The sequence below is a fragment of the Luteimonas abyssi genome (genome assembly GCF_001482195.1).
Taxonomy (GTDB): Bacteria; Pseudomonadota; Gammaproteobacteria; order Xanthomonadales; family Xanthomonadaceae; genus Luteimonas; species Luteimonas abyssi.
Window position 1 is genome coordinate 3226024 of record NZ_KQ759763.1, and the last position, 115018, is coordinate 3341041.

Sequence of the window (115018 nt, forward strand, 5' to 3'; positions counted from 1 at the left end):
ACTGCGCCACCAAACGATGCGGGGGTCCCACGATCTTCGGCGCAACCTGAAGTCGCTCGCCAACAAGCCCAACGCAAGGCATACCAGCGCCTGCTTGCGGAACGCCCCGCAAGCCGAAGCCCGTCGGAAGCGGTGGCCTTCTCGGCGAAATCAAGGAGGAGGCCGCCGCCGCATGGCGGTGGCCGGGGGACATTCGCGCGAGGAGGCTGCCGGTTGCGGCGGGGCCCGTCGGATCGCAGCGCTGCGAAACGAAGCGAGACGCCTCATGACCTTCGCCGCAACAGAAGGCCACTTGCTCGCGAAAAGAACAAAGAAAAACCCGCCTGACGGCGGGTTCTTCGTAAGTCCATCACAACCTCGACTGCATCAGTCGATGTCGAGGAAACTCCGCAGCTGCTCGGAGCGGCTCGGGTGACGCAGCTTTCGCAGCGCCTTGGCCTCTATCTGGCGGATGCGCTCGCGGGTGACGTCGAACTGCTTGCCGACCTCTTCCAGGGTGTGGTCGGTGTTCATGTCGATGCCGAAGCGCATGCGCAGCACCTTGGCCTCGCGCGGCGTCAGCCCGGCGAGCACGTCGTGCACGGTCTCGGAGAGGTTGATGTTGGTGGTCGCCTCCACCGGAGACTCCACGTTGGTGTCCTCGATGAAATCGCCCAGGTGCGAGTCCTCGTCGTCGCCGATCGGGGTCTCCATGGAGATCGGCTCCTTGGCGATCTTCATGACCTTGCGGATCTTGTCTTCCGGCATGTCCATTTCCTTGGCCAGCTCCTCCGGCGTGGCCTCGCGGCCGTACTGCTGGAGCATCTGGCGGGAAATGCGGTTGAGCTTGTTGATCGTCTCGATCATGTGCACCGGGATGCGGATCGTGCGCGCCTGGTCGGCGATCGAGCGGGTGATCGCCTGGCGGATCCACCAGGTCGCGTAGGTCGAGAACTTGAAACCGCGGCGGTGCTCGAACTTGTCGACCGCCTTCATCAGGCCGATGTTGCCTTCCTGGATCAGGTCCAGGAACTGCAGGCCGCGGTTGGTGTACTTCTTGGCGATCGAGATCACCAGGCGCAGGTTGGCCTCGACCATCTCCTTCTTCGCCTTGCGCGCCTTGGCCTCGCCGTAGGCCATCGCGCGGTTGATCTCCTTGAGGTCGAGCAGGGTCACGCCCATCGCCTTCTCGGTGGCGATGATGGCTTCCTGCTCGGCCACGATCTGGTCCTTGACGTCGCGCAGGCCCGACGACCACTTCTGCTTGCGCTTGATCATCTCCTCGGCCCAGTCCAGGTTGGTCTGGTTGCCTTCCCACGCGCGCAGGAAGTCCTTGCGCGGCATCTTGGCGACGCGGGTGGACAGATCGAGGATGCGGCGCTCGTGGTTCTTGATCGTGTTGACCACCTCGCGCAGGCGGCGCACCAGCGTGTCCATCAACGGCAGCGGCAGCTTGAAGGTGACGAAGATCTCCGCCATCTCCTCGCGCAGCTTCAGCACCTGCTTCGCGGTCGGGCCGCTCTTGGCGTACGCCTTCTGGAACTTGGTGTAGATCTCGGCCATCGCCTCCATGCGGCGCGCGACCTCGGCCGGATCCGGACCGGTCGGGCCGGCCTCCTCGGCGGAATCGTCGTCGTCGTCGCTGTCGTCGTCGCTGTCGCTGTCGTCGGCGCTGTCGTCGGCGCCGGCGGCCTCCTTCTTCTCCTCCTCGGCCGCGGCGGCCGCATCGGCCTCCTCGATGAGGTCGTTGAAGCCGGTCAGGATCTCGGGCAGGCGCTTCTTGCCGGCCTTGTGCAGCTCGAAGTCCTCGAGCAGCAACTGCACCGACCACGGGAAGCTCGCCAGCGAGGCCAGCATCTGGTTGAGGCCTTCCTCGATGCGCTTGGCGATGGCGATCTCGCCCTCGCGGGTCAGCAGTTCCACCGTGCCCATCTCGCGCATGTACATGCGCACCGGGTCGGTGGTGCGGCCGCCCTCGCCGTCGAGCGCGGTCAGGGTGGCGGCGGCTTCCTCGGCGGCGGTGTCGTCGACATCGCGGTTGCCGCTGGCTTCGCCGGCCAGCAGCAGGGTCTCGGCATCGGGCGTGGTCTCGTGGACCTGGATGCCCATGCCGTTGATCATGCCGATGATGTCTTCGATCTGCTCCGGATCGACGAGATCGTCGGGCAGGTGATCGTTGACTTCGGCGTAGGTCAGATAACCCTGCTCGAGGCCCTTGCTGATCAGCTGCTTGATGTCGGACTGCGGCGCCGCCGGACGTTCGTTGGCCATAGAAATCGCGCTACCAGAAAGTGGGGAAAAAGCGAACCTGTAATTATACCAGCCGGGCGCGGTTCCGTTTCGGAAGCGACCGGTGGTCCGCCGCGCGGTTCAGGAACGCGGTCTTGGGGTTGCAGGGCGTCGGCGCCGAGCGCTCCGGCCGCCGCCGAGGGCGGGATCGGGCCGGGGCGAACGCGAAGGTGCGTCACCCGGATGTCCTATGTGCGGGCGCCGCCGGCCGATTTCCAGCGGCCTGCACGAATCCGCCACCGCGCCGCCCGGACGCCGGGCGACTAGGCCTTGAGCAGGAACGTCACCGGCCCGTCGTTGACCAGGCTTATTTCCATATGGGCACCGAATCGGCCCGTTTCCACCTCTCCGGCGTGTTTTTCGCGACAAATACCGACCAGTCGGGCGAACGTCGCCGCCGCCTCGTCCGGCGCGGCGGCGGTGCTGAAGCCGGGGCGCATCCCCGAGCGGGTATCCGCGGCGAGGGTGAACTGGCTGACCAGCAGCAGCCCGCCCCCGGTGTCGGCCAGCGCGCGGTTCATCCGTCCGGCCTCGTCGGAGAACACCCGGTAGCCGAGCAGCCGCTGGGCCATCCGCTCGATCTGGACGTCGCCGTCCCCCGGCTCGATCCCGACCAGCGCCAGCAGACCGGGGCCGATCGCCCCGACCGTCTCGTCCTCGACCGCGACACACGCCCGGGAGACACGCTGGATCAGGCTGATCATCGGCAGCACCGGTTCGACGAAGCCTCCAAGGTAGGGGCGGCCACGGCCGGACCCAAGCCCGGCGTCTACACTTGCACGGATGACCCGCCTGTTCGCCCGCCTGCTGTACGCGCTCGCCGCCGGCTTCGCCCGCTTGCCGTGGCCGCTGCAGCGCGCCGTTGCCCACGCGCTCGCCGCGGCCTGGATCCGGCTCGACGCGCGCGAGAGCCGGGTGGCGCGGCAGAACCTGGCCATCGCCTATCCCGAGTGGACCCAGGCCGAGCGCGCGGAACGCCATCGTGCGGTGCTGCGCACGACCGCGCTGCAATTCGTGGAGACCCTGCGTTTCTGGACCCGCCCGCACGCACGCAACCTCGCGCTGATCCGCGAGGCCCACGGCGTGGCCGCGTTCGACGCCGCGCTCGCGGCCGGCCGCGGCCTGATCGTGGCCGCACCGCACTACGGCAACTGGGAGCTGCTCAACCAGTGGCTGGCATCGCGGACACCGATCTCGGTGCTGTACCGCGCCCCGGAATCCGCGGTCGGCGAGGCGTTCCTGCGGCTGGTGCGCGCCGACGACGGCGGCCGGGTGGCGCAGGTCCGTGCCGAAGGTGCCGGCGTGCGCCAGTTGTTCCGCCTGCTGCGCGATGGCGGCGTCACCGGCATCCTGCCCGACCAGCAACCCAAGGCCGGCGAAGGCGAGTACGCGCCGTTCTTCGGCAAGCAGGCGCTGACCATGACCCTGGTCGGCCGGCTCGCCGCGCGCAGCGGGGCGGCGGTGGTGTTCGCCTACTGCGAGCGTATCGGCGACGGCCCGGACTTCGCCCTGCGGGTGGAGCCGGCGCCGGCCGCCATCGGCGATGCGGACCCGGCGGTGTCGGTGGCGGCCATGAACGCCGCGGTCGAGCGGATCGCACGCCGCGACCCGGCGCAGTACCAGTGGACCTACAAGCGCTACTCCATCCGGCCGCCCGGCAGCGGCGAACCCTACCCCTACCCCAAGGCGCACGAGGAGCCCGCGGCATGATCGAGCTCGACGACCTCGGCCCGGCCCCGCCGGCCGACGCCGCGGACGATGCCGGCTGGCAGGCGCTGCCGCCACGGGCGCGCTGGCTGTTCGTGCTGTCGGGAGCGACGGGGCTGGCCGTGCCGGCCGCGATCGCGCTGGGCCTGCTGGGCTTCTGGCTCGGCCTGGAGGGGGCGCAGCGCATCGGTCTGGCCGGCGTGTGGCTGGCGCTGGTCGCGCTGGCCGGCTGGATGGGCGCACGCCGCTACCGCTTCACCCGCTGGCGGATCGATGCCGACGGTTTCGGCCTGCAGCGTGGCCGGATGTGGTTCACCGAGACGCGGGTCCCCGGCACGCGGGTGCAGCACATCGACATCCGTCGCGGGCCGCTGGAGCGGCGCGCCGGCCTGTCGACGCTGATCGTCCACACCGCCGGCACCCGCGACAGCGCGGTCGCGGTGCCGTGCCTGGATGCGGACGACGCCGAACGCCTGCGCGACCGCCTCGCCGCCTGGGTCGAGCACGATGACGACGACACCTGAGCCGCCCGGACATCCGGACGCGACGCCGCCGGACCCGCCCGGCACGCCGGTGCCCGACGACACCGTGCTGCCGACCGCGCGCGAGCGCCGCCTGCACCCCCTGTCCTGGCTGTTCGTACTGCTGTCGCAGATCGGGCAGATGCTGGTGCCGCTGGTCGCGGTGGTGCTGTTCGGGGCCAGCGGCGAGGACGGCGCGCGCCTGATCGTGCTCGCCGTCGCGCTGGCGGCGCTGCTGGCGGCCGCGTTCTGGCGCTACCTGACCTTCAGCTACCGCATCGGCGACGACAGCGTGTTCGTCCGCAGCGGCCTGTTCGAGCGCAGCCTGCGGCAGATCCCGTTCTCCCGCATCCACGACGTCGCCCTGCACCAGAACCTGCTGCACCGGTTGTTCGGCGTGGCCGAGGTCCGGCTGGAATCGGCAGGCGGCAGCCAGCCGGAGGCACGCATGCAGGTGCTGGCGATGGACGAAGCCCTGGCGCTGGAGGCCGTGGTGCGTCGCCGTTCGCAGCGCGCGGTGGCGCCGGCCGGCGACGCCGGTATCGATGCGGCCGCGCCACACGACGACATCCCGGCGCCGCGCACGTTGCTGGCCCTGCCTGCAGGCGAGGTGATCCGGCTCGGCCTGGTCTCCAACCGCGGCATGGTGGTGGTGGCCGGCGCGCTCGCTCTGGCCATGCAGGCGCTGCCCGACAACCTGGCCGGTCGCGTGCTGACCGATACCGCACGGGAGGCCTTCGGCTACGCCAGCCATCTGGGCGAGAGCTGGCATGCGCGCGTGCTGGCCGGCGCGCTGCTGATCGTCGCCGCCATCGCCGCGCTACGCCTGTTGTCGGTGGCGTTGGCGCTGGTGCAGTACCACGGCTTCCGCCTGGTCGAGGACGGACGCCGGCTGGGCGTCGAGCGCGGCCTGTTGACCCGGATGCGCAACAGCGTGCCGCGCCGGCGCATCCAGGCCTGGACCCTGCACGAAGGCGTGCTGCATCGGCTGCTGCGGCGGCGCGGCGTCCAGGTCGACACGGCCGTGGTGGGTCGCGGACAGGAGCAGCGCGGCCTGTCGGAACTCGCACCGATCGCGACGCCGGCGGTCTGCGACGACCTCGTGCGTCATCTGCTGGCCGACCGCACTTGGCCGCCCCCTCACTGGCGGCCCCTGCATCCCCGCGCGTGGCTGCGCCTGTTGCCACCGGGCATCGCGACGGCGCTGATCCTGTCGGCGGCGCTGGCGTGGTGGTTCGGCGCGTGGGGACTGCTCGGCCTGCTGTGGCTGCCGTGGACGGTACTGGCCGCGGTGCAGCACGCCCGTCGCGCCGGTTATGCGATCGACGGCGGACTGGTGTCGGTCCGCGAGGGCTGGTGGACCCGGCATTGGCGATTCGCCGAGGTCGGCAAGGTGCAGGCCCTGCGGCTGCGGCAATCGCCGCTCGACCGGATCACCGGCATGGCCTCTGTCTGGCTCGACACCGCCGGCGCCGGGACGATGGCGCCCCCGCTGCGCATTCCCTATCTGCCGGTCGCCGAGGCGCGGATGTTGCTGGCACGCCTCAATCGCGACATCGCCCGCCAGCCACTGCGCTGGTGACGAACGGCCGCCGGCAGGCCGGGGCCGGTCGTGATGCGCGATGATGGCCGTGCGTCCGCGCCTGCCGGCTCGGAAGCCCGGTGCCACGGGCTGCGCACCGCCGCCGTACGTCGAAGCGCATGAGGTCCGCGAGGCGCACGGTCACCCGGCCGACGCGGTCTCGTGGCCGGTGCCGCCGCGCCGCCCGGGTTCGTCGGCCAGCGCCAGGAACAGCGCCTCGTAGCGGGCGTTCATGCGCTCACGCCCGTACTCGGCGACGGCGACCTCGCGAGCGGCCGCCCCCAGACGCGTCGCGAGCGCATCGTCGCGCAGCAGGCGCTCCAGCGCGTCGGCCAGGGCGACCGGATCGGCCGGCGCGGCCAGCAGGCCGTCCACGCCGTCGCGGAGCACCTCGCGCACGCCCGGCACCGCGCTGCCCACCACGGCACAACCCGCAGCCATGCCTTCGATCAGCGCCAGCGGCATACCCTCGTAGTGCGTACTCAGCACCGCGATCCGGTGCGACATCAGCAGCCCGGGCACGGTCCGGCACAGGCCGAGGAACTGCACCTGGTCGTCCAGGCCAAGTTCCGCCGAAAGCTTCTCCAGAGGCCGCCGATGACGTGCCTTGCCCGCACCCGCCAGGAGCACCGGGGGCCGCAGGCCGCGCTCGCGCAACAGCGCGACGGCGCGCAACAGCGTCGGATGGTCCTTCTGCTTGGACAGGCGCGACACCATCACGATGCCCGGCGTGCGTGCGGCCAACGGGTGCGCGGCAGCGGTCTCGAACGGCGCCAGGCGGATGCCGTTCGCGATCGCGATCGTGCGGTCGGGCGGCATGTCCATCGCCAGCAGCGCCTGGCGCACGCCTTCCGAGCAGCCGACGATGCGGTCGGTGCGCTCGGCCAGCCAGCGCGTCTGCATGCGCCGCCAGGCGGTGTAGCGCTCGCGCGTGTTGTGCTCGACATGGACCAGGTGCGGCACACCGGCGATCAGGCCGGCGTAACGTCCCCACAAGTGCTCGCTGAAGCCGTGCGCGACCAGCACATCCGGCCGGAACGCGCGGCACAGCCGCACCAGCGCCGCGATCGTGGCGACGTGCGACCAGCCCGGCACCACCTGCAACGGCGTGCCGGCGGATTCGAGTTCGGCGATGCGCGCCGGATCGGTCCGGCGCTTGCGTCGCAACACCAGCAGCGGCTCGACCTGGCCGCCGTCGCGGCCGGCGTTGACCAGTTGGATCGCCACCTGCGTCGCACCGCCCGAGAACCCGCCGGTGACGAAGTGCAGCACGCGCGGCCGGCGCGCGGGCCTTGGCGTCACGCGAGGCTCTCCAGGCGCCTCAGGCCACGCTTGACCCGCCAGCTGCGTACCCGCCAGCCACGGTCGCGGCAGTTGGCGAGCACCTGCCACGGCCCTTCGGGAAACAGGTGGCGCAGGGTCGCGCGGACATCCTCGAGCAAGGCGGGATCCTGGCCGACCATCTTGCGCGCCGCCCCGGCCAGGCTGCGCAGGCAGTAGTAGTCCAGCGCGAAGCGCGCGTCGCTGTCGGCGGCGACCATCGGCGCGATGCCGTCGTGCAGGTCGCGCAACGCCGCCATCAGGTCGTGCTGCTTGGCGATCGACAAGGTCGCCATGATGCTGTCGTCGCGCTGCCGGTAGCCGACCAGCGGACGGTCGATGTGGACGAACCGTCGGCCATGCGCGACCAGCGCCGGAATCACCGGGATGTCCTCGAACGCGCGCCCTTCCGGGAAGTGCGCCTGCGCCCAGACCTCGCGCCGCGCGATCTTCGACCAGGTGTGCAACTGCCTCGCGGCCAGCAGACCGGTGACCAGGGCCTGGCGATCTTCCAGCAGGCGCCCGGAGGGACCGGCGAAGGTGCGCCGGTGCAGTTCGCCGCGCAGCTTGTGCTTGAGCGCGAGCTTCTCCCGGACCACGCGGAAATCGCCCAGCACCAGATCGGGCGCCTGCGCATCCACCACGGCGCGCAGGCGGGCGATCGCGCCGGGCAACATCAAGTCGTCGGAATCCAGGAACCAGACGTAATCGCCACGCGCATCGGACAGCAGCGTGTTGCGCGCCGCCGACAGCCCGCGGTTGCGGTCGTGCCCGAGCAAGCGGATGGTGTCGCCGTGCGCCTTGCGCAGATCGCGGGCGATCTCACCGCAGTTGTCGGGCGATGCGTCGTCGAGCAGCACGATCTCGACGCCGCCGTCGACTTGTTCGAGCACCGATTCCACGCACGCGCGCAAATAGGGCTCGACCCGATAGAAGGGCACCAGCACGCTCAGCCAGGGTTGCGAGGGCGACATGACGTTCGGTTCGTGGCGAAAAGGCTTCGAGACCGCAGCATTCAGGAAAGGAACGCGACGAAGTCTACACAGCCGGAAAGAAGGGTTTGGTTAGCCGGCGCGGCACAGGCGCGCGTAGAAGAAGCCGTCCATGCCGTCTTCGCCGGGCAGGCGCTGGGACCCCGGCCCGGCCAGACGCCCGAATTCCGCCGCGAGCGGCGCCGCGCGTGCGTCCGGGGTGCGGTCGAGAAAGGCCTGCACCTGGGCGGCGTTTTCCGCCTCGAGGATCGAGCAGGTGGCATAGAGCAGTACCCCGCCCGGCGCCAGTTGCCGCCAGCACGCGTCCAGCAGTGCCGCCTGCGTGGCGACCAGCGCGTCCAGATCGTCGGGCCGCCGGTGCAGCAGGATGTCGGGCTGGCGACGCACCACGCCGGTGGCCGAGCACGGGGCATCGAGCAGGACCGCGTCGTACTGCGCCCCACGCCGGCCGCTGCCGTCCCAGTCGCCGCCATCCGGGGCGATGGCATCGGCAACGTGCGCGGCGTCGGCCCGCAGGCCGAGCCGGTCCAACGTCGACACCACCCGCGCCAGCCGGGCCGCATCGATGTCGAGCACCGTCAGCCGCAGCTGCGGGTCGCGTTCGAGCAGGTGCGCGGCCTTGCCGCCGGGTGCAGCGCAGGCATCCAGCACGCGCCCGCCCGGGGGCGGCACCAGCGCATCGGCCACCGCCTGCGCGGCGCCATCCTGCACCGAGACCAGGCCGGCGTCGAAGCCGGGCAGCCTTGCGACCGGCACGGCTTCGGGCAGGACGAGGGCGTCGCCCGGCCAGTCCGGCGCATGCGCCGCGATGCCGGCCGCATCGAGCTGCGCGCGATACGCCTCGCGCGTCGTCTTCCGGCGATTCACCCGCAGCCACATCGGCGCCGGCGTCGCACTGGCGGCGAAGATCGCCGATGCCTCGTCCGGCCAGTCGGCCTGCACCCGCTCGCGCAACCATGCCGGCCAGGCCTGACCGGGATCGCCGGGTGGCAGGCCTTCGCGCTGCGCACGCCGCAGCAGCGCGTTGACCATGCCGGCCTGATGCGGGCGACCGAGCCCACGCGCGGCCTCCACGGTCGCCGCCAGCGCGGCGTGCGCCGGCAGGCCGAGCGGATCGAGCTGGGCGAAGCCCACATGCAACAGCGCCCGCAACGGACCGTCGCGCTGACCCAGCGGGCGCGACGTCCAGGCCGCCAGAGCAGCATCGGCGCGCGGCCGCTGGCGCAGGGCCGAGAAGCACATCGCCTCCAGCAGCGCACGGTCTCGCGGATCGTGCAGTCGCGGGAGCGCCGATGCCAATTCGGTGCGCAGCGAGCGCCCGCGATGCAGCACCGCGTCGAGCACCCGGGCGGCGGCGACCCGCACCTCCGCGCCCGGCGCGGCCAACGGACGTGCCATCAGGACGCGGCGACCGGCGGCACGAGATCGCGGCGGGCGTTGACCCAGTCGGCGGCGGTGATCGCCTTGCCGCCCGGACGCTGCAGGGTCCGGATGCGCAGAGCGCCCTCCCCGCATGCGATGTCGATGCCCTGGCGGCCGGCGGCCAGCAAGGTGCCCGGTTCGGCGGCGTGCGCCAGCGGCAGGGCGGTGGCGGCGTGTACCCGAAGACGCTCGCCGGCGACCTCGCCTTCGGCCATCGGCCAGGGATTGAAGGCGCGCACACGGTCGGCCAGCGCCGACGCAGGCTGCTGCCAGTCCAGACGCGCCTCCGCCTTGTCGAGCTTGCGCGCGTAGGTGGCGCCCTCGTCCGGCTGCGGCCTCGGCACCGGGCGGATGCCCGCGCGCAACAGGCCGAGCCCGTCGTCGAGCACCTGCGCACCGAGCGCGGCGAGCCGATCGTGGAGTTCGCCGCCGGTCTCGTGCGCACCGATGGGCGTGCGCTGTTCGAGCAGCACCGGGCCGGTGTCCAGCCCCCTCTCCATCTGCATCAGGCAGACGCCGGTCTCGGCGTCGCCGGCTTCGATCGCGCGCTGGATCGGCGCCGCACCGCGCCAGCGCGGCAGCAGCGAGGCGTGCACGTTCCAGCAGCCCCAGGTCGGCACGTCGAGGATCGACTGCGGCAGCAACAGCCCGTAGGCCACCACGATCATCAGATCCGGTCGCAGCTCACGCAGCGCCTCGGCCGCCTCCGGACCACGCAGGCGTTCCGGCTGGAACACCTCGATACCGCGTGCCTGCGCTTCGCGCTTGACCGGCGACGGGGTGAGCACACGGCCGCGGCCGGCCGGGCGGTCGGGCTGGGTGTAGACCGCGACCACACCGAGCCTGTCGGCGGCGGCGCGCAACGACGGCACGGCGAAGTCGGGAGTCCCGGCGAACACGATCCTCATCGGCATCAACCGCGCTTGCGCAGCTTGTCGAGCTTCTTCAGCGCCATGCTGCGCTTGAGCGGCGACAGATAATCGATGAACAGCTTGCCGTCGAGATGATCGATCTCGTGCTGCACGCACGTCGCGAGCAAACCGTCGATACGCATCGAGAACGGCTTGCCGTGGCGGTCCAGCGCCTCGACCTCGATACCGTCGGCACGGGTGACCTCGGCGAAGATGCCCGGAATCGACAGGCAGCCTTCCTGGTGCGCACGCAGCGCATCGGAGCGCTCGCGGATCACCGGGTTCACGAACACCAGCGGCTGGTCGCGCCCTTCGGTCACGTCGACGATCATGAAACGCTCCAGCACGTCGATCTGCGGCGCGGCCAGGCCGATGCCCGGGGCCTCGTACATGGTCTCGAACATGTCGTCCAGGCGCTGCTGGAACCCCGCCTCGGCCAATCGCGCCGGATCGACATCGAGGGCGCGCTCGCGCAGGTGCGGGTTCGGATACTCGATGATCGGCAGCAGGGACATGGAAAAAGGGGCCTGGGTCACAACGGGAAAACGAGCCATACAGTGTAACCGCCCGTCCTTGCGCCGGTCCCGTCGTTCTGGGCTATAGTGCCGCCGCTGCAAGGGGAAATCGCCAAGGGGAGCAGGTAGATGTCGCGCATGTTTGAGCGCCTTTCCCGGTCGCTGCGGACGGTCTGTGCCGTTTCGCTGCTGACCGTGGCAACGTACGCGGCCGCACAGGGGGTGCGGAGCGAACATCCGGAAACGTACGTGGTCGTCCGCGGCGACACGCTGTGGGACATCGCGGGACGGTTCCTGCAACGGCCGTGGCTGTGGCCGGAGATCTGGCAGGCGAATCCGCAGATCCAGAACCCGCACCTGATCTATCCGGGCGACGTGATCAGTCTGTCGTATCTCGACCGCGTCACCGCGGCGGCGACGGTCCAGCCGGGTCCGCGCCAGGATCCCGCACCGGTCGACGCGATCCCGCTGTCGGACATCGAACCGTTCCTGCGCAACCTGCAGGTGGTCGACGCGTTCGAGCACCTGCCGTACGTGGTGAATCTCGAGGAAGAGCGGCTGCGCGTGGCCGAAGGCCAGGTGGCCTATGTCCGCGGCCTGCCCGAAGCGCAGCCCGGCGATCGTTTCACCGTCGTGCGTCCCGCCACGCGGTTCTACCACGTGCAACGCGCGGGCCTGTGCTGCGATCTGTTCCAGACCAACGACCTGGATTACCGCGGCCGCCGCACGCTGGACTTCCAGCAGTACTGGTCGAACGTGGTGTTCCCGGACAAGGGCCAGGACGTGCTCGGCTACGAGCTGGTCCGCGTGAGCGGCGGCACCGTCACCCGCGGCGAGGTCGGCGGCATCCAGGTCAGCACCCTGCTGCTGGACGAGGAAGGCCAGGAAGTGCGTGTCGGCGACCGCCTGATTCCGGTCGATTCGCAGCCGTACGACCTGCAGTTCTTCCCGCATGCGCCGGCGGTCCAGACCGATTACGGCCGCGCCCGCGTGCTGGCGGTGTCCGACATGCTGACCAGCGGCGGACCGCGCGACGTGATCGCGATTTCGGTCGGCTCGCGCGAAGGCATCGACAACGGCACCGTGTTCTCGGTGTGGCGCGAGGGCCGGTCCGCGATCGACCGCGTCGAGAAGGGGCCGTACCGGGACGAGCAGACCGTGTTCTTCGAGAACAAGGTGCGCCTGCCCGACGAGTTCGCCGGCCATGCGATGGTGTTCCGCACCTACGAAAAGGTCAGCTACGCGCTGGTGATGGACAGCATCAAGCCGACCCGCGTGGGCTACCACCTCAAGCATCCCGACGCGCCTTACTGAAACGGCGGCCGACGGCCGCCCGCCGACGCCCTTCTTCCGCCGTGCGGGAGAAGGGGGGACCACCTGCAACGCAGGTGGCGGGATGAGGGCCAGACGCTCCCTCCCGCACGCCCGAGACACTTCGCCTGACGCCAGCGCCTGGCCGCCCGGCTCGCCCACACCACGGCCGCACGCCGCACCCTGTTTCCCGCGCCCTCCTTGCAAGGGGGACCCGCTGGAATGCCAGTGGTGGAGTAAAGGCCCCGCCGACCTGGATCCCGCGCTCGTCTGTCGCCTTCACCCCGGGCGACTTTTCCTACGCACCGGAGGCGCCGCCCCCGACTGCCGCGGGCGGACGGACGCGCGAAGCTGGGGCCATGCCTGCCGCACACACCGACACCGACTGCCTGCTCCGCCTCGCCGCTGCGGGCGGCCCGCTCGCCCCGCGTCGCGCCCTGCTGAGGACGTATGCCTCGCCCGGCGCGGCGTTCGCCGCCGGTCCGGCCGCCTGGGCGGCGTCCGGCCTCGCCCCCCGCCAGATCCACGCCCTGCGCGCGCCGCCGCCCGACCGATCGCTGGCCTGGCTGGACGCCCCGGACCACCATGTCGTGGGCTGGCACGATCCCGATTACCCATCCCTGCTGCGCCATGCGCCGAATCCGCCGCTGGCGCTGTTCGTGGCCGGCGACGCCGGCCTGCTCTGGCATCCCATGGTCGCGGTCGTCGGCAGCCGCGCGCCCAGCGGCTCCGGCCACGACACCGCACGCGCGTTCTGCGATGCATTCGCCCGCGACGGCCTCGGGGTCGCCAGCGGTCTCGCCGCCGGCATCGATACCGTCGCCCACACGGCCACCCTCGATGCCGGCGGCCCGACGGTCGCGGTCCTGGGCTGCGGCCCGGACCGCCACTATCCGGCCAGTAATGCCACGCTGCAGACACGCATCGCCCGGCACGGCGCGGTGGTCAGCGAATTCCTCCCCGGCACCCCGGCGCGGCGCGAACACTTCCCCGCCCGCAACCGCATCGTCGCCGGTCTCGCCCTCGGCACCCTGGTCGTGGAAGCCGCACAGCGCTCCGGCGCCCTGATCACGGCAAGACTGGCCGCCGACGCCGGCCGCGAGGTGTTCGCGATCCCGGGTTCCATCCGCAATCCCAAGGCCCGTGGCTGTCACCGCCTGATCCGCGACGGCGCGCAGCTGGTGGAATCGCCCGCCGAAGTCGTCGCCGCGCTGAACGCGGCCGCGTCGGCGCTCGGCGGCGCCTTGCGCAGGCGGCTGGGCACCCCCACTGACGGGGCTGGGTGTCCTTCCGACACCCCGGGAGACGACCCTGAATACGAAGACCCCGACTACAACCGGTTGTGGAAGGCCCTCGGGCACGACCCAACGGATATGGATCGACTGGTCGAACGTACTGGATTGACGGCGGCCCGGGCGTCGGCCATGCTCCTGCTCATGGAGCTCGATGGTCGCGTTCTGGTCGAGCACGGCCGTTACTCCCGCACTTCCGCAACGACGCGTCCGCAAGGCGCAGGCCGGGGGCAATGAAAGAGAGCATTCTCGACGTTCTGCTCTACCTGTTCGAACACTATTTCACCGACGAAGCGGACCTGCTCCGCGATCGCGACTCCCTTCAGACCGGCTTGCTCCAGGCCGGATTCAGCCCCGCAGAAATCAACAAGGCCTTCGACTGGCTCGATGCGCTGGCCGAACGCCGCCCGGGCCCCGCCACCCCGCGTGCGCACGGACCGGTCCGCCTGTACGCCGGCCCCGAGCTCGACAAGCTCGACCGGGACTGCCGCGGATTCCTGCTGTTCCTGGAGCAGCACGGCGTGCTCGACGCCCAGCAGCGCGAGCTGGTGGTCGACCGGGCGATGGCGCTGGACCAGGACGACCTGGACCTCGACGACCTCAAGTGGGTGGTGCTGATGGTGCTGTTCAACCAGCCCGGCAGCGAGGCCGCCTACGCCTGGATGGAAACCCAGATCTTCGCCGACGAGCCCGAGCCGGTGCATTGATCGTCCGGTCGTGCGGGTCGCCCGTGCGGCGACCCGTAACGACCGAGGATGTTTCGCATGGACAGCCCCACCTCCGCCCCCGGCCAGGGCGCTGCCGCCCGCCCCGCCGGCTGGCATTACCGCGACGCCCGCGGGCGGGCCTGCGGCCCCTACGACGACGATGCCCTGATCCGGCTGTACCGCTTCGGCCACGTGCGCGGCGACACGCCGGTCTGGTCCGGCGACGATCCCGACACCGACACCCCGCTGCGGCAACGCCGGGACCGCTTCCGCCTGCATGGCGACGGGCGCCTGGACATCCTGCCGCCGCCCGCCGTCTCCGCACCGGTCTCCGTACCTTCATCGCCGGCTCCGGCTCCGGCTCCGGACGAGAATGTGACCGTCCCGACCGTCGTGCCGTCCGCGGACGAGACCGGTGGGCCGGCCGAGACCGTTCCGCCCGCGCCCCCTGTGGTGGAAACCGAACCCCTCCACGCGACCGCCGACGCACCCGTCGCGGCGGACGTTCCGACAGCGCCTGTCGAGGCGCCCGCCGCGGCGCCCCCGCGCCCCGGCCCCGCTGTCGAGCCGCCGAAAAAGCACGGCACCCGCCGTCTGGCGATCGCCGCCCTGGCGGTCACGGTGGCGGTGGTCGCGGCCATCCTGCTGGCCCGGCTCGCTTCCTGAACCCGAAGCGGTGACAATCGCCCCGATTTGCACATGCCCCGGCAGGTTCCGCTTGACAGCGGACCACCCGGCATGATTCCACTAGAAAACATCGCACGCCCGGGGTTCACCGCCCCGGGCGTCCCTGTCTGCAAGACTCGCCGCCCCGGCCCGTTGCCGGGCCGCGCTCCTGGAACCCACGCGTCATGGCCAAGAACCTCCTCATCGTCGAGTCGCCCGCCAAGGCCAAGACGATCAACAAGTACCTCGGCAAGGACTTCCAGGTCCTGGCCTCCTACGGCCACGTCCGCGACCTGGTACCCAAGGAGGGCGCGGTGGATCCGGATCACGGCTTCCGGATGCGCTACGACCTGATCGACAAGAACGAGAAGCACGTCGACGCGATCGCCAAGGCCGCCAAGAACGCCGAAGGCATCTATCTGGCCACCGACCCGGATCGCGAGGGCGAGGCGATCAGCTGGCACATCGTGGAGATCCTGCGCGAGCGCGGCCTGCTCGAGGACAAGGCGCTGCACCGCGTCGTGTTCACCGAGATCACCCCGCGTGCGATCAAGGAGGCGATGACCCGGCCGCGCCAGATCGCCGAGCCCCTGGTGGACGCGCAGCAGGCTCGCCGCGCGCTCGACTACCTGGTCGGCTTCAACCTGTCGCCGGTGCTGTGGCGCAAGGTGCAGCGCGGCTTGTCCGCCGGCCGCGTGCAATCGCCGGCGCTGCGGATGATCGTCGAGCGCGAGGAGGAGATCGAGGCGTTCAAGGCGCGCGAGTACTGGAGCATCGCCGCGGAGCTCGCTCATCCCTCGCAGCCGTTCGCAGCCAAGCTGGTGAAGCTCGACGGCAAGAAATTCGAACAGTTCACCATCACCGACGGCGAGACCGCCGAGGACGCGCGCACCCGCCTGGTCGCCGCCGCCGGCGGTGCGCTGCACGTCACCGACGTCACCAGCAAGGAGCGCAAGCGCCGTCCGGCGCCGCCGTTCACCACCTCCACCCTTCAGCAGGAGGCCGCGCGCAAGCTCGGCTTCACCACCTCGCGCACCATGCGCGTGGCGCAGAAGCTCTACGAGGGCGTGGCGGTCGGCGACGAGGGCACGGTCGGCCTGATCACCTACATGCGTACCGACTCGGTCAGCCTGTCGCAGGACGCGCTGGGCGAGCTGCGCGACGTCATCGCGCGCGATTTCGGCACCCGCTCCGTGCCCGACAAGCCGAACTTCTACCAGACCAAATCCAAGAACGCGCAGGAGGCCCACGAGGCGATCCGCCCGAGCTCCGCGCTGCGCACGCCGTCGCAGGTCGCCAAGTACCTCGACGACGACGGCCGCCGCCTGTACGAGCTGATCTGGAAGCGCGCCGTCGCCTGCCAGATGGTGCCGGCCACCCTCAACACCGTCAGCGTGGATCTGGCCGCCGGCAGCGAGCACGGTTTCCGCGCCAGCGGCACCACCGTGGTGTTCCCGGGCTTCCTGGCGGTGTACGAGGAAGGCAAGGACCAGAAGAGCGCCGAGGACGACGACGAGGGCCGCAAGCTGCCGCTGATGAAACCGGGCGAGCGCGTGCCGCTCGACCGCGTGCTCACCACCCAGCACTTCACCGAGCCGCCGCCGCGTTTCTCCGAAGCCTCGCTGGTCAAGGCCCTGGAGGAATACGGCATCGGCCGGCCGTCCACCTACGCCTCGATCATCCAGACGCTGCAGTACCGCAAGTACGTCGAGCTCGAAAGCCGCCGCTTCCGTCCGACCGACGTCGGCCGCGCGGTGTCGAAGTTCCTGTCCAGCCACTTCACCCGCTACGTCGACTACGACTTCACCGCCAAGCTCGAGGACGAGCTCGACGCGGTCAGCCGCGGCGAGGAAGCCTGGGTTCCGCTGATGGAGAAGTTCTGGGCGCCGTTCAAGGAGCTGGTGGCGGAGAAGACCGAATCGGTCGACCGCAACGAGGCCACCGGTGCGCGCGAGCTCGGCACCGACCCCAAGACCGGCAAGCCGGTCAGCGTACGGCTGGGCCGCTACGGGCCGTACGCCGCGATCGGCAGCACCGCCGAGGACGCCGAGGACAAGCCCAAGTTCGCCTCGCTCCGGCCCGGCCAGAGCATGCACACGATCACCCTGGAGGATGCGCTCGAGCTCTTCCTGATGCCGCGCCTGCTGGGCGAGGACAAGGGCGAGGAGGTCAGCGTCGGTATCGGTCGCTTCGGCCCGTTCGCCAAGCGCGGCAGCACCTACGCCTCGCTCAAGAAGGAGGACGACCCTTACACCGTCGATCTCGCCCGTGCGGTGTTCCTGATCGAGGAAAAGGAAGAGATCGCGCGCAACCGGATCATCAAGGAGTTCGACGGTAGCGACATCCAGGTGCTCAACGGCCGCTTCGGTCCTTACATCAGCGACGGCAAACTCAACGGCAAGATCCCCAAGGATCGTGAGCCGGCGTCGTTGACGTTCGAGGAAGTCACCAAGCTGCTGGAGGAGACCGGCAAGCCGGCGCGTGGCCGCTTCGGCAAGAAGGCCGCGAAGAAGGTCGTGGCCAAGAAGACCACCGACGCCAAGCCTGCGAAGAAGGCCGCGAAGAAGACGGCGACCAAGAAGGCCACGAAAAAGGCCACGAAGAAGGTCGCCAAGAAGGCCGCGACCAAGAAAGCCGTCAAGAAGGCGGCCAGCAAGACCGCCACAGCCCGGAAGTCGGTGGCCAAGGCGCCCGCCAGCACCACCGACGTGGACGACGCCCCCTTCTGATGTCCGCGGTCGTCGCGCGAACGCGGCCTGCCGGTGCTGGTCTCGCCGCATGTTCCGCCGCTCGTCCCGCCGCCGGCGCGGACACCGGCGGCAGGCGACGCCATGTCTCGCCCGCGTCGTACCGGTCCGTGCGCATTCGCCGCCGCGAGACCGCGGCCGCAGCGGATGCCGCGACCGCGATCCCGGCATCCGTGCGGCCCGCCGCGTGCCTGACCCAGCGCCGTGCCTGACGCGCGCCCTCGCCTGGCCATCGACGATGCCGTCGCACGCCTGCGCGCGGGCGCGGTGCTGGCTTATCCCACCGAGGCGGTGTGGGGCCTGGGCTGCGATCCCTTCGACGCCGCCAGCGTCGATCGCCTGCTCGCCCTGAAGAACCGGCCCAGCGCGAAGGGCATGATCCTCGCCGTCGCCGCACCCGGGCAGCTCGACACGCTGGTCGATTGGGAGGCATTGCCGCCCGCGGCGCGCGACGCCGTGCTGGCGAGCTGGCCCGGACCGCACACGTGGATCGTGCCGGCGCTGCCGCGTGCCCCTGCGTGGATCCGCGGCGCGCACGATGGCGTGGCCGTGCGGTGCAGCGCGCACCCGGTGGTCGCAGCGCTGTGCGCGGCGTTCGGACCGCTCGTCTCCACCAGTGCCAACCCCACCGGGGCACCGCCGCCGCGCCGGCTGGACGACCTCGACCCCACGCTGCGCATGGCCGTCGACGGCATCGTCGAAGGCGAGACCGGGGGGCTCGAGCGACCGACGCCGATCCGCGATGCACGCAGTGGCGAGGACCTTCGCCGCTAGGGTCGGCCTGGCGCCCTGCCTGGGCACCCGCACGTCACCCAGGCACGCCCGCACGTCACCTAGCCCGTTCATTGCCGCACCGCACAAAGTGTGGTGTAGTCGGGACAGGCGGATGCGTTGCGCCAGGGCATGGCAGCCGGTCGCTTCGATCCCCGCCCCCTCCACCCATACGGCAGCGACGATGCGGAACATTCCGGATCGGGGCCTGTACGACCCCGCCCACGAACGCGACAACTGCGGCTTCGGCCTGATCGCCCGGCTCGACAACGCCGCCACCCGCGGCACCGTCGACGATGCGCTGGAAGCCCTGGCCCGCATGAGCCACCGCGGCGGCGTCAACGCCGACGGCGAAACCGGCGACGGCTGCGGCGTCCTGCTGTGCAACGCCGGCGCCAGCGTGCGCTTCCTCGCCCGCGATGCGGGCATCGCACTGCATGCGGGCACTGCCGCGATCGGCACGATCTTCCTGCCACGCGACGACCACGACGCCGCACGACGCTGCCGCACCGCACTGACCGCCGAAGTCGAGCGCATCGGCGCACGCGTGGCCGGCTGGCGCGAGGTGCCCGTGGATCCGTCCGCCTGCGGGGCCCTCGCGCGCGAGACCATGCCGAAGGTCGAACAGGTCTTCGTCGAATCGGATGCCGACGACGACATGGACTTCGAGCGCGCGCTGTTCCTCGCCCGGCGTCGCGCCGAGCAGACGCTGCACGACATCCCCGATTTCTACGTCACCGGCCTGTCGGCGCGCGTGTTCGGCTACAAGGGCATGGTGCTCCCCGACCGGCTCACGCAGTTGTTCCCCGATCTCGGCCGACACGAACTCACCGCCAGTGCGGTGGTGTTCCATCAACGCTTCTCCACCAACACGCTGCCGCGCTGGTCGCTGGCCCATCCGTTCCGGCGCCTGGCCCACAACGGCGAGATCAACAGCATCGAGGGCAATCGGCGCTGGGCACAGGCGCGCAAGGGCGTGTGGGCCTCGCCGCGACTCGACCTGTCCGAGTTCGAACACTCGGTGGGCATGCACGGCTCGGACTCGCAGACCCTCGACAACATGCTCGAATGGTTGTTGCTGGGCGGCATGGATCTGCTGCAGGCCATGCGCATCCTGATGCCGCCGGCGATGCAGGCGGTGGAACACCGCGATACCGATCTCGCTGCGTTCTACGAGTACTACTCGATCAACTCCGAGCCGTGGGACGGGCCTGCCGGGGTGGTCATGTGCGACGGCCGCTACGCCGCCTGCACGCTCGACCGCAACGGCCTGCGCCCGGCACGCTGGACGCTGTCGACCGACGGCGTGTTCCTGATCGCCTCGGAGACCGGCGTGTGGGACATCCCCGCCGACCGCGTGCGGGCCAAGGGCAAGCTCGGTCCGGGCGAGATGATCGCGGTCGATCTCGAGGCCGGGCGCCTGCTCGACAGCGCCGCCATCGACGACATCAACCGCGTGCGCGCGCCGTACAAGCAATGGCTCAAGCGCGGCATGACCTATCTGCACACGGAGTTGATCGACCCCGCGCTGACCGACGCCCCGTTCACCGCCGAGACGCTGTTGGGTTTCCAGAAACTGTTCCAGCTCAGCCGCGAAGAGCAGGAGTCCGTGCTGCGTCCGCTGGCCGAGACCGAAAACGAAGGCATCGGCTCGATGGGCGACGACACGCCCGTCGCGGCGATGAGCCAACGCGTGCGCCCGCTGTACGACTACTTCCGCCAGGCCTTCGCGCAAGTCACCAATCCGCCGATCGATCCGCTGCGCGAGGACTGCGTCATGACGCTGTCCACCCAGATCGGCCGCGAAGGCAATTTGTTCGTCGACAGTGCCGACAATGTCGACCACGTGCTGCTGAACTCGCCGGTGCTGTCGCAGCGCAAGCTCAACCAGCTGCTGGCACTGCCGCGCTTCGCCGAGCGCTACCGGTATCTCGATCTGTACTTCGATGCCGGTACACCGCTGCAACAAGCGTTGCAGCGGCTGTGTGAGGCCAGCGCCGACGCCGCGCGCGCCGGCGTCGAACTGCTGGTCCTGTCCGACCGACGCCCGCGCCGCGGCGCCGCGGCGATCCACGCACTGCTGGCCACCGGCGCGGTGCATCAGCACCTGGTGCGCGAGGGTCTGCGCTGCGAGGTCAATCTGATCGTCGAGACCGGCACCGCACGCGATCCGCACCATTTCGCCTGCCTGATCGGTTACGGCGCCACTGCGGTCTATCCGTATCTGGCCTACCAGACGCTGCATGCATTGGGCCGTCGCGGCATCCTCGGCAGTCGCTTCAGCGGCGAGCCGCTGCAGATCGGCCGCAGCTACCGCCGTGGGGTCAAGAAGGGCCTGTTGAAGATCCTGTCGAAGATGGGCATCTGTTCCATCGCCAGCTACCGCGGCGCACAGCTGTTCGAGGCGGTGGGCATCGCCGACGAGGTGGTCGACCTGTGCTTCGCCGGTACCCCGTCGCGCATCGGCGGCGCCGGCTTCGCCCGGCTCGAGGCCGATGCCCGCCACCTGGCCGCCCTGGGCTGGGACGACAATGCACTGCCCGAACCCGGCGGCCTGCTGCACTATGTGCATGGCGGCGAGTACCACGCGTTCAATCCCGACGTGGTGCAGTCGCTGCAGCGCGCGGTGCTGACCGACGACCGCGACGACTGGAAACGCTACGCCGCACATGTCGACGGACGCCCGCCGGCCGCCCTGCGCGACCTGCTGCGTCCGCGTGCATCGGAGACGCCGGTGCCGCTCGACGAGGTGGAGCCGGTCGCGGCGATCGTGAAGCGGTTCGATTCCGCGGCGATGAGCTTGGGCGCACTGTCGCCGGAGGCGCACGAGGCGCTCGCCATCGCGATGAACCGCCTCGGCGGGCGCAGCAACTCCGGCGAAGGCGGCGAGGATCCGGCGCGCTACGGCACCGACCGCCGCAGCAAGATCAAGCAGATCGCGTCCGGCCGTTTCGGCGTCACCCCGGAGTACCTGATCAACGCGGAGGTGCTGCAGATCAAGGTCGCGCAGGGCGCGAAGCCCGGCGAGGGCGGCCAGTTGCCCGGCAGCAAGGTCGATGCACTCATCGCGCGCCTGCGCTACGCCAAGCCCGGCATCGGCCTGATCTCGCCGCCGCCGCACCACGACATCTACTCCATCGAAGACCTCGCCCAGCTGATCTTCGACCTGCGCCAGGTCAATCCGCAGGCGCTGATCTCGGTGAAACTGGTCTCGCATGCCGGCGTGGGCACGATCGCCGCGGGCGTGGTCAAGGCCGGTGCGGACCTGATCACCGTGTCCGGTCACGACGGCGGCACCGGCGCCAGTCCGCTGGGCTCGATCCGCTATGCCGGCGTGCCGTGGGAACTGGGCCTGTCGGAGGCGCGCCAGGCGCTGCAGGCCAACGACCTGCGCGAGCGCGTGCTGCTGCAGACCGACGGCGGTCTGAAGACCGGACGCGACGTGGTCAAGGCGGCGCTGCTGGGGGCGGACACCTTCGGTTTCGGTACCGCGCCGATGATCGCGCTGGGCTGCAAGTACCTGCGCATCTGCCATCTCAACAACTGCGCCACCGGCGTGGCCACTCAGGACGCACGCCTGCGCGAACTGCACTTCAAGGGCCTGCCCGACCGCGTGGAGAGTTTCTTCCGCAACGTGGCCGAGGACGTGCGCGAGGAGTTGGCGAAGCTCGGCGCGCGCTCGCTGGACGAGATCGTCGGCCGCACCGACCTGCTGGAGCAATGGCTCGACACGCCGCGCGAGCATGTGCGCATCGATCTCGCGCCGCTGCTCGCACGCGACGCGCAGCAGCCGGCGGCGTACTGCGGCACGCCGGCGCTGCAGGCGCCTCCGGGCGGCCTCGCGGCGCAGTTGGAAGCAGCGCTGGACGATGCCATCGCGTCCGGTAGCGGCGGCGAAGGCCGCTACACCATCCGCAACACCGACCGTGCCATCGGCACGCGCCTGTCGGGCGCCATCGCGCGCCATCACGGCAACACCGGCATGGCCGCGCATCCGGTCTCGCTGAAGCTCACCGGCACCGCCGGGCAGAGCTTCGGTGCGTTCAACGCCGGCGGCCTGGAGATGACGCTGGAAGGCGACGCCAACGACTACGTCGGCAAGGGCATGGCCGGCGGCCGCCTGGTGCTGCATCCGCCGAAGGGTTGCGCCTACGATTCGCGCGCCACGCCCATCCTCGGCAACACCTGCCTGTACGGCGCGACCGGCGGCGAGCTGTACGCCGCAGGCCGCGCGGGCGAGCGCTTCGCGGTGCGCAATTCCGGCGCGATCGCAGTGATCGAAGGTGCCGGCGATCACTGCTGCGAGTACATGACCGGCGGCGCGGTGGTGGTGCTGGGCCGGACCGGACAGAACTTCGGCGCCGGCTTCACCGGCGGGCTCGCGTACGTGCTCGATCTCGACCGCGACTTCGTCGATCGCTACAACCACGAGCTGATCGACATCCTGCGCATCTCGCCCGAAGGCTTCGACAACTACCGCCAGCACCTCACCGATCTGATCGGCGTGCATGCACGCACCACCGGCAGCGCGTGGAGCGCGCAGATCCTCGACGAGTTCCGCGATTTCGTCGGCCGGTTCTGGATGGTCAAGCCCAAGGCCGCCAATCTCGAGGCGCTGGCCGAAGACCTGAGGCGGGCGGCGTGATGCGATGCGAGCAGGATGCCCACGCCGGAAGCTTTTTCTATTCCTGCCTGACGCCGCGCCCGGAGAGCGGGGTGTCGCTCCTCCCTCGGTCAGGGCTTCCTGCCCTGACTCGGGCGCACGCCATCCATGGCGTGCTCGACGCGACACCCCGCTCTCCGGGCGCGGCTCACCTCGACATTTCCGTCGGCGCTCCGACTGCTTTTGTGAAGACCACGCCAATGAATGGCCGACGCGGCGGCGCGGCCGGGGTATGCGGAGAGCAGGCCAGGGGTGAGGGCCGACCGCTCGCGCGGCATGCCGCGGGGCGGCGCGAATGCCCCGAGCCCTGCGAGGGGGCGGGCCTGCGGCGGCGGGTCGGCCATGGATGGCTGACCGAGCCGAGGAGCATGCTCCGGCTGCGGCGACGCCTGTCTTCGAAGCCGGAGCACGCCCCCGCCCTTCGTCCCGACCCGAAAGCCTCGTGCGCACGCAACGACCACTGCCATAGGATCCCCGACAATGGCTAAGCGCAACGTCTTCCAGTTCCTCGATGCCTCGCGCGAAATGCCGCAGCGGATTCCGCTCGCGCTGCGTACCGCCGGCGACTGGAACGAGCTGTACGGGCGGTTCGACCAGCCCGAGGCGGCGCAGCAGGCGGCACGCTGCCTCGATTGCGGCAACCCGTACTGCGAGGCCAAGTGCCCCGTGCACAACTACATCCCCAACTGGCTGCGGCTGGTGGAGGAAGGCCGCATCCTCGAGGCGGCCGCGCTGTGCCACGAGACCAACCCGCTGCCGGAAATGTGCGGCCGCGTGTGCCCGCAGGACCGCCTCTGCGAAGGCGCCTGCACCCTCAACGATGGCTTCGGCGCGGTCACCATCGGTGCGGTGGAGAAGTACATCGTCGATACCGCGTTCGCGCAGGGCTGGCGGCCGGACCTGTCCAAGGTCGAAGCCACCGGCAAGCGCGTGGCCGTGGTCGGCGCAGGCCCCGCCGGCCTCGCCTGCGCGGAACGGCTCACGCGCCTGGGCATCGCGCCGACCGTGTTCGACCGCTACGAACAGATCGGCGGCCTGATGCAGTTCGGCATTCCCAGCTTCAAGCTCGACAAGTCGGTGATCGCCACCCGTCGCGAAGTGCTCGAGGACATGGGCGTCGCGTTCGAACTCGGCGTCGAGATCGGCCGCGACATCGGCCTGGACACGTTGCTGGCCGACTACGACGCCGTGTTCCTGGGCCTGGGCGCCTATCGCTACACCGACGGTGGCCTGCCGGGCCAGGACCTGCCCGGCGTCTTGCCGGCGCTTCCGTTCCTGGTCCAGAACGGCCGCGTGGTCACCGGCCTGCAACCCGAAGGCCGGCCGATCGCCGGCTGGGAAGACCAGGTCACCCTGCCCGACCTGCGCGGCAAGCGCGTCGTGGTGCTGGGCGGCGGCGACACCGGCATGGACTGCGTCCGCTCGGCGGTGCGCCTGGGCGCCGCGGCGGTGACCTGCGTGTACCGTCGCGACGAAGCCAACATGCCCGGCTCCGCACGAGAAGTCGCCAATGCGCGCGAGGAAGGCGTCAGCTTCCTGTTCAACCGTCAGCCGCTGGCCGTGGAAGCGGGTACCGACGGCGCCATCGCCGGCGTGCGCGTGGTGGAGACGCAGCTCGGCGCGCCGGACGACCGCGGACGCAGCCGGCCCGAGCCCGTCGAGGGCACCGAGACCACCGTCGCGGCCGACGTGGTGGTGATCGCGTTCGGGTTTTCGCCCGACGGCGGCGGCTGGCTCGCCGAGCACGGCGTGGACACTGCCGACAACGGCCGCATCCTCGCCGGCGGCGAGGGTCGCCTGCCCTATCAGACCTCGGTACCGACGCTGTTCGCCGGCGGCGACGCGGTGCGCGGCGCGGATCTCGTGGTCACCGCGGTGCAGGAAGGCCGCGATGCGGCGATCGGCATCGCGCGCCTGCTCCGCACCGGCACCCACCGGGGCGCCGCGCTCGACGCGGCCTGATCCGGCAGGCCCGACTGCGCCCGGCGCATCTCCGCCGCCGGCGCATGTAGCGGGCCCGGAGACGACGCCATCCGCGCACGGTCCGCGTCGGCTCCGGTCTCAGTCCCCGACGGGCTGCAGCTCCTCGACGAGATGACCCGCGTCGTACACCGTACGCAACGCCTCGAGCATAGCCGCGCTGTGCACCGACACCGTGCGGTTGAGGGTCTCGTCGTACCAGAACGCGCCGCCCAGCGAGTGGATGTTGCCGTCGAACGCCAGACCGACCACCTCCGCATCGCGGTTGATGACCGGGCTGCCGGAATTGCCGCCGATGATGTCGTTGCTGCTGACGAAGTTGAAACGCGCCGTCCGGTCGATGCGGTCCTGCGCTTCCAGCCAGCTCGGCGCCAGCGCGTAGGGGTCGAACCCCGTGGCACGCCGGTAGATGCCGCCGATCTCGGTATACGGGGGAACATCGGTGCCGAGTTCGTTCCAGCCGCGGACCTCGCCGTACGACAAGCGCAGGGTGAACGTGGCGTCCGGGTAGACCTCGGTGCCGTAGGTATCGAAGCGGGTGCGGGCGATGCGCTCGGCGTTGCGCGCCTCCACCGCTTCCACTTCGGCTTCGAAGCGGGCGCGCAACGTGCGTGATTCCGCATCGACCGCGCGCGCCAGGACCAGGAACGGATCCTGAGAGGCGTCCACCGCGGCCTTGCCGCCACGCCACAGACGCTCGCGCTCGGCCGGATCGCCGAGTCCCGTGCCGCCCACCAGTTCGGCGGCCAGCGCTTCGGGCGAGCGCCCGGCGAAGACCTGCTGCACCGCAGGGTGATCGGTCCCCAGCAGTTCGCGGAACTTTGTCAGCGAATGGGTGAGCTTGACGGTCTCGAACGCCGGATACACCGGTGAGGTCGAGAGCAGGGTCTGCTCCAGCCGGGCGAGCGCGGCGTCCTGGAACTCGGGCAGACGCTCCGCATTGGGCTTCGGGCGCTCTTCGCCGCCACGCAGCAGGGTGGAGGCGAACTGGAAGTAGCGGCTGTCGAACGCACGCTGCTGACCGATGAGCAGATGCGGATAGTAGAGCTCGCGGCGGACGCGCTGCGCGCGCTCGATCTCGTCCCACGGCTGCGCGTCGCCGGCCGCGGTGCGCAACGCCGCTTCCTGCTCGCGCTTGCCGGCGACCACCTGCGGATCGAGCAGCGCCTGCAGTTGCCCGCGGAACACCTTGTAGCTGTTGTCGGTGAAGGTCAGGTCCGACTGCGCCTGGCGTGCGGCCTCTTCCGAGCCGCGCGCGTACTGCGCCAGCATCGCGCGACGCTCCGCCAGCAACAGCAGCGAGTTGATCAGGTCCACGTCGCGCACCCGCTCCAGCTGCGCGACGGTGAGCTGGCGCTGGGTCCGCCCGGGATGGCCGGTGACCATGGTCAGCTCGCCTGGCTGGGCGCCGGCCGGGTTGAGCGTGAAGTGTTCGACCTCCTGCGCCGGCGCACCGTTCTCGTATGCCCGCAACAGCCCCATGTCCAGGTTGTAGCGGGGGAAGTTGAAATTGTCGGGATCGCCTCCGAAGAACCCGATGGCGTACTCCGGCGAGAACACCAGCCGCACGTCGTCGTAGCGCTTGTAGCGATACAGGTGGTGCAGCCCGCCTGCGTACAGCGCGACGACGTCGCAACGGCGTCCCTGCGCATCGTCGGCGACGCACTCGTCCTCGATCCGCGAGACCTCCGCGTTGCGCGCATCGATGAACGCCCGCCCGGACAGGCCGTCGGTCGCCTGCGCGATGCGCCCGCTGACATCGGTGATGTCCTGCAGCACGTTGAGCTCTTCGGCCGGGCACTGCAGCTCCTCGCCGCGCGAGCCGGCCACGAAACCGTCGTTGAGCAGGTCGCGCTCGGGTGAGGACAGCCCCTGCACACAGCCGACGATGCAATGCGCATTGGTGAGGACCAGACCGTCCGCCGACACGAACGAGCCCGAGCACCCCCCGGCCAGTCGCACCGACGCGCGCATGGCGTGCCGGGTCCACTCTGCATCGGGGGCGAAGCCATAGGCCTGGCGCATGGCGTCCGCGGGCAGGTTGTCGAGCGTCCACATGCCTTCGGCCGCCGTCGCGGCGCCGGACACCAGGCTGGCAACGGCCAGGGCGAGAATGCGCTTCATGGAAGTTTCCTGCAGGCCCGGTCGGGCGAGAGCGCCATCGTAGCCGAGCGCCTGCGGGCCCTGCTCGCCACGCGACCGACGGCGTGCGAAGACGGCATTGCGCCGCAGTCCTGACCGGGTTCGTGCCTGTTCCAGGCAAAAGCATTTAATCTTGTCCGCCACCGCCCGGGAAAATCGCGATGCAGAACCGCGAACGTCGACAGGGCAGCGCCCCCGATTCCGCGGAGGTCCGCTCCCGCCTCAACGCCGCTCAGCAAGCCGCACTGCCGCTGCTGGAGCGCTTCGGCTGGGAGTTGCGGTTCGTCCGGCGGCCGTTGTTCCAGGAGCCGGTCCCGATCCTGTTCAGCGCCGATGGCGCCCGCTGGGTGACCCTGGAGCCGGATGGCTCGGTGAACGAGAACCCCGGCTTCCAGCTGCGCGACTGACGCCTCAGCGCACCAACGGCACGGTGCCGCGGGCGAGCACGGTCTCGGTCCGGCTGCCCGGCAACACCCGCCCGAGACCGCGCCGGCCGGGTGCGGTCGCCCGTCGCGACGGGCGTTTCGCCATGCCGCCGTCGCGGCACCACGCACCGCGCGTCAGGCCGTCTGCAGGTTCGCGTAGGCCAGCACCAACCACTTGCTGCCGACCTCGTCGAAGTTCACCTGCACACGCGCATGCGCACCGTTGCCCTCGATGTCGGTGATCACACCATCGCCGAACTTCGCGTGGCTGACCGACTGCCCGAGCCGGTAACCGGGCAGCGTCTCGGCGATCGGCGCGTGGCCGCGCCGCGCCGGCGCGAAGGCCGGGCGCGCCACCTGCACCCGGGGGCGCACCTCGTTGAGCAGCGGCGACGGAATCTCGCGCAGGAACCGCGACGGCAGGCCCAGCATGTCCTGCCCGTGCAGCCGGCGCGATTCGGCATAACTGAGCACCAGCTTCTGCCGCGCACGGGTGATGCCCACGTAGGCCAGGCGGCGCTCTTCCTCCAGCCGGCCGGTCTCCTCCACCGAGCGCTGGTTGGGGAACAGGCCTTCCTCGACGCCGGCCAGGAACACCAGCGGGAACTCCAGCCCCTTGGCGCTGTGCAGGGTCATCAACTGCACGCCATCCTCTCCGGCCTGGGCCTGCCCCTCGCCCGCCTCGAGCGCGGCATAGGCCAGGAACGCGACCAGCTCGGTCAGCGCCGCGGCGTCCTCGTCGTCTTCGCGGGCGACGAAGCGCGAGGCCACCGACACCAGTTCGTCGAGGTTGTCGATCCGCGACTCCGAATCCAGTCCGCCGCGGCTCTCCTTGGCCCAGTGCTCGCGCAGTCCGGAGCGCGCCAGGACGTGGTCGATCTTCTCCTGCAGCGGCAGCGCATCCACCTCGTCGGCCAGGGCGTCGATCAACGTCTGGAACACGCCCAGCGCGTTGCGCGCGCGCGCGGCGAGCGTGTCGGCCTGACGGGTCCGCGACACCGCCTCCCACAACGACACCCCGTCGGCACGGGCGCGCATGCGGACCTCGTCGAGCGTACGCCCACCGATGCCGCGGGTGGGCGTGTTGACCGCGCGCTCGAACGCCGCGTCGTCGTCGCGGCTGGCGATCAGGCGCAGGTAGGCCAACGCGTCCTTGATTTCGGCGCGCTCGAAGAAGCGCACGCCGCCGTAGACGCGGTACGGGATCTGCCCGGCGACCAGCTGCTCTTCGATCGCGCGCGACTGGGCGTTGCTGCGGTAGAGCACCGCGCAGTCCCCGTAGCTGCCACCGTCGCGGACCCACTGGCTGGCGCGCTCGACGATGAACCTCGCCTCGTCCATCTCGTTGTAGGCGGCGTAGAGGTCGATCGGGTCGCCCTGGCCGCTGTCGGTCCACAACTGCTTGCCCAGGCGATCGGGGTTGTGTGCGATGACCGCGTTGGCCGCATCCAGGATCGTGGCGGTCGAACGGTAGTTCTGCTCCAGCCGGATGGTCTGCGCACCCGGGAAGTCATTGAGGAAGCGCTGCACGTTCTCGACCTTGGCGCCGCGCCAGCCGTAGATGGCCTGGTCGTCGTCGCCGACCACGAACACCTCGCCGCTGTCGCCCGCCAGCACCCGAACGAAGGCGTACTGGATCGCATTGGTGTCCTGGAACTCGTCGATCAACAGATGGGTGAAGCGGCGCCGGTAGTGGGCGAGGATCGCCGGGTTGTCGCGCAGCAGTTCGTGCGCGCGCAGCAGCAGCTCGGCGAAATCGACCAGGCCGGCCAGATCGCAGCGCTCCTGGTAGAGCGCATACGCGCGACGCATGGCGTTGCCCCACTCGTCGCCGGGCTCGTCCTGGAGGTGCTGCGGCCGCCGGCCCTCGTCCTTCTGCGCGTTGATCCACCAGGCGATCTGCCGCGGCGGGTAGCGCGCTTCGTCCAGCTCGAGCTGCTGGACCACGCGCTTGACCAGACGCTGCTGGTCGTCGGAATCCAGGATCTGGAAACTCTCCGGCAGCTTCGCGTCCTGCCAGTGCATGCGCAGCAGGCGATGGGCCAGCCCGTGGAAGGTGCCGATCCATGTCCCGCGCGCACCGCCCGGCAGCAGCGGGTCGGCGCGATGGCGCATCTCGGCCGCAGCCTTGTTGGTGAAGGTGACCGCGAAGATGCCGTGCGCCGGCACGCCGTGCACCGCGTTGAGCCAGGCCATGCGGTGGGTCAGCACGCGGGTCTTGCCGGAACCGGCGCCGGCGAGCACGAGGTAATGGCCGGGCGCGGCCGACACGGCCTCACGCTGGGCCGCGTTGAGGCCGTCGAGCAGATAGGACACATCCATCGGCGCATTTTACGTGAGCCGGTCGCGTCGACCGAGAATCGGATCGGATCCGCGGGCACGGCAGGTCCCGGCCGGGGTCGCACCGGCAGCGCCGGCAGCGGTCGGATGCCCCCGCTTCCATCGCTTTTGGAGGGTCCACCCGCTGCGACGCAGCTTGACAGCGCTGTCAGCGGCTGTTTAATCACGCCCTCCCGCCGGCATTCGATCGGCGGCGACGCACGACCAAACACCCTGGGGAGGGAACATGAACACACCACGTCATCGGCTTCCGCCGTTGCGACTGGCGCTCACGCCGCTGGCCCTGTCCGTCATGGCGTTCACCGCCGCGGCGCAGGAAGCCCCCGAGCGCCGCGACGACGCCACCACCCTCGACGCGGTGATCGTCACCGTCGAACGGCGGGAACAGGACCTGCAGAAATACGCCGGCACCGCCCAGGCGATCTCCGCCGAGGACACCCGCGCGCTCGGCATCAACAACGAGCTGCGCAACATCCAGGCCGTGGTCCCCGGCCTGAGCATGGCCAACCAGGAAGGCAACCTGGAGATCTTCATCCGCGGCGTGGGCTCGGCCAACAACACCGAACTCGGCGATCCCGGTGCCGCGCCGCACATCAACGGCGCCTACATCGCCCGCCCGCGCGGCCTGGGCGGCATGTTCTACGACATCGAGCGCGTGGAGATCAACAAGGGCCCGCAGGGCACGTTGCGCGGGCGCAACGCATTGGCCGGCTCGCTCAACATCGTGACCAAGCGGCCGGATCTCGAGGCCTTCGGCGGCTACGCCCAGATCGAGGCCGGCAACCGCGACCACCGCGCCGGCGAGTTCGCGCTGAATTTCCCGCTCGGCGGCTGGGCCGCGCTGCGGCTGGCCGGCTACGCGGTGGAGAAGGACAGTTCGTTCCGCAACGCCGGCGCCGACCAGACCCTGGACCCGGCCGGCATCCAGGACGAAAAGGGCGGACGCATCTCCTTCCTGTACGAGCCCGACGACCGGCTGAGCGTGTTCGCCATGGCCGACGTGGGCAAGGAAGGCGGCACCGGCTATCCCGGCGCCAACATCTTCACCGCGGCCGAGGCGGGCTTCTCGCCCGACGACCTCGACCTGCGCGACGTGGTCTACCGCGGGCCGCAGGGCGAGCTCGACAGCACCAACTGGGGCGCGCTGGCCAACATCTCCTACGATTTCGGCGCCGTGGTGGCCGAGTACAACACCAGCTACCGCGACGTGGACTACCGGCAGACCAACGCCGCCAGCGAAGGCATCCTGTGGCCGGGCCGCGACGTCAGCCCGCGCGGGCCGGGCAACCCCGACGGAATCGACTACGACAATTTCTCCACCCAGTACTGGCTGACGCTGTCGCAATCGAGCACCCACGAACTGCGCCTGTCCTCCTCGGGCGAGGGACGCTTCCACTGGACCGGCGGCGCGTTCCACTTCAACGAAGACCAGCAGGTCGGCTACCTGTCGCTGGCCGACAAGGGCACCTGGTTCTCCGGCACCGAGTTCACCATGCCCAAGGTCAACGGCCGCTCCACCGCGCTGTTCGCCGACGGCACCTTCGACCTCAACGACCGCACCCGCCTCAAGGCCGGCATCCGCCGCACGCGCGAGGCCAAGTCCCGTTACGGCATCGGCGGCAACTGGGCGCTCGGCCTGCCCGGCCAGGGCGGCGACTTCGCCACACGGCTGGGCACCGAAGGCTTCGTACCGGCCTTCATGAAGCGTCCCAACTTCGACGTGACCGGCCTCACCTCGCAAGCCGACATGGCGCGATTCCTGCTGGAGGGCATCCTGCAGCACGGCGCCCGCGACACCATCGCCGACCAGATCGGCGCGGTGCCCGGCGGCGGCGACTTCGGTTGCGTCGACCGCCCCGACATCGGCGGCGACACCATCGATTGCCCCTACCAGTCCTGGGTGCAGGTCAACTCGATTCCCTCGCAGCAGTTCGGCGAGAGCCGGTTCCAGTTCACCGACTGGCGCACCGGCATCGAGTTCGACCGCACCGACGACCACATGCTCTACGCCACCGTGTCCACCGGCCACAAGGCAGGCGGTTTCAACGACACCTTCGACGTCAACGTGATCCCGGAGACGTTCGAGCCGGAGTCGATCACCGCCTGGGAGATCGGCAGCAAGCTCAGCCACCGCTGGTTCGGGCGGCCCGGCACCTTCAATCTCAGCGCGTTCTATTACGACTACGACGACCAGGTGTTCCAGGACCTGGCGGTGATCTCGCTCAACCCCGACGGCGAGCCGGCGGGTTACTCGCTGGTCAACCGCAACATCGGCCGCTCGACGATCTACGGCGTCGAGGCCGAGAGCGTGACCCGGTTCGGCGCCGGCTTCATGCTGCACCTCAACGCCTTGGTGCTCGACAGCGAGATCAAGGAAGGCACGGTCGGTGATGTGCGCAGCCAGAACTACGACGCCGGCGGCGTGACCTCGCTGATCGACCTGTCCGGCAACGAGCTGCCGTTGACCTCGCGTTTCACCGGCAACGTACGCCTGCAGCACACCAGCGAACTGCCCTTCGGCACCCTCGACTGGCAGCTGCTGGCCTCGTACCGGTCGGCGTTCTACCTGACTCAGTTCAACGACCGCGACGTGGTCTACGTCGACCAGGCCGGCGATTTCGTCCGCCAGGAGGATGCGGCCACCGCCGGCTTCCCCGACCGCCAGCGCGGCGAGGTGACGCTCAACGCGGGCATCGGCATCACCTCGCTCGACGGGCGCTGGCGCTACGAGCTCTACGGCAGCAACCTGCTCGACAACGACGTGTCGCAGAAGGCGCTGGTGGGCTCGCGGCTCAACATCCGCTTCCTCAACGATGCACGCAGTTACGGGGCGCGACTGCGCTACCAGTTCTGACCGGGCAGCCCGGCCGCGTCTTCCCGACCGGCCGGGCCCGCCACACGGACCGCGAGGCGGCGCGTCTCCGCACCCGGCATGTCGATGCGGTGCGATCTGCGGGTCCGACGCAGGCGTCTCTCGATGCTCGAGGCTCTCGCACGGACGGTGTCGGTGGGAAGGGTGACGCAGCGGTGCGGCGGTCCGGAGACGCGCCTCGCGCGCCCTGAACATCGGGCTGGCGGAGTGCGCACCTCCGCTCCACCACGAGGCGGATGTCCAGACCGCCGTTCGGGGCGCTGGCGAGCGCGACGAGGACGCCGAACGGCGCGCGGGCGCTGCTGCGACGCAGCACGGAATTCATGAAAACTTCATTAAAACAGTGACTTTGCGTCGGCCCTGTCCAGCCAATTTGACAACGCTGTCATGTTGCCCTGGAATCTGCCGCGCACGGCCGGATGGCCCAACCAGAAAACCCGAGCTTTTCCCTGGGGAGGGACTTACATGACGTACCACGTACCACGTCGGCGGCTGCTCGCCTCCGCCCTGCTGATCGCACTCGCCCAGCCGGCCCTCGCCCAGGACACCCAGGGCAGCGATCCCGCCGTGCGCACCGGTGCCTCCGAGCCCGAGACCCTCGACACCGTCGTGGTGACCGGCATCCGCGGCAGCCTCACCTCGTCGATGAACCTCAAGCGCGACTCGCGCGGCATCGTCGACGGTATCGTGGCCGAGGACATCGGCAAGTTCCCCGACACCAACCTGGCCGAATCGCTGCAGCGCATCTCCGGCGTCTCGATCGACCGCACCGCCAGCGGCGAAGGCTCGCGCATCACCGTGCGCGGCGTCGGCCCGGACTTCAACCTGGTGCTTCTGAACGGCCGCCAGATGCCGGCGGCCAATCTCGGCCCGGGCGGCGGCGGTATTTCCAACTCGCGCGCGTTCGATTTCGCCAACCTCGCTTCCGAGTCGGTCTCGGAGATCGAGGTGTTCAAGACCAGCCGCGCCGAAACCCCCACCGGCGGCATCGGCGCGACCGTCAACATCAAGACCGCGCGCCCGTTCGACAACCCGGGCCCGCAGGCGACGATCGGCCTGAAGGGTGTACACGACACCTCGGTCGACAACCTGCCCGACGCGTACTCGGGCGACTCCTGGACGCCGGAGGTCTCCGGCCTGTTCAGCAATACCTACGCTGACGGCCGTTTCGGCATTGCGTTGAGCGGCAGCTACCAGGACCGCGACTCGGGCTTCAGCCAGGCTTCGGTTGGCGAGGGCTGGGCACAGTTTCGTGGTGACACCGATTCGAACACCAGCCTGCCGCTGCCTGGGCAGCCCGGCTACGACCGCATCACCAATCGCCCAGGGCCCGACACCATCTACGGCCGCCCGCAGAACACCGGTTACAGCGTCAATGGTGTGCAGCGCCAGCGCACCAACGGGCAGCTGGCCCTGCAGTGGGCGCCGACCGACAACGTGACCACCACGCTGGATTACACCTACGCCGAGAACAAGGTGCAGCAGCAGCGCAACGAGCTGTCGGTGTGGTTCAACTACGGCCCCGGCGACAGTTCTTGGACCGATGGACCGATCGCCGGCCCCATCGAGTATTCTGAGGATGTCGCGCTCGATGCCAATGGCAATCCGGTCTACGGCGACATCGCCATGGGCGGCGCGAAGCTGGCGACCAAGAGCGAACTGAAATCGGTCGGCTTCAACGTGGAGTGGGAAGTCAACGACGCGCTGTCGATGGCGTTCGATTACCACAATTCGCGTGCAGAGTCGCAGCCCGACAGCCCCTATGGCTCGGCCGGCGTGCTCGGGACCGCGGTTTTTCAGCGTGGCCGCACTAGCGTGGACTACAGCGGCGACCTGCCGATTCTCACCATCGAGCTGCCACCGGGCGTCGACTCGATCGACCCCTCCCAGGCCGTGGTCACCGGTTCGGTCTTCCAGAACAGTTACAACCGCTCGGAGGTCGAACAGTTCCAGGCCAGCGGCCGGTTCCAATTTGAGAACTACTCCAGCCTCGACTTCGGTATCTCGACCGCCGAAGTCAACAACCGTAGTGCCGCGGCCGTCATGCAGCGCGACACCTGGGGCGGCCTGGGCAGCCCAGGCGATTACGACGACGACATCTTTTATTCCGACAACATGGGGCGCTACTTCGACGCCTTCCGTGGCCACAACGATCCACGCTTCACCGACCAGTTCCTGATGTTCGACTTCGAGCGTCTGCGGCAGCGTGCGGCGGAAATCGCGGGCAATGACGGGTTCTATCGCGCGCCGACCGATTTCACCGACGACCTGCGGACTCGCGAACGGACCAACTCGGCCTTCGTGCAGTGGAACAACCAGTTCGACTGGGGCCTGCCCGTGAACGTATCGGTCGGCGTCCGTTACGAGGAGACCGACGTCCGGTCTTCTGCGCTCGTGCGTGAAGCTACCGGTATTTCTTGGAATTCGGTCAACGAACTCAACGTCCTTTACGCCGACGAGCAGGTCTTCGGCACAGACGGTGGCCGCTACGATCACTTCTTGCCCGCACTCGACGTCAGCGTCGAGGTCCGCGACGACATGGTGCTGCGCGGCAGCTACAGCCAGACCATCGGCCGGCCCGGCTGGAACCAGATCCGCGGCGGACTGGGTCTCGCCGACATCGTCCGTGTCGACGGCGGCGACGGCTCGCAAGGCAATCCCGCGCTGCAGCCGCTGAAGTCGGACAACTTCGACCTGTCGTTCGAGTGGTACTACGGCGATGCGAGCTACGTCTCGCTCGGCTACTTCCGCAAGAACATCCGCAACTTCATCAGCGACACCATCGTCCGTGACACGCCCTACAACCTCAATACGCCGGTAGGCGGCACATACTGGAACAATGCGATCTCGTCCGGCACGTGCACGGCCTCGCAGGTTGAGTGCATCCGCGATTACATCTTCGTCAACCACGCCGACGATCCGGGCGTATTCTACGAAGGCCTCAACAGTGCCGGCCAGCGCACCGGCCGCATCATCGGCCTGCCGGATGACCCGATTGCCGGTTTCGACATCGTCACCCCGGCCAATCAGCGCTCGGACTCGCTCGACGGTTGGGAGTTCAACGTCCAGCACATGTTCGGCGAGAGCGGATTTGGCGTGTATGCCAACTACACCATGGTGGACTCGGGGCTGACCTTCAACGACTTCGACCTGGGCGACCAGTACCCGATGATCGGCCTGAGCGACTCCGCGAACCTGGTGCTGTTCTACGACAAGTACGACTGGCAGGTGCGTGCGGCGTACAACTGGCGCGACGAGTTCCTGTCGGGCATCGGCGGCCAGGGCCCGAATCCGAACTACAACGAGTCGTACGGCCAGCTGGACCTCAGCGTGAGCTATCAGGTCAACCCGCGGCTGTCGCTGCTGGCGGAGGCAATCAACCTGACCGACGAGACCCAGCGCGTCCACGCACGCCACACCAACCAGCTGCGCTTCGCCACCCAGACCGGCCCGCGCTACATGGTCGGGCTGCGCTACAACTTCTTCTGATCCGCCGGCCAGGCCGGACCGGTGCGCGCACCGATCCGGCCCTGCCCTCCACGGACGCGACCGGCCACGCCGGTCGGCACCGGCGAGGCGACGCATGCCCCAGGGCGTACCGCTCAACAACATCGACCATCGGGATCTCCGGATCGACACCACGCGCTCGGCCGCCCTCGGCGACGCGACGATGTCGACACCGACGTTTCCCGGCGAATTCCGTCATCTGCAGGCCTGTTACCCCATCGTCTTTCGACGTATTGCGGACGGCGGTTTCCAGCCGTTGGCGCTGTTCGGCCTGCGCGAAGGCGACAACCTGTTCCTCGACGCGAACGGTTGGCAGGCGCCCTACATTCCTATGGCGATCGAGCGCCAGCCGTTCCTGATCGGCCGCTCGGAGGAATCGCTGACCCTGCACGTCGACATCGACAGTCCCCGCGCAGGCACGAACGGCGAGGCGCTGTTTCTCGAGCATGGCGGTTCGACCGACTACCTCGAACGCACGCGCTCCCTGCTGCTCGCCCTGTACGACGGCCTGCAGGCCACGCCGGCCTTCGTGGCCGCGCTGACCGCACACGACCTGCTGGAACCGTTCGTGCTCGACGTGACGCTCGACGACGGCAGCCAGGGCCGCCTGTCAGGATTCCACAGCATCGCCGAAGACCGCCTGCGCGCACTCGACGGCGACGCGGTGGCGGGGCTGCATGCGGCCGGCCACCTGGAGCCGATCTACATGGCGGTCGCGTCGGTCTCGCGCTTCCGCGACCTCATCGACCGGATGAACCGTCGTGTGGCCGCAGGCTGAGCCGATTCCGGAGCGGCAGGGCCTCGATCCCGCCGCGCTGCCCGACGCCGTACTGGCCTCGCCCGAGCCGGTGGTGCTGCGTGGATTGACGGCTGGCTGGCCGCTGGTGCAGGCCGCGCGGACCTCGGATACGGCCGCCGTCGCTTACCTGGAGCGCTTCGTCCGTCCGCAGGCGCCGCCGGTCGCAGCGACGGTGGGGCCTCCTGAAATCGCCGGTCGCTTCGGCTACGACGCCGCGATGACCGGCTTCAACTTCCGCCGCGAGCAGGTGCCGCTGCCGGTGGTGTTGAAGACCTTGCTCAAGTACGCCCCGGATCCCGCACCGCCGGCGATCTACGTCGCCTCCACCACGCTCGATACCTGGCTGCCCGGCCTGCGCGACGAGAACGCGATGCCACTGGGCGAGCGCGATCCGCTGGCGAGCATCTGGATCGGCAACCGCACACGCGTGGCCGCGCACCAGGACCTGCCGGACAACCTCGCCTGCGTGGCCGCGGGTCGCCGACGGGTCACGCTGTTTCCGCCGGAGCAACTGGCGAACCTCTACATCGGCCCGCTCGATCTCACCCCCGCTGGCCAGCCGATCAGCCTGGTCGATTTCGCCGCGCCCGACCTGGAGCGCTTCCCGCGCTTCGCCGAGGCGATGCGGCATGCGCGCACGGCCGTGCTCGAACCCGGCGACGCGGTGCTGATCCCCAGCCTGTGGTGGCACCACATGGAAGCGCTGGCATCGTTCAACGTGCTGATCAACTACTGGTGGCGGCGCAGTCCGGCCTGGATGGATTCGCCGATGAACACGCTGATGCTGGCGCTGGCCAGCATCCGCGACCTGCCGGCGCACGAGCGCGCGCACTGGCAGGAGGTGTTTCGCCATTACGTGTTCGAGCCCGGCCCGGACACCGCCGACCACATTCCAGAAGCCGCGCGTGGCGTGCTCGGCCCCCTCGACGACGACCGCGCGCGCGCCCTGCGCGCGCGCCTGCTGCAGCGCCTGAACCGGTGACCGCCATGCCCACGAAGCCCCAGGACGTCCCCGTCGCCCCGAAAGCAATTCGCCGCGTGGTGGTCGCCGGCGGCGGCACCGCCGGCTGGATGGCCGCGGCGGCGCTGTCGCGCACGCTCGGCAAGCACGTCGAGGTGACCTTGGTCGAGTCCGAGGAGATCGGCACGATCGGCGTCGGCGAGGCGACGATCCCGCCGCTGCTGCGCTACCACCAGTTGCTCAAGATCGGCGAGCCGGAGTTCATGGCGGCCACCCAGGCCACGATCAAGCTCGGCATCAACTTCGAAGGCTGGCGCGTTCCCGACGAGGCCTACTTCCACTCGTTCGGCACCACCGGCCAGGACCACTGGTCGGCCGGCTTCCAGCACTTCTGGCGCAAGGGCCTCGATCGCGGGCTGGCCAAGGACTACGCCGCCTACAACGTCGAGACCCGCGCGGCGGGCGAACACCGCTTCGCCCACCTCCCGCGCAACGGCATCAACTACGCGTATCACCTCGACGCCGGCCTGTATGCGCGCTTCCTGCGCACCCTGAGCGAAGCGCACGGCACCCGTCGCGTGGAAGGGAAGATCGTCGATGTGCGGCTGGATCCCGAACACGGCGACATCGTCTCGCTCCAGCTCGACGGTGGCCGCGAGATCGAAGGCGACCTGTTCATCGACTGCACCGGCTTCCGCGCCCTGCTCATCGGCAAGGCCTTGCGCGTGGGCTTCGAGGACTGGTCGCACTGGCTGTTCAACGACAGCGCGTTCGCCGTGCAGACGCCGTCGATCGGTCCGCCGGTGCCCTACACCCGGGCGATGGCCGGCGAGGCGGGCTGGCAGTGGCGCATTCCGCTGCAGCACCGTGTCGGCAACGGCATCGTGTTCTCGAGCGCGTACACCGACGACGACAGCGCCCGCCAGGCGCTGCTCGACAATCTCGAGGCTGACCCGGCGACGACGCCTCGGCTGATCCGCTTCCGACCGGGGCGGCGGCTCAAGTGCTGGCACCGCAACTGCGTGGCGCTTGGACTCGCGGCGAGCTTCATCGAGCCGCTGGAATCCACCACGATCCACCTGATGCAGCGCGGCATCATCCGCCTGATCCAGTCGTTCCCGCAGACACTGCAGCAGTCCGACATCGACGAGTACAACCGGCAGTGCGCGGAGGAGATCCGCCACATCCGCGATTTCGTGGTGCTGCACTTCCACGTCACCGACCGCCGCGACACGCCCTACTGGCGCGCCTGCGCGGACATGGAAGTGCCGGAATCGCTGCGCCACCGCATCGAGCTGTTCCGCACCACCGGCCGCGTGTTCCACATGCCCGGCGAACTGTTCGCGGAGAACTCCTGGATCCAGGTGATGCTCGGCCAGGGCATCCTGCCGCAGAGCCATCACCCCATCGCCGACCTGATGGATGACGGCGAGCTCGCGCACTTTCTCGACACCCTGCGGGCCGAGGTGGACCGCACCGTCGGCCAGCTGCCCGCCCACGTGGACTACCTGCAGCGTTATTGCCCGGCCAAGGCGCCGTGAGCATGGCCGTCCGGACGCGGCATGACGCGACCGACCGGACCGCCGCACGGTCGCGGTCCGGGCAGGCGCGCGCATCGCGCCTTCAGGCGCCTGCCGCCCGCGGGTCTTCTCCCCATCTTTCCCCTATCCGCACACCTGGAGCCGCGTAGTGACGCTTTCGCCGATCGACACCGCCATCGTGCTGGCCTATCTGGTCGGCATCTTCATCCTCGCCCAGTGGGTCTCGCGCGAGAAAGCCGGCCACGTCAAGGACGCGAAGGATTACTTCCTCGCCAGCCGGATGCTGCCGTGGTGGGCGATCGGCGCCTCGCTGATCTCGGCCAACATCTCCGCCGAGCAGATCATCGGCATGTCGGGGTCGGGCTACGCGCTGGGCCTGGCGATCGCCTCCTACGAATGGATGGCGGCGATCACCCTGCTGGTGGTGGCCAAGTGGTTCCTGCCGATCTTCCTGCGCAACGGCATCTACACCATGCCGCAGTTCCTGGAGCAGCGCTTCGGTCCGCGCATCCGCACACTGATGGCGGTGTTCTGGGTGGCGCTGTACGTGTTCGTGAACCTCACTTCGGTGCTGTGGCTGGGCTCGCTCGCCATCGCCTACGTCACCGGTATGGAGCAGATGACGGCCATGGTGTGCCTGGCCGGCTTCGCGCTGGCGTACACGATCTACGGTGGCCTGAAAGCCGTGGCGTTGACCGATATCGTGCAGGTCGCCCTGCTGGTGGTCGGCGGCCTGTTCCTGGTGTGGCTGGCGCTCAACCGCGTGTCCGACGGTGCCGGCGTGTTCGCGGGGCTCGAGATCGTGCGCGAGCAGGCGCCCGGCCACTTCCACATGATCCTGTCGCCCGACAATCCGTTCTACCGCGACCTGCCGGGTCTGGGCGTGTTGCTGGGCGGCCTGTGGGTGATGCATTTCAGCTACTGGGGGTTCAACCAGTACATCATCCAGCGCGCGCTGGCGGCCAAGAACGTGGGCGAGGCGCAGAAGGGCCTGCTGTTCGCGGCCGGCCTGAAGCTGCTGATGCCGGTGATCGTGGTGCTGCCGGGCCTGGCCGCGGTGGTGCTGGCGCCCGGCCTGCCGCGCCCCGACGCCGCGTATCCGACGATGATGTCGCTGTTGCCGGCCGGCATCCTCGGCATCGTGTTCGCCGCACTGATCGCCGCGATCGTGTCGTCGCTGGCGTCGATGACCAATTCGATCTCGACCATCTTCACGCTCGACCTCTATGCGCGGATGACGCCCAACGAGCCCGATCAGAAGAAGATGGTGACCATCGGCCGCATCGTGGCGGTGGTCTCGATGATCGTCGCCGCACTCGCTGCGCGCCCTCTGCTGGGGAGCTTCGACCAGGCCTTCCAGTACATCCAGGACTACACCGGCTACTTCACCCCCGGCATCGTCGCGATCTTCGTGCTCGGCCTGTTCTGGAAGCGCGCCAACGAGGCCGGCGCGTTGGCGGCGGCAGGCGGCTCGTTCCTGCTGTCGGTGGGCGCGGCCTTCGTGATGCCGGACCTGCCCTTCATCCATCGCGTGGGCATCGTGTTCCTGCTGGCGGTCGCACTGGGCGTGGTGGTGTCGCTGCTGACCGCGCGCCCGGCGCCCGATCGCGACCAGATCCGCACGGACGATGTCGACTACCGCACCACCAGCGTGTTCAACGTCGGCTCGATCGGCGTGGTGATGGTGCTGGTGGCGCTGTACGCGATCTTCTGGTGATGCGCGGGCGCTCGACGGGTCAGGCCGAAGCCGGGCCCGTCGAGCGCCGCACCAGCACCGTGTAGGGCACCTCGACCATGCCGGCGCTGTCGCGGGCGCGGATCGCCTTGAGCAGTTCCGCACCGGCCAGCCGGCCCATCTCGCGGGTCGGCTGACGCACGGTGGTCAACGCGGGATAGATGTGACGCGCGATCGGCGTATCGTCGAAACCGCACACCGAGATGTCGCGCGGCACCTGCAGTCCGTGTTCGCAGATGGCGCAGATCGCACCGGCGGCCATGTCGTCGTTGGCGGCGAAGATCGCGGTGGGCGGCTGGCGCAGCTTCAGCAGTTTCTCCGTGGCGCGCATGCCGGAATCGTGGGAGAACTCGCCGTCCACGATCAGCGCCGGATCGACGCGGATGCCCGCATCCTTCAGGCCGTCGCGGTAGCCGGCCAGACGCCAGCCGGTGGCGCCGTGCGCGGCATGGCCCTTGATGTGCGCGATGCGGCGATGCCCCAGCGACACCAGGTGCGCGACCAGCTCGCGCACCGCGCTGCGCTCGTCGACGGTCACCCCGACGCGGCGGTGATCCTCGCGCGGCGAGATGCTCGCGTAGGGCACGTCGAGTTCGTCCAACCGGTCGAGCACCGCCTGATCGTCGGTGATCGGCGGGGTGAGGACCACGCCGTCCAGACGCGACTGCTCCACCAGCGCCTCCACCTTGCCGACGATGTCGCGCGCGTCGTAGAGCAGCGGCGCCAGCATCAGGTTGTAGTGATGCTGCTGGCAGGCGTCCAGCACTCCCAGCTCGACTTCCATCAGGTAATTGCTCGACGGGTTGTCGTAGAGCATCGCCACCAGATACGAACGTCGCCCGGCGAGCGTACGTGCCGACGGATGCGGCTTGTAACGCAGCCGCTCCACCGCGGCCTCCACGCGCGTGCGCGTGGCGTCGGCGACATTGGGTTCGCGGTTGAGCACACGCGAAACCGTCTTCATGGAGACGCCGGCCTCGGCGGCCACGTCCTCGATGCGTACGCGCATGCTGCGTTCCTCTACATCCCCCGGTGAGACCGGCCCTGCGAATCCGTGCCGGATTCTGCCAGACGCGCGTGCGCGACGCGTGCGGCACGACCGGGCCCGGGCTGCGTACACGATGCCGTACCGCAACATACGGTCACGGGCGTGTTGCGCTATTCTGCGCCGCTCATGACAACGCTGTCACGTGTCGCGTGACCGCAGACCGGAGGGGCCTTCCACGATGTCCAAACAACCCGATCCGACGCCGCGTCGGCGCATTCACCGCCTGCCCGCCCTGTGCGTGGCCGCGCTCGCATCCGCCATCGCGCTGGCCGGCTGCGGCAGCGATCGCGACGCACCCGCCGCCGGCACCGCAACGGGTTCCGGCGATGCGCAGGCGCAGACGCACAGCAGCACCGTCGATCCCGCGCAGTGGCCCGAGGTCACCTGGCCGTTCGACGACACCGCGCTCGACGCCCAGGTCGACGAACTGCTGGCGACGATGACCGTCGAGGAAAAAGTCGGTCAGATCATCCAGGGCGACATCGATTCGATCACCCCGGACGATGTGCGCAAGTATCGCCTCGGTTCGATCCTCGCCGGCGGCAACTCCGATCCCGGCGGCCGCTACGACGCCCCGCCCGCCGACTGGCTGGCGCTGTCGGACGCGTTCTGGGAAGCCTCGATGGACACCAGCGGCGGCGGCAAACCGATCCCGATCATCTGGGGCATCGACGCCATGCACGGCCAGAGCAACGTGGTCGGCGCGACGCTGTTCCCGCACAACGTGGGCCTGGGCGCGACGCGCAATGTCGAACTGATCCGCGAGATCGCCCGCATCACCGCCATCGAGACCCGCACCACCGGCATGGAGTGGACCTTCGCGCCGACCGTGGCGGTGCCGCGCGACGACCGCTGGGGCCGTGGCTACGAAGGCTATTCCGAAGATCCCGAGTTGGTGGCGAGCTTCGCAGGCGCCTTCGTCGAAGGCCTGCAGGGCAAGCCGGGTGACGACGACTTCCTCGGCGACACCCGGGTGATGAGTTCGGTCAAGCACTACGTCGGCGACGGCGGCACGGTCGGCGGCAAGGACCAGGGCGACACCAACATCAGCGAAGCCGAACTGCGCGACGTGCATGCGGCCGGTTATCCGCCCGCGATCGCGGCCGGCGCCCAGGGCGTCATGGCCTCGTTCAACAGCTTCAACGGCGAGAAGCTGCACGGCCACAAGGGCCTGCTGACCGATGTCCTCAAGGACCGCATGAACTTCGGCGGCCTGATCGTCGGTGACTGGAACGGCCACGGCCAGCTGCCCGGCTGCACCAACACCGATTGCGCGCTGACCTTCAATGCCGGTCTCGACATGGCGATGGCCCCCGACAGCTGGCGCGAGCTGTACGACTCGACGCTGGCTCACGTGCAGTCGGGCGAGATTCCGATGGAACGGCTGGACGACGCGGTGCGTCGCATCCTGCGGGTGAAGTTCCGCATGGGCCTGTTCGATGCGCCCAAGCCCTCCGAGCGCAGCCTGGGCGGCCGCTTCGAGCTGCTCGGCGCACCCGAGCATCGCGCCGTCGCCCGCCAGGCGGTGCGCGAGTCGTTGGTGCTGCTGAAGAACCAGGACGGCATCCTGCCGCTGGCCGCGAACCAGCGCGTGCTGGTGGCCGGCGACGGCGCCAACGACATGGGCAAGCAATCCGGCGGCTGGACGTTGAACTGGCAAGGCACCGGTACCACCCGGGCCGACTACCCGAACGCCGACACGATCTGGGAAGCCATCGAGGCCCAGGTCGGCGCGGCCGGCGGCCAGGCCGAGCTCGCCATCGACGGCGCGTACACCGACAAGCCCGACGTCGCCATCGTGGTGTTCGGCGAGGATCCGTACGCCGAGTTCCTCGGCGACCTGCCGAACCTGCTCTACAACCCCGGCAACGACCGCGACCTGGAGCTGATCCGGTCGCTCAAGGCCGACGGCATCCCGGTGGTCGCGGTGTTCATCAGCGGTCGCCCGCTGTGGATGAACCGCGAGATCAACGCCGCCGACGCTTTCGTGGCCGCCTGGCTGCCGGGTTCGGAAGGCCACGGCATCGCCGACGTGCTGCTCCGCGACGCGGGCGGCGAGGTGCAGCACGACTTCAAGGGCACGCTCAGCTTCTCGTGGCCGCGCCGCGCCGACCAGTACGACAACAATGTCGGCCAGGACGGTTACGACCCGCTGTTCGCCTTCGGCTTCGGCCTGACCTATGCCGACGACGGCAACCTGGATGCGCTGCCGGAGGATCCGGGCGTGAGCGCCGACGCGGGCCAGGGCGGTCCGTTCTTCGCCCGCGGTGTCCCGGGACCCGGTCTGCGCCTGGTGGTGACCGGTGCCGACGGCGAAGGTGCCGACGTGCTGCACGCCAATGTCGCCACGCCCGACGGCACGCTGACGCTCAGCGCGATCGACCACGAGACCCAGGAAGGCGCACGCCTGCTGACGTGGACCGGCGATGCACTGGCCGAGATCATGTCCGCGTCGGCGATGGACTTCAGCCGTGAAGCCAACGGCGACGCCGTGCTGATCGCCACCGCGCGCATCGACAGCCTGCCGTCCGATGGCGATGTCGGCCTGGTGGTGGGCTGCGGCGAGGGCTGCACCGGCGAGGTCGCGGTGGGCGAATGGCTCGCGACACTGCCGCCGGGCGAATGGACCCGCATCGGCGTGCCGCTGAAGTGCCTGCAGGCCGCCGGCGCCGACCTCGCCCGCCTGGACCGGCCGTTCGGCATCCGTGCCGGCGAGGGCATGGTGCTGGGGCTGGCCGATATCGAGGTCGGCACCGATGCCGACCACGTGCTGACCTGCCCGGCCGGCTGAGCACGCCGCAACCGTGAGACCTCGAGCCCCGGCGGTCATCCGCCGGGGCTTTTTTTTCTGGGACCTTCAGGTTGGCGAGAGGTCGTCGGCAGTGACGGCGGTCGTGAGACACCTCGCGTCGCTCCACAACACTGCGACCTGACGGGCCCCGCCGGGACCGGCAGCCTCCTCGCGCGAATGTCCCCCGGCAGCCGCATGCGCGGCTGCCTCCTCCCTGACTTCGCCGAGAAGGCCACCGGTCCCGACGGGGCTTCGGCTTGCGGACCGTACGCGCCGCAGCCACCCACACGTGCTGTCATTCGCGTTCCGAGGTCGCTCACGGTGGGGAGGAAAGGCCGGACCGCAGTTCAGGCCATCGATGTCGAGGCGCAGTCCGACGCTGCGGGGTATGCGGCGTCGGTCAGGCACGGAGGCCCGTCGTATCCATCCTCGACCCGGCCGGCTCACGCTCGTTCGGGACGCAAGCCGCGACCGACCCGATGACGGTCGTCCGCACGACCCGCAAGCCGACCCCGTCGTGGTCGGCAGGCCGTTGCGCGAAATCAAGGAGGAGGCCACCGGTGTACTCGCGGTTGCGGTTGCGGTTGCGGTTGCGGTTGCGGTTGCGGTTGCGGTTGCGGTTGCGGTTGCGGTTGCCCACAGCCTGGAGAACCACCTGCTTTCACGTACCCGCTCTCGACCTGGGATCACGCCGGACGACAGCACGGCCGAACACGCGCCAGCGTCGCCGCCACGCAACGCAGCGATGCACGGTTGCGCACGCACCCCACAGTAGACTCGGCGCTCCCCTGACGTGCGAGCCCATCCGATGATCGACCTCCATTACTGGCCCACCCCGAACGGCCACAAGATCACCCTGTTCCTGGAAGAGTCCGGCCTCGACTACACCCTGCACCCGGTCGACATCGGCAAGGGCGCGCAGTTCGAACCCGACTTCCTGGCGATCTCGCCGAACAACAAGATGCCGGCGATCGTCGATCGTGCGCCGTCCGACGACGGCGCGCCGCTGTCGGTGTTCGAGTCCGGTGCGATCCTGCAGTACCTCGCCGAGAAGACCGGCCGCTTCCTGCCGATCTCCCCGCGCGACCGCATCGCCACGCTGGAATGGCTCAACTGGCAGATGGCCGGGCTCGGCCCGATGACCGGCCAGTACGGCCACTTCAACGTGTACGCCCCGGAGAAGATCGACTACGCGATCACGCGCTACACGCAGGAGGTCGAGCGCCTGCTCGGCGTGCTCGACCGGCGTCTGGCCGGGCGCGACTTCATCGTCGGCAGCGATTACACCATCGCCGACATGGCCGCGTACCCATGGATCAACGTCTACGACAAGGCGCCCATCGATCTGGCGCCGTTCGCCGAAGTCCGTCGCTGGCACGCGGCCATCGCCGCACGCCCCGCCACCCAGCGGGCCTACGCACTCGTCAAACAGGTCAACCCGAACGCCGGCAAGCCGCTGTCCGAGGAGGAGAAGAAGCAACTGTTCGGCAAGCGCTGAACCTCGCACACCGGCAGCGGCTCACGCTTCCGGCGCTCGGCCGCCACCGAGGCCACTCCCGCGCCGCGTCCCCAGCCGCCCTTCGGACACCTTCTCCCGCTCGCGGGAGAAGGAAGGCGATAACGGCCGGTCCGCCGTCGTCCCAACCCGGGACGCCTGCTCCTGCCGGCGCGGAAGGGACGTCGGCCCCGGCATTTTTGGACGCGCCGCCGCGATGACCGATACTGGCCGCTTCGCTCCATCGGACTTCCCATGCGCACCCTGATCGCCGCGACCGTGCTGATGCTCGCTTCCGCCACGTCCACCGCCACCGACCGCCGCCTCACCCTGGAGGCGATCACCGGCGACGCTCCGCTGTCGGGACCGACGCTGATGCGGCCGCAGATCGCCCCCGACGGGTCGCGCGTGACCTTCCTGCGCGGCAAGGACGAGGACCGCAACCGGCTCGACCTGTGGGAGTACCACATCGACAGCGGCCAGACCCGGATGCTGGTCGATTCCAGCGATGTGTTGCCGGGCGAGGAAACCCTCAGCGACGCGGAAAAGGCGCGACGCGAGCGCCAGCGCATCGCCGGACTGTCCGGCATCGTCGACTACCAGTGGTCGCCGGATGCCGGCACCCTGCTGTTTCCGCTCGGCGGCGAACTGTATCTCTACGACCTGGCGCAGCCGGGCGCCGCCGCGGTGCGCCGGCTCACCGACGGCGGCGGCTTCGCCACCGACCCGCGCATGTCGCCCGAAGGCGGCTTCGTCAGCTTCGTGCGTGATCGCGACCTGTGGATCATCGACCTCGCCGACGGCCGCGAGATCCGGCTGACCACCGATGGCAGCGAGGCCATCGGCAACGGCGTGGCCGAGTTCGTCGCCGACGAGGAGATGGGCCGGCACACCGGCTACTGGTGGGCGCCGGACGATTCGGCGATCGCCTTCGCGCGCATCGACGAGTCGCCGGTGCCGATCCAGCGCCGGCCCGAGGTCTACGCCGACCGTACCGAGATCGTCGAGCAGCGCTATCCCGCCGCCGGCGATCCGAACGTGCTGATCTCGCTTCACGTGGTGCCGGTCGCCTCCGGCACCGGCGCGATGACGACGATCGAACGCCGCGACATCGATCTCGGCGCGAATCCGGACATCTACCTCGCCCGGGTGCAATGGCGCGACCCGCAACGGCTGACCTTCCAGCGCCAGTCGCGCGACCAGCACACGCTCGAACTGGTCGAAGCCGATCTCGCCTCCGGCGCGCAGCGTACCCTGCTCACCGAGACCTCGGACACCTGGGTGCCGCTGCACGACAACCTGCACTTCCTGCGCGACGGGCGCTTCGTGTGGGGGTCGGAGCGCAGCGGCTTCGAGCATCTCTACGTCGCCTCCGCCGACGGCACGCAGCTGCAGCCGCTCACCTCGGGCGACTGGGTGGTCGATGGCCTGCTGGCCGTGGACGAGGATCGGGGCCTGGTCTACTTCGCCGGCACCCGCGACGGCGCCACCCAGCGACACGTGTACGCGGTTCCGCTGTCCGGCGGCGAGATCACCCGCCTGAGTCGCGAATCCGGCATGCACAACGCCAGTTTCGCGCGCAATGCCAGCGTCTGGGTCGACAACTGGTCCAACACCACCACGCCGCCGCGGATCGACCTGCTGCACGCCGACGGCCGCCCCATCGCGACCCTTGTCGAGAACGATCTCGCACAGGCCGACCACGCCTATGCACCGTTCCGCGCGGCGCACCTGCCCACGGAGTTCGGCACCCTGCCCGCCGCCGACGGCACCACGCCGTTGCACTACAGCCTGATCCGCCCGCCCGGCTTCGATCCGGCCAGGCGTTATCCGGTGGTCGTGTTCGTGTACGGCGGGCCCGCCGCGCAGACCGTCCTCGACAGCTGGCCCGGTCGCGCGGATGCCTTCTACAACCAGTACCTGGCCCAGCAGGGCTACGTGGTGTTCTCGCTCGACAACCGCGGCACGCCGCGGCGCGGACAGGCGTTCGGCGGCTCGTTGTACCGCCGGCAGGGCACCGTCGAGATCGACGACCAGGTCGCCGGTGTCGAGTGGCTGCGCGCGCAGCCCTGGGTCGACGGCGCGCGTATCGGCGTGCACGGCTGGTCCAACGGCGGTTACATGGCGTTGATGATGCTGGCCAAGGCGCCCGACACCTACGCCTGCGGCGTGGCCGGCGCACCGGTGACCGACTGGGCGCTGTACGACACCCATTACACCGAGCGCTACATGCACCTGCCCGCCGACAACGTCGACGGTTATCGCGAGGCCAGCGTGTTCACCCACGCCGCCGGCATCCGCTCCGATGCGCTGCTGCTGATCCACGGCATGGCCGACGACAACGTGCTGTTCACCAACGCGACCCAGTTGATGAGCACGCTGCAACAGGCCGGCACCCGCTTCGACCTGATGACCTACCCGGGCGCCAAGCACGGCCTGCGCGGCCTCGATGCACTGCATCGCTACCGGCAGAGCGAGCGCTTCTTCCAGCGCTGCCTCGGCGGCTGATCACGCCGAGCGCGGGTCCGGGCGCGCCGATGCCGGGGAGCCACCCGGCACGGCGCGCGACGGCGATCAGATCTCGTTGTTGATCTCGTCCGCGCGCTGCTGCGCCAGTTCGCGCACGCGCTCGGCGGCCTCCGGACGACCCTGGTTCTCCAGCCGCTGCGCGATGGCCTCGCCGGACTCGACCGCCGAGTCGGCGAAGTCGGCGCGGCTGTTGCCGCTGGCGTAGTCGATGCCGGCATTGATTTCCTCGATGGCCGCAGCATCGAATCGCCCGTTCGCGCTGGTGACCGCCTGGTTGTAGTGCCCCTGATCGGAGCCGCTGACACCCGGCTCGCCCGCGGCGACACGATCGCTGTGATCCTGCGCGGCCTGCTCCGCCTGGTCCACGTCCTGCAACGCCTGATCGGTGGCTTGCGACTCCTCCGTCACCTGCGACTTCGGTACGAACACGATCTCGCCGGGATAGATCAGGTCGGGATTGCGATCGGCGTACTGCGGGTTGTAGGCCAGCAGCTGCTCCAGACTTTCATAGCCCGAATCCCGGGCGATCTGGGTGAGGTTCTGCCCGGGCAGCACTTCGTGGGGCTCGGTGCCGGGCGGCGCCTGCGTGGTGCCGGCGTGGAGTTCGTCCAGCGTCACCAGCGATGCATCCGGGAACTGTGGACCGGAATAGTTGACTTCGCTCATCGGTTCCGTTCGCAGGGGATGAACGCACAGCGTCCTGCCTCCTCTCATCGGCCACCAGATGGGGCGCGCCCTAGTGGGCCGCATTCAGCACGCATGCGATGCACTCACCGCATGCGTTGCAACATCCGTCGATGCCCGATCAGGCGCGCCCAGCGTGCGCCGATGTCCATCCAGCACACATAGCCGGCCTCGGTGGCGACACGCCACAGCGCCGCCGGCCGCCAGCGCCAGGCGGGCTCGGCCGCGCACAGGTCGGCCTCCAGGCCGAGCTGGCGTGCGAGCAGCGCACAGCGCGCGAGGTGGTAGCGGCTGCTGAGCAGGGTCACCCGCTCCACGTGCGCCAGTTCGAGGGCGAGCATGTCGCGCGCGTTGCGCAGGTTCTGCAGGGTGTCGCGCGACTGCGCCTCCAGCCACAACGGCGCGTCGACGGCCAACCCTCGCGCCAGCAACGCGGCCCGCGCCAGTTCGGCCTCCGGCACGCCGCCCGCCGGCCCGCCGCCCAGCAGCAACAGCGCGCGCGGCGGGCGCGTCCTCCAGACCGCCAACGCACGCTCGATACGCGCTTCGAAGTCCGCATCCAGGCGGCCGTCGGGCGCATGCTTGCCGAACACCAGCAGGCACTCCCCCTGTCCGGGTCCGCACGGGGTCTGCCGCGCCACCCGCAGCACGTGCGCGAAGTACCCCACGTACACCAGACCCAGGCTCAGCATGCACACCGCGGCCACCACCATCGTGGCGTGCAGCACGTCGCGGTCGGCGAACAGGCGCAGGCGGCGGGCGAGACGGTCGGGCATGCGATGGGCGGCTGGCAGGGCCATCGGGGGCCGGCGCGCCAGGTACAGGGGCGGCCCCGGATTATGCGGCACCCGTCCGCGCCCGCGATGGGCGCGTCAACGGGATCCTTGCAGGCGCCTCCGTATACTCCGGCTCTCTCTCCACCCCGGGTCGCGCCGCACCGATGCCGCTGTCTCCCATTCCGGCGCTCGCCATCCGCGCCTACACCGCGACCACCGCGCTCGGGCGCGGCGTCCACGCCCAGGCCGATGCGCTCGCGAACGGCCGGAGCGGTCTGCGCCGCAACGACTTCGGCACCCGCCCGCTCGAGACCTGGATCGGGCGCGTCGCCGGCCTGGAGGACGCGCCGTTGCCGGAGACTCTGGGCAACTGGGAGTCGCGCAACCACCGGCTGGCCTGGCTCGCCCTGCACCAGGACGGCGTCCCCGCCGCGATCGAGGCCGTGCGCGGCCGCTACGGCGGCGACCGCGTGGCGATCGTGCTCGGCACCTCGACGTCCAGCATCGGCGCGACCGAGGAGGCCTACGCACGCAGCGTCGACGGCCGCCCGCCCGCCGACCTCGCGCGCACCGACGTCCATCACGTGCACGCGCTGGGTGCGTTCGTGCAGGCCGCCACCGGGCTGACCGGGCCTTGCATCACCGTCGCCACGGCGTGCTCGTCGAGCGCCAAGGTCTTCGCCCAGGCCGCGCGGCTGATCGCCGCCGGCGTGGTCGATGCCGCCCTGGTCGGCGGTGTGGACACCCTGTGCGGCAGCGTGCTGTTCGGCTTCAACTCGCTGGCGCTGGTGTCGGCGCAACCGGCACGCCCGCTCGATGCCGATCGCGACGGCCTGTCGCTCGGCGAGGCGGGCGGATTCGCGGTGCTCGAACGCGACGACGACGCCACCCGTCCCGGCCTGCGCCTGCACGGCTACGGTGAATCCAGCGACGCCCACCACATGTCGGCGCCGCACCCGGAGGGTCTGGGTGCGCGTCTGGCGATGACCGATGCGCTCACCCGCGCCGGTCTCGAGGCCGGACGGATCGGCTATCTCAACCTGCACGGCACGGCGACCCCGGCCAACGACCGGGTCGAGGCCGAGGCGGTCGCCAACCTGTTTCCCGGGGACACCCTGCACGCCGGCTCGACCAAGGGCTGGACCGGCCACACGCTCGGCGCGGCCGGCATCGTCGAATCGGTGTTCGCGCTCATCGCGCTGGAGACCGGCCTGCTGCCGGGCACGCTCAACAGCCGCACGCCGGACGCGGCCTGCGGACCGCAGATCCGCTTCGAGACCGCCCGACGCGGCATCGACTACGCCATGAACAATTCGTTCGGCTTCGGTGGCAACAATTGCTCGCTGGTGTTCGGACGCAGCGGAGGAACGCACGCTTGACCGCATGTCCCATCATCGCGAAAGGACGCGTGCGATGACGCGCCTGTCGGCCCGCATCGCGGGTGTCGGCTTCTGGGCCTCCGGGCTGCCGGGCTGGGCTGCCGCCCAGGCGGCGGCCGAGGGTGCGCCCGCCGTGTCCGACGCCCCGAAACGCCCGGCCCCGTCGCTGCTGGCGGCCAACGAACGCCGTCGCGCGCCCGAGAGCGTGGTGGTGGCGATCGAGGTCGCACAGGCGGCCTGTCGCGCCGCCGACCGCGATCCGGCCACGTTGCCGTCGATCTTCGTATCCACCTGCGGCGACTTCGCGATCACCGATGCGATGTGCACCACGCTCGCGAACGATCCGCTCGACGTGTCGCCCACCCGCTTTCACAACTCGGTCCACAATGCCGCTGCGGGCTACTGGACCATCGGGACCGGCTGCACGCGGACCACCACCGCGCTGGCGGCCGGGCCGGGCAGCTTCGCGCAGGGCCTGCTGGAGGCGCTCGTGCAACTCGCCACCGGCGACGACGATGCGGTGCTGCTGGTCGCCTACGACACGGCCGCGGTCGGCGTGCTCGCGCATCTGGCGCCGAGCAGTGGCCTGCTCGGTGGCGGACTCGTCCTCGTGCGCGACGACGCGCCGGGCGGCGGGCCGTCCCTGTCGGCGGTATTCGACAGCGGCGTTGCCGATGCGGGCGACGGCCCGCTGGCGCGGCGCCTGCACGGCAACGCCATGGCCGGCATGCTGCCGCTGTTCGATGCGCTGGCCCGACGCGCCGACGGCGCGCTGGCTCTCGACGCCGGCGCGGGTCGTCGGCTGCGGCTGGAGGTGCGCCATGACTGAACGTCTGCATCGCGACAATGTCGCCGTGGTGATTCCCGCGCTGAACGAGGCCCTGCGCATCCGGGACGTGGTCGTGGCGGCGCTCGCCGAGTGCGATCGCGTCATCGTCGTCGACGACGGCTCGGACGACGGCACCGCAGGCCTGATCGCCGACCTGCCCTGCACGGTAGTGCGCCACTCGCGGCGCATGGGCAAGGGCGCCAGCCTGCGCGACGGTTTCGCCGAGGCGCTGCGCCACGGCGCGCGCGCGGTGCTCACCATGGACGGCGACGGCCAGCACGCGGCGGCCGACATCCCACGCCTGATCGCCAGCGCCAACCGGCATCCCGGCGCGATCATCATCGGCGCGCGCTTGCGCAAGCGCGACTGCCAGCCCTGGTACCGCCGCCTGGGCAACGATTTCGGCGACTGGGGCATCGCGTGGGCCTGCGGCTACCGCCTGATCGACTCGCAGAGCGGCCAGCGCCTGTATCCGGCGGCCGTCTGCGCGTTGCCGGATGTCCCCGGCGAGGGCTTCGTGTTCGAAGCGCAGATGCTGATCTCGGCCGCGCGCGAACTCGGTGCGCATGCGGTGTCGCTGCCGGTGGAAACCCGCTACGCGACCGCCGACATCCCGCTGCGCAAGAGTCACTTCAGGCTGTGGCGGGACCTGTACAGGATCACCTCGCACGTCGTCGTACAGGTCGTCACGCACGGCCGTCTCGTCGAACGCTACCGCGCCAGACGCGCCCATCCGCCATTGATCGACGACAGCGATGCGCCCCTGCAACCGGCCACGCTGCAGCCCGGGCACCCGCCTGGAACCGGCTGACCCATGCACACCACAACCGCACATCCCACCGATCCCATCGCACCCGATCGCGCCACCGACGTGCTGGTGCTCGGCGGCGGCCTGGCCGGCCTGTCCCTGGCCCTGCAACTGCGTCGACAGGACCCGGGGCTGCAGATCACGGTCGTCGAGCGGCGCGCGCACCCGGTGCGCGAGGCGGCGCACAAGGTCGGCGAGTCTACCGTCGAGATCGGCGCGCATTACTTCGCCGAGACACTCGGCCTGCGCGACCACCTGGAGCACGAGCAGATCCGCAAGTTCGGCTTCCGCTTCTTCTTCTCCGACGGCCGCCGCGACATCGATCGCTGCACCGAGGTCGGGGTGAGCCGGGCCATGCCCACGCCGTCCTGGCAGATCGACCGCGGCCGTTTCGAAAATGCGCTCGCCGAGCGCGCGCAGGCGGCGGAGGTGACGTTCCTCGACGGCGCCGTGGTCCGCGCGATCGCGCTGGGCACCGGGGACGCGCGTCATCGCGTCGAGATCGATCACGCGGGGATGCGGCAGACGATCGACGCCGGCTGGGTCGTCGATGCCAGCGGACGCGCCGGCCTGCTCAAGCGCAAGCTCGGCCTGGCACGGGCCAATGCGCACACCGCGAACGCCGTGTGGTGGCGGGTGGACGGCCTGGTCGATCCGAATACCTGGTCGGACGACGCCGATTGGCATGCGCGCTGCGAACCGCCCGAGCGCTGGCGGTCCACCAACCACCTGTGCGGCGAGGGATACTGGGTCTGGTTGATCCCGCTGGCCTCGGGTGCCCATTCGATCGGCATCGTCTGCGATGCGGCGCTGCATCCGCTCGACACGATGAACACCCACGCCAAGGCCATGGACTGGTTGCGTCGGCACCAGCCGCGACTCGCCACGGCGTTGGAAGACCCGCGCCACGCGCTGCAGGATTTCCTGTTCCTGCGCGACTTCTCCTACGACTGCCGGCAAGTGCTCTCCGCCGACCGTTGGGCGATCGTCGGCGAAGCGGGCATGTTCCTGGATCCGTTCTACTCGCCGGGCAGCGATTTCATCGCGATCGCCAACACGTTCCTGTGCGATCTGATCGCGCGCGACCGCAGCGGCCGCATGTTCGGGCCGTATGCCGGCCTCTACGAACAGGCCTACCGGCTGTTCTACGAGAACACCCTCGCCCTCTACCAGGACCAGTACACGCTGTTCGGCGACGAGCAGGTCATGCCGATCAAAGTGGTGTGGGACTACACCTACTACTGGTCGTTGCTCGCCCCCTTGTTCTTCGCCGGCAAGTTGACCGACGTGGCGATGCTGGGGCGCCTGCGGCCGTTGTTCGACGCCGCCAGCGCGCTGAACCTGGCGATGCAACCGATGCTGCGCGACTGGGGCCGCCGCAACGCGGGGGGCACGCCCGGACCGGGTCGCCTGCTCGACCAGTTCCGGATCGACTGGTTCTGCGCCCTCAACGGCGGCTTGTGCGACAGCCTGGACGACGAAGCCTTCTTCGCCCGCCTGGCCGACAACGTGCGGCGCATGCATGCGCTGGCGGCGGAAATCGCGGCGCAAGCACGGCACACGCATCCGGAGATCGAGACGACTGCGCTGGACGCACTGGCGTCGGCCGACGACTCGCCCGGATCCCCCCCGTTGCTGGATCCGGTCTGGTACGCCCCATCCCCCGCGGCACCAAGATCCGCCTGAGCGCGGGGCGCCGCGAACACGGCGCGGTCCGCGTATCGATCCACCCCCTCGGCGACGCGCCGCCCGACCGCACGGGAGCGCACGCGGAGCGCGCGGGACGCCCGCCGTTTCGGACGTACGCTCAGCCGACGCGCATCAGTGCGTCGGCGTGGGCGGCGGCGGGGCCGTCTCCGGCGGCGGATTGGCGACCCAGATCGCCACGCCGCTGCCGTACTGCTGGGTCGGACTGATGTTCACGCCCACACCCGCGCTGCTGAAGCCGCTGCCGCCCCAGCGACCACCGCCGGCGCCGACGCTCACGTTGCCGCCGCTGCCGCCGCCGTCGGCGACGCCCTGCAGCAGCACACCGTTGGCGCCCAGGCGGGCGGCCTCCTCGCGCAGCTTGCGCAGCACCGAATCGGTCTTGTTCTGCGCGCCGTACGTGAACGCGCCGGAGGCGGTGCGCAGCACCGCGATTTCCTCGTAACCGCCCGGCGGCGGGCCGTGGTAGACGCGCACCTGCGCCGGGTCGATCGGCGGACGCGGAGTACCGGTAAGGATGTGGGACGAGGCGCAGGCCGACAGCAACAGCACCGCGGCCAGGGGCAGGACGGTTCGCAAGGCGCGCATAGCGGCGTTCCCGTGGTGAGGTTCGCGCATCATGCCGCGAGGCGGCTGAATTGTGCGTGCAGGTCTTTCGCGGCCACATTCAGCCTGGCGGGCGCGGGACGGCGCCGCCCGCGCTCACCCCATGCCGCCATTGACCCCGATCACCTGGCCGTTGACGTAACCGGCCTCGTCGCGGCACAGGAACGCCACCACCGCGGCCACCTCGTCCGGCGCGCCGACGCGCGCGGCGGGCACCATCTGGCGAACCGCCTCGGCCGGAAACGCGTCTCCGGTCATCGCACCGGCGATGACGCCCGGCGCGACCACGTTCGCGGTGATGCCGCGGCTGGCCATCTCCCGCGCCAGCGAGCGGGTCGCCCCGTGCAGCGCCGCCTTGGCAGCGGCGTAGTTGGTCTGGCCGCGATTGCCCAGCACCGCGGCCACGCTGGACACGCTGACCACCCGGCCCCAGCGCGTGCGTGCCATCGGCAGCAGCAACGGCTGGGTGACGTGGAAGAAGCCGTTGAGCGACACGTCGATCACCCGCGTCCATTGCCGCTCGTCCATGCCGGCCATCGGGGCGTCGTCGTGGATGCCGGCATTGTTGACCACGACCTGGATCGGTCCCTGCGCCAGCAGAGACTCGACCGCGGCGCGCGCCGCAGCGCCGTCGGCGACGTCGAACGTCACCGCCTCCGCGTGACCGCCGGCCGCGACGATCGCGGCGACCACCTCGTCGGCGCGGTCGCGGTTGCGGTTGGCGTGCACGATCACGTGCAACCCGTCGGCGGCGAGGCGGCGGCAGATCGCGCCGCCGATGTCGCCGCTGCCACCGGTGACCAGGGCACGGCGCGGCTTGGGTGTCGAAGTCGAAGTCGTCATCGGTGGATTATCCCCGCCTGGTACGTCCCGATGCCAACCGGAGGCGTCGCGCGGTGCGATCAGGCACCGAGCATCACCGCGGCCCGACCTTCGGCCAGCACGTGGTCGCGATGCAGGATGCGAAACGCGTACTGCTGGCTGTCGGCGCCTTCGGCCAGCGCTTCCGCCTCGCAGACCAGGGCGTCGGGCAAGCGGTCGATCCGCTCCACGTTCAGACGCACCGCACGCAGCGCGACCAGCAACCCGGGCCGCACCGGGGCACCCGCGGCGCGGCCGCGCAGGCCGCCATGCACCGCCATCGCCTGCGCGCCGTACTCGCACAGGTGCACCGCGCGCAGGCGACCATCGCTGCGCAGCGGATGTGCAGGATCGCGGTGGCCGTCGCCGTGCAGGCGGATCGTGCGCGCGTCCCAGGCCAGCACCCGGTCCCAGAGGCACATCGCACCCTGGTGCGGGATCAGCGTCAGCAACGTGTTGCGGTCGATCGTCATGCGGAGCCTCCTTCCGCCGCCGGTGCGTCCGCGGCGGAAGCACCGCCATGACCGGCCAGCAACACCGCGAACACGAAATTGCCGACCACGCCCAGCGTCACCGTCAGCCCGATCGCGCGCAGCACCGGAATCGACGACAGCGCCAGCAGCCCGAAGACCAGTGCGGTCATCGACGAACAGACCAGGATCGCGTGCAGCGTCCGCAGGTGTTCGGCACGGTCGTGGCGCGCACGCTCGAAGAACAGCGCGTAGTCGAGGCCGAGACCAGCCGCGAGGATCAACGAGACCAGGTGGAACAGGGTCAGCTCGACCCCGCAGGCGCGCAGCACGGCCACACTGAGCACCAGCGTCAGGCCCATCGGCAGCAGCACCCGGCCCACCCGCGCCGGCCGACGCAGCGCGAACCACACGGTGGCCGCCAGCAGCAACGCGGCCAGCGCCAGCGCGCCGAGCACCCCGCCGCGCCAGGCGCCGACCAGGGATTCCGAGGTGTCCTTCAGGTCGACGAGCTGCGCCCCGGCCGCGGCGAGTGCGGCGGCCACCCGGTCAGGATCGGTCAGACCGCCCAGCGAGACCAGCGCGACGCTGCCGTCCGCACCGGGCAGCAGCAGGCCGGACACACTGGCCTCGAGCGGCGTGCCGGCCAGATCGCCTGCGGTGAGGACCGGCGCGGTGCGCGCGGTTTCGACATCGTCGAGAAACGGTGCGAACGCATCCGCCCGGAACGGGGTGCCGGCGACCGCCGTATCGAGCGCGGCACGCAGCGCGTCGGGGGCGGGCAGGCGCGCCTGGCGGGCACGCTGGGTCGCCGCGTCCGGCAGGTAGCGTGCCGCCAGTTCGAAGCTCCCCAGCGCGCCGTCGGCCACGAGCCCGTCGAGCACGGGCACCAGCGCGGCGGACGCGGCGAGCGCGGCCTCGTCGTCAGCCGCGCGCAGGGTCGCCATGTAGCGCACGTCCGGTGCACCCAGCGCCTCGCGCAGGCGGGTATCGTCGCGCATGCCCTGCTCCGGCACCGGAGTCAGCCGCGACAGGTCGTTCTCCCAGAACGGCGCCGGCGCCCAGGCCGCCACGGCGAGCGCCAGCACGGCCAGACCGCCGAGCAGCCACGGCCGCGGGCGCGGCAGATGGTCGAAGACGCCGGCGCAGGCCACCACCCAGCGCGCCCGGCCGACATCGCCGCTGCGCGCGGGCAGCAGCGGCGGCAGCAGGAAGCGGGTCGCCAGCGCCGCGGCGAGCAGGCCGGCGATAGTGAACACCGCCAGTTGGCGCAGGCCGTCGACACCGGTCACCAGGAAGGTGAGGTAGGCGATGCAGGTCGACACCACCCCGGTCAGCAGGGTGGGCCACAGCGTGCGTGCGACATCCCCGGGGCGCTGCCGCCCGTGCAGGTGGCTGAAGAGATGGACCGGATAGTCCTGCGCCACGCCAACCAGGGTGAAGCCGAATGCGAGGGTGATGCCGTGGATGCTGTCGGCCGTCGCCGCGACGGCCGCGAAGCCCACCAGCGCGGCGCTGGCCAACGGCAGCACGCCGAGCAGCAACAGGCGAGCGCTGCGATAGGCCAGCACGAACAGCAGCACCAGGCCCAGCGTGCCGAACGCGCCGATGCGCGTCGCCTCGCGCGCCGTGCGCGCGCCGATCTCTACCGAGAACGCGCCGGGACCGGTCAACGTCAGCCGGCTGCCGCTGTCGGCCGACACCTCGGCGAACGCGGCCTCGATCGCGGCGATGACGCCGGCCTGGGCGCCGGGGTCGAACCCGGCGGCGTGCGTGCGCAGCACCAGCAGCGCCTCCTCGCCGGCGGCATCGAACCAGACGTCGTCGATCCGCTCGGGTGCGCCGGCGGGCTCCCAGCGTTCGGCCAGATGCAGGAACTCCAGGGTCGGATCGGAGGGCAGCAGCGGCTCCACCAGGTCGGCGGCCGGCGAGCCGAGATCCTGCAGCCGCTCGTCCAGCGCATCGCGCAGGGTCTCGGCGTCGAGCGGCTGCGCGTCGTAACGATCCGTGAGCAGATACCGGTAAGGCAGCAGTGCGGCGGGAATGGCATCGAGGCTCTGTGCATCGCCGTTGGCGACGAACTCGATCGACGGCGTCTCCGCCAGCCGTCGCCGTAGCGCGTCCGACTGCGCGGCCAAGGTCCACGTATCGGCACCGCGAATGCCCGCCAGCAGCAGGCGGCTGCCCGGACCGTCGCCGAGTTCGTCGATCAGCAGCCGCTCCTCGGGCGTCTGCGGCGCGGGCAGGAACGCGCGCAGATCGCCCGAGATCTCGACGCGCTGCGCCGCCCAGAACCCGAGCAGGCCGAGCAACAGCGCCCAGGCCAGCGCCAATGCCCACTGCGTCGAGGATCTCATCGCGAGGACCGGGCTCCGGCGCAGCGCGCCGCCAGGCCGGCGGCGTCGAGGTCGGGAGCGGCGTCGGCGGCGGCCGCACCGAGCAGCGTGCGTTGCGCCTCGCCGCGCGCCGGTCGGCTTTCGATGCAGCGCAGTGCGTCGCCGTCACCATGCAGCACGATGGCCTCGAGGCGTCGCGCGACCGCCGCATCGGACGGTACCAGGGTCAGGGTCCAGGCCTGCCGGTCGCCTTCGGTACTCAACGTGTACTGACGTTCGAGCGCAGCACGGTCGCCGGCCAGCAGCGCACCGAAGCTCGCCTGCAACGCGGCGAGTTCGGGGACACGCGACAGCCGGACCCGACGTGGGGAGCGTCCTTCGCGCGCGATCACCGCCTCGCCGTCGCGGATGGTCGTGGTCTCCCGGTACGGCGCCCGCACCTCGCGCACCAGCGTCTGCGCGTCGGGCCGCGCGTACTCGCCGCTGATGCGCAGCGGCACATCCAGCGTGCGCGACTCGCGCAACTCCAGGAACGCGGTGGCGACAGGCGGGGGCTGGGTCAACGTGGCCAGCACCCAGGCACTGTCGGCCGGCTCAGTCGCGGTCTGCGGCTGTGCCCAGGCCGACAGCGGAAGCAGTGCGCACAGCATCGCCATCCGCAACTGGAGACGGCGCGCGGCGTGCGGAATCGGTGTGGACGACACGGTCATCGCCAGGCTCCCAGAAGTCGTAGAAGTTGAACCAGTTGTACGGTGCGCTGCGGGCCCGATCCTCGAGCCTCGCCGCATAACGTCCGATGAGCGCCGGCAAGGCCTGCGCGCGCGCGCGGCGCGGCAGGTCCAGCCCGTCGCTGAACCATTCGAACGACAGGTCGTAGCGGTTGCCGCCGCGGTACAGCCCGAACGCCAGCACGATCGGCGCCTTGAGCACGCTGGCGATCAGCCAGGGCGCGGCCGGGAAGCGCGCCGGTGCGCCGAGGAACGGCACGCTGTGCGACGGTTCCCCGGGCTGGGTGCGATCGACCAGCAGCGCGACGATCGCGCCTTCGGCGATGGCCTCCTGGATCGCGAACATGATCGAGGGACCGTCCTGCCCGGCGTCGATCACCGTGGCGGCGACCTCGGGGTTGAGCGCATCGAGCACCGCGGTGAGCGCAGCGCTGTGCTGGCGGTCCAGGACCACCCGCAACGGCACGTCCGGCCGACGCCGCGACAGCACCCGCAACACTTCGAAACTTCCCAGGTGGGAGCCGAACAGCAGCACGCCCTGCCCGCTGTCGACCTGACGGTCCAGCCGCTCGATCCCGTCGACCCGGACGTCGAAGCGGCCGAGTTCGGTATCGCCCAGCAGGAAGATGCGATCGAGAATGGTCTGGGAGAAGGTGAGCAGATGCCGGAAACGCTCGCGCCAGCGCGGCGGCCGGCCCAGCACGCGGGTCAGGTAGGCGCGCGAATCGCGTCGCTCGTCGCCGCGCCGGAACAGGTAGTACAGCGTGGCCGGATACAGCAGCGCGCGCGCCAGGCCCCTGCCGCCATGGCGGCCGAGCGCGCAGATCGCCAGCACCGCCCAGCGCGCGCCGGCCTCGCGCCGGCCTTTCCACTGCGCGCTCATGCATCGGCTCCGCGGTCGCGGACGAACTCGCCGCTGGCGAGCAGCGTGTCCTCGCGGCTCACCCGGAACCGGTAGCGCGCGTCGTCGAGCCGCTCCAGCGTGATCGTCGCGGTCTGGCCGGGCAGCAAGGGCTGCAGGAACTTGACCTGCGGCAGGCGCCACGGCCCGGGGCCGAGCTCGGCTTCGAGCAGCGCGCTCACCCGGTCGAGCAGGACCACGCCGGGCACGACCGGACGGCCCGGGAAGTGCCCCGGCAGGCTCGGATGATCGTGCGGAATGACGAACTGCATGGCGACGGTGCGCGGGCCCGGGTGGCGGAGCGGGGGCAGAGCATACCCAATCCGCGGCGATGCCCCCGCGGCGGCGGCGCCATGGGACGACCCGGACGGAGCGGTCGCCCCGGGGACGTTCAGCTGCGCTCGCGCAGCAGGGCCAGCACCTGTTCGCGGGCTTCGCGCGCCAACGATTGGCGATCGCGGCCGGCCACCGCGATCGGCGTGCCGAACCGGACCCGGATCCGACCCGGTCGAACGCCGAACAGGCCGTCCGCCGGCAGCACCGCGCCGGTGCCTTCCAGGGCGACCGGCAGCACGTCGGCGCCGGCGGCCAGCGCGGTCTGGAAAGCACCCGGCTTGAACTCGGCGACCGTGGCGCCATCGCCGCGGGTGCCTTCGGGGAAGATGCACAGCACCGCACCGGCGCGCACCAGATCCGCCGACCGCTGCAGGCTGGCGGCGGCGGCGCGCCGACCATCGCGCGGAATGAACACCATCCCGGTCGCCCGCGCATAGCCGTTCACGAACGGCACGCGCTGCATTTCCTGCTTGAGCAGGAAGCGCAGCGGCACCGGGACCGCGCGGAACAGCGCACAGATGTCGATCGCCGACTGGTGATTGGCGACCAGCACGTAGGGCCGCGACCAGTCGATCCCGGGATTCGGCTCGATCTCCAGCCGCGCGCCCGCGCCCCACAGGAGACCGGGAGCCCAGCATGACGAGGCCATCCGCAACGGAAGACGCCGCTGCCCCAGGCCGAGCGCCCACACGGCCAGGGCCAGCGCGATCCAACCCGCGGTCCAGAGCAGGGTGAACACCAACTGCAATGCATTGAGCACGGCCCATGCCAGGCGTGCGGGATCGGTCCGGAGGGCGGCGATTCTGTGATTCACGGCGTGAAGGATACCCGGCGGCTCACACTTTGGGCCCGCGCTGCGCCGCGCGCACGGCCCGCTCAGCGCAGCAGGTCGCGCCAGAACGCCGGTCCCAGCCCACCCATCCGGCGCATGAACTGCGCGAAGCTGGCGTAGCGGTTCGGGAAGCGTCGCTTGCGGTACACGTACTCGACCACGAACGTACCGCCGACGATGCCGTAGTTGGCGATGTTGGCGAACCAGGACCACTGGGTCCGGCTGATCGACACCGGCGGCGCGATGCCGAGCGTCGCCAGCAGCCCGTCGGGCACGGCGATCAGCGCCAGTACCATGTTGATCGCCGCCAGCATCGCCAGCAGCCACGCCCACAGGGCGGTCAGGCCGCGCGTGTAACGCACCAGGTCCGGCGCCAGCGGCTCGCCGGGCTGGCCTTCCAGAGCCTCCACGATGCGGCTGATCAGCGGCACCTGTCCTGGGCGCAGCGTGCGCCCGAACACCCAGGCGATGAAGGCGATGAAGGCCACCGGCACCAGCAACAGCGGCACCCCGGCGTGACCGGCGACGTACAGCCAGCCCGCCCCGGCCAGCAGCGGCACCAATGCCAGCCACGCCCACGGACGCCGCGCCGCCAGCGGCGCGGCCAGCAACAGCGCCACCAGGGCCATCAGGGCGGCCAGCGACAGGGCATCGCTGCCCCACGCTGCGGCCAGGTGCGCCAGCACCGTGTAGCCGAGCGCCAGGACGATTTCGAGGATCAGCACCATGGTGGCGGCAGGACTCCGGTCACGCGGTCGATCGCCTGCGCACGGTTCGGACGGCACGGACGAAGGGCGGGCGGCGGCGGCCGGGGCAGGCAAGGGCGCGCCCGGAGGCGGGCACCCGCCGCGTTCAGTTGGCGCGGTGCGCCTCGACGTGGGCCGACAGCGCACGCAGCGAGGCGAAGATGCGACGGTTCTCGTCGCTGTCGGAACGCAGCTGGAAGCCGTACCGCTTGCTGATCGCCAGCGCCAGCTCGAGGGCATCGATCGAATCCAGGCCCAGCCCCTCGCCGAAAAGCGGCGCCTCCGGGTCGATATCGGCCGCCGCGACGTCCTCCAGGCCGAGGGCTTCGATCAGGAGTTCGGCGAGTTCGCGTTCGACGGGTGTCTGCTGGGTCATTCGGATTCCAAGAAATGAACGGGCGCGTGCACTGGCGCGCGTGGCTGTGATCGGCGTCGCGCTATGATGCGCGCCCGAATGATGGCACGGGCCGGCAGCCGCGGCGAGATGACCACCCCCGACGCGTACGACACCGTTCCGGCAACGCCCCGCGACGCCGACGTGCAGGACACCGACGTGCTGGTGATCGGCGGCGGCCCGGCCGGCACCACCGCCGCGGCGCTGCTGGCGCGACGCGGCTGGCGGGTGACGCTGCTGGAAAAGGACACCCACCCGCGCTTCCACATCGGCGAATCGCTGTTGCCGATGAACATGCCGATCCTCGAGCGGCTGGGCGTCCTGGAGCAGGTGCGCGCCATCGGCGTGCTCAAGCGCGGCGCCGATTTCCCGATCGACGGCGACCCGGAACGCACCCACGTGTTCCGTTTCTCGCGCGCACTCGATCCGAAATGCGACTACGCCTTCCAGGTCAATCGCGACGCGTTCGACCGGATCCTCTTCGCGAACGCCCGCGCAGCCGGGGCCGATGCGCACGAAGGCGTGCGCGCCGAACGCATCGAATGCGATGCGCAGGGACGCCCGCACACCGTGCACGCCCGCGACGGCGACGGCCGTGCGCGCAGCTGGCGCACGCGCTACGTGGTCGACGCCAGCGGTCGCGACACCCTGCTCGGCCAACGGCTCAAGCTCAAGCGCAGGAATCCGCGACACCAGTCCGCGGCGTTGTTCAGCCATTTTCGTGGCGTCGCGCACCGGAGCGGCGAGGACCGGGGCAACATCACCATCGATCGCTTCGAGCACGGCTGGTACTGGTTGATCCCGCTCCCCGACGGCATCACCAGCGTCGGCGCGGTGTGTTCGCCGGATTACCTGAAACAGCGCCGGGGCGACAATGCCGGCTTCCTGGACCGCACGCTGGACGCGCGCGCCTCGGTCCGCGCCCGCATGGCCGGTGCGGAACGGGTGGCGCCGGTGCACGCGACCGGCAACTACGCGTACCGCTGCACGAGGATGGCCGGCCCGGGCTGGATCATGGCCGGCGACGCCTACGCCTTCATCGATCCGATCTTCTCGTCCGGCGTGTTCATCGCCATGGACAGCGCCGAGCGCGCAGCCGACGTGGTGGACGGCGCATTGCGCGCACCGCGCCGCGAGGCCGCGCTGCAGCGCGCGATGGCGCGCCGCCTCGACCGCGGGCTGCGGCATTTCACCTGGTTCATCCATCGCTTCACCACGCCGGTGATGCAACGCCTGTTCCGCGAACCGCGCAATGCGCTGCGCATCGAGCAGGCGGTGATCTCGATGCTGGCCGGCGACGTGTTCGACCACCGTGCCGTGCGCCTGCGGCTGCATCTGTTCCGGCTGATCTATCTCGTGACCGCGTTGACGATGGCGCCGCAGGCGCTGGCCGGCTGGAAGCGTCGGCGACGCGATGCCGCAGCCGCGTTCAGCGGCGACACCCTGCAGGAGGGAAATCCATGAGCCGATGCATGCAGACGTCCGCGGACGTCGTCTGCCTCGACATCGATTACGTCGATGCCGCACACGCCCTCGACGACCGCACCCTCGCCGCGTTCGTCTTCGGTCCCGACGCACCCGCAGCGGACGACGTCCGTGTGCTGCGCGTGCCGTTGACCCCGCACGGCGCGGCGCCTGCCGAGATCTGGCGGGTGCCCGGACCGGTGCAGCGCGGCCGCGACGGCGCGATCCGCTGGGCCACCGATGGCCGGCTGCGCTTCGGCACGATCGAAGTGACCGAGGGCCACGAAGGCGTCCGGGGCGCCGCACGCGAGGCCTACACCGCGTTGCTCGCGCACCTGGCGGATGCCGATGCGCCGCATCTGCTCCGGATCTGGAACTATCTCGACGCGATCACCCTCGGCGACGGCGACGACGAGCGCTACCGGCAGTTCTGCGTCGGTCGCGCCGAAGGACTGGGCACCGTTGATCTGGCCCGCCTGCCCGCCGCCACCGCGATCGGCCGGTGCGACGGCACCCGCGTCCTGCAGGTGTACTGGCTGGCCGCCGCGACGCCCGGAATTCCGGTGGAGAACCCGCGCCAGATCAGCGCCTACCGTTACCCGCGCCAGTACGGCCCGCAGGCGCCGAGCTTCGCGCGCGCGATGCTGGCGGCACCCGATCACGCGCTGCCCCTGCTGCTGTCGGGCACCGCCGCCATCGTCGGCCACACCTCGCAGCACGACGGGTCGCTGTCGGCCCAGCTCGACGAGACCTTCGCGAATTTCGACGCGCTGCTCGACGCCGCGCGCACCCACCGCCCCGGCCTGCCGGCCCGCTTCGGCCCGGGGTCGCGGCTCAAGGTCTATGTGCGCGACGCCGCCGACCTGCCCCGGGTGGCCGAGGCCCTGCAGACCCGCTTCGGCGATCGGGTGCCCTACCTCGTACTGCATGCCGCCATCTGCCGCCGCGAACTCGCGGTGGAAATCGACGGCGCACACGCCTAGACGGCCGCGTTCCACCGTCCCTCCCCCGCGTGCGGGATGAAGAGACGTGTTCGCGGCCCAAAGGCTTGCGCGCCGACGAACGGCCTCGCGTTACGCGGGGAGCGGGTACGCAGCGGGGTCGGCGTCGGGGCCCTGGCGGGCTGCAACGCTCGAAAAACGCCCTCGTCCGCCCTCCGGGCACCTTCTCCCGCATGCGGGAGAAGGACGCTGCGCTTTGGTCTGGTGTGGAAGGGCGCTGTCCCCTCCTGCCTTGCGGGGCGAGGCGGATCCAGGCATGCCCGACGGCCACCGGTAGAATGCCCCCATGAACCGACTGCCTCACCGTCCGCGCCGGATGCGGCGCGACGCCTTCTCGCGACGCCTGATGCGCGAGCACACGCTCACCTGCGACGACCTGATCTGGCCGCTGTTCGTCCACGAACCGGCAGGCCGCGCCGCGGTGCCGTCGATGCCGGGCGTGGCGCGGGTGGGCATCGACGAACTGCTGCGCGACGCCGAGACCGCCTGCCACCTGGGCATCCCGGCGCTGGCACTGTTCCCGGTCACCGCGCCGAACGCGAAGTCGCTCGATGCCGCGGCCGCCTGGGACAGCGACGGCCTCGTCCAGCGCGCGGTCCGCGCGCTCAAGGCCCGGTTCCCCGAGCTCGGCGTGATCACCGATGTCGCCCTCGATCCCTACACCGCGCACGGTCAGGACGGCCTGCTCGACGGCAGCGGTTACGTCCTCAACGACGAGACCGTCGAGGCCCTGGTTCGCCAGGCGCTGTCGCACGCCGAAGCCGGCGCCGACATCGTCGCGCCCAGCGACATGATGGACGGCCGCATCGGCGCGATCCGCGACGCGCTGGAAGATAGCGGCCACATCCACACCCGCATCCTCGCCTATGCGGCCAAGTACGCCTCGGCGTTCTACGGCCCCTTCCGCGACGCGGTCGGCTCGGCCGGCGCGCTCGGCAAGGCCGACAAGACCACCTACCAGATGGACCCCGCCAACGGCGACGAGGCCCTGCGCGAAGTGCAGCTCGACCTCGACGAGGGCGCCGACATGGTGATGGTCAAACCCGGCATGCCCTACCTCGACGTGGTGCGCCGGGTGAAGGACGCCTTCGGCGTGCCGACCTTCGCCTACCAGGTCAGTGGCGAATACGCGATGCTGCAGGCCGCCATCGCCAACGGCTGGCTCGACGAGCGCCGCTGCGTGCTCGAGGCGCTGATCGCGTTCAAGCGCGCGGGCGCCGACGGCGTGCTGACCTACTTCGCGCCGCAGGCCGCGCGCTGGCTGCGCGAGGGCTGAGATGACCGGCGGGGCGACCCTCGTCGTGTTGCGCCCCGCGCGTGTCGAAGACGCCGCAGCCATCGCCGGGCTGTTCGAGCAGCTGGGCTATCCGCAGGCCGCCGCGACCGTCGCCGAGCGGCTGCGTCGCCTGCTCGACCATCCCCATCATGCGATCCGGGTCGCGTCACTGGACGACGCCCCGGCGCCGGTCGGGCTGGTCGCGCTGGAACGACGCCTGATCCTGGAATCGGGCGATCGCACCGAACTCATCGCCCTGGTCGTGGATCGGGCCGTCCGCCGGCGCGGCGTGGCGCGTCAGCTGGTCGACGAGGCGATCCGGATCGCCGGCGCCTGGGGCAGCGACGCCCTGTTCCTGCGCTCCAACATCGCCCGCACCGAGGCGCATGCGTTCTACCCCGCGCTCGGCTTCGCCCACGCCAAGACGCAGCACGTCTACACCCGTGCGCTGGCAACGCCACGCAACGCGTCATGAGCGCCGCCCGGGCACGTCGCCGACGGCCACAGGAGTAGACTCGGCAACACCGCAACCGGTGACGCCGCACCGCGCCACCGGCCGGCGACGGGCCATGGCCCGCCACGCCCCAGGCCCGAGGATCCTCAATGAGCCCTGCCGACGCAGATGCCCACGCCGCACCCGATTACGCCGTTTTCGGCCAGCCGGTCGCCCATTCGCTCTCGCCCGCCATCCACGCCGCATTCGGCCGGCAACAGTCGATCCCGCTGCGCTACACCGCCATCGATGTCGATCCCGATGCGTTCGCGACGAAGCTCGCGCGCTTCGCCGATGGCGGCGGTCGCGGCGCCAACGTCACCCTGCCGCTGAAAGAGGCCGCCGCCGCCCTGTGCGCCAGCCTGGGCGAGAACGCGCAGCGCGCCGGCACCGTCAACACCCTGGTGCGCCGCGTCGACGGCTGGCACGGCGAGAACACCGACGGGCGCGGCCTGGTGCGCGATCTCGACCACCGCGCCGGGCTCGACCTGCGCGCCCGGCGCACGCTGCTGATCGGCGCCGGCGGCGCCGCCCGCGGCGTCGCCCCGGCCCTGCTCGATGCGGGGATCGCCGACCTCTACGTGGTCAACCGCACCGGCGCGCGCGCCGATGCGCTGGCCGATGCGCTGGGCGAACCCGGACGCGTGCATCCGCGTTACCTCGAGGACATCGCCCACCTCGGCGAGTTCGACCTGGTGATCAATGCGACCTCGGCCGCACGCACCAGCGCGGCATTGCCGACGCTGCCGCGCAGCCTGCTGGCGCCGCGGGCGGCGGTGGTCGATCTCAACTACGGCGAGGCCGCGGTGCCGTTCCTGGCGTGGGCGCGCTCGGTCGGTGCGCACGATATCGTCGACGGGCTCGGCATGCTGGTCGAACAGGCCGCGGAGAGCTTCGCGCTCTGGCACGGCGTGCGACCCGACACCGATCCGGTCTACGCGGAGCTGCGCGCGCGCGCAGCGCTCCTGGTCACCGCCGACTGAACGATGGCACCGCCGGACGCTCCTCTCGCCTGCCGCGATGGCTGCGCGGCCTGCTGCATCGCGCCGTCGATCAGCTCGCCGATTCCCGGCATGCCGCAGGGCAAGCCCGCCGGCGTGCCGTGCGTACAGCTCGACGCATCCCTGCGGTGCCGGATCTTCGGTCGTCCCGAGCGGCCGGCGGTATGCACCTCGCTGCGGCCGACGCCGTCGATGTGCCTGACCGGCCGCCACGAGGCGCTGGCCGCACTGCAGGCGCTCGAAGCCGCCACGGCCCCCTGAACCCACCTGTCCGGAACATCGGGCCTGCGGCGCCGCTCATCCCGGGAGGGCGGATGCTCGACCGTCGGCCTGGAGATACTCGTCCTTCAGTCGCACGTAGTGCGCCGCGCTGTAGCGCAGGCCCTCGATCTGCGCATCGGTGAGCATGCGCACCTTGCGCGCCGGATTGCCGACCCACAGCTCGCCGTCGCCCACGACCTTGCCCGGCGGCACCAGTGCGCCGGCGCCGATCATGGCGTGGCGCCCGATGCGCGCGCCGTCGAGCACGATCGCACCCATGCCGATCAGCGCGGCGTCGCCGACGGTGCAGGCGTGCAGGATCGCCTTGTGGCCGACGGTCACGTCCTCGCCGATGATCGTGGCGAAGCCGCCGAGCTTCGCGTGCGGTCCGTCGTGACTGACGTGGATGACGGTGCCGTCCTGCACGCTGGTGCGCGCCCCGATCCGCACCACGTTCACGTCGCCCCGAATCACCGTGGCCGGCCACACGGACACGTCGTCGCCCAGCGCGACATCGCCGATGACGGTGGCGGCGGGATCGACATAGACACGCGCGCCCAGGACGGGACGGCGGTCGCGGTAGGGGCGGATGTGCATGGGCGGTCACGACGGCTCGGAGAAGACGACAGCTTAAGGCACGCACCGTCGCGGCCTTCGGCAGCGACCTGTCGACGCGGGATGCGGGCCGAGCGCGGCATGCGCGGCGGCGCGCATGCCCGGGTGCCGTGGCGCAGCGCTCAGCCCGTGCGCACCTGTTCGCGGCGATAGCAGCCGGTCACGTGGTCATTGACCATGCCGACCGCCTGCATCCACGCGTAGACGATGGTCGGCCCGACGAACTTGAATCCGCGTCGTTTCAGGTCCTTGGAAATGTCCGCCGACAACGGCGTACTCGCCGGGACCGTGTGCCCGTCGCCCGGCAGCGGCACGCCGTCGATGTACCCCCAACAGAGATCGGCGAAGGATTCTCCCCGGTCGGCCATCGCCTGATAGACCCGTGCGCCGGCGATCGTGGCCTCGATCTTCGCGCGCGAACGCACGATGCCCGCATCGCCGAGCAGGCGCTGCACGTCGGCCTCGCCGAAGGCCGCCACGCGCGCGGGATCGAACCCCGCGAACGCGACCCGGAACGCCTCGCGCTTGCGCAGGATGGTGATCCAGGCCAGGCCGGCCTGGAAGCCTTCGAGCATCAGCATCTCCCACAGCATGCGGCTGTCGCGCTGGGGCACGCCCCACTCGTGGTCGTGGTACGCGCGCATCTGCGCATCGTCGCCGGCCCAGCCACACCGGGGCTTGTCGTCCATCGCCATCGCACTCGCGTTCGCCGGACCGGAGCGGCCCGGCGCCAGCATCGCATTGCGCACGGCGCGAAGGAATCGTCCCCGTTCTTTCACACCCTCGGTGGCCGGCGGCGGGTGCGCCGCCTCTACACTATGCGGCGAACTCCGAGGATTCCGCGCCATGAAGATCGCCAGCTGGAACGTCAATTCGCTCAACGTGCGCCTGCCGCACCTGCTGCAATGGCTGGGCGATGCGACGCCGGACATCGTCGGCATCCAGGAGACCAAACTGGAGGATCCGAAGTTTCCGCGCGAAGCGCTGGAGGCGGCCGGTTACGCCAGCGTCTTCCAGGGCCAGAAGACCTACAACGGCGTCGCCCTGCTCAGCCGCGCCGGTGCGCTGGCCGATGTGCAGATGGGCATTCCCGGTTTCGAGGACGAGCAGCGCCGGGTGATCGCGGCCACCGTCGGCGATCTGCGGGTGATCAACCTGTACGTGGTCAACGGCCAGGACGTGGGCACCGAGAAGTACGCCTACAAGCTGCGCTGGCTGGAGGCCGTGCGTGCATGGATCGCAGCCGAACTGCAGGCGCACCCGAAGCTGGTGGTGTTGGGCGATTTCAACATCGCGCCGGATGCGCGCGACGTGCATGATCCCGAGGTCTGGAACGACGCCCACATCCTCACCTCCACCGCCGAGCGCGACGCGTTGCGCGACCTGCTCGCGCTCGGCCTGCACGATGGCTTCCGCCTGCACAGCGATGCCGCCGGCGTCTTCAGCTGGTGGGACTATCGCCAGGCCGGCTTCCGCCGCGACCTCGGCCTGCGCATCGACCTGACCCTGGTCTCGGACGCCCTGAAGGCGAGCGCTTCGGCATCGGGCATCGACCGCGAGCCGCGTACCTGGGAGCGCCCGAGCGACCATGCGCCGGCCTGGGTGCAGTTGGGCTGAGTAGGCGCCCCGTCCGAATCCGAGCGCCGCGTCGGCGGCGCGGCACCGGGGTCAATCGAATACCTTGCCCGGATTGAGGATCCCCGCCGGGTCGAACGCCGTGCGGATCCCGCGCATCAGCGCGATCTCGGCCGCGCTGCGGGTGCTGTCGAGATAGGGCTTCTTGACCAGGCCGATGCCGTGCTCGGCGGAGATGCTGCCGCCATGCTCGCGCAGCAACCCGGCCAGCAGCTCGGTGACGTGCGCGCACTGGCGCATGAACGTGTCGTCGTCGAGCCCGTCCGGCTGCAGCACGTTGATATGCAGATTGCCGTCGCCGATGTGGCCGAACCAGACCACCTCGAAATCCGGATACGCCTCGCCCAGCAACGCCTGCGCGGCGGCGAGGAATGCGGGCATCGCGCCGATGCGCACCGAGACGTCGTTCTTGTAGGGCCGGTAGCGCGCCACCGCCTCGGTGATGCCTTCGCGCAGCCGCCACAGTTGCTCGGACTGCGCCTGCGATTGCGCGATCACGCCATCGACGATCCAGCCGGCTTCGGCGCACTGCTCGAACGCCGCCAGTCCCGCGGCCTGCTGCGCCTCGTCGACCGCATCGAACTCGACCACCACGTAGTAGGGATGCCGGATATCGAACGGATCGGTGCCGCCGTGGGCGACCACGTGTGCCAGCCCGAGGTCGGTCAGGAACTCGAAGGCCTGCAGCCGCAACCGCGCGCGGAACGCATCGAACACCTGCATCAACACCTCGAACGAGGGCAGCGCCAGCAGCATCGTCTGCGCCGGCGGCGGCGGATCGGTCAGCCGCAGCACCGCCTCGACCACGATGCCCAGCGTCCCCTCGGCGCCGATGGCGAGGTGGCGCAGGTCGTAGCCGCTCGAGTTCTTGACCAGCGCGCGTCCCGCCTCGATGCGCTCGCCGGTCCCGGTCACCAGGGTCAGGCCGGCGATCCACTCGCGCGTGTTGCCGTAGCGGATCACCCGGATGCCGCCGGCATTGGTGGCGATGTTGCCGCCGATCGAGCACGAGCCGCGCGCGCCGAAATCCACCGGGTACACCAGCCCGTGCGCGGCCGCCGCCTCGTGCACCGCCTGCAGGGCGATGCCGGGCTGCACGGTCAGCGTGCGGTCGACCGGGTCGAAGCCGAGCACGCGGTTCATCCGCTCCAGGCTGACCACCAGCTCGCCGTTCGCCGCGACCGCCCCGCCCGACAACCCGGTGCGGCCGCCCGACGGCACCAGCGCCACCCGGGCCTCGTGTGCCCAGCGCACCACGGCCTGTACCTGCGCGATGTCCTCCGGCCACGCGATCGCCAGCGGCGCCGGCGTCCAGCGCCGGGTCCAGTCGCGCCCGTAGTGCTCCAGGTCGCCCGGTTCGGCGGACAGTCGCAGGCCGGGCACGGCCTGGCGCAGGGAATCGAGACGCGGATCGGTGGTCATGCGGGCGGCTGTCGGGCGGGGGCGCTCAGGCTGCCAGCGTCGCCCGCAGCCGTCCACCGGCAACGCGCGAAGCGGCTGGCCGAGCGGCAGACGTCCGCGCCGCCTGCTGCGCCGGTCGAACGCCCGTCGGCACGGCGACACGCCATCCCGCCGCCGTGCGCGTCGCCTCGCGAATCGGCGCACCGGCCGTGCGGCCGCTGCCACCGCCCAGGGTGCGTGTTGCAGCGCAACCAGCGCGCGCGTACCGTGCGGAAGCTCATCCCCGCACGCCGCCCCTACCGATGTCGGACCGCAAGACCTCCTTTCCCCGTCAGGACATCCGTGTGCTGCTGCTCGAGGGCGTCAGCCCGACCGCGGTCGAGGCGTTCCGCGATGCCGGCTACACCCAGATCGAACTGCACGACAAGTCGCTGCCGGACGACGCGCTCAAACACGCCATCGCCGAGGCGCACCTCGTCGGGATCCGCTCGCGCACCCAGCTCACCGCCGACGTGCTGCGACACGCGCGCAAACTGATCTCGGTGGGCTGTTTCTGCATCGGCACCAACCAGGTCGACACCGAGGCCGCGGAGCTGGCCGGCATCCCGGTGTTCAATGCGCCGTATTCCAACACCCGCAGCGTGGCCGAGCTGGTGATCGCCGAAGCCATCCTGCTGATGCGCGGCGTGCCCAGGAAGAACGCCGAATGCCATCGCGGCGGCTGGTCGAAGAGTGCCGAAGGCAGCCACGAGGTCCGCGGCAAGACACTGGGCATCGTCGGCTACGGCCACATCGGCACCCAGGTCGGCGTGCTCGCCGAATCGCTGGGCATGCAGGTGATCTTCCACGACATCGACACCAAGCTCGCGCTGGGCAACGCGCGCGCCGCGGCGGGCCTGGACGACCTGCTGGCACGCAGCGACGCGGTCACCCTGCACGTCCCGGAAACCGCCGGCACGCAGGGCATGATCGGCGCGGCGCAACTCGCCGCGATGCGCCCGGGCGCGCACCTGCTCAACGCATCGCGCGGCACCGTGGTCGATATCGACGCATTGGCCGATGCGCTGCGTTCCGGGCACATCGCCGGCGCGGCGGTCGACGTGTTTCCCGTCGAGCCCAAGGGCAAGGACGAGGTCTTCGAATCGCCGCTTCGCGGCCTCGACAACGTCATCCTGACGCCGCACGTGGGCGGCAGCACGCTGGAGGCGCAGGACAACATCGGCATCGAGGTCGCCGCCAAGCTGATCCGCTACAGCGACAACGGGTCGACCCTGTCGGCGGTGAACTTCCCCGAGGTCGCCCTGCCCGGCCACGAAGGCTCGCGCCGGCTGTTGCACATCCACCGCAACGTCCCCGGCGTGCTGTCGCAGGCCAACGACATCTTCCGCGACCACGGCATCAACATCGACGGCCAGTACCTGCGCACCGACAGCCAGGTCGGCTACGTGGTCATCGACGTCAGCGCCGACGAGGCCCAGGCCGCCGAGCTGCGCACCGCGCTGGCGGCGATCCCGGGCACGCTGCGCACACGGGTGCTGTACTGAGCGAGACGCAAACGCCGACGCATCCGACGAAAAAGGCCCGGCGATGCCGGGCCTTCGTCTTCGTGACCTCGGAAGGGCGCCTCAGCGCACGCGTCCGCGGCGGAACAGGTTCACGATCGCCAGCAGGATGATCGCGCCGATCAGCGACACGACGACGCTCATGACCGTGATCGCACCGCTGTTGATCGAGGGTGCGCCGAGCAGCGGACCGATCAACAGCCCGCCGATGAACGCCCCGACGATGCCGACCACCACGTTGAGCACGATGCCCTGCTGCGCATCCGTCCGCATGACCAGGCTGGCCAGCCAGCCCACGATGCCGCCCACGATCAACCAGATGATGATGCCCATGATTGCGCCCTCCTCCTCGTTGCGCGGCCGGCGACCATTGGCGGCCCCCGGTTCGGCGCGAGTCTGCGCGGCGTCCGGTGACGGCCATGTCAGCGCAGAACGCGCCGGGAACGGCGCTCAGTCGCCGCGCAGGAGCGCCAGCAACGCCTGTCGGGGCAGCTTCCCGGTCTCGTTGCGCGGCAACGCATCCACCCGCCGCAGCCGGCGCGGCAGGAACACCGGGTCCAGGCTCGACCGCAGCGCCGCCAGGATCGCCGTTTCGTCCTGATCCGGCGCCACCACCACCGCCGCGATCCGGCGGATCCCGCGACCGTCGGCCTCGTCGAGCTGCAGCACTGCGCCGTCGGTCACCCCGGGCACCGCGAGCAGGCGCCGGGTGAGATCGCCCAGCGAGGCCCGCTTGCCGGCGATCTCCAGCATGTCGGCATGGCGGCCGCGCAGCACGAACCGGCCGTCCGCGCACAACTCGACCAGATCGGCCAGCACAACGGGGGTTTCCAGGTGCGCGGCCTCCACGGCAGTGCCGTCGGGCTGCGGCTGCAGGCGGACGCCGGGCAATGGGGTCCACGCTGTTTCGATGGCGGTCCGGCGGTGGGCGATGATGCAGGTCTCGGTGGAACCGAAGACTTCGCGCACCTCGCAATCGAAACGCGCTTCCGCCTCGCGCGCCATGCCATCGTCGAGCGGCGCGGTCGCGCTGACGATGGCCGCCAGCGGCGGCAGCGCCACGCCCGCGTCGAGCAGCGCGCGCAGATGCACCGGCGTGGTCACCAGCACGCGCGCGCCTTCCACCGACGCCAGGGCGGCGACCACATCGTCCGGGAAAAAGGGCCGGCCGCGATGCACCGCGACGTGCCCCAGCAGGGGCAGCAGGACCGACATCTCCATGCCGTACATGTGCTGCGGCGGCACCGTCGCGACGACCACGGACGCGCGCCCGTCGACGGGCAACGGCAGCGCCGCACGGTTCTGCAGGGCGCCGAGGCGGAAATCCTGCCAGCGTTTGGCATTGGCCTTGGGCACGCCGGTGCTGCCCGAGGTGTAGCCGATCGCGACGATGTGGTCGTCGTGGATCAGCGGCGTGGCGCCCGGCGCCTGCGGCAGTTCGGCCGGCACCCGCACGAAATGCGGCAGCGGTGCGAGCGGGTCGCAATCGCAGGGATCGGCATCGCCCAGGCAGTAGCTGTCGGGATGATGCGCGCGGACGTCCTCGATCGCCCCGCGCGTGCGCGACGGCGGCAGCAGTGTGGTCTGGCCGCGCGCGGCCACCGCGCAGAACGCCACCAGGAACCGGTACCGGTCCTCGCACAGATTCACCGCGTACGGCCGGTCCGGCAGCTGCGCGGCGAGCCCGCGCACCTCGGCGAGAAAGCGCGCCAGCGGCACGGCCTCGCCGCCGAGCAGGGCGACCGTGCGCTCGGGCGCGCCGGATGCGACCGGCGTGGTGTTGGACACCGTTCGCACGGCGCCGGAAATCGGACTGTCGAAAATGGCTGACATGCAGATGACGACGGGCGTCGGCTCCCTCCAGGCGACGGCGGGGGGCCACGGAACACGACCGGGCCTCGCCGCGATAGCTTACGCTGCGCGCGTGATGCAGACGCGAGCGACACGGCCGGAGCCTGTCCCGGACGCCATGAACGACACCCTGCCGGCCGGTGCGCTGCACCTGCCGGGGCTGGCCTGCGCCTGGCGCGGCTACGTCCGCGGCATGCCCGCCGAGCCGCTGGTGACGGACTGGCTGGAGACCCACCTGCCCCCCGCGGCGCCGGCGCTGTATCGCGATCCCTACGGCCGGCCACGCTGGCCGGACGGATTCGCGCACGATGTGAGCTGGAGCCACAGCGGCGGCGGCCTGTTGATGGCGCTGGGGACAGGGGTCCGGCTGGGCTGCGATCTCGAATGGCTGCGCCCGCGGCCGCGGACCCAGGAGCTCGCCCGCCGCTTCTTCCACCCGCGCGAGGCCGACCGGCTGGATCGCCTGCCGGACGCCGAACGCGAGCACGCCTTCGTGCGCCTGTGGTGCGCGAAGGAGGCGGTGCTGAAAGCCCACGGCCGGGGCCTGGCGTTCGGCCTGCACCTGCTGGAGTTCGCGCCGGACGCGCACGGCGGCCTGGCGCTGATCGACTGCGACCCCGCCCTCGGCCGCCCCGCCGACTGGACCCTGCATGCCTTCGCCCCCGCGCCGGGGTATCTCGCCACCCTCGCCTGGTCGCCACGCCCGGGGCCCACGACCGGCAGCGGCCTAGAATAGGCCCATGTCCCGACTCGACACGCCCCACGCCGCCCGCCTGACGGCCGGCCTCGACGCGCTCGCGCTCACGCCGGATCTGGCCGCGCCGCTGCTCGCCTATCTCGACCTGCTGCAACGCTGGAACCGCACCTACAACCTCACCGCGATCCGCGAGCCGGACGCGATGGTCACCCTGCATCTGCTCGATTCGCTGGCGATGGCGCCGTATGTGGCGGGCGTGCATCGCCTGGCCGATCTGGGCACCGGCCCCGGCCTGCCCGGCATCCCGTTGGCGATCGCGCACCCGGGGCTGGAGGTTGCCCTAGTCGAATCCAACGGCAAGAAGGCGCGCTTCCTGCGCGAGGCCGTTCGCCAGTTGGCGCTGCCCAACGCCCGGGTGATCGAGGCGCGCGCGGAAGCGGCGACGCCGTCGGGCGGCTTCGACGCGATCACGGCGCGCGCCCTGGCCACGCTGCCCGACATCCTCGCCGTCGGCGGCCACCTGCTGGCGCCGGGCGGTCGGCTGCTGGCGATGAAGGGCGCCCGGCCCGACGACGAGATCGCCGCATTGCCGGCCGGCTGGGCCGTGCACGACGTGATCGCCCTGCAGGTGCCCGGCCTCGACGCCGAGCGCCACCTGGTCCGGATCGGCCGTCGGGCCGACACGGACTGATCCGGCCGTCACACGGCCGGGCCTGTCCCGCCGGCCCGGGTCCGGCATAATCCCCGGTCCGGCCCGCCCGCGTGCGCCAGCCGTCCATCCGTTTCGAGGTCCCGCAGCCATGGCCCGCATCATCGCGATCGCCAACCAGAAGGGCGGCGTCGGCAAGACGACGACGTCGGTCAACCTGGCCGCCGCGCTGGCGGACACCGGCAAACGCGTGCTGCTGGTCGATCTCGACGCGCAGGGCAATGCGACCATGGGCAGCGGCATCGACAAGCGCGATCTGCACGCGTCCACCTGTGATGTATTGCTCGAGGAGCTGCTGGCCGAAGACGCGCTGATGGAGACGGCCGAAGGCTTCGATCTGCTGCCGTCCAACACCGACCTCACCGCGGCCGAAGTGGAGCTGATGGATGTCGACGGCCGCGAGCAGCGGCTCAAGCGCGTGCTGGAACCGCTGCTGCCGCGTTACGACTTCATCCTGATCGACTGCCCGCCGTCGCTGTCGCTGCTCACGCTCAATGCGTTGACGGTGTCCGATTCGGTGCTGGTGCCGATGCAGTGCGAGTACTACGCGCTGGAGGGGATCAGCTCGCTGCTGGAGACCATCGACGCGCTGAAGGCCCGGTTGAACCCGACGCTGGAGATCGAGGGCGTGCTGCGCACCATGTACGACGTGCGCAACAACCTCACCAATGCGGTGTCCGCCGAGCTCGACCAGCACTTCGGCGACAAGATGTTCCGCACCGTGGTCCCGCGCAACATCCGCCTGGCCGAGGCGCCCAGCCACGGCCAGAGCATCATCGGCTACGACCGCGCCTCGCGCGGTGCGGTGGCCTACCTGGGCCTGGCCGGCGAGATCCTGCGCCGCCAGCGCGAACGCGAGCAGCCCGCCGCGCCGGTGCTCAAGGCGCCCGTGGCGCTGGTGCAGGAGGGTTGAGCATGCGCCCCCGCTCCGCCCCCGCATGCATCGACGTTCGGCCCGACCGGCCGCCGCACCCGCGGCGGACCCCGCATGCCCCCACGGAGGACGTGGCATGACCGCCGCGAAAACGAACAAACCCGCCGCCAAGAAGGGCACGCTGGGCCGTGGCCTGAACGCCTTGCTCGGCCCGCAAGGTGCGGCATCCGCGCCTGCGCTTGAGGCCGTGCCCGGCGACACGCTGCAGCGTCTGCCCGTCGACGCGCTCTCGCCCGGCAAGTACCAGCCGCGGCGCACGATGAGCGAGGACAAGCTCGACGAGCTCGCCGAATCGATCAAGGCGCAGGGCGTGATCCAGCCGATCGTGGTGCGCGATCTGGGCGGGCGGCGCTTCGAGATCATCGCCGGCGAGCGCCGCTGGCGTGCCTCGCAACGCGCCGGCCTGGCCGAAGTGCCGGTGGTGGTGCGCGAGGTCGACGACCGCACCGTGGTCGCGATGGCGCTGATCGAGAACATCCAGCGCGAAGACCTCAACCCGCTGGAGGAAGCGCAGGCGCTGCAGCGGCTGATCGACGAATTCATGCTCACCCACGCCCAGGCCGCGGCTGCGGTGGGTCGTTCGCGCGCGGCGGTCTCCAACCTGCTGCGGCTGCTGGAGCTGCCCACTGCGATCCGCAAGCTGGTCGAATCGCGCCAGCTGGAGATGGGCCACGCGCGCGCATTGCTGACACTGTCGCCGGAGCTGGCGAGCAAGCTGGCCGCCGAAGCGGTGGAGCATGGCTGGTCGGTGCGCGAGGTCGAACACCGCGCGCAGCAGTTCGCCGAGGGCCGCATTCCGTCGCGCAAGGCCAAGCCGGGCACCAAGGCGCGCCCGCAGCCGGCCGACATCGTCGCGCTGGAGAACGAGTTGTCCGCATCGCTCGGCGCCAAGGTCGCCATCGCCCACGGCCGTGGCAACAAGGGTCGGGTGGTGATCCACTACACCGACCTGGACACGCTCGACGGCCTGCTGGAGCGCCTGCGCTCCCGATAATTCGTCCGGCCCGAAGCGGCCGCCTCTCGGGCGCCACCGCCTTTATCGAGATCGATCCCGCACGGCACCATCGCTCCTCTCCCGTCCGCGGAAGAGGGGTTGGGGTGAGGGGACGACGCGGCCGTCGCCTGGAAAGCGCCCTCATCCGCCCTTCGGGCCCCTTCTCCCGCACGCGGGAGAAGGGAACACGTCATTGGTTCGGGTGGGTGAGGGCACGCGGCCGCTGCCTGAAAGAGCGCCCTCATCCGCCCCTCCGGGGCCTCTTCTCCCGCATGCGGGAGAAGGGAATCGATCGCGGCATGTTCGGGGAGCCACCACGACTTCCGACCCCTGCGTCGCCGCACCCGGGATGCGATCATCGAAGGTTGTCGCATAGCCCGGATGTCGCCATGAAGTCGCTGTTGCTGCCCGCCGTGATCGCCGCCCTGCTCGTCCTGCCCGTGACCCAGGCCGCACCCCGGCCGCAGGCCGACGCGATACCCCCCGCCAGCGCATTCCAGGCCACCCCCGACAGTCGTTTCGAAGCGATCTACACCGAAGAGTGGGCGTGGCGCCAGGCACAATTCGGGCGCGGCGACGATGAAGACGACACCGCGCGCGGTCTGCCCGACGTCGGTGCCGAAGCGCAGGCCGCGCGCCTGGCGCGCTGGGAGCAAGTGCTCGCACAGCTCGACGCACTCGACCCCGATGCACTCTCGGCCGAACACCGGGTCAACTACGCCGTCTATCGCGCCCAGGTCGAGAATCTCGCCGATGGCGTACGCCAGCGCACCTACGAGATGCCGTTCAATTCCGACAGCTCATTCTGGTCCGGACTGTCGTTCATGACCCGGCGCGCGTTCGACGATGCCGACGACTACACCCGTTACATCGCACGCCTGGCCGACGTGCCGCGTCATTTCGACCAGCAGATCGACAACATGCGCGCCGGCCTCGCTCGCGGCTTCAGCGTGCCGCGCGCGGTGCTCGACGGCCGCGACGTGTCGATCGCTGCGGTGGCCGATCTCGACGACGCCGAGCAGTCGACGTTCTGGACGCCGTTCGCGCGCATGCCGGCGTCGATCCCGGCGGCGGAACAGGCCCGGCTGCGCGACGCCGGACGGGCGGCGATCGCCGACGCCGTGATCCCGGCCTTCGGCACCCTGCTCGCGTTCTTCCGCGACGAATACGTGCCGCAGGCGCGCACCACCCTCGCCGCCGAGGCGATGCCCGGCGGCGAGGCGTTCTATCGCCAGCAGATCCGCGAGTTCACCACCCTCGACCTGACCCCGCAGCAGATCCACGACATCGGCCTGGGCGAAGTCGCGCGCATTCGCGCCGAGATGCAGGCGATCATCGACGAATTGGACTTCGACGGCGATTTCGACGCCTTCGTCGCGTTCCTGCGCACCGATCCGCAGTTCTACGCGAAGACGCCCGAGGAACTCCTGCACCGCGCGGCCTGGATCTCCAAGCGCGTGGACGCGGTGATCGGGCGTTACTTCGACCCGCTGCCGCGCGGGCGCTTCACCATCATCCCGGTGCCCGACGACATCGCCCCGTTCTGGACCGCCGGCCGCGGCGGCCTGGGCACCTACTGGGTCAACACCTACGACCTGCCCTCGCGTCCGCTGTACAACCTGCCCGCGCTCACCCTGCACGAATCCGACCCCGGCCATGCCTTCCAGGCCGCGCTGGCGCGCGAACAGGGCGAGCAGCCGGAGTTCCGCCGCAACAGCTACATCTCCGCCTACGGCGAGGGCTGGGGACTCTACGTGGAGAAGCTGGGCGACGAGATGGGCATCTACGAGACGCCCTACGAGCACTTCGGTCGCCTGACCTACGAGATGTGGCGCGCCGCGCGCCTGGTCATCGACACCGGCGTGCACCACAAGAACTGGACCCGCGACCAGGCGCTGGCCTTCCTGCGCGACAACACCGCGCTGTCCGAGCACGAGGTCACCACCGAGGTCGACCGCTACATCTCCTGGCCGGCGCAGGCGCTGAGCTACAAGCTGGGCGAGCTGGCGATCGTGCGCCTGCGCAGCGAGGCCGAGGCGGCGCTGGGCGAGCGCTTCGACATCCGTGCTTTCCACCACGCCGTGCTCAGCGAGGGCTCGGTGCCGCTGCCGGTGCTCGACACCCGGATCCGCGCGTTCATCGCCGACGCCGCCGCACAGGCCGACAGCGGGGGCTGACCGGGGTGATCGGGCTCTGGGCGATGCGTGAATTCGGTCTCCCCGGCATCGCCGTGATGGTGGCGCATCTGATTGCGATGGTCGCGCTGGGGCTGGATGTCGACCGCTGCCGGCGGATCGCCAACGGCCGCCCGCCGCACGCCGGTCCACTGGGGCTGCTCACCCCCGGCCAGGGCCTCCTCGGACTGCTGGCGCTGGCCCCGGTGGTGGCTGCGCTGGTCTGGCATGCGGTGCGCCATTCGTCCCGCGGCAGGAGCGAGCTGTACGTGTGGCATGCGGCGATCGCGCTGTCGATCATCGGCATGCTGCTGACCGGATTCGTGCTGTACCGCCTGCTGCCGGTGCCGACCGATGCAGCCGCCGCCTACCGTCGGCTTTACCTGTCGGGCCTGCCGCTGGCCGCCTTGGTGGTGCTGCTGTTCTGGGCGCCGGGCCCGGCGGGCTGATTCCCGCGGTGGCAGGCCGCCACCGGCTGACCCCGGCCGTGACTTGCCCGGATGGACGCACCCGGGCATAATGCCCGGCTCGCTATGTCCGGCCACCGCTCGCGGTGCCGGCGCGACCTCACGGGAATGCAGGCCCGACCGGTCGTCGATGGCGAACTCCGAACCCGTCTTGCGTGGACCTTCGCCTTCCGGCACCGGTCCGGGGCCGCCGTCTCCCAGGCTATGGGCGACACCGACATCACCATCGAGGTGCGTTATGTCCCGAGTTTGCCAAGTCACCGGCAAGCGTACGACGACCGGCAACAACGTCTCGCACGCAATGAACAAGACCCGCCGCCGTTTCATGCCCAACCTGCACGAGCGCCGGTTCTGGGTGGCCAGCGAGAACCGCTGGGTGAAGCTGCGCGTTTCCGCCAAGGCCCTGCGCACCATCGACAAGAACGGTATCGATACCGTGCTCGCCGAGCTTCGTGCCCGCGGCGAGAAGATCTGAGGAGACTGACCCATGGCTTCCAAGCGCGACAAGATCCGTCTGATCTCCTCGGCCGGTACCGGCCACTTCTACACCACCGACAAGAACAAGAAGAACACCCCCGGCAAGATGGAGATCAAGAAGTACGATCCCGTCGTCCGCAAGCACGTGCCGTACAAGGAAGGCAAGATCAAGTGATCTGCCGGTCGTCATCCGCGCGGTCCGCGGATGTCGCACCTGTACGGACGAAAGGCCCGTCGCATGACGGGCCTTTTTCGTTTCCGGATGCCGCTCGCCGGATCGCACGCCCGGGAAACCGTTAGCGCATGGAGTGGCTGGTCGTCTCGCTGGCGTCGCTGCTGGCCGGCTTCGTCGACGCCATCGTCGGCGGCGGCGGCCTGGTACTGGTGCCGGCGCTGTTCGCGGCGTATCCGACCGCCTCGCCCGCCACCCTGCTGGGCACCAACAAGAGCGGCGCGATCTGGGGCACCGCATTTTCCGCCTGGCGCTACTCGCACCGGGTCGCGTTCGACCCCGGCCTGCTGCTGCCCGCGGTGGCGGCCGCATTCGTCGGCGCACTCCTGGGCGCGTGGCTGCTGACCGAGGTCTCGCCGGATCTGTTGCGCAAGGGGTTGCCCTTCGTCCTGCTGGCGGTGCTGATCTACACGCTGTCGCGCAAGGATCTGGGCGCCGAGCACCGGCCGCTGGCCGACCGTCGTCGCGCACGGCTGCTCGGCTGCGCCATCGGCCTGTTGGTCGGGATCTACGACGGCTTCTTCGGACCCGGCACGGGCAGCTTCTTCGTCTTCGCCCTCGTTCGCTTGCTGGGCTACGACTTCCTCAGCGCCTCGGCCAATGCCAAGGTGCTCAACTTCGCGACCAACCTGGCGACGATCCTGCTGCTCGGCCTCGCCGGGCACGTGTGGTGGCACCTCACCGTGCTGCTCGGCGCGACCAGCGTTCTCGGCAGCCTGCTCGGCACCCACATGGCGCTGCGCTACGGCGCCGGCTTCGTGCGCTGGATCTTCGTGGCGGTGGTGTCGCTGCTGATCCTGCGCAGCGCCTACGACGCGTTTCCGGGCGGCGCGGGCTGAGCCGCGGCGACAGGACCGGCGAACCTCCCGTCCACCCGGCGGCCGGCTATCCGCGCAAGGTCCGGCATGCGTCGGCGACGTCCTCCGCCAGCCGCTCGCCGAGGCGATCGAGTCCGCCGCGCCGCACCAGCATCGCCTGATAGTCGCCGAGCGCGGGCAACACATCGGACCCCAGTCGCCGTAGCGGCGGACGCACCAGGCTGGCCGGAAACGGCGCGACCGCCAGATCCGCCTGCATGGCGGCCTCCTGCCCGACGCAGTGCTCACAGGTGTAGGCGACCCGGTACGTCACGCCGGCACGGTCGAGGATATCGAGCGCGCGCTGACGCCAGACGCAGCCATGCTCGGCCAACGCCAGTGGCAGCGGTGTCCGTGCGACTGCCGCGCCACCGTCCAGCCCCGCCCAGACCAGTGGCTCGCTGTGCACCACCTCGCCTCGCGAGGACGGCCCCTCCGGACCGACCGTCACCAGGGCCAGATCCAGCACGCCGGCATCCACGCGTCGCAACAGTTCGCGGGTGCCGGCGATCGCCACGTCCACCTGCACCAGCGGATGGACCCGCGCGAAGCGGGCGAGCACCCCGGGCAGGATCCGATTGCCGATATCGTCGGTCGCCCCCAGGCCGACCCGACCCTGCAGGCCGGGTGCACGGAACCCCGCCAGCACCTCCTCGTGGGCGCGCAGCAGGCGACGCGCATCGGCCAGCAGCCGCTCGCCGTCGGCGGTCAGTGCGGCGCGGCGGCGACTGCGTTCGAACAGCCGCCGCTCGAGAAGCGCCTCCAGGCGCTTGATCTGCATGCTCACCGCCGACGGCGTGCGGAAGGTCTGGCCCGCAGCCCGGCTGAAGCTGCCGCTCTCGGCGATCGCCACGAAGGTGCGCAGCAGCTCGGGGTCGAGCAGTGCGCTCTCGCGCGCCGCCTGTGCCACGGGCATGACCGGCTTGAACGGCATGATGTCGCTCGCTTCGAATGATCAATTTCTTTGAATCTTATCGGAATAATTTTTCGTTTGATTGAATCGTTCCTGGATTCCAGGCTGGTCCGCAGCGGCACCTGCAGCCGCGCCCACCCCAGGAGCCCTCCGGTGCCCACTCTCCCGACCACCCCCCGCCCGACCGCTCCCCGCCCGGGCGCGATCCGGCTGCGCGAGCCCTATCTTCCGACGATGCCGCCACTCGCACTGCTGCGCCGCCTGTACCGGAGGTGGCAGCGCTGGCGCGCGCGCTGAAGCATCGGCGACGATCCTTCGGCAGCCGAGCGCGCGCCACGCCCGCTGCCCGTATCCGCCGCCCGGCCGCGCAGGCATCATCGGAGCGATGGCCGACCGCATCGACCTCAGCCTCTGGATCCTCGTCGCCGACTGGCTCATCCGCATCGGCGCACTGTTGTGGATCCCCGCCCGCAGCCGCCCGGCAGCGGCGCGCAGCTGGCTGCTGCTGGTCGGCTTCGTGCCTTTGCTGGGCCTGCCGCTGTACCTGCTGCTGGGCCATCCCTGGCTGTCCCGCCAACGGATCCTGCGCCAGGACCAGGCTTCCTCCGCGATCCGCGAGGGCCAACTGCCGCAGGCCGCATTGCAGTGGACGCCGCCGGAAGGCAGCGTCGCCCACGAAACGGTGCCGCTGGTGGGACGGCTCGGCGCATTCATGGCGCTGCGCGGCAACGCGGTGCGCCTGCTCGACGACTACGACGCCTCCCTGCAATCGCTGCTCGACGCCATCGATGGCGCTCACCAGCAGGTGCACCTGCTGTACTACCTGATGTTCGACGACGCGGTCGGCGAACGCGTCGTGGCGGTGCTCGAACGCACGGCCGCCCGCGGCGTGCGCTGCCGGGTGCTGCTCGACGCGCAAGGGGCCAGGCGCGGCCTGCGCCGCTACCGCCGGCGCCTGCAGGCAGCCGGCGTCGAGCTCCACGCGATGCTGCCCGGCGGCCTGCGCTGGCGCAGCAGTGGCCGCGCGGACCTGCGCAACCACCGCAAGATCGCGGTGATCGACGACCACGTCGCCTACGTCGGCTCGCAGAACCTGGCCGAGGCCGGCTTCGTGGCCGGCCACCCGAACCGCGAACTGGTCGCGCGCGTGCACGGCCCGATCGTGGCGCACCTGGAAGCGGTGTTCGCCAGCGACTGGTACCTGGAAACCGGCGAAGTGCTGGCGGTCACCCCGGCGCGGCCCAGCCACGCCGACGACACCGCCTGCCAGTTGTTGCCCAGCGGGCCGGCCTACCCCTTCCCCAATGCCGGCGACACCATCGCCGCACTGATCCATCTGGCGCGACGCCGGGTGGTGCTGACCACCCCCTACTTCGTGCCCGACGACGCCATCATCGGCGCGATGCGCATCGCCGCGCTGTCGGGCGTGGAGGTTCAGTTGATCCTGTCGGCCAGCAACAACCAGCGCCTGACCGCGATGGCCCAGCACGCCTGCTACGAGGAACTGCTCGCATGCGGCGTGCGGATCGCCCTGCACCGGCCGGGCTTCCTGCACGCCAAGCACCTGAGCGTGGACGACGATGTCGCGCTGATCGGCTCGATCAATCTCGACATCCGCTCGTTCGCGCTCAACGCCGAGGTCGGACTGTTGTGTTACGACCGCGACGTGGTCGCCGACATGCGCCGGATCGAGGCCGACTACCTGGCCGATGCCGAGGTCGTGGCGCTGGAGGCGTGGCGGCGACGGCCGGCCTGGCGTCGCAGCGCGGAGGGGATCGCCCGGCTGGCGGACTCCTTCATGTGAGGCGCGCGTGCTCCGGCGCATCCACGCACTTACACTCGCGGTTTCACCGACGCGACCGCGATGCTGCCGAGCTGGACCCTGCTGCTGGTGTCGATGGGCTATGCCGCGCTGCTGTTCCTGGCGGCGTGGTGGGGCGACCGTAATCCGCAGTTCGCCCAGCGCGCGGGCCTGCGCCCGCTCGTCTACAGCCTGGCACTGGCCGTCTACTGCTCCTCGTGGACGTTCTACGGCGCGGTCGGCAGCGCCGCGCGCAACGGTCTGGGCTACCTGCCGATCTACCTCGGCCCGCTGCTGCTGCTGATCTTCGGCTGGCGGATCCTGGAGCGGCTGGCGCTGGTGGCGCAGTCGCAGAGCACCGTGTCCATCGCCGACTTCATCGCCGCGCGCTACGGCCGCTCGCAACGGCTGGCGGCGATGGTGGCGATCATCGCCCTGGTGGCGGCGGTGCCGTACTTCGCGCTGCAGTACAAGGCCGTGGCGCTGTCGCTCAATGTCCTCGGCGGCCCGCAGATCGGCCAGAGCGGCTTCGGCGATCCGGCGCTGTACGTGGCCGCGCTGATGGCGCTGTTCGCGATCCTGTTCGGCACCCGCCAGGTGGACGCCACCGAACATCGCCCCGGCATGATGCTGGCGATCGCGCTCGAGTCGCTGGTGAAGCTCGTCGCGCTGATCGCGGTGGGCCTGTTCGCGATCTTCTGGCTGGGCGACGGCGAGCGCATCGTCGATGCCAGCCGCACGCTGTTCGCCAACGCGCCGGCAGACGGGTTCGTCGCCCAGACGCTGCTCGCCTTCACCGCGATCTTCTGCCTGCCGCGGCAGTTCCACGTCGCCATCGTGGAATGCGCCGACGTGTCGGAGATCCGCCGTGCCCGCTGGCTGTTCGGCGGCTACCTGGTGATCGTGAGCCTGATGGTGGTGCCCATCGCCGCGGCCGGCATCGCGTTGTTCGACGACAACGCCGCGATCGGCGACACCTACGTACTGGCGCTGCCGCTGGCCGAGAACCAGAACCTGCTCGCGCTGTTCGCCTACATCGGCGGCTTCTCCGCCGCGACCGGCATGGTGATCGTGGCCAGCGTCGCACTGGCGACGATGGTCAGCAACGACCTGGTGATGCCGCTGCTGCTGCGCCGGCGCGGCTGGACCCAGCGCCACGGCCGCGATGTCGCCGGCACCGTGCTGTGGGTCCGCCGCATCGCGATCCTGTCCTTCGCCGCCCTGGCCTACGGCTACTACCGCGCCAGCGGTACCGACGCCACCCTGGCATCGTTCGGCCTGATGGCCTTCGCGGCGGTGGCCCAGTTCGCGCCGGCGCTGATCGGCGGCCTCTACTGGCGGGGCGCCAGCCGCCAGGGCGCGGAAGCCGGGATGCTGATCGGCTTCGCGGTGTGGACCTACACCCTGCTGGTGCCGTCGCTGACCGATGCCGGCTGGTTCGATGCCGGCTGGCTGGAGACCGGTCCGTTCGGACTGGCCTGGCTGCGGCCGCGCGAACTGTTCGGCATGTACGGCTGGGACCCGCTGACCCACGGCACGTTCTGGTCGCTGCTGTTCAACATCGGCACGCTGCTGGTGGTGTCGCAGCGCTGGCGGCCGAGCCTGGAGGAGCACCTGCGCGCGGTCCCGTTCCTCAACCCGTATGCCGAACGCCGGATCTCCGGTGCCGGCGAATGGCGCAGCGGCCTGCAGGTCCGCGATCTGCTGGTGCTGGCACGACGCATCGTCGGCGCCCGCCACGCGCAACGCGCGTTTCTCGAACAGGCGCATGCGCTGGGCCAGACCCTGCAGGCGACGGCACCGGCCGACCGCGCCTGGGTGCAGTTCACCGAGCGTCTGCTCGCGTCGGCCATCGGCGCGGCCTCCGCCCGCCTGGTGCTCACCAGTTCGCTGCGCGGCTCGGGCATGGACCTCGGCGAAGTGGTGGCGGTGCTCGACGAGGCCGGCCAGGAGCTGCGCTTCAATCGCGAGATCCTGTCCACCACGCTCGAGAACATCGACCAGGGCGTGAGCGTGGTCGACCCCGACATGCGCCTGGTCGCCTGGAACCGGCGCTACCAGGAACTGTTCGACTATCCCGACGGCATGCTCTACGTCGGCAGACCGGTGGCCGACCTGATCCGCTACAACGCCGAACGCGGCGAGCTGGGCGAGCTGAGCAACGAGGCCGTGGCCGCGGAAACCGCCAAGCGCATCGGCTTCATGCGTGCGGGCTCCCCGCACGTGTCCGAGCGCGTGCTCAACAACGGCCTGGTGATCGAGATGCGCGGCCAGCCGCTGCACGGCGGCGGCTACGTCACCAGCTACAGCGACGTCACCGAGTACAAGCGCGTGGAGCGTGCGCTGCGCGAGATCAACGAGACCCTCGAGCAACGCGTCACCGATCGCACGCGTGAAGCGGAAGCCGCGCAGCAATCGCGCACGCGCTTCCTCGCCGCGCTCAGCCACGACGTGCTGCAACCACTCAACGCTGCGCGACTGTTCACCTCGGCGATGCGCGAAAGCCACGACGGCGGCGAACAGCGCCATCTGGCCGAACGTGTGGACACGTCACTGCGCGCCGCCGAGGAACTGCTCGACGGCCTGCTCGACGTGTCGCGGCTCGATGCCGGCGCACTGCGCCCGGAGCGCTCGGATTTCGACGCCGCGGAAATGATGCGCGAGCTGGCCGCCCAGTACGCGCCGATGGCGGCCGCCCGCGGCGTCGAACTGCGCCTGCACGCGCGTACGCTGCCGGTGCACAGCGACCGCCGCCTGCTGCGACGCGTGCTGCAGAACTTCCTCGCCAACGCGCTGCGCTACACCCGCGAGGGACGCATCGTGCTGGCGGTGCGCCCGCGCGGGCACGCCGTGGCGTTGCAGGTGTGGGATACCGGCCCCGGCATTCCCGAGCACCACATGCGCCAGATCTACGACGAGTTCCACCGCTACCAGCAACCGTTCGACTGGGACGAGCGCGGGCTGGGTCTCGGCCTGTCGATCTGCCAGCGGATCTCGCGCCTGCTCGACCACCGGCTGGATGCGCGCTCGCGGGTCGGTCACGGCAGCATGTTCTCCATCGTGGTCCCGCGCGCGACCCAGGCCCTGCGTCCGCAACCCGCGGTTCCGGCGGTGGACCTGACCGACTCGCTCGCCGGCCTGCGCGTGCTGTGCGTGGACAACGACCCGGACATCCTCGCCGGCATGGTCGCGTTGCTGCAGCGCTGGCAGGTGGAGGTGCTGTGCGCGACGACGGTCGACGACGCGCTGGCCGCGATCGCCGCGCGACCCGACGTGCTGGTGGTGGACTATCACCTGCACGATCGCCTCGACGGCCTGGATACCCTGGATGCCTTGCGCGCGCAGGTGCCGGGCGTTCCCGGCGTGCTGCTCACCGCCGACGGCAGCGATGCGCTCAAGCAGGCGGCCCGCAAGCGCGGCTACCGGGTGCTGACCAAGCCGCTGAAGCCGGCCTCGCTGCGGGCGTTCCTGGCCGCGGCGCAGACCCACCGGACCCGCACGCGGCCCGCACCCTGAGACCGTTGCTACACTGCGCCGCCGCCCACTGGAAGACCGACGTGCCCCCCCACGCGTCCGATCGCATCCCTGCCCACCGTCCCGACCACCGCGCCAGCCTCGGCGATCGTCTCGAACAGATCATCCGCGATCTCGATGGCGAAGACCTCAGCCTCGGCTCGATGATCGAGCGCATCGGCAGCGAAGGCCTGCTGATGCTGTCGATGCTGCTGACGGTGGTGTTCCTGATCCCGGTGTCGATCCCCGGCGTCAGCACGGTCTTCGGCGCGGCCCTGTTGTTGATCGGGTTCAGCCGCCTGCGCGGTCGGCCGCTGTGGCTGCCTGCACGCCTGCGCGAACGCCGGCTGCCGGCCGAGAAGCTGCGCAACGGCCTGACCCGCGGCCTGTCCTGGGTGCGGCGGCTGGAGCGCGTGAGCCGACCGGGCCGCCTCGCCGGGCTGGCCGAGGGGCGCACGATGGACATCTTCAACAGCCTCGCCTTCATCTTCGCCGCACTGCTGCTGATGGCGCCGTTCGGCTTCGTGCCCTTCAGCAACACGTTCCCGGCCGTGGCCCTCCTGTTCTACGCCATCGGCATGATCCAGCGCGACGGCGGTGCGATCCTGCTCGGCCACCTGGCGACCATCGGCACGGTGATCTACTTCTCGGTGCTGATCGGCGGCGGCGGTTACGCCCTGCACGCCCTGTGGCAGCGGATGTCCTAGGGCGCCATCTCGATCGAAGTCCGAAGCGCCTGAATCGGATCCGCCCCGGACGCCGTCGAGCGCAACCGCGCCCGCCTGGCACGATCGCCTCTCTCCCGCTTGCGGGAGAAGAGGGGCCGGGGTGAGGGCGCGACGGACGGCAAGCGCCTGAAGAGCGCCCTCATCCGCCCTTCGGGCACCTTCTCCCGTGGACGGGAGAAGGGAGCGAGCGACATCATGCTGGGCGCGATCGCCCCTCTCCTGCTTGCGGGAGAGGGGTTGGGGTGAGGGCGCGACCGTCTCGCCGTCAGGGCTCTTCGCCGTTGTCCGGCGGCGCGGTCACCGCCGTCGGGTCCACCGCCAGCCGACCCGCGATCAGCACGGCCTGGGTCCGGTTGGACGCACCCAGCTTGCGCAGGATCGCGCTCATGTGCGCCTTCACCGTCGCCTCCGACACACCCAGTTCGTAGGCGATCTGCTTGTTGAGCATGCCCTCGCCGAGCATCTGCAGCACGCGGAACTGTTGTGGCGTGAGATCGCTCACCCGCGCGGCGACGTCGTGCTCGTCGGCGCTGGCAGCCGGTGCCGCGCTGGCCGCAGCCGGTACCCAGCGGTCGCCGTCGAGCACGCGTTGCAGCGCCTCGCCCAGCACCTGGGTATCGGCCGACTTCGGGATGAAACCCATCGCGCCGTGATCGAGCGCGCGCCGCATCACCGTCGGTTCCTCGCGCGCGGACACGACCACGATCGGCAGCTGCGGGTGCTGCGCGCGCAGATGCACCAGCGCGCTGAATCCCTGCGCGCCGGGCATGTTGAGGTCCAGCAGCAGCAGATCCGCGTCGGGCTCTTCTTCGACGAGCGCGTACAGCGTCACCGTGTCGTGCGCCTCGCGCAGGCGCGCGTCGGGCAGCGTGCGCGACACCGCACCCCGCAGCGCCTCGCGGAACAGCGGATGGTCGTCGGCAACGAGGATGGTCTGGGCGGTCATGGCGTGGACGTCGGAGGAAGAATACGGAGCCCGCCCGAAAGCCGGCGGGGCAGCTTAACCGCCGGGGCGCGGGGCGCGCGCGCCCACCTCCCCTGCCGCACGCGACGCCGGTGACCGCCCGCCGGGACTGCGGGCGCTGACCGGGTCAGGGCACCCGACGCTCCTTGACCAGCGCGTCGACCACCGAGGGGTCGGCGAGCGTCGTGGTGTCGCCCAGCTGGTCCGGCGCGTTCTCGGCGATCTTGCGCAGGATGCGGCGCATGATCTTGCCCGAACGCGTCTTCGGCAGGCCCGGCGCCCACTGCAGGTGGTCGGGCGAGGCGATCGGCCCGATCTCCTTGCGGACGTGCGCAACCAGTTCCTTGAGCAGATCGTCGCTGCCGTTCTCGCCCGCCACCAGGGTGACGTAGGCATAGATGCCCTGGCCCTTGATGTCGTGCGGGAATCCGACGACCGCGGCTTCGGCCACCTTCGGGTGCGAGACCAGCGCGCTCTCCACCTCGGCGGTGCCGATACGGTGACCGGAGACGTTGATGACATCGTCCACGCGCCCGGTGATCCAGTAGTACCCGTCGGCATCGCGCCGGCAGCCGTCGCCGGTGAAGTACGTCCCCGGATACGCGCTGAAATAGGTGTCGATGAAACGCTGATGATCGCCGTACACCGTGCGCATCTGGCCGGGCCACGAGTCCAGGATCACCAGGTTGCCCTCGGCCTCGCCTTCGAGCACTGCGCCCTGCGCGTCGACGATCGCCGGGCGGATGCCGAAGAACGGCTTGGTGGCCGAACCCGGCTTGGCGTCGACCGCGCCCGGCAAGGGTGCGATCAGGATGCCGCCGGTCTCGGTCTGCCACCAGGTGTCGACGACCGGGCAACGGCTGTCGCCGACCACCTCGTGATACCAGCGCCACGCTTCCGGATTGATCGGCTCGCCGACCGTGCCGAGGATGCGCAGCGATGCGCGCGAGGTCGCCTTCACCGGCGCCTCGCCCTCGCGCATCAACGCACGGATCGCGGTGGGCGCGGTGTAGAAGATGGTGACCTTGTGCTTGTCCACCACGTTCCAGAAGCGCGAGACATCGGGATAGTTCGGCACGCCCTCGAACATCAGCGACGTGGCGCCGTTGGCGAGCGGACCGTAGACGATGTAGCTGTGTCCGGTGACCCAGCCGACATCGGCCGTGCACCAGTAGATGTCGTCGTCCTTGAGGTCGAACACCGCCTCGTGGGTGTAGCTGGCGTACACCAGATAGCCGCCGGTGGTGTGCAGCACGCCCTTGGGTTTCCCGGTGGAGCCGGAGGTGTAGAGGATGAACAGCGGGTCTTCCGCGTTCATGCGCTCCGGTTCGCAGGTGTCGGGCTGCTCGTCGACCACGGCGTCGTACCAGCGGTCGCGCGGCATCTGCATGTCCACCGCACCGCCGGTATGTCGCACCACCAGCACGGTCTCGACGCTGTTGGTGCCGGGCAGCTTCAACGCAGCGTCGACGTTCGCCTTGAGCGGGATCTTGCGCCCGCCCCGGAGGCCCTCGTCGGCGGTGATGATCAGCTTGGAGCCGCAATCGGCGACACGATCGGCGATCGACGCCGGCGAGAAGCCGCCGAACACCACCGAGTGCACAGCGCCGATGCGCGCACAGGCGAGCATCGCCACGGTCGCTTCGACGATCATCGGCAGATACAGCGTGACCCGGTCGCCCTTGACCACGCCCAGGCTGCGCATGGCGTTGGCGAGCCGGCACACGCGTGCGTGCAGTTCGCGGTAGCTGACGTGGCGTGCCTCGGTACCCGGATCGTCGGCCTCCCAGATCAGCGCGGTCTTGTCGCCGCGCGCGTCCAGGTGGCGGTCGAGGCAATTGACGCTGGCGTTGAGCTCGCCATCGGCATACCAGCGGATGTGGAAGTCCTCGAGGTCGTAGCTGACATCGCGGATCCGGGTGGGCGGCGTGAACCAGTCCAGCCGTTGCGCCGCACGGCCCCAGAACGCGTCCGGATCCTCGACGGACTCGGCGTAAAGACGTTCGTAGTCCTGAAGACCGATCGCGGCAGCGGCGGCAACAGCGTCAGGGACGGGATAGATCGCAGGAGATGCGGACATGGGACGCTCCGATGGGACATCGACTTCACAGTCTGCCGCATCCGGCGGGGGTCGCCGTTAGACGATGGTCTAAGCGGCCGTGTGTTCTACGACCAATGGTGAATTGGCGATGAAGCCGCATCCGCGCAGTCTGCATGGCGGAGTGGGCCGGGCGCCCGCTTGTTTCGCACCTGGGAGGGAGCATGACTCGAAATCGACACCACATGATGCGACCGCGCCTGCTCGCGATCGCAATGACTGCGGCCCTGGCCGTACCCGGCCTGGCCTCGGCGCAGACCGTCAAGGAACGCGAGCTCGAGGCGCGCATCGCGCAGCTCGAGGCACAGGTCCAGGCGCTGCTGACGCAACAGCAGCAGACCGCGACCGAGGTGCAGGAGGTCCGCACCGCGCAGGCCGCCCCGGCGGCACCTGCCGCGCCCGCGACGGTCGCGACCGTGCCCGCCGGCAGCCGGCCGATCCAGACCACCACGCTCACGCCGCAGGCCAACCCGGGCACCACGCTCACCGTGGGCGGCATGATCCGGATGGATGCCTTCGCCACCCACACCACCGACGGCGACATCGCCAAGGGCACCGCGGGCCGCGATTTCTACGTGCCCGGCGCGATCCCGGTCGGCGGCGACGGCCCGGACACCTACATGGACGCGCACATGAAGTTCTCGCGTCTGTGGCTGGACGCCAGCACCGTGCTCGACTCCGGCGACAAGCTCGCGGCCCGGCTGGAGATGGACTTCTTCGGCGGCTCGCTGGGCAACACCGCGGCCACCAACACCTACGGCGCCACCCTGCGCCACGCCTACGTGAGCTGGAACAACTGGCTGGCCGGCCAGACCTGGTCCAACTTCATGGATACCGGCGCGCTGCTGGACGCCGTCGATTTCGTCGGTCCGACCGATGGCATCGTCTTCGTGCGCCAGCCGCAGCTGCGTTACACCAATGGCCCGTGGACGGTCTCGCTGGAAAGCCCGGAGACCACCGTGCAGCCGTTCGGCGGCGCACCGCGCGTGATCACCGGCGACAACAGTGCGATTCCCGACGTCATCGCCCGCTACACCCACAAGGCGGACTGGGGCCACTTCAGCGTCGCCGGCATGGCGCGCCAGCTCAAGTACGAGCCCGTCGTCGGCGCCGACAGCACCGACACCGGCTACGGCCTGACCGCCAGCGGCCTGATGAAGATGGGCGAGCGCACCGACCTGCGCTATCAACTCAGCGGCGGCGACGGCATCGGTCGCTACATCGGCCTGGCGACGATCAACCAGGACGCGATGGTCGACAGCGACGGCAACATCGATGCGCTCGGCGGCTGGGCCGGCTACGTGGGCCTGCGTCACGTCTTCAGCGATCGCGTGCGCGGCAACGTCTTCTACGCCCGTTCGCAGTGGGACAACGAGACCGCATGGACCGGGTTCGACGTGACCCGCAAGGTCCACTCCGCACACGCCAACCTGATCTGGACGCCGTATCCGAAGCTCGATCTCGGCGTCGAGGCAATCTGGGGCGAGCGCACGCTCGAATCCGGCGCCGACGGCGAACTGCTCCGCCTGCACACGATGGCCCGCTACACGTTCTGACCGTTCGCCCGCGAGGCGCGTGCCTCGCGGGCTTAATCCGTCGGTCGCGGTCGCGTCGCATACCGGCGTTCGCCTGCACCGCCACTTCCGATATCCAGGGACGCGCCGACGCTTCGCTTCCGCCGTCGTTCACCGCCGGATGCCACACCCATCTTTCGAGCCGGGGATCACCACATGACGCTTGACAAGACCGCAGCCAACTACTGGAAAGCCAACCTCCGCATCATCTTCATCTGCATGGGCATCTGGGCCCTGGTGTCGTATGGATTCGGGATTCTTCTGCGTCCGCTGCTGGCGGGCATCCGCTTCGGTGGCACGGATCTCGGCTTCTGGTTCGCCCAGCAGGGGTCGATCCTGACCTTCATCGCGCTGATCTTTTTCTACACCTGGTACATGAACCGGCTCGATCGCGAGTACGGCGTGGACGAGCAATAAGGGAGCCCGGTCATGGATCAATTCACCATCAACCTCATCTTCGTCGTCGGCTCGTTCCTGATCTACATCGGCATCGCGATCTGGGCACGCGCCGGTACGACCTCCGAGTTCTACGCCGCCGGACGCAGCGTCAATCCGGTCATGAACGGCATGGCGACCGCGGCGGACTGGATGTCGGCGGCATCGTTCATCTCGATGGCCGGCCTGATCGCGTTCGTCGGCTACGGCAACTCCGCCTATCTCATGGGCTGGACCGGCGGCTACGTGCTGCTCGCGTTGCTGCTGGCACCCTACCTGCGCAAGTTCGGCCGTTTCACCGTGCCCGACTTCATCGGCGACCGGTTCTACAGCCGCACGGCCCGCCTGGTGGCGGTGGCTGCATTGCTGATGATGTCGATCACCTACGTGATCGGCCAGATGACCGGTGCCGGCGTGGCGTTCTCGCGGTTCCTGGAGGTCGACACCAACACCGGCCTGCTGATCGCGTCGGCAGTGGTGTTCGTGTACGCGGTGCTCGGCGGCATGAAGGGCATCACCTACACCCAGGTGGCGCAATACATCGTGCTGATCATCGCCTACACCATCCCGGCGGTGTTCATCTCCACGCAGCTCACCGGCAACCCGATTCCGCAGCTCGGCCTGTTCTCCACCCACACCGAGTCGGGTCAGCCGCTGCTGGCGACGCTCGACCAGATCCTCACCGACCTGGGCTTCAACGACTACACCGGCCTGCACGAGTCGCGGCTCAACATGGTGCTGTTCACCCTGTCGCTGATGGTCGGTACCGCGGGCCTGCCGCACGTGATCATCCGCTTCTTCACCGTGCCCAAGGTCTCCGACGCCCGCAAGTCGGCCGGTTGGGCGCTGGTGTTCATTGCCCTGCTCTACACCGTGGCACCGGCCGTGGGTGCGATGGCGCGCCTGAACATCTTCACCACGATCTACCCGCAAGGCACCGAGGCACTGTCGGTGACCTACGACGAGCGGCCGGACTGGATGCGCAACTGGGAGCAGACCGGCCTGCTGGCGTTCGAGGACAAGAACGGCGACGGCCGGATCCAGTACTACAACGCCGCCAACGAGGAGTTCGCCACCGTGGCCGCCGAGCGCGGCTGGGAAGGCAACGAGATGGTCACCTTCAACCAGGACATCCTGGTGCTGGCCAACCCGGAAATCGCAGGTCTGCCCGGCTGGGTGATCGGCCTGATCGCGGCGGGTGGTCTGGCCGCGGCATTGTCAACTGCCGCCGGCCTGCTCCTGGCGATCTCGTCGGCAGTCAGTCATGACCTGATCAAATCCACACTCAAACCGGACATCAGCGAAAAGGGGGAACTGCTCGCCGCACGTGTGTCGATGGCGGTGGCCATCGTGGTGGCCACCTGGCTGGGCATGAATCCACCGGGATTCGCGGCGCAGACAGTGGCATTCGCCTTCGGACTCGCGGCATCGTCGTTGTTCCCGGCGATCATGATGGGCATCTTCTCCACCCGCATGAACTCCACCGGCGCCATCGTCGGCATGCTGGTCGGCCTGATCTCCACCAGCGTGTACCTGTTCACCTACAAGGGCTGGTTCTTCATCTCCGGTACCAACATGCTCGTCGATTCCCCGGAGAACTGGCTGTTCGGGATCTCGCCGCTGGCCTTCGGCGCCGTCGGTGCCGGCCTGAACTTCATCGCGGCCTACATCACGATGAAACTGACCAAGCCGGTGCCCGACCACATCCAGCACCTGGTCGAGGACATCCGTATCCCCCGCGGAGCCGGCGCGTCCACGGGCCATCACTGATCCAGCGGTTGCGCTGAAACGACGGCCCGTCCCCGGCAACGGGGGCGGGCCGTTCCTTTGGAACTGTGCGTCGGCCACCGGCGCGCGCTGTGAAACGCCCGGACTACAATCGGGCGATCCGGCCCGCCGCCATCGCACTCGGGAGCCTTCATGCTGCTGGAACTCATTGCCATCATCGCCGCCGGCTTCGGCGTGGCCGGGATCGCGCTGTCGCTCAACTTCGTGCTCGGCAAGCGGCTGCCGAAATGGATCATTCCCGCGTCGGCCGGTGCCGGCATGCTGGCGATGGCGATCTGGCTGGAGTACTCCTGGCTGGACCGTACGACGGGAAGCTTCCCGGAGGGCGTCGAGATCGCCTCCACCCATCAGGTGCGCAGCTGGTACCGCCCCTGGACCTACGCGGTGCCGTTGACGACCCGGCTGATCGCGATCGACCGCCGCCTCGACCGGCATCACACCGACCGACCCGGCCAGGTGCTCAGCCAGATCATCCTGGCCGGCCGCTGGGAGCCGACGCGCCAGTTCGCATCCGTGTTCGACTGCCCCGGGCGTCGACGCGCGGACCTGGTCGACGGTGTGACGCTCGGTGACGACGGCGCACCACGCAATGCGCGCTGGGTGACGCTGCCCGCCGACGACACGCTCCTGCGCACCGCCTGCAGGCAATGAGCCCGTGAACACCGCGCGACGCTAGCTCATGGATTCGGTCCCCGGCCTGGATCTCGACCACCCTCCGTTCGATCTGCTCGACGACGCTGGGCGCGAGCGGCTGCAGGCCGGCGTCGACCTGGGTTTCCACCCCGCTGGCACGACACTGATCGAGGCGGGCAAGGCGTCCCCGCACGCCTACGTGATTCTCAAAGGCCTGGTTCATGCGTACCAGCTCGACGCCCACGGCGGCGAGCGCCGTTTTGCCGACTACGGGCCGGGCGATGTGTTCGGTGCATGGGCGGTCATGGCCGGCCGCGCGCGCCTGAGCTACCGCACCGACACGGATTGTCTGAGCTTCCTCATTCCGGCCGCCCTGTTCCGCCGGCTGATCGACGACAACCCGCGCTTTGCCGCCTACTTCAATGAAGGTCTCGCGACGAAAGGACGTCTGGCGGCATCGGGCCCCGAGCGGAGCGTGACACCCGAAGTCATGCTCACGCGGGTGGCCGAGGCGCAGCTCGCACCCGCCGAGCGCATCGCGTCGGTGACCTCGATCGCCGAGGCCACCGCAGAGCTGAGCCGGCGAAATGTCGACTGCCTGCTGGTCGACGATCCCGCCTGCGACGAACCGGGCATGCTCACCCGCACGGATCTGCTCGAGGCGATCGCGCTCAAGGGGTTCCCGCTGGAAACGCCGGTAGGCGGACTCGCCAATCGCCCGCTGATCAGCGTCGATACGGGCGACGTCCTGTTCCAGGCGCTGATCGGGATGACCGAACGGCGGATCGACCGCGTCGTGGTCCGCGACCGCGGCAGCATTGCGGGCACGCTCGGCATCGCCGAGGTGCTCTCCCACGTCGCCAGCCACTCACACCTGATCACGCTGCAGTTGGCCCGTGCACGCAGTCTCGACGATATCGTCGCGGCGGCCTCGGGCATGACCGGGCTCGTGCGCCATCTCGCCGTTCACGGTGCCCGAATGCCGTATCTCATGGCACTCGTCAGCGCGCTCAACAGTCGCGTGATGGGCCAGATCTTCGACCTCGTGGTGCCCGAGATCCATCGCGATCACGTCTGCCTGCTGCTGTTGGGCAGCGAGGGACGCCGCGAGCAGCTGCTCAAGACCGACCAGGACAACGCCCTCGTCGTCGCCGACGAACTCGACTGGCCGGGACTCGCCGACGCGATGGCGCGCTTCTCCACCACGCTCGAACGACTCGGCTATCCGCCGTGCCCCGGCGGCGTCATGGTGAGCAATTCTCATTGGCGTCTGACCACGACACAGTGGCGGGCACGGATCGACCACTGGCGCAGCCGCTACGGGGGCGACGCTGCGCTGGATCTTTCGATCGCGCTGGACGGGCGACCGGTCGCAGGTAATGCATCGCTGTTCACACCGGTCAAGCTCGGCCTGATGTCGCTCGGCCAGGACGACATCCTGCTGCATCACCTGGCCGCGTCCGCACTCGACTTCACCACGCCGCTGACGTTCTTCGGCCGCGTGCGCGGTGGCGCCCACGGAATCGACCTCAAGAAGGGCGGCATCTTTCCCGTGGTGCATGGCTTGCGCTGCCTGGCCCTGCGTCACGGCATCGCCGCCACCGACAGCATCGAACGATGCGAGGCGCTTGCCGCCCGCGCGCTGCTTCCGGCCGACCTCGGCCGGGATCTGCCGCAAGCGTTGAACGTCTTCCACCGGATGCGGCTGGATGCGCAGCTGGCCGCCCTCGAAGCCGGCCGCAGCCCGGACAACCATGTCGACATCGGTCAGCTGCGCAGGCTCGACCGTGAGCTTCTGCGCGATGCACTGCACGTGGTGAAGGACTTCCGCGAGCACGTGCGCCGCACGTTCCACCTCCCGGACTGATTCCATCGTGTCCGCACTCCATCGATGGTGGTTGCGACGTCGGTATGGCGAGGGGCCGTGGGCGGCATTGCTGCAGCCGCCGCCCGTAGACGAGTGGGTCAGCCTCGACCTCGAAACCACCGGGCTCGATCCGCTGCACGACCATATCCTCAGCCTGGCGGCCGTTCCCGTCCGCGACGGGCGGGTCGTCCTGTCGGAACGCTTCGAGCGGCGCATCCGCCCCGACCGCGCGTTCGACATCACGTCGATCCGGCACCATCGCATCCTGCCGGACGAAGCGGCGGACGGCGTGGCGGTGACGCCTGCCGTCCGGGAGTTCCTGGACTGGGTGGGCAGCCGTGCGCTGCTGGGCTACCACCTCGGTTTCGATCTCGCGATGCTGGCGCCACATGTCAGGGCCATCACCGGCTTCACGCTGCCGCATCCCCGCATCGAACTGGCCGATGCATTCGCCCGGCGCGCACGGCGCGCGCGGCCGGACGTTCCGCCGAACCTCGGCTTCGCGCACATTGCCGACACGCTGGGCGTGCCCGTCCTGGGTCGACATTCCGCGCTGGGCGACGCCACGACCGTCGCGCTGTGCTGGCTCGCCATGCGCGGCGGCGCACGCAGATCCACCTGAGCCGCCGTCGCCGCGCGCGGGCGGCACGCCACGACCACCCTCCTCCATCACCGCCGGTGCGGCCATCACAGCGCCCTCGCCCCCGGTTCCGGGGACGGTGTCACGATATTCAGGGAATGCCTTTCGTAGCCTGCGGTCAAAGGGCGGCCTTCGGCCGCCTCGCGACTCGATGCCAGCACACCGCGCGACCTGCCGGCCCTTTCCCGTCAGACCGGAGATCCCCATGAGCGTGTCCCGACCGTACGCAGCAGGCGTGGCAGTCCTGCTCGCACTGCTGCTCATCCTGCCGGGCCTCGCGTCCGCCGCACCGAGCCACCCGTTCGGCAGCCATCGCCAGTCCTACGCATCCGGCACTCTCCAGCCCGGTGTGGGTCGCGCCGCGGCCGACCAGGCGACGGCCAGGTTCTACGGCATCTGGAAGGCCCGCTATCTGGTACCGGGGTGCCAGCCCGGCGATTACCGCGTCAAGGCCGACACGGCCACCGCCCACACCGTGTCCGAAGGTCAGGGCTACGGGATGTTGATCGCTGTGATGATGGCCGGCCACGATCCCGACGCGCAGGTCCTGTTCGACGGCCTGCACCGGTACAACCGTCGCCATCCCAGCACCGCCAACCCGGACCTGCTGGCCTGGGCGCAGGACGCGCAGTGCCGCAATGTCGGCGGCGCCAGTTCGGCCACCGACGGCGATCTCGACATCGCCTACGCCCTGCTCCTGGCCGATCTGCAGTGGGGCTCGGGCGGGGCGATCGATTACGCCGGCGAAGCCCGGCGGGTGATCGACGCGATCCGGACGAGCAACATCCATCCCAGCAGCCGCCTGGTCAATCTCGGCGACTGGGTCCATCCCGGCTCGCCGCAGTACTACAACGCCACCCGGAGTTCGGACTGGATGCCGGGCCACTTCCGCGCATTCGCCGCGCGCCGCGGCGGCGACTGGAGCTCGATCCTGGACGACCACCAGACGCTGCTCGGGCGCATGCAGCGCGACTTCGCGCCGGCCACCGGCCTGCTGCCCGACTTCATCGTCGATGCCCATCTCGACCCACGCCCGGCGCCACCGCATTTTCTCGAGGCCGACACCGACGGCACCTATTCCTGGAACGCAGGACGCGTGCCCTGGCGGATCGGCATCGATGCCGCCGTCAGTGGCGACGTCCGCTCGCGCGATGCGGCTCGGCGCCTCAGCCAGTGGATCCGCGCCCACACCGATGGGGATCCGACCCGGATACGTGCCGGCTACCGGCTCGACGGCACACCGTCATTCGAGTACAGCAGCATGTTCTTCACCGCACCCTTCGCGGTGGCCGCCATGAACGACCCGGGCGCGCAGGCGTGGCTCGACCGGCTCTGGAACCAGATGGCCGCCAGCAACGGCTACGACTACTACAGCGACAGCGTGCAGTTGCTGTCGATGCTGGCCGTCTCCAACAATTGGCTGCGCCCCTGACCACCCACGTCGGCGCGCCTGCGCGCCGACGGCCGCACCGCAGCGTCAGAGCGGTGGTGCGGCCAGCTCCCGCGCGTCGAGATAGCCGTCGCCATTGGCGTCCTGGCGGTTGAAGCGTTCGGCCATCTGCGCCCGGTACGCCTCGCGGGTGATCACCCGACCTCGGCCGCCGCCGGGCTGTTCGTGCGGATCCAGGCGCCCGTCGCCGTTCACATCCATTCGGTCGAATGCGTACAGCATCCAGGCCTGGTACTCGGCCAGCGAGACGCGGCCGTCGCCGTCGGTATCCATCAGCGCGAGATAGTCGGAGGTCGCCTGAGGCTGCGCCTGCACTGCGCCGATCGCCATCATCATCGGCAGGACGCGAACCACCGCCAGGGCACGGCGAGCGGGGCGACGCCCTTCGACGCGGTGCGGCGGCATCAGGCCCGGCTGGCCTGCAGGCTGTAACCCTTCAACCGCGCCGAATACTCCTGCAGCGCGCGGATGCCCGAGGCTTCGGCCTCGTGGCACCAGGCCTGCAGGCGACGCAGACGTTCGCCGGCATCGTGGCTGCGCGCTTCCAGCACGTCCGACAACCGCGCGCGGTATTCCATCAACGTGCGGATGCGGGGACGCTGCTCGACCCAGATCTGCAGTTCCTCGCGCGCCTCCGGCTGCAACCAGCGTCCGTCGTCGACCAGGCCCTTGCGCAGACGGCGCGGCAGCAACGCGCGCAGCTTGGCGCCAGCGGCCTGGGCTTCCTCGCGAAGCGCCGGCTTGACCACGTTGCGGTGGTAATCGGTCATGGCCTGAAAGCGGTGCGCCAGCAGCGCCTTGACGGTGTCGGCGTCGGGCACGTGGATGTTGGGTCGCACATCGAGCGACGGCGCGACCCGCAGCACCTTGGCCAGGCCGACCTTCTCCAGCGCGCGGATCGCGGCCCAGCCGATGTCGAACTCCCACCGGCGCAGGGCGAACTTGGCCGAACTGGGAAACGCGTGGTGGTTGTTGTGCAGTTCCTCGCCGCCGATCCACACGCCCCACGGGCTGAGGTTGGTGGCGGTATCGGTGGTCTCGAAGTTGCGATAACCCCACCAGTGGCCCAGGCCGTTGACCACGCCTGCGGCCCAGAACGGGATCCACGCCATCTGCAGCGCCCAGATCGCGACGCCCGCGAAGCCGAACAGCGCGAACATCGCGAACAGCAGCACCGTCGGACCGAGCGTCGCGTACGGGGTGTAGAGCCGGCGCTCGATCCAGTCGTCCGGGCAGCCCTTGCCGTACTGGTCGATGTCGCCGCGCATCGCGCGCGCTTCGCGGTACAGCTCCACACCCCGCCAGAACACCGTGCGGATGCCCTTGAACTGCGGGCTGTGCGGATCGTCCTCGGTCTCGCACTTGGCGTGATGCTTGCGATGGATGGCCACCCACTCGCGGGTGATCATCGAGGTGGTCAGCCAGGTCCAGAAGCGAAAGAAATGCGCCAGCACGGGATGGAAGTCCACGCCGCGATGGGCCTGGCTGCGGTGGAGGTACAAGGTCACCGAAAAGATCGTCAGCTGGGTGGCGACCAGCAGCACCGCCAGCAGCGGCCAGAAGCCGAACTGCAGCAATCCACCGGCGAGAAATTCGAGCAGGGAAGCGGGCATGGCGGCACGTACGTCAAGATTTCGTGAAACGTCATGATGGTCCCTCGCCCGTGGCATTGCCACCCCTGCGGAGACGTATGTTGTGACCGGTACACGCGCGTGAGGGCGCACCTGTCACGGCATCGGCTGACGGCAGACCAGACCCCCCCGGGAACTCCGGACGATCACACGTCCGGCTTGCCGCGTGCCGCCGGCGCCCCCATGTCGGGGCTTCCGTATTCATGCCGCGCGCCCATGCCCGAGCTGCCCGAAGTCGAGACCACCCGCCGCGGCCTGCTGCCTCATGTCCTGCGCCGGACGATCACCGGCGTGACCCTGCGACGGCCCGACCTGCGTTGGCCGATCCCGCCGGATCTGCCGGAGCGCCTCGCCGGTCGTCGCATCGAGGCGATCCACCGCCGCGCCAAGTACCTCCTGCTCGAGACTGCCGAAGGCAGCGCCCTGCTGCACCTGGGGATGTCGGGCAGCCTGCGCGTGCTCCCCGCCGGGACGCCGGTCCGCGCCCACGACCACGTCGACCTGGCGCTCGACGACGGCCGCGTACTGCGCTTCAACGACCCGCGCCGGTTCGGCTGCCTGCTCTGGCAGCCACCGGGGGACACCCATCCGCTGCTGCGCGATCTCGGGCCGGAGCCGCTGTCCGATGCTTTCGACGGCGCCTGGTTGCACGCCTTGAGCCGCGGACGCCGCGCCCCCGTGAAGACGTTCCTGATGGACCAGTCGATCGTGGTCGGGGTCGGCAACATCTATGCCGCCGAAGCGCTGTTCGCCGCGGGCATCTCACCGCTGCGCGCGGCCGGCCGCGTCTCGCGCCCGCGCTACGACGCCCTGGCCGAGGCCGCCAAGGCGATCCTCGCCCACGCCATCGCGCGTGGCGGGACGACCCTGCGCGACTTCATCAGCCCCGATGGCGCCCCCGGCTACTTCGAGCAGGAGCTGAGCACGTACGGGCGTGGCGGCTTGCCCTGCCGACGCTGCGACCGACCGCTGCGACACGCACTGATCGGCCAACGCGCCAGTGTGTGGTGCGCGCACTGCCAGCGCTGAGACACCCTTCGTCAGGCCGTGCAGCGAGAGCGAGCACCGCCGCCGGCATCGGCTCGTCGATGTCATCGACGCCCACCTCGAGTCCGCCCTGCAATCGTTGCGACGCCCGTCGCGGCTGCAGGAGATCATCGCGGCAAGGACGCGCGATGGTGGTGCGCCGGCGCGACCGGTTCGCTCGACCCGCCGGGGAAGGGCCGGGCCGCGGGCGGCATGCGCTAGGACCCGGCGCCCGACGGCAGGAACGGCAGCGATGCCTGCGCCGTCTCGATCCGTCCCTCGCCCCGTGCGATCCGCTTGAACTCCGCACGGCTCACCGACACGTAGCGCTCGTCGCCGCCGATCTCCACCTGCGGACCGTCGACCACCGCCCGCCCCTCATCGTCGACGCGCACCGTCATCGTCGCCTTCGAACCCGTGTGGCAGATGGTCTTGATCTCGTGCATCTCGTCGGCCCAGGCCAGCAGGTACTGGCTGCCTTCGAACAGCTCGCCGCGGAAGTCCGTGCGCAGGCCGTAGCACAGCACCGGAATACGCAGTCGGTCGACCACCTCGGTCAATTGCCATACCTGCGGCTTGCGCAGGAACTGGGCTTCGTCGACGAGCACGCAATGCAGGGTGCCGTGCGCGGCGATGTCGCGCTCGACCCAGGCGCACAGATCGTCGTCGGGCCCGAACGGCTCCGCGTCCGATGCCAGCCCGATCCGCGACGCGACCCGGCCACGCCCGGCACGGTCGTCGAGCGCTGGCGTCAGGATCGCCACGCGCATCCCGCGTTCGCGGTAGTTGTGCGCGGACTGCAGCAGGGTTGTGGTCTTTCCGGCGTTCATCGCCGAGTAGTAGAAGTACATCTTGGCCATGCACGCATTCTAGGGCGACGGGCCGGCAGCGGTCTCCAGCGCCGTGGCGGCGGCGCGTGCCGCTCGCCGTAGCACAGGGCCCCTGCCCCGACAAGACGAACGCCGGCGTGACGGGCCGGTACACTGCGCTGCCCGCGCGAACGTCCGACACCATGCATTCCCTCAACCCTCCACAACGCGCCGCGGTCCTTCACTGCGAAGGCCCGTTGCTGGTGCTCGCGGGCGCCGGCAGCGGCAAGACGCGCGTGATCGTGGAGAAGATCGCGCACCTGATCGGCCAGGGCCACTACCCGGCCCGGCGCATCGCGGCGATCACCTTCACCAACAAGTCCGCGAAGGAGATGCGCGAGCGCGTCGGCAAGCGGATCCGGGGCGAGGCGGCCGAGGGGCTGACCATCTGCACCTTCCACGCACTGGGGCTGAAGCTGCTGCAGATCGAGCACGAGAAGGCCGGGCTGCGCCGCGGCTTCTCGGTGTTCGACGCCGACGACTGCGCGGCGCAGTTCAAGGACCTGTGCAGCGGCATGAAGCCCGACGAGATCCAGGCGTTGCAGGGGCTGGTATCGCGGGCGAAGAACGGCGGGCTGTCGCCCGAGGAGGCCACGGCCATGGCGCGCAGCACGCGCGAGCTGGAGGCCGCGGAACTCTACGGCCGCTACCAGGCGCGGCTGGCGGCGTTCAACGCCGTCGATTTCGACGACCTCATCCGCCTCCCGGTGCAGTTGCTCGAGAACGACGAAGGCCTGCGCCTGGGCTGGCGCGAGCGCATCGGCTACCTGCTGGTGGACGAATGCCAGGACACCAACGACGTCCAGTACCGCCTGCTCAAGGCCATCGCCGGACCGAAGGGCAACTTCACCTGCGTCGGCGACGACGACCAGAGCATCTACGCCTGGCGCGGTGCCAATCCGGAGAATCTCTCGGCCTTGGGCAAGGACTACCCGACGCTCGAGATCGTCAAGCTGGAGCAGAACTACCGTTGCTCCAACCGCGTGCTGCGGGCGGCGAACGCGCTCATCGCCAACAACCCGCACGAGCACCTGAAGACGCTGTGGAGCGCACAGGCCGACGGCGAGCGCATCCGCATCTGGGAATGCCGCGACCACGCCCACGAGGCCGAACGCGTGGCCGCGGAACTGCAGTTCCTGAAGTCGTCCGAGAAGATGGAGTGGAACGAGTGCTGCATCCTGTTCCGCAGCAACTTCCAGTCGCGCGCGCTCGAAAAGGCGCTGCAGCTCATGCGCGTGCCCTATCACCTGTCCGGCGGTACCGCGTTCCTGGAGCGTGCTGAAGTCAAGGACGCGCTGTCGTGGCTGCGGCTGATCGCCAACCCCGACGACGACAGCGCCTTCCTGCGTGCAGTGCAATCGCCCAAGCGCGAGGTGGGCGCGACCACGCTGGCGCGGCTTTCGGAGCTCTCGCGACAGGCGCAGATGCCGATGTCGCGTGCGATCGAGTCGATCGGCCTGCTCAAGCAGCTCACGCCGCGCGCGGCCAACGCGCTGGGGACCTTCGCCGACATCGTGCGCGGTCTGCGCCACGACGCCATGCGCGCACCGCCGGCGGAGCTGGTGCGCAACCTGGTCGAGCGCTCGGGCATGCTCGGTGCGCTGCGGGCGCAGTGCAAGACCGAGCAGCAGTTCGGCATGCGTCGCGGGAATCTCGAAGAACTGGCCGGCTGGTTCGAAGGCGGTACGCGCGGTGCCGGCCCGGGCGACCTCGCCGCCCAGCTCGCCCTGCTCACCCATGCCGACCGCGACGACCCGGGCAACCAGGTGCGGATGATGAGCATGCACGCCGCCAAGGGCCTGGAGTTCCGCTACGTGTTCATCGTCGGCGTCGAGGACGGCGTGCTGCCGCACGACGCCAGCATTGACGAGGGCCGCATCGACGAGGAACGCCGCCTGCTGTACGTGGGCATCACCCGTGCCAAGGAGCGGTTGTGGCTGTCGTACGCACGCGAGACCACCAAATGGGGCGAGCGGATGAAGCTCAGGCCCAGCCGGTTCTTCGATGAGCTGCCGCCCGACGAACTGCAACGCGACGGCGCAGATCCCCAGGCCGACGCCGCGCACAAGAAGCAACGCGCGGATGCCGGCTTCGCCGCGATCAAGGCGATGCTCGACGGCTGACGCCCAAGCGCGTCCGGGTGTCGGATGCCGCCCGCCACAGGACACCCCGGCCGTTGCAGCCTGCCGTGCCGCGCCCGGCGCACCCGGCGCACGCCGTGCGCGCCGACGACGGGGCCGCACGGCGGCACATACCCACCCAGGCCGGGTGTCGCGTGGCTCAGGCTTCGGAGGCTGCACGCCGCGCCCGCCACGTCCCGTCATGCCGGTCCGCTACACTCGGCGCCCCGAAAAAAGCCGCGGAGATCGCGATGCGTCGTCAGTTGCTGCCCCTGTCCCTGCTCGCTCTCGCCCTGGCGGCCTGCACGCCGGCTCCCGACCGCGATGCGGCACCGACCGACACCGCACCGGCACCGGCGACCGCGGGCACCGGTGCTGCGCCGGCCCCGACCGATGCCGACGACAACCTCAACGCCGTGCTGTGGGTGCAGCGCTCGGTCGAATACAAGGCGACCCTGCTGTCGCTGTTCCGCGCCGCCGCCGATCATCTCGACGCCGCCATCGCCGAGCCCAACTGGGACGCCCTGGTGCCCGACGAGCGCGACAACGCGGACACCTTTTCGTCGCTGCCGCCGGCGGTGATCATGGACATCGACGAAACCGTGCTCGACAACTCGCCGTACCAGGCGCGCCTGATCGCCGACGGCGAGGAGTACGACGAAGTCAGCTGGGCGGAATGGGTGGCCGAGCGCAAGGCCGAGCCGGTACCGGGTGTGGTCGATTTCGCCCGCGCGGCGACCGAGAGGGGTGTGACCGTGCTGTACATCTCCAACCGTGCCCAGCACCTCAACGAGGCCACGCTGGCGAACCTGCGCGACAAGGGCCTGCCGGTGAAGGACGAGAGCGTATTCCTCGGTCTGGGCACCCACGTGCCCGGCTGCGAGCAGCACGGCTCGGAGAAGCTCTGCCGCCGTCGCGTGGCCGGCCGCGATTACCGCGTGATCATGCAGTTCGGCGACCAGATCGGCGATTTCGTGCAGGTGGTGGCGAATACGGCCGAGGCGCGCGACGGCCTGCTGGAGGCGTACGGCGACTGGTTCGGCGAACGCTGGTGGATGCTGCCCAATCCGACCTACGGCAGCTGGGAACCGGCCGAATTCAACAACGCCTGGGACCAGCCCCGCGAGCAGCGGCGCGCCGCCAAGCGGGACGCGCTGCAGCTCGCGCGTTAGGACATTTGTCACGGTTCCGCATCCTCGGGCTGGCCCTAGGGTCGGCCCGAGGTTCACCCGGGCGACGCGACGGGTTAGCGTGAAGGCGGTCGGAACCAGGGGGTCCGGCCCTCCCGTCACTCATGGGCCAGACGCATGGTCATCCCCTCGTCCTCACCGCTATCGAGCTTGTTGCCCGGGGGTCCGCGCTCCGGCGGGCTCTCAGGGCTCCTGCAGACCCTGACCAGCCCACTGGCGCAGGCGCTGCGCCTGGGGCCAGGCGGGCCGGGATCGCCCGGCGGGCCGCTGAGTCATCTTCCGGGCGCCCAATCCGGCCCGCCGACGCACGCCAACGCGCCTGCGCATGCCGGCCCGCCAGCGCACGCCAACGCGCCCGCCCATGCCGGGCCACCGGGAAGCGGCCATGTGCCGGGCGCAGCGCCGCCAGCGGGCACCAGCCCCTCGACGACGGCGCATGCCCCCACCCACGACGGTCCGCTCGGCCGTGTGGTCCAAGCGTTGAACCAGTTGGCCGGCAGTCTGGCGACGCCGCGCGCGTCCGCCACACCAACAACCGCCACGACGCCACAGGCCGCCATGGCGCAGGAATCCGCATCGACGCTGGGGCTGCGGGGCGGTCTCGCGCCGCAAGCCGGTCTCGGATCGCAGATGGCGGCCGCAACCGGCGCCCCGTTCGCCGCGGCCAGCCCGCGCCTGCCGCCGGGCGCCGCGCCCCCGGTGGCCACGCCCATGGCTGCCACCAGCACGCCTGCGCCGGCCATGGCGACGGGCACCACGACGACCGCCCTGCCCCCAGGCATGCAACCGGGCCTCATGCCGCTACGCGGCGATGCCTTGGCAGCGTCCGCCCGGCAGGCAGGCGACGCCGCGTTGGCTGCCGGCGATCGGGCCGCCACCGCCGCCACGCTGGCGGCCGCCTCGTCGGCGAGCGGCAACACGGCGGCGACTGCGGCGACCGCCGCCCATGCCGCTGCAGCGAGCGCGGCCGGCGCCACGCTGGCGGCGAATCCCCTCGCGCCGACGGTCCTGCCGCTCGCCGATGCGCGCGGCAACCCGATGCTGGCGGGCAACGATGCGCGCCCCGGGCAGATCGGCCGGGCCGATGGCGCGACCGCCCAGGGCCACACCGTCACCGGCCCGGGCCGGCCCGGCGACGACACCGCACGCCGGGACCGCCGTGGCGGCTGGAACGGTCTGCTCGCCACACTCGGCGCGGGCTCGGCGGCGGCGCGCGAGGAACTGGCGGATCTGCGCGAGGCCGAGCTCGCCTACCAGTGGCTGTACTGGGTGCTCACGCTGGCGGCGTACGGAGCGCTGGGTCTGCTGCTGGCCTCGGCCTTCGTGTGGCTGGGCGCCCCCCGGATGCCCACCGGATTGCTCGGCCAGCCCTCGACCATGGGTTGGCTGGTCGCGATCGGTCTGGGGTGCGCGGTCGGCGCCTGGCGGCTGGCGACGCACCGCGACTCCCGGCGCGACCGGACCGACGTGTCCTCCTGACATCGATGGGGCCGGGCGCCGTCCGCCGGCCCCGCCGCCCGCGCAGCGCGACGGCGCTGTCCGCCCGTCGGCAGGCGTCCGCGATGCGCATCGCGACGAACGCCCGACCCGACGCGGCCCTCTGGTCCCGGTGTGGCCTCAGCAGGGGGCCACCGAGGGGGCGATCGCCCCTCACGGCATCGCCGCATCTCAGCCGACGCACTCCGGCACCTGGATCATCCGCATCGGGCCGCCCGAGAAGTCCGCGATGTTGCGGACCCGCCACACGAATCTCCGGCAGGACGTCCGCGCCTCGTCGTCGGCGCCGTCGGACGCGGTCGCCGGACCATCGCCGGCATCGCGACGCAATCGGTACGCGAACACGAAGCGGGTCCCCGCCGGCAGGCCCTTCGCCGATGCCGCGGCCAGCGTCACCTCCACATCGAGATCGAAGTCGGTCGGCGAGACCCGCCCATCGAAGCGCAGTTGCTGATCGCCCATCCGCCCGTGCCCCGCGACGGTCCCATCCGCGTCGATCCCGACCTGTACCTCCTCGCTCCGGCTACGCCAGCCGCCGTCGGCCCGACGCCCGTCCAGGAAGAAGGACGCGTCCCCTTCGACCTTGATGTTGCCTGCCAGCACGAGGGCGACACCGGCATCGTTGCGTTCGAGATGGATGCTGCCGCGTCCGGAGTCCCGGATCGCACCGGCGCCCTGGCCCGGCACGTCGGCGCGCACTTCGACGCTGCCCAGATAGGGCCGGCCGTCGAAGGGGGTGCCGATGCCGTCGCGCACGCCGGCATCCGCCGTCCCGGCATCGGGCATCGGTGCCGCAGCAGGCGAGGCCGTGTGGTTCGCCCCGCCTGCGTCTTCCGCGGATCCACAGGCCACGAGCACCAGCGCCAGCGCGCCCGCGACGACCAGGCGGCGCCACTGGAACCGCGCGTCGCGCCGGTCGCCCGCACGCGAAGAAACGCCCCCGGCAGAGCCGGGGGCGTTCCGTGACCGTATTGCCTGGCGCTTACTGCTTGCGAGCAAGATCCTTGTTGCCCTCGCCCAGCGTCTTGATGATGGTGCTCATGGCCTGCAGCATCTGGCCCAGCTGCTGACCCAGCGTGGTCAGGCGGGCGTTGAGCTCGGACAGGCCGCTGCCGTCGTCGGCGGTCGCCTTCGGATTGTCGACCTGGGCGCGCTGCAGGGTGTCGATCTGCTTGGCGAGATCGAGCATGTTCTCACCCATGCTGTCGGCGATCTTGCCCAGTGCCAGCGCGATGGCGAGCATCCAGCCGCCGCCCTTGGCACGCGACAGGTTGGCCTCGGCGGCACGATCGATTTCGGAATTGTTGACGTACGAGAAGGTGTTCATGTCGACGGACATTGGAATTTCCTTTTGATGATCGAGAGGTGATGCGGGAACCGCGTGACGCGCGTGGATCAACGCGGGCGCGGTGGGGCTCTCAACCGTCGGGAACGTGACTGGGTGATCTCGGTGCGCAGCGGCAGTACGCCGTCGCCGGACGCAGCTGTCGGCGTCGCCGCCTTCTGTGCGGCTTCCGCCTCGCCTTGCGCGACCTGCGCACGGAACCACTCGAGCGCGGCGTCCTCGCCATCGGACTGCATGCGCCGGCTGAATTCGATCGCGAGCTTCGACTCGCGGCTCTGCAAGGGCGCGATCGCCTGCTCGAGCTGACGGACCAGATCGTTGGCCTCGTTCTCGGCGATGGCGCCACTGTCCTGCATCGACTGCACCGCCTCGACCCAGATGCCGCGATTGCCGAGCTGCTCGAGTAGATCGAGGCCGTCGGGCGCGTCGTCCAGCGCCAGCCCGAACTGCTCGCGCAGGAAGGCCTTGGTTTCCGGATCGAGCGAGGGGTCCTCGTCGAGCGCGCTGGTGAACTGCGCGATCAGATCGTTCATGCCGTCGTTCGCTTCGGCCAGCGCCTTCATCGGCTCCGGCGACGATGTCGCGCCCCGAGCCAACGCGCCGGGCACCTGCACGCCTTCCGTCCGGGGACGGCGCGTCGGGGTCGGTCTGCGGGGCGGGCGAAGCGCCATGGCGAACTCCGGAAGAAGGGAATGTTGCTGACGGTGCTGCGAACGATGTGAAACCTGTGTTGCCAGTCTCCGAATCCTCCCGACGCCCGGCAAGCTGGGGCGGACCCTAGGGCGTCGTGAGGCGGCTCCCGACGTGCGGAGCCAGGGCGTCAGCCGGCCGACGCCGTCAGCGCCGGCAGGGTCGCGAACAGGCGCGCCAGGCGCGTGCCCTGCTCCCGGCCCAACGCCTGCGCAGCCTCGCCGAGCCAGCCATCCGCGGCGTCGCGGCCCTGTTCGGCGGTACGGCGTTCGTACTCCGCCACCAGGTCGCCGCGGACCCGCTGGAATTCGTCGAGCGTCTCGTCGAATTGCCGGATCAGATCGGACTCGTCGCGCGCGTCGAGCGCGCCTTGCGCGCGCAGGTCGCCCAGTGCGGCGATGAAGTCCTCACGGCTGCCCAGCGCGACCGGAGCGTCCTGCACGGGATCAGTTCCGGAAGTTCTGGATCGCCGCGTTGATCCCCTGCATCCAGTTGCTGTTGAGGATGTTGTCGGCGGCCTGGTTGCCGCTGCTGCCGGACTGGCCGAGCATCGAACCCATGAAGTTGTTGGCGAGCTGGCTCAGGAGCTGGCCGCCGGGCACTGCATTCAGGGTGGACTGGATGGTGTTGGACAGGACATTGCTGATGCCATCGAACAGACTCATGGTGTCGTCTCCCGTTGCGTGTCGCTGGAATTGGGTGCCGGTCGGGCGAGCGTGTCGCCCGTCGCACTTCACTGTGCCCAACTGCATGCGTCGGTCCTAGCTGGGGCAAACCCCAGCCCGCCGCCGCGGTTCCATTCAGCCGTGCAATTGCGGGTCGATCTGCAGCTCGCCCAGGTCACGCTCGGCGAAACGGCGCGCGAGTTCAGGGGCCGCTTCGCGGATCGCGTCGTAGCTGCCGCGCGAGCGGGTGTCGGCCTTCAGCAGCCAGCCGGTCTCGGTCCGCGTGAGCAGCAGGTCGGTGCCGGGCAACGTGGCATCGGCCATGCGCAGCAGGACCTGGCCGTCCGACGCCTGCGCGCCCTGGCTGCCGGCCACCGCGAGCTGGCGGACGTGACGCTCGAGCAGATCGCTGAACGTGCCGGCATTCATCGACGGCGGAGCCGGCAATGCAGGCGCGGCACCGTCGCGCAGCGCCGACTGCGCCTGCATCATCGCCATGATCTCGGTGGCCTCCAGGACCTGCTGGCGGGCGGTTTCGCTGGCGTCCTCGCCACGGGCACCCACCGCGTCCACGCGCAGACCCTCTTCCGCGACCGAGCGCGCGATCTGCGCGCTTTCGGTGCGCGACTCGCCACGCAGCTCGCCGGCCTGCTGCTGCCGCGCCTCAGCGAAGGCCAACTTCGCTTCCCGGTTCGACTGCCCGGCCTGGCGCAGCACGTCGCGGAACCGGTCGACCTGTTCGCGCGGAGGAGGCGCGCGCTCGGCGTCCCGACCCTTCTGGTTGTCCTGCACGCGCGCATCGGCGGCGCGGTCGGCGGATGGATTGCGTTCGATGCTCATGACGACCTCAGCTGTGTCCGGACGTCGCATGGCGGGCCAGGATCAGGTCCGCCGCTGCGTCCTCCTCGCGATTGATCTCCAGCGCGATCTGCTCGTCGCGCCAAAGACGCTTGCGCTTTTCCAGGGCATCCTCTCGCCCCTTGGCGCGGAAATAGGCCTGCTTGGCCTGCTCCAGCGCCTGCTCCGCCTCCCGCAGCCGTCCCTGCGCGGCCTGCAGGCGCTGCTGCCCCGCCAGGACATGCGCGGCGAGCAGTTCGATGTGCGCTTCGCGCTGTTCCATCACCATCGGCCAGGACAGGCCCGGCGACGGCGGATCGAGCAAGCGGCTGCGCTGGGCGGCGCGGGTCCGCTGCAGCTCGGTGATCTCGTCGCCGATGCGCGTGCACTCGTCGCGGCAGGCCGCCACCACGCGCTGGCGCGCCAGCACCTCCAGGCGCGCGGTCTCGGTGCGGTGCGCGCGCAGCTTGAGCAGCGTCTGCAGGGGATAGCGGCGGCTCATCCGAGCAGCTTCCGCAACGCCTGGGCCGACTGTTCGAACGGCACCAGCTCCGACGACGACTGCTGCAGCAGCGCGCGGATCGGGCCGATCTTGGCGATCGCCGCGTCGGCGTCGGGATCGCTGCCGCGCTTGTATTCGCCCAGTTGCAACAGCAACTCGATGTCCTGATGCTTGGCCAGCAGCTTGCG

General features: G+C 70.2%; 98 protein-coding genes (1 of these 98 cut by a window edge). 56 read left to right on the forward strand and 42 right to left on the reverse strand.

Annotation, left to right across the window (positions count from 1 at the left end; all coding sequences use genetic code 11):
* Window positions 1-366: 366 nt before the first annotated feature.
* Both rpoD and dtd read right to left on the reverse strand, forming a co-directional pair.
* On the reverse strand, window positions 367-2250 hold the full coding sequence (gene rpoD / locus RG19_RS13975; RefSeq protein ID WP_058835799.1) for an RNA polymerase sigma factor RpoD: 1884 nt from the start codon (window positions 2248-2250) through the stop codon (window positions 367-369).
* 281 nt (window positions 2251-2531) lie between these two features.
* The gene (gene dtd / locus RG19_RS13980; RefSeq protein ID WP_058835800.1) at window positions 2532-2972 is read right to left on the reverse strand and encodes a D-aminoacyl-tRNA deacylase; all 441 of its coding nucleotides are present in this window, start codon (window positions 2970-2972) and stop codon (window positions 2532-2534) included.
* Window positions 2973-3051: 79 nt separating this feature from the next.
* On the opposite strand from dtd, the gene RG19_RS13985 reads away from it, so the two are divergent.
* The 3 genes from RG19_RS13985 to RG19_RS13995 are packed head-to-tail and all read left to right on the forward strand — an operon-like array spanning window position 3052 to window position 6078.
* Entirely contained in the window at window positions 3052-3978 is a 927-nt protein-coding gene (locus RG19_RS13985) for a lauroyl acyltransferase (RefSeq protein ID WP_058835801.1), read from the forward strand.
* Entirely contained in the window at window positions 3975-4499 is a 525-nt protein-coding gene (locus RG19_RS13990; RefSeq protein WP_058835802.1) for a PH domain-containing protein, read from the forward strand. The genes RG19_RS13985 and RG19_RS13990 overlap by 4 nt, the downstream gene beginning before the upstream one ends.
* A complete protein-coding gene (locus RG19_RS13995) occupies window positions 4483-6078 on the forward strand; it encodes a PH domain-containing protein (protein ID WP_082672688.1) in 1596 nt (531 codons plus the stop codon). The genes RG19_RS13990 and RG19_RS13995 overlap by 17 nt, the downstream gene beginning before the upstream one ends.
* 141 nt (window positions 6079-6219) lie before the next feature.
* Here the strand turns inward: RG19_RS13995 and RG19_RS14000 are convergent, their stop codons facing one another.
* From RG19_RS14000 to def, 5 genes are all read right to left on the reverse strand, one after another.
* Window positions 6220-7380: a glycosyltransferase family 4 protein gene (locus tag RG19_RS14000; RefSeq protein ID WP_058835804.1), complete on the reverse strand. Its 1161-nt coding sequence runs from the start codon at window positions 7378-7380 to the stop codon at window positions 6220-6222.
* Entirely contained in the window at window positions 7377-8372 is a 996-nt protein-coding gene (locus tag RG19_RS14005) for a glycosyltransferase family 2 protein (protein WP_058835805.1), read from the reverse strand. The genes RG19_RS14000 and RG19_RS14005 overlap by 4 nt, the downstream gene beginning before the upstream one ends.
* A gap of 90 nt (window positions 8373-8462) precedes the next feature.
* Window positions 8463-9788: a 16S rRNA (cytosine(967)-C(5))-methyltransferase RsmB gene (rsmB, locus tag RG19_RS14010; RefSeq protein ID WP_058835806.1), complete on the reverse strand. Its 1326-nt coding sequence runs from the start codon at window positions 9786-9788 to the stop codon at window positions 8463-8465.
* Complete coding sequence (fmt, locus tag RG19_RS14015) at window positions 9788-10720, reverse strand: methionyl-tRNA formyltransferase (RefSeq protein ID WP_058835807.1); 933 nt, start codon at window positions 10718-10720, stop codon at window positions 9788-9790. The genes rsmB and fmt overlap by 1 nt, the downstream gene beginning before the upstream one ends.
* Window positions 10721-10725: 5 nt before the next feature.
* Window positions 10726-11238 carry a peptide deformylase gene (gene def, locus RG19_RS14020; RefSeq protein ID WP_058835808.1) on the reverse strand — a complete coding sequence of 171 codons (513 nt, stop codon included), beginning with the start codon at window positions 11236-11238 and terminating at the stop codon, window positions 10726-10728.
* Window positions 11239-11376: 138 nt separating this feature from the next.
* Between def and RG19_RS14025 the strand changes: the two genes are divergently transcribed.
* From RG19_RS14025 to RG19_RS14060, 8 genes are all read left to right on the forward strand, one after another.
* Window positions 11377-12552, forward strand: coding sequence for a LysM peptidoglycan-binding domain-containing protein (locus RG19_RS14025; protein WP_058836636.1), 1176 nt, complete (start codon window positions 11377-11379; stop codon window positions 12550-12552).
* A 356-nt stretch (window positions 12553-12908) separates the two neighbouring features.
* Entirely contained in the window at window positions 12909-14078 is a 1170-nt protein-coding gene (dprA, locus tag RG19_RS14030; protein WP_058835809.1) for a DNA-processing protein DprA, read from the forward strand.
* Window positions 14075-14548, forward strand: coding sequence for a DUF494 family protein (locus tag RG19_RS14035; protein WP_058835810.1), 474 nt, complete (start codon window positions 14075-14077; stop codon window positions 14546-14548). Before dprA ends, RG19_RS14035 begins: the two co-directional genes overlap by 4 nt.
* A gap of 57 nt (window positions 14549-14605) precedes the next feature.
* The gene (locus tag RG19_RS14040; protein ID WP_058835811.1) at window positions 14606-15214 is read left to right on the forward strand and encodes a DUF4339 domain-containing protein; all 609 of its coding nucleotides are present in this window, start codon (window positions 14606-14608) and stop codon (window positions 15212-15214) included.
* 185 nt (window positions 15215-15399) lie between these two features.
* Entirely contained in the window at window positions 15400-17943 is a 2544-nt protein-coding gene (locus RG19_RS14045; RefSeq protein ID WP_058835812.1) for a DNA topoisomerase I, read from the forward strand.
* A 222-nt stretch (window positions 17944-18165) separates the two neighbouring features.
* Window positions 18166-18735: an L-threonylcarbamoyladenylate synthase type 1 TsaC gene (gene tsaC, locus RG19_RS14050; protein ID WP_058835813.1), complete on the forward strand. Its 570-nt coding sequence runs from the start codon at window positions 18166-18168 to the stop codon at window positions 18733-18735.
* A 181-nt stretch (window positions 18736-18916) separates the two neighbouring features.
* Entirely contained in the window at window positions 18917-23377 is a 4461-nt protein-coding gene (gltB, locus tag RG19_RS14055; RefSeq protein WP_058835814.1) for a glutamate synthase large subunit, read from the forward strand.
* Window positions 23378-23875: 498 nt separating this feature from the next.
* Window positions 23876-25357: an FAD-dependent oxidoreductase gene (locus RG19_RS14060; protein WP_058835815.1), complete on the forward strand. Its 1482-nt coding sequence runs from the start codon at window positions 23876-23878 to the stop codon at window positions 25355-25357.
* Between the two features lie 99 nt (window positions 25358-25456).
* Here RG19_RS14060 and RG19_RS14065 read toward each other — a convergent pair whose 3' ends face one another.
* Complete coding sequence (locus RG19_RS14065) at window positions 25457-27499, reverse strand: S46 family peptidase (protein WP_058835816.1); 2043 nt, start codon at window positions 27497-27499, stop codon at window positions 25457-25459.
* A 179-nt stretch (window positions 27500-27678) separates the two neighbouring features.
* Here RG19_RS14065 and RG19_RS14070 point away from each other — a divergent pair, with 179 nt between their 5' ends.
* On the forward strand, window positions 27679-27924 hold the full coding sequence (locus tag RG19_RS14070; RefSeq protein ID WP_058835817.1) for a hypothetical protein: 246 nt from the start codon (window positions 27679-27681) through the stop codon (window positions 27922-27924).
* Window positions 27925-28077: 153 nt separating this feature from the next.
* Here the strand turns inward: RG19_RS14070 and uvrD are convergent, their stop codons facing one another.
* Window positions 28078-30264 carry a DNA helicase II gene (gene uvrD / locus RG19_RS14075; RefSeq protein ID WP_058835818.1) on the reverse strand — a complete coding sequence of 729 codons (2187 nt, stop codon included), beginning with the start codon at window positions 30262-30264 and terminating at the stop codon, window positions 28078-28080.
* A 244-nt stretch (window positions 30265-30508) separates the two neighbouring features.
* On the opposite strand from uvrD, the gene RG19_RS14080 reads away from it, so the two are divergent.
* The 6 genes from RG19_RS14080 to RG19_RS14105 all read left to right on the forward strand — a co-directional run bounded on the left by RG19_RS14080 (window position 30509) and on the right by RG19_RS14105 (window position 41679).
* Entirely contained in the window at window positions 30509-33136 is a 2628-nt protein-coding gene (locus RG19_RS14080; RefSeq protein ID WP_058835819.1) for a TonB-dependent receptor, read from the forward strand.
* Window positions 33137-33619: 483 nt separating this feature from the next.
* Window positions 33620-36643 carry a TonB-dependent receptor gene (locus RG19_RS14085; RefSeq protein WP_058835820.1) on the forward strand — a complete coding sequence of 1008 codons (3024 nt, stop codon included), beginning with the start codon at window positions 33620-33622 and terminating at the stop codon, window positions 36641-36643.
* Between the two features lie 94 nt (window positions 36644-36737).
* Window positions 36738-37439 carry a SapC family protein gene (locus RG19_RS14090; protein WP_058835821.1) on the forward strand — a complete coding sequence of 234 codons (702 nt, stop codon included), beginning with the start codon at window positions 36738-36740 and terminating at the stop codon, window positions 37437-37439.
* Window positions 37423-38442, forward strand: coding sequence for a cupin-like domain-containing protein (locus RG19_RS14095; RefSeq protein ID WP_058835822.1), 1020 nt, complete (start codon window positions 37423-37425; stop codon window positions 38440-38442). Before RG19_RS14090 ends, RG19_RS14095 begins: the two co-directional genes overlap by 17 nt.
* Before the next feature lie 5 nt (window positions 38443-38447).
* Window positions 38448-39962 (forward strand): tryptophan halogenase family protein, encoded by a 1515-nt coding sequence (locus RG19_RS14100; protein WP_058835823.1) that lies wholly within the window; start codon window positions 38448-38450, stop codon window positions 39960-39962.
* Window positions 39963-40110: 148 nt separating this feature from the next.
* A complete protein-coding gene (locus tag RG19_RS14105) occupies window positions 40111-41679 on the forward strand; it encodes a sodium/sugar symporter (RefSeq protein WP_058835824.1) in 1569 nt (522 codons plus the stop codon).
* A gap of 19 nt (window positions 41680-41698) precedes the next feature.
* On the opposite strand, the gene RG19_RS14110 is transcribed toward RG19_RS14105, so the two are convergent.
* Window positions 41699-42706, reverse strand: a complete 1008-nt coding sequence (locus tag RG19_RS14110) for a LacI family DNA-binding transcriptional regulator (RefSeq protein WP_058835825.1) — start codon at window positions 42704-42706, stop codon at window positions 41699-41701.
* Between the two features lie 217 nt (window positions 42707-42923).
* Between RG19_RS14110 and RG19_RS14115 the strand changes: the two genes are divergently transcribed.
* Window positions 42924-45536: a glycoside hydrolase family 3 protein gene (locus RG19_RS14115; protein WP_058835826.1), complete on the forward strand. Its 2613-nt coding sequence runs from the start codon at window positions 42924-42926 to the stop codon at window positions 45534-45536.
* Between the two features lie 400 nt (window positions 45537-45936).
* Here the strand turns inward: RG19_RS14115 and RG19_RS17700 are convergent, their stop codons facing one another.
* Window positions 45937-46176, reverse strand: a complete 240-nt coding sequence (locus tag RG19_RS17700) for a hypothetical protein (RefSeq protein ID WP_157515281.1) — start codon at window positions 46174-46176, stop codon at window positions 45937-45939.
* Window positions 46177-46344: 168 nt separating this feature from the next.
* Between RG19_RS17700 and RG19_RS14125 the strand changes: the two genes are divergently transcribed.
* Both RG19_RS14125 and RG19_RS14130 read left to right on the forward strand, forming a co-directional pair.
* Window positions 46345-47034 (forward strand): glutathione binding-like protein, encoded by a 690-nt coding sequence (locus RG19_RS14125; RefSeq protein ID WP_058835828.1) that lies wholly within the window; start codon window positions 46345-46347, stop codon window positions 47032-47034.
* Window positions 47035-47286: 252 nt separating this feature from the next.
* A complete protein-coding gene (locus RG19_RS14130; protein WP_058835829.1) occupies window positions 47287-49539 on the forward strand; it encodes a S9 family peptidase in 2253 nt (750 codons plus the stop codon).
* A gap of 66 nt (window positions 49540-49605) precedes the next feature.
* Here RG19_RS14130 and RG19_RS14135 read toward each other — a convergent pair whose 3' ends face one another.
* Both RG19_RS14135 and RG19_RS14140 read right to left on the reverse strand, forming a co-directional pair.
* The gene (locus RG19_RS14135) at window positions 49606-50226 is read right to left on the reverse strand and encodes a hypothetical protein (protein WP_058835830.1); all 621 of its coding nucleotides are present in this window, start codon (window positions 50224-50226) and stop codon (window positions 49606-49608) included.
* Window positions 50227-50330: 104 nt separating this feature from the next.
* Window positions 50331-51020: a YdcF family protein gene (locus tag RG19_RS14140; protein WP_058835831.1), complete on the reverse strand. Its 690-nt coding sequence runs from the start codon at window positions 51018-51020 to the stop codon at window positions 50331-50333.
* 164 nt (window positions 51021-51184) lie between these two features.
* Here RG19_RS14140 and RG19_RS14145 point away from each other — a divergent pair, with 164 nt between their 5' ends.
* From RG19_RS14145 to RG19_RS14160, 4 genes are read left to right on the forward strand one after another with little or no spacing between them, the layout of a single operon-like run.
* Window positions 51185-52399, forward strand: coding sequence for a beta-ketoacyl-[acyl-carrier-protein] synthase family protein (locus RG19_RS14145; protein ID WP_058835832.1), 1215 nt, complete (start codon window positions 51185-51187; stop codon window positions 52397-52399).
* Window positions 52400-52433: 34 nt separating this feature from the next.
* Window positions 52434-53228 (forward strand): beta-ketoacyl synthase chain length factor, encoded by a 795-nt coding sequence (locus RG19_RS14150; RefSeq protein ID WP_058835833.1) that lies wholly within the window; start codon window positions 52434-52436, stop codon window positions 53226-53228.
* Entirely contained in the window at window positions 53221-54039 is an 819-nt protein-coding gene (locus RG19_RS14155; RefSeq protein ID WP_058835834.1) for a glycosyltransferase family 2 protein, read from the forward strand. Before RG19_RS14150 ends, RG19_RS14155 begins: the two co-directional genes overlap by 8 nt.
* 3 nt (window positions 54040-54042) lie before the next feature.
* On the forward strand, window positions 54043-55722 hold the full coding sequence (locus tag RG19_RS14160) for an NAD(P)/FAD-dependent oxidoreductase (protein WP_058835835.1): 1680 nt from the start codon (window positions 54043-54045) through the stop codon (window positions 55720-55722).
* 135 nt (window positions 55723-55857) lie between these two features.
* Here the strand turns inward: RG19_RS14160 and RG19_RS14165 are convergent, their stop codons facing one another.
* The 10 genes from RG19_RS14165 to RG19_RS14210 form a co-directional block, all read right to left on the reverse strand.
* Window positions 55858-56331: a hypothetical protein gene (locus RG19_RS14165; RefSeq protein ID WP_058835836.1), complete on the reverse strand. Its 474-nt coding sequence runs from the start codon at window positions 56329-56331 to the stop codon at window positions 55858-55860.
* 114 nt (window positions 56332-56445) lie between these two features.
* Window positions 56446-57192, reverse strand: coding sequence for a 3-oxoacyl-ACP reductase FabG (fabG, locus tag RG19_RS14170; RefSeq protein WP_058835837.1), 747 nt, complete (start codon window positions 57190-57192; stop codon window positions 56446-56448).
* A gap of 59 nt (window positions 57193-57251) precedes the next feature.
* Window positions 57252-57683 (reverse strand): hotdog family protein, encoded by a 432-nt coding sequence (locus RG19_RS14175; RefSeq protein ID WP_058835838.1) that lies wholly within the window; start codon window positions 57681-57683, stop codon window positions 57252-57254.
* A complete protein-coding gene (locus RG19_RS14180) occupies window positions 57680-60037 on the reverse strand; it encodes an MMPL family transporter (RefSeq protein ID WP_058835839.1) in 2358 nt (785 codons plus the stop codon). Before RG19_RS14180 ends, RG19_RS14175 begins: the two co-directional genes overlap by 4 nt.
* Window positions 60034-60672: a LolA-related protein gene (locus RG19_RS14185; protein ID WP_058835840.1), complete on the reverse strand. Its 639-nt coding sequence runs from the start codon at window positions 60670-60672 to the stop codon at window positions 60034-60036. Before RG19_RS14185 ends, RG19_RS14180 begins: the two co-directional genes overlap by 4 nt.
* Window positions 60611-61627 carry a lysophospholipid acyltransferase family protein gene (locus tag RG19_RS14190; RefSeq protein WP_058835841.1) on the reverse strand — a complete coding sequence of 339 codons (1017 nt, stop codon included), beginning with the start codon at window positions 61625-61627 and terminating at the stop codon, window positions 60611-60613. Before RG19_RS14190 ends, RG19_RS14185 begins: the two co-directional genes overlap by 62 nt.
* Window positions 61624-61917: an ApeI family dehydratase gene (locus RG19_RS14195; RefSeq protein WP_058835842.1), complete on the reverse strand. Its 294-nt coding sequence runs from the start codon at window positions 61915-61917 to the stop codon at window positions 61624-61626. Before RG19_RS14195 ends, RG19_RS14190 begins: the two co-directional genes overlap by 4 nt.
* A gap of 119 nt (window positions 61918-62036) precedes the next feature.
* Entirely contained in the window at window positions 62037-62795 is a 759-nt protein-coding gene (locus tag RG19_RS14200) for a lysophospholipid acyltransferase family protein (RefSeq protein WP_238376652.1), read from the reverse strand.
* Between the two features lie 62 nt (window positions 62796-62857).
* Complete coding sequence (locus RG19_RS14205; RefSeq protein WP_058835843.1) at window positions 62858-63541, reverse strand: COG4648 family protein; 684 nt, start codon at window positions 63539-63541, stop codon at window positions 62858-62860.
* A 124-nt stretch (window positions 63542-63665) separates the two neighbouring features.
* Window positions 63666-63935, reverse strand: a complete 270-nt coding sequence (locus tag RG19_RS14210) for a phosphopantetheine-binding protein (RefSeq protein WP_058835844.1) — start codon at window positions 63933-63935, stop codon at window positions 63666-63668.
* Window positions 63936-64043: 108 nt separating this feature from the next.
* Between RG19_RS14210 and RG19_RS14215 the strand changes: the two genes are divergently transcribed.
* From RG19_RS14215 to RG19_RS14240, 6 genes are all read left to right on the forward strand, one after another.
* Window positions 64044-65417, forward strand: coding sequence for an NAD(P)/FAD-dependent oxidoreductase (locus tag RG19_RS14215; RefSeq protein WP_082672842.1), 1374 nt, complete (start codon window positions 64044-64046; stop codon window positions 65415-65417).
* An 8-nt stretch (window positions 65418-65425) separates the two neighbouring features.
* Window positions 65426-66400 carry a chorismate transformation FkbO/Hyg5 family protein gene (locus RG19_RS14220; RefSeq protein ID WP_238376653.1) on the forward strand — a complete coding sequence of 325 codons (975 nt, stop codon included), beginning with the start codon at window positions 65426-65428 and terminating at the stop codon, window positions 66398-66400.
* 304 nt (window positions 66401-66704) lie between these two features.
* Window positions 66705-67694 (forward strand): porphobilinogen synthase, encoded by a 990-nt coding sequence (gene hemB / locus RG19_RS14225; protein WP_058835846.1) that lies wholly within the window; start codon window positions 66705-66707, stop codon window positions 67692-67694.
* Between the two features lies 1 nt (window position 67695).
* A complete protein-coding gene (locus RG19_RS14230) occupies window positions 67696-68169 on the forward strand; it encodes a GNAT family N-acetyltransferase (protein WP_058835847.1) in 474 nt (157 codons plus the stop codon).
* 128 nt (window positions 68170-68297) lie between these two features.
* Window positions 68298-69170 carry a shikimate dehydrogenase gene (aroE, locus tag RG19_RS14235; RefSeq protein ID WP_058835848.1) on the forward strand — a complete coding sequence of 291 codons (873 nt, stop codon included), beginning with the start codon at window positions 68298-68300 and terminating at the stop codon, window positions 69168-69170.
* A gap of 3 nt (window positions 69171-69173) precedes the next feature.
* A complete protein-coding gene (locus RG19_RS14240; protein WP_082672690.1) occupies window positions 69174-69449 on the forward strand; it encodes a YkgJ family cysteine cluster protein in 276 nt (91 codons plus the stop codon).
* A 36-nt stretch (window positions 69450-69485) separates the two neighbouring features.
* Here RG19_RS14240 and RG19_RS14245 read toward each other — a convergent pair whose 3' ends face one another.
* Both RG19_RS14245 and RG19_RS14250 read right to left on the reverse strand, forming a co-directional pair.
* A complete protein-coding gene (locus RG19_RS14245) occupies window positions 69486-70046 on the reverse strand; it encodes a gamma carbonic anhydrase family protein (RefSeq protein ID WP_058835850.1) in 561 nt (186 codons plus the stop codon).
* A gap of 140 nt (window positions 70047-70186) precedes the next feature.
* Complete coding sequence (locus RG19_RS14250; RefSeq protein ID WP_274377942.1) at window positions 70187-70813, reverse strand: DNA-3-methyladenine glycosylase I; 627 nt, start codon at window positions 70811-70813, stop codon at window positions 70187-70189.
* A gap of 97 nt (window positions 70814-70910) precedes the next feature.
* On the opposite strand from RG19_RS14250, the gene xth reads away from it, so the two are divergent.
* Window positions 70911-71681 carry an exodeoxyribonuclease III gene (xth, locus tag RG19_RS14255; protein WP_058835851.1) on the forward strand — a complete coding sequence of 257 codons (771 nt, stop codon included), beginning with the start codon at window positions 70911-70913 and terminating at the stop codon, window positions 71679-71681.
* A 51-nt stretch (window positions 71682-71732) separates the two neighbouring features.
* Here xth and RG19_RS14260 read toward each other — a convergent pair whose 3' ends face one another.
* Window positions 71733-73121, reverse strand: a complete 1389-nt coding sequence (locus RG19_RS14260; protein ID WP_058835852.1) for an FAD-binding oxidoreductase — start codon at window positions 73119-73121, stop codon at window positions 71733-71735.
* 281 nt (window positions 73122-73402) lie between these two features.
* On the opposite strand from RG19_RS14260, the gene serA reads away from it, so the two are divergent.
* Window positions 73403-74644, forward strand: a complete 1242-nt coding sequence (serA, locus tag RG19_RS14265) for a phosphoglycerate dehydrogenase (protein WP_058835853.1) — start codon at window positions 73403-73405, stop codon at window positions 74642-74644.
* Window positions 74645-74725: 81 nt separating this feature from the next.
* Here serA and RG19_RS14270 read toward each other — a convergent pair whose 3' ends face one another.
* Both RG19_RS14270 and RG19_RS14275 read right to left on the reverse strand, forming a co-directional pair.
* The gene (locus RG19_RS14270) at window positions 74726-74995 is read right to left on the reverse strand and encodes a GlsB/YeaQ/YmgE family stress response membrane protein (RefSeq protein WP_058835854.1); all 270 of its coding nucleotides are present in this window, start codon (window positions 74993-74995) and stop codon (window positions 74726-74728) included.
* A gap of 117 nt (window positions 74996-75112) precedes the next feature.
* Window positions 75113-76495, reverse strand: coding sequence for an AMP-binding protein (locus tag RG19_RS14275; RefSeq protein WP_058835855.1), 1383 nt, complete (start codon window positions 76493-76495; stop codon window positions 75113-75115).
* Between the two features lie 136 nt (window positions 76496-76631).
* On the opposite strand from RG19_RS14275, the gene RG19_RS14280 reads away from it, so the two are divergent.
* The 9 genes from RG19_RS14280 (at window position 76632) to RG19_RS14320 (ending at window position 84036) form a co-directional block, all read left to right on the forward strand.
* Complete coding sequence (locus RG19_RS14280) at window positions 76632-77249, forward strand: 4'-phosphopantetheinyl transferase family protein (RefSeq protein ID WP_058835856.1); 618 nt, start codon at window positions 76632-76634, stop codon at window positions 77247-77249.
* Window positions 77250-77253: 4 nt separating this feature from the next.
* Window positions 77254-77901 carry a 16S rRNA (guanine(527)-N(7))-methyltransferase RsmG gene (gene rsmG / locus RG19_RS14285; protein WP_058835857.1) on the forward strand — a complete coding sequence of 216 codons (648 nt, stop codon included), beginning with the start codon at window positions 77254-77256 and terminating at the stop codon, window positions 77899-77901.
* 109 nt (window positions 77902-78010) lie between these two features.
* On the forward strand, window positions 78011-78832 hold the full coding sequence (locus RG19_RS14290; protein ID WP_058835858.1) for a ParA family protein: 822 nt from the start codon (window positions 78011-78013) through the stop codon (window positions 78830-78832).
* A 97-nt stretch (window positions 78833-78929) separates the two neighbouring features.
* Complete coding sequence (locus RG19_RS14295) at window positions 78930-79847, forward strand: ParB/RepB/Spo0J family partition protein (protein ID WP_058835859.1); 918 nt, start codon at window positions 78930-78932, stop codon at window positions 79845-79847.
* A 389-nt stretch (window positions 79848-80236) separates the two neighbouring features.
* Complete coding sequence (locus RG19_RS14300) at window positions 80237-82024, forward strand: DUF885 domain-containing protein (RefSeq protein ID WP_058835860.1); 1788 nt, start codon at window positions 80237-80239, stop codon at window positions 82022-82024.
* A 23-nt stretch (window positions 82025-82047) separates the two neighbouring features.
* On the forward strand, window positions 82048-82470 hold the full coding sequence (locus tag RG19_RS14305) for a hypothetical protein (protein WP_058835861.1): 423 nt from the start codon (window positions 82048-82050) through the stop codon (window positions 82468-82470).
* Between the two features lie 256 nt (window positions 82471-82726).
* Entirely contained in the window at window positions 82727-82963 is a 237-nt protein-coding gene (gene rpmB / locus RG19_RS14310) for a 50S ribosomal protein L28 (protein ID WP_058835862.1), read from the forward strand.
* 12 nt (window positions 82964-82975) lie between these two features.
* Window positions 82976-83140 carry a 50S ribosomal protein L33 gene (gene rpmG, locus RG19_RS14315; RefSeq protein ID WP_036137644.1) on the forward strand — a complete coding sequence of 55 codons (165 nt, stop codon included), beginning with the start codon at window positions 82976-82978 and terminating at the stop codon, window positions 83138-83140.
* Between the two features lie 128 nt (window positions 83141-83268).
* Complete coding sequence (locus RG19_RS14320; protein ID WP_058835863.1) at window positions 83269-84036, forward strand: TSUP family transporter; 768 nt, start codon at window positions 83269-83271, stop codon at window positions 84034-84036.
* Window positions 84037-84082: 46 nt separating this feature from the next.
* Here RG19_RS14320 and RG19_RS14325 read toward each other — a convergent pair whose 3' ends face one another.
* Window positions 84083-84988, reverse strand: a complete 906-nt coding sequence (locus tag RG19_RS14325) for a LysR substrate-binding domain-containing protein (RefSeq protein WP_058835864.1) — start codon at window positions 84986-84988, stop codon at window positions 84083-84085.
* Window positions 84989-85352: 364 nt separating this feature from the next.
* Between RG19_RS14325 and cls the strand changes: the two genes are divergently transcribed.
* Genes cls through RG19_RS14340 form a run of 3 tightly spaced genes read left to right on the forward strand, consistent with a single transcriptional unit; the run spans window position 85353 to window position 90988 of the window.
* Window positions 85353-86771 carry a cardiolipin synthase gene (gene cls / locus RG19_RS14330; RefSeq protein WP_058835865.1) on the forward strand — a complete coding sequence of 473 codons (1419 nt, stop codon included), beginning with the start codon at window positions 85353-85355 and terminating at the stop codon, window positions 86769-86771.
* Window positions 86772-86831: 60 nt separating this feature from the next.
* A complete protein-coding gene (locus RG19_RS14335; RefSeq protein WP_058835866.1) occupies window positions 86832-90284 on the forward strand; it encodes a hybrid sensor histidine kinase/response regulator in 3453 nt (1150 codons plus the stop codon).
* A gap of 41 nt (window positions 90285-90325) precedes the next feature.
* On the forward strand, window positions 90326-90988 hold the full coding sequence (locus RG19_RS14340; protein ID WP_238376654.1) for an exopolysaccharide biosynthesis protein: 663 nt from the start codon (window positions 90326-90328) through the stop codon (window positions 90986-90988).
* 286 nt (window positions 90989-91274) lie between these two features.
* Here RG19_RS14340 and RG19_RS14345 read toward each other — a convergent pair whose 3' ends face one another.
* Both RG19_RS14345 and acs read right to left on the reverse strand, forming a co-directional pair.
* Complete coding sequence (locus RG19_RS14345; RefSeq protein ID WP_058835867.1) at window positions 91275-91955, reverse strand: response regulator transcription factor; 681 nt, start codon at window positions 91953-91955, stop codon at window positions 91275-91277.
* Window positions 91956-92100: 145 nt separating this feature from the next.
* The gene (acs, locus tag RG19_RS14350; RefSeq protein ID WP_058835868.1) at window positions 92101-94053 is read right to left on the reverse strand and encodes an acetate--CoA ligase; all 1953 of its coding nucleotides are present in this window, start codon (window positions 94051-94053) and stop codon (window positions 92101-92103) included.
* Window positions 94054-94256: 203 nt separating this feature from the next.
* On the opposite strand from acs, the gene RG19_RS14355 reads away from it, so the two are divergent.
* From RG19_RS14355 to RG19_RS14385, 7 genes are all read left to right on the forward strand, one after another.
* Complete coding sequence (locus tag RG19_RS14355) at window positions 94257-95627, forward strand: DcaP family trimeric outer membrane transporter (RefSeq protein WP_058835869.1); 1371 nt, start codon at window positions 94257-94259, stop codon at window positions 95625-95627.
* 174 nt (window positions 95628-95801) lie between these two features.
* A complete protein-coding gene (locus tag RG19_RS14360) occupies window positions 95802-96062 on the forward strand; it encodes a DUF4212 domain-containing protein (RefSeq protein WP_058835870.1) in 261 nt (86 codons plus the stop codon).
* Window positions 96063-96074: 12 nt separating this feature from the next.
* Window positions 96075-97850 carry a sodium:solute symporter family protein gene (locus tag RG19_RS14365; protein WP_058835871.1) on the forward strand — a complete coding sequence of 592 codons (1776 nt, stop codon included), beginning with the start codon at window positions 96075-96077 and terminating at the stop codon, window positions 97848-97850.
* 150 nt (window positions 97851-98000) lie between these two features.
* A complete protein-coding gene (locus RG19_RS14370) occupies window positions 98001-98519 on the forward strand; it encodes a hypothetical protein (protein ID WP_058835872.1) in 519 nt (172 codons plus the stop codon).
* Between the two features lie 28 nt (window positions 98520-98547).
* Entirely contained in the window at window positions 98548-100368 is a 1821-nt protein-coding gene (locus RG19_RS14375; RefSeq protein ID WP_058835873.1) for a putative nucleotidyltransferase substrate binding domain-containing protein, read from the forward strand.
* A gap of 7 nt (window positions 100369-100375) precedes the next feature.
* Window positions 100376-100990 carry an exonuclease domain-containing protein gene (locus RG19_RS14380; RefSeq protein ID WP_162267083.1) on the forward strand — a complete coding sequence of 205 codons (615 nt, stop codon included), beginning with the start codon at window positions 100376-100378 and terminating at the stop codon, window positions 100988-100990.
* A gap of 223 nt (window positions 100991-101213) precedes the next feature.
* Entirely contained in the window at window positions 101214-102440 is a 1227-nt protein-coding gene (locus RG19_RS14385; RefSeq protein WP_202905344.1) for a family 8 glycosyl hydrolase, read from the forward strand.
* Between the two features lie 45 nt (window positions 102441-102485).
* Here the strand turns inward: RG19_RS14385 and RG19_RS14390 are convergent, their stop codons facing one another.
* On the reverse strand, window positions 102486-102863 hold the full coding sequence (locus RG19_RS14390; RefSeq protein WP_058835875.1) for an EF-hand domain-containing protein: 378 nt from the start codon (window positions 102861-102863) through the stop codon (window positions 102486-102488).
* On the reverse strand, window positions 102863-104071 hold the full coding sequence (locus RG19_RS14395; RefSeq protein ID WP_058835876.1) for a DesA family fatty acid desaturase: 1209 nt from the start codon (window positions 104069-104071) through the stop codon (window positions 102863-102865). The genes RG19_RS14390 and RG19_RS14395 overlap by 1 nt, the downstream gene beginning before the upstream one ends.
* A gap of 234 nt (window positions 104072-104305) precedes the next feature.
* Between RG19_RS14395 and mutM the strand changes: the two genes are divergently transcribed.
* A complete protein-coding gene (gene mutM, locus RG19_RS14400) occupies window positions 104306-105118 on the forward strand; it encodes a bifunctional DNA-formamidopyrimidine glycosylase/DNA-(apurinic or apyrimidinic site) lyase (protein ID WP_058835877.1) in 813 nt (270 codons plus the stop codon).
* A gap of 215 nt (window positions 105119-105333) precedes the next feature.
* On the opposite strand, the gene RG19_RS14405 is transcribed toward mutM, so the two are convergent.
* Window positions 105334-105975, reverse strand: coding sequence for a thymidine kinase (locus RG19_RS14405; protein ID WP_058835878.1), 642 nt, complete (start codon window positions 105973-105975; stop codon window positions 105334-105336).
* 152 nt (window positions 105976-106127) lie between these two features.
* Here RG19_RS14405 and RG19_RS14410 point away from each other — a divergent pair, with 152 nt between their 5' ends.
* The 3 genes from RG19_RS14410 (at window position 106128) to RG19_RS14420 (ending at window position 110773) form a co-directional block, all read left to right on the forward strand.
* Window positions 106128-108107: a UvrD-helicase domain-containing protein gene (locus RG19_RS14410; RefSeq protein ID WP_058835879.1), complete on the forward strand. Its 1980-nt coding sequence runs from the start codon at window positions 106128-106130 to the stop codon at window positions 108105-108107.
* A gap of 248 nt (window positions 108108-108355) precedes the next feature.
* Entirely contained in the window at window positions 108356-109276 is a 921-nt protein-coding gene (locus RG19_RS14415; protein WP_058835880.1) for a 5'-nucleotidase, lipoprotein e(P4) family, read from the forward strand.
* A 486-nt stretch (window positions 109277-109762) separates the two neighbouring features.
* Complete coding sequence (locus RG19_RS14420) at window positions 109763-110773, forward strand: hypothetical protein (protein WP_157515283.1); 1011 nt, start codon at window positions 109763-109765, stop codon at window positions 110771-110773.
* A 189-nt stretch (window positions 110774-110962) separates the two neighbouring features.
* Here the strand turns inward: RG19_RS14420 and RG19_RS14425 are convergent, their stop codons facing one another.
* From RG19_RS14425 to RG19_RS14460, 8 genes are all read right to left on the reverse strand, one after another.
* On the reverse strand, window positions 110963-111547 hold the full coding sequence (locus RG19_RS14425; protein ID WP_157515284.1) for a hypothetical protein: 585 nt from the start codon (window positions 111545-111547) through the stop codon (window positions 110963-110965).
* Window positions 111548-111773: 226 nt separating this feature from the next.
* Window positions 111774-112130 (reverse strand): hypothetical protein, encoded by a 357-nt coding sequence (locus RG19_RS14430; protein ID WP_058835883.1) that lies wholly within the window; start codon window positions 112128-112130, stop codon window positions 111774-111776.
* 56 nt (window positions 112131-112186) lie between these two features.
* Window positions 112187-112669, reverse strand: a complete 483-nt coding sequence (locus tag RG19_RS14435; protein ID WP_202905345.1) for a hypothetical protein — start codon at window positions 112667-112669, stop codon at window positions 112187-112189.
* A 287-nt stretch (window positions 112670-112956) separates the two neighbouring features.
* A complete protein-coding gene (locus RG19_RS14440; protein ID WP_058835885.1) occupies window positions 112957-113268 on the reverse strand; it encodes a hypothetical protein in 312 nt (103 codons plus the stop codon).
* A gap of 4 nt (window positions 113269-113272) precedes the next feature.
* On the reverse strand, window positions 113273-113491 hold the full coding sequence (locus tag RG19_RS14445) for a hypothetical protein (RefSeq protein WP_058835886.1): 219 nt from the start codon (window positions 113489-113491) through the stop codon (window positions 113273-113275).
* 135 nt (window positions 113492-113626) lie between these two features.
* Complete coding sequence (locus tag RG19_RS14450; protein ID WP_058835887.1) at window positions 113627-114331, reverse strand: hypothetical protein; 705 nt, start codon at window positions 114329-114331, stop codon at window positions 113627-113629.
* A gap of 7 nt (window positions 114332-114338) precedes the next feature.
* Entirely contained in the window at window positions 114339-114830 is a 492-nt protein-coding gene (locus RG19_RS14455; protein WP_058835888.1) for a YscO family type III secretion system apparatus protein, read from the reverse strand.
* Window positions 114827-115018: the end of a FliI/YscN family ATPase gene (locus RG19_RS14460; RefSeq protein ID WP_058836642.1), read on the reverse strand. Its footprint extends 1137 nt past the window's final position; 192 of the gene's 1329 nt are visible here — the last part of the coding sequence; its start codon lies off the right edge, out of view — the gene reads right to left on this strand; the stop codon is at window positions 114827-114829. The genes RG19_RS14455 and RG19_RS14460 overlap by 4 nt, the downstream gene beginning before the upstream one ends.

What these genes read in the sequence shown, in the direction of transcription:
- RG19_RS14215 (WP_082672842.1), top strand. Translation starts at nt 64,044, where the DNA reads ATGACCACCCCCGACGCGTACGACACCGTTCCGGCAACGCCCCGCGAC.
- cls (WP_058835865.1), top strand. Translation starts at nt 85,353, where the DNA reads ATGGCCGACCGCATCGACCTCAGCCTCTGGATCCTCGTCGCCGACTGG.
- RG19_RS14145 (WP_058835832.1), top strand. Translation starts at nt 51,185, where the DNA reads ATGCCGCTGTCTCCCATTCCGGCGCTCGCCATCCGCGCCTACACCGCG.
- RG19_RS14320 (WP_058835863.1), top strand. Translation starts at nt 83,269, where the DNA reads ATGGAGTGGCTGGTCGTCTCGCTGGCGTCGCTGCTGGCCGGCTTCGTC.
- RG19_RS14210 (WP_058835844.1), bottom strand. Translation starts at nt 63,935, where the DNA reads ATGACCCAGCAGACACCCGTCGAACGCGAACTCGCCGAACTCCTGATC.
- RG19_RS14175 (WP_058835838.1), bottom strand. Translation starts at nt 57,683, where the DNA reads ATGACGATCGACCGCAACACGTTGCTGACGCTGATCCCGCACCAGGGT.
- RG19_RS14275 (WP_058835855.1), bottom strand. Translation starts at nt 76,495, where the DNA reads ATGTCAGCCATTTTCGACAGTCCGATTTCCGGCGCCGTGCGAACGGTG.
- RG19_RS14180 (WP_058835839.1), bottom strand. Translation starts at nt 60,037, where the DNA reads ATGAGATCCTCGACGCAGTGGGCATTGGCGCTGGCCTGGGCGCTGTTG.
- mutM (WP_058835877.1), top strand. Translation starts at nt 104,306, where the DNA reads ATGCCCGAGCTGCCCGAAGTCGAGACCACCCGCCGCGGCCTGCTGCCT.
- RG19_RS14125 (WP_058835828.1), top strand. Translation starts at nt 46,345, where the DNA reads ATGATCGACCTCCATTACTGGCCCACCCCGAACGGCCACAAGATCACC.
- RG19_RS14005 (WP_058835805.1), bottom strand. Translation starts at nt 8,372, where the DNA reads ATGTCGCCCTCGCAACCCTGGCTGAGCGTGCTGGTGCCCTTCTATCGG.
- hemB (WP_058835846.1), top strand. Translation starts at nt 66,705, where the DNA reads ATGAACCGACTGCCTCACCGTCCGCGCCGGATGCGGCGCGACGCCTTC.
- RG19_RS14270 (WP_058835854.1), bottom strand. Translation starts at nt 74,995, where the DNA reads ATGGGCATCATCATCTGGTTGATCGTGGGCGGCATCGTGGGCTGGCTG.
- xth (WP_058835851.1), top strand. Translation starts at nt 70,911, where the DNA reads ATGAAGATCGCCAGCTGGAACGTCAATTCGCTCAACGTGCGCCTGCCG.
- RG19_RS14295 (WP_058835859.1), top strand. Translation starts at nt 78,930, where the DNA reads ATGACCGCCGCGAAAACGAACAAACCCGCCGCCAAGAAGGGCACGCTG.
- RG19_RS14360 (WP_058835870.1), top strand. Translation starts at nt 95,802, where the DNA reads ATGACGCTTGACAAGACCGCAGCCAACTACTGGAAAGCCAACCTCCGC.
- RG19_RS14390 (WP_058835875.1), bottom strand. Translation starts at nt 102,863, where the DNA reads ATGCCGCCGCACCGCGTCGAAGGGCGTCGCCCCGCTCGCCGTGCCCTG.
- RG19_RS14100 (WP_058835823.1), top strand. Translation starts at nt 38,448, where the DNA reads ATGCCCACGAAGCCCCAGGACGTCCCCGTCGCCCCGAAAGCAATTCGC.
- RG19_RS14450 (WP_058835887.1), bottom strand. Translation starts at nt 114,331, where the DNA reads ATGAGCATCGAACGCAATCCATCCGCCGACCGCGCCGCCGATGCGCGC.
- RG19_RS14140 (WP_058835831.1), bottom strand. Translation starts at nt 51,020, where the DNA reads ATGCCCGACCGTCTCGCCCGCCGCCTGCGCCTGTTCGCCGACCGCGAC.
- RG19_RS14090 (WP_058835821.1), top strand. Translation starts at nt 36,738, where the DNA reads ATGCCCCAGGGCGTACCGCTCAACAACATCGACCATCGGGATCTCCGG.
- RG19_RS14130 (WP_058835829.1), top strand. Translation starts at nt 47,287, where the DNA reads ATGCGCACCCTGATCGCCGCGACCGTGCTGATGCTCGCTTCCGCCACG.
- RG19_RS14455 (WP_058835888.1), bottom strand. Translation starts at nt 114,830, where the DNA reads ATGAGCCGCCGCTATCCCCTGCAGACGCTGCTCAAGCTGCGCGCGCAC.
- RG19_RS14290 (WP_058835858.1), top strand. Translation starts at nt 78,011, where the DNA reads ATGGCCCGCATCATCGCGATCGCCAACCAGAAGGGCGGCGTCGGCAAG.
- RG19_RS14415 (WP_058835880.1), top strand. Translation starts at nt 108,356, where the DNA reads ATGCGTCGTCAGTTGCTGCCCCTGTCCCTGCTCGCTCTCGCCCTGGCG.
- RG19_RS14240 (WP_082672690.1), top strand. Translation starts at nt 69,174, where the DNA reads ATGGCACCGCCGGACGCTCCTCTCGCCTGCCGCGATGGCTGCGCGGCC.
- RG19_RS14375 (WP_058835873.1), top strand. Translation starts at nt 98,548, where the DNA reads ATGGATTCGGTCCCCGGCCTGGATCTCGACCACCCTCCGTTCGATCTG.
- RG19_RS14165 (WP_058835836.1), bottom strand. Translation starts at nt 56,331, where the DNA reads ATGCGCGCCTTGCGAACCGTCCTGCCCCTGGCCGCGGTGCTGTTGCTG.
- rpmB (WP_058835862.1), top strand. Translation starts at nt 82,727, where the DNA reads ATGTCCCGAGTTTGCCAAGTCACCGGCAAGCGTACGACGACCGGCAAC.
- RG19_RS14065 (WP_058835816.1), bottom strand. Translation starts at nt 27,499, where the DNA reads ATGAAGCGCATTCTCGCCCTGGCCGTTGCCAGCCTGGTGTCCGGCGCC.
- dtd (WP_058835800.1), bottom strand. Translation starts at nt 2,972, where the DNA reads ATGATCAGCCTGATCCAGCGTGTCTCCCGGGCGTGTGTCGCGGTCGAG.
- fmt (WP_058835807.1), bottom strand. Translation starts at nt 10,720, where the DNA reads ATGAGGATCGTGTTCGCCGGGACTCCCGACTTCGCCGTGCCGTCGTTG.
- RG19_RS14205 (WP_058835843.1), bottom strand. Translation starts at nt 63,541, where the DNA reads ATGGTGCTGATCCTCGAAATCGTCCTGGCGCTCGGCTACACGGTGCTG.
- RG19_RS14110 (WP_058835825.1), bottom strand. Translation starts at nt 42,706, where the DNA reads ATGCGCGTACGCATCGAGGACGTGGCCGCCGAGGCCGGCGTCTCCATG.
- RG19_RS14040 (WP_058835811.1), top strand. Translation starts at nt 14,606, where the DNA reads ATGGACAGCCCCACCTCCGCCCCCGGCCAGGGCGCTGCCGCCCGCCCC.
- rsmG (WP_058835857.1), top strand. Translation starts at nt 77,254, where the DNA reads ATGTCCCGACTCGACACGCCCCACGCCGCCCGCCTGACGGCCGGCCTC.
- RG19_RS14080 (WP_058835819.1), top strand. Translation starts at nt 30,509, where the DNA reads ATGAACACACCACGTCATCGGCTTCCGCCGTTGCGACTGGCGCTCACG.
- RG19_RS14150 (WP_058835833.1), top strand. Translation starts at nt 52,434, where the DNA reads ATGACGCGCCTGTCGGCCCGCATCGCGGGTGTCGGCTTCTGGGCCTCC.
- fabG (WP_058835837.1), bottom strand. Translation starts at nt 57,192, where the DNA reads ATGACGACTTCGACTTCGACACCCAAGCCGCGCCGTGCCCTGGTCACC.
- RG19_RS14345 (WP_058835867.1), bottom strand. Translation starts at nt 91,955, where the DNA reads ATGACCGCCCAGACCATCCTCGTTGCCGACGACCATCCGCTGTTCCGC.
- def (WP_058835808.1), bottom strand. Translation starts at nt 11,238, where the DNA reads ATGTCCCTGCTGCCGATCATCGAGTATCCGAACCCGCACCTGCGCGAG.
- RG19_RS14365 (WP_058835871.1), top strand. Translation starts at nt 96,075, where the DNA reads ATGGATCAATTCACCATCAACCTCATCTTCGTCGTCGGCTCGTTCCTG.
- rpmG (WP_036137644.1), top strand. Translation starts at nt 82,976, where the DNA reads ATGGCTTCCAAGCGCGACAAGATCCGTCTGATCTCCTCGGCCGGTACC.
- RG19_RS14070 (WP_058835817.1), top strand. Translation starts at nt 27,679, where the DNA reads ATGCAGAACCGCGAACGTCGACAGGGCAGCGCCCCCGATTCCGCGGAG.
- RG19_RS14190 (WP_058835841.1), bottom strand. Translation starts at nt 61,627, where the DNA reads ATGAGCGCGCAGTGGAAAGGCCGGCGCGAGGCCGGCGCGCGCTGGGCG.
- RG19_RS14355 (WP_058835869.1), top strand. Translation starts at nt 94,257, where the DNA reads ATGATGCGACCGCGCCTGCTCGCGATCGCAATGACTGCGGCCCTGGCC.
- RG19_RS14445 (WP_058835886.1), bottom strand. Translation starts at nt 113,491, where the DNA reads ATGAGTCTGTTCGATGGCATCAGCAATGTCCTGTCCAACACCATCCAG.
- RG19_RS14245 (WP_058835850.1), bottom strand. Translation starts at nt 70,046, where the DNA reads ATGCACATCCGCCCCTACCGCGACCGCCGTCCCGTCCTGGGCGCGCGT.
- serA (WP_058835853.1), top strand. Translation starts at nt 73,403, where the DNA reads ATGTCGGACCGCAAGACCTCCTTTCCCCGTCAGGACATCCGTGTGCTG.
- RG19_RS13985 (WP_058835801.1), top strand. Translation starts at nt 3,052, where the DNA reads ATGACCCGCCTGTTCGCCCGCCTGCTGTACGCGCTCGCCGCCGGCTTC.
- RG19_RS14395 (WP_058835876.1), bottom strand. Translation starts at nt 104,071, where the DNA reads ATGCCCGCTTCCCTGCTCGAATTTCTCGCCGGTGGATTGCTGCAGTTC.
- rsmB (WP_058835806.1), bottom strand. Translation starts at nt 9,788, where the DNA reads ATGGCACGTCCGTTGGCCGCGCCGGGCGCGGAGGTGCGGGTCGCCGCC.
- RG19_RS14335 (WP_058835866.1), top strand. Translation starts at nt 86,832, where the DNA reads ATGCTGCCGAGCTGGACCCTGCTGCTGGTGTCGATGGGCTATGCCGCG.
- uvrD (WP_058835818.1), bottom strand. Translation starts at nt 30,264, where the DNA reads ATGGATGTGTCCTATCTGCTCGACGGCCTCAACGCGGCCCAGCGTGAG.
- RG19_RS14085 (WP_058835820.1), top strand. Translation starts at nt 33,620, where the DNA reads ATGACGTACCACGTACCACGTCGGCGGCTGCTCGCCTCCGCCCTGCTG.
- RG19_RS14405 (WP_058835878.1), bottom strand. Translation starts at nt 105,975, where the DNA reads ATGGCCAAGATGTACTTCTACTACTCGGCGATGAACGCCGGAAAGACC.
- RG19_RS14260 (WP_058835852.1), bottom strand. Translation starts at nt 73,121, where the DNA reads ATGACCACCGATCCGCGTCTCGATTCCCTGCGCCAGGCCGTGCCCGGC.
- RG19_RS14220 (WP_238376653.1), top strand. Translation starts at nt 65,426, where the DNA reads ATGCAGACGTCCGCGGACGTCGTCTGCCTCGACATCGATTACGTCGAT.
- acs (WP_058835868.1), bottom strand. Translation starts at nt 94,053, where the DNA reads ATGTCCGCATCTCCTGCGATCTATCCCGTCCCTGACGCTGTTGCCGCC.
- RG19_RS14370 (WP_058835872.1), top strand. Translation starts at nt 98,001, where the DNA reads ATGCTGCTGGAACTCATTGCCATCATCGCCGCCGGCTTCGGCGTGGCC.
- RG19_RS14115 (WP_058835826.1), top strand. Translation starts at nt 42,924, where the DNA reads ATGTCCAAACAACCCGATCCGACGCCGCGTCGGCGCATTCACCGCCTG.
- RG19_RS14435 (WP_202905345.1), bottom strand. Translation starts at nt 112,669, where the DNA reads ATGAACGATCTGATCGCGCAGTTCACCAGCGCGCTCGACGAGGACCCC.
- rpoD (WP_058835799.1), bottom strand. Translation starts at nt 2,250, where the DNA reads ATGGCCAACGAACGTCCGGCGGCGCCGCAGTCCGACATCAAGCAGCTG.
- dprA (WP_058835809.1), top strand. Translation starts at nt 12,909, where the DNA reads ATGCCTGCCGCACACACCGACACCGACTGCCTGCTCCGCCTCGCCGCT.
- RG19_RS14280 (WP_058835856.1), top strand. Translation starts at nt 76,632, where the DNA reads ATGAACGACACCCTGCCGGCCGGTGCGCTGCACCTGCCGGGGCTGGCC.
- RG19_RS14045 (WP_058835812.1), top strand. Translation starts at nt 15,400, where the DNA reads ATGGCCAAGAACCTCCTCATCGTCGAGTCGCCCGCCAAGGCCAAGACG.
- aroE (WP_058835848.1), top strand. Translation starts at nt 68,298, where the DNA reads ATGAGCCCTGCCGACGCAGATGCCCACGCCGCACCCGATTACGCCGTT.
- RG19_RS13990 (WP_058835802.1), top strand. Translation starts at nt 3,975, where the DNA reads ATGATCGAGCTCGACGACCTCGGCCCGGCCCCGCCGGCCGACGCCGCG.
- RG19_RS14325 (WP_058835864.1), bottom strand. Translation starts at nt 84,988, where the DNA reads ATGCCGTTCAAGCCGGTCATGCCCGTGGCACAGGCGGCGCGCGAGAGC.
- RG19_RS14300 (WP_058835860.1), top strand. Translation starts at nt 80,237, where the DNA reads ATGAAGTCGCTGTTGCTGCCCGCCGTGATCGCCGCCCTGCTCGTCCTG.
- RG19_RS14060 (WP_058835815.1), top strand. Translation starts at nt 23,876, where the DNA reads ATGGCTAAGCGCAACGTCTTCCAGTTCCTCGATGCCTCGCGCGAAATG.
- RG19_RS14305 (WP_058835861.1), top strand. Translation starts at nt 82,048, where the DNA reads ATGCGTGAATTCGGTCTCCCCGGCATCGCCGTGATGGTGGCGCATCTG.
- RG19_RS14160 (WP_058835835.1), top strand. Translation starts at nt 54,043, where the DNA reads ATGCACACCACAACCGCACATCCCACCGATCCCATCGCACCCGATCGC.
- RG19_RS14195 (WP_058835842.1), bottom strand. Translation starts at nt 61,917, where the DNA reads ATGCAGTTCGTCATTCCGCACGATCATCCGAGCCTGCCGGGGCACTTC.
- RG19_RS13995 (WP_082672688.1), top strand. Translation starts at nt 4,483, where the DNA reads ATGACGACGACACCTGAGCCGCCCGGACATCCGGACGCGACGCCGCCG.
- gltB (WP_058835814.1), top strand. Translation starts at nt 18,917, where the DNA reads ATGCGGAACATTCCGGATCGGGGCCTGTACGACCCCGCCCACGAACGC.
- RG19_RS14430 (WP_058835883.1), bottom strand. Translation starts at nt 112,130, where the DNA reads ATGTCCGTCGACATGAACACCTTCTCGTACGTCAACAATTCCGAAATC.
- RG19_RS14155 (WP_058835834.1), top strand. Translation starts at nt 53,221, where the DNA reads ATGACTGAACGTCTGCATCGCGACAATGTCGCCGTGGTGATTCCCGCG.
- RG19_RS14230 (WP_058835847.1), top strand. Translation starts at nt 67,696, where the DNA reads ATGACCGGCGGGGCGACCCTCGTCGTGTTGCGCCCCGCGCGTGTCGAA.
- RG19_RS14410 (WP_058835879.1), top strand. Translation starts at nt 106,128, where the DNA reads ATGCATTCCCTCAACCCTCCACAACGCGCCGCGGTCCTTCACTGCGAA.
- RG19_RS14025 (WP_058836636.1), top strand. Translation starts at nt 11,377, where the DNA reads ATGTTTGAGCGCCTTTCCCGGTCGCTGCGGACGGTCTGTGCCGTTTCG.
- RG19_RS14185 (WP_058835840.1), bottom strand. Translation starts at nt 60,672, where the DNA reads ATGGCGATGCTGTGCGCACTGCTTCCGCTGTCGGCCTGGGCACAGCCG.
- RG19_RS14385 (WP_202905344.1), top strand. Translation starts at nt 101,214, where the DNA reads ATGAGCGTGTCCCGACCGTACGCAGCAGGCGTGGCAGTCCTGCTCGCA.
- RG19_RS14035 (WP_058835810.1), top strand. Translation starts at nt 14,075, where the DNA reads ATGAAAGAGAGCATTCTCGACGTTCTGCTCTACCTGTTCGAACACTAT.
- RG19_RS14135 (WP_058835830.1), bottom strand. Translation starts at nt 50,226, where the DNA reads ATGAGCGAAGTCAACTATTCCGGTCCACAGTTCCCGGATGCATCGCTG.